This is a genomic window from Stenotrophomonas sp. 2619 (assembly GCF_040548725.1).
Classification (GTDB): Bacteria; Pseudomonadota; Gammaproteobacteria; order Xanthomonadales; family Xanthomonadaceae; genus Stenotrophomonas; species Stenotrophomonas maltophilia_AP.
The window spans coordinates 1-102,351 of record NZ_JBEPSF010000019.1 but is presented as its reverse complement, the minus strand read 5'-3'; the positions used below and the strand labels follow the sequence as shown (position 1 = coordinate 102,351).

The 102,351-nt window shown below is 68.6% G+C and carries 98 protein-coding genes and 1 tRNA gene; 53 read left to right on the top strand and 46 right to left on the bottom strand.

Annotated elements, in window-relative coordinates; genetic code table 11:
* Positions 1–319 precede the first annotated feature (319 nt).
* Positions 320–1,357 carry an NAD(P)/FAD-dependent oxidoreductase gene (locus ABIA71_RS17760; protein WP_354286948.1) on the top strand — a complete coding sequence of 346 codons (1,038 nt, stop codon included), beginning with the start codon at positions 320–322 and terminating at the stop codon, positions 1,355–1,357.
* A gap of 147 nt (positions 1,358–1,504) precedes the next feature.
* On the opposite strand, the gene ABIA71_RS17755 is transcribed toward ABIA71_RS17760, so the two are convergent.
* The 9 genes from ABIA71_RS17755 to ABIA71_RS17715 all read right to left on the bottom strand — a co-directional run bounded on the left by ABIA71_RS17755 (position 1,505) and on the right by ABIA71_RS17715 (position 9,788).
* Positions 1,505–2,470 (bottom strand): hypothetical protein, encoded by a 966-nt coding sequence (locus tag ABIA71_RS17755; protein WP_354286946.1) that lies wholly within the window; start codon positions 2,468–2,470, stop codon positions 1,505–1,507.
* A gap of 347 nt (positions 2,471–2,817) precedes the next feature.
* Positions 2,818–3,909 carry a redox-regulated ATPase YchF gene (ychF, locus tag ABIA71_RS17750; RefSeq protein ID WP_128095657.1) on the bottom strand — a complete coding sequence of 364 codons (1,092 nt, stop codon included), beginning with the start codon at positions 3,907–3,909 and terminating at the stop codon, positions 2,818–2,820.
* A gap of 94 nt (positions 3,910–4,003) precedes the next feature.
* Positions 4,004–4,582, bottom strand: coding sequence for an aminoacyl-tRNA hydrolase (gene pth / locus ABIA71_RS17745; protein WP_128095658.1), 579 nt, complete (start codon positions 4,580–4,582; stop codon positions 4,004–4,006).
* Positions 4,583–4,663: 81 nt separating this feature from the next.
* Positions 4,664–5,278 (bottom strand): 50S ribosomal protein L25/general stress protein Ctc, encoded by a 615-nt coding sequence (locus tag ABIA71_RS17740; RefSeq protein ID WP_354286944.1) that lies wholly within the window; start codon positions 5,276–5,278, stop codon positions 4,664–4,666.
* Between the two features lie 108 nt (positions 5,279–5,386).
* Positions 5,387–6,346 (bottom strand): ribose-phosphate diphosphokinase, encoded by a 960-nt coding sequence (locus tag ABIA71_RS17735; protein WP_038692467.1) that lies wholly within the window; start codon positions 6,344–6,346, stop codon positions 5,387–5,389.
* Between the two features lie 133 nt (positions 6,347–6,479).
* Positions 6,480–6,556: transfer RNA gene (locus tag ABIA71_RS17730), tRNA-Gln, on the bottom strand.
* A gap of 9 nt (positions 6,557–6,565) precedes the next feature.
* The gene (gene ispE, locus ABIA71_RS17725) at positions 6,566–7,435 is read right to left on the bottom strand and encodes a 4-(cytidine 5'-diphospho)-2-C-methyl-D-erythritol kinase (protein WP_354286943.1); all 870 of its coding nucleotides are present in this window, start codon (positions 7,433–7,435) and stop codon (positions 6,566–6,568) included.
* Positions 7,432–8,094 carry a lipoprotein insertase outer membrane protein LolB gene (gene lolB, locus ABIA71_RS17720; protein ID WP_354286941.1) on the bottom strand — a complete coding sequence of 221 codons (663 nt, stop codon included), beginning with the start codon at positions 8,092–8,094 and terminating at the stop codon, positions 7,432–7,434. The genes ispE and lolB overlap by 4 nt, the downstream gene beginning before the upstream one ends.
* The gene (locus ABIA71_RS17715; RefSeq protein ID WP_354286939.1) at positions 8,091–9,788 is read right to left on the bottom strand and encodes a tetratricopeptide repeat protein; all 1,698 of its coding nucleotides are present in this window, start codon (positions 9,786–9,788) and stop codon (positions 8,091–8,093) included. Before ABIA71_RS17715 ends, lolB begins: the two co-directional genes overlap by 4 nt.
* 64 nt (positions 9,789–9,852) lie before the next feature.
* Between ABIA71_RS17715 and hemA the strand changes: the two genes are divergently transcribed.
* The 5 genes from hemA to ppk2 are packed head-to-tail and all read left to right on the top strand — an operon-like array spanning position 9,853 to position 15,088.
* Positions 9,853–11,136, top strand: coding sequence for a glutamyl-tRNA reductase (gene hemA, locus ABIA71_RS17710; RefSeq protein ID WP_354286937.1), 1,284 nt, complete (start codon positions 9,853–9,855; stop codon positions 11,134–11,136).
* Positions 11,114–12,199: a peptide chain release factor 1 gene (gene prfA, locus ABIA71_RS17705; RefSeq protein WP_128095664.1), complete on the top strand. Its 1,086-nt coding sequence runs from the start codon at positions 11,114–11,116 to the stop codon at positions 12,197–12,199. The genes hemA and prfA overlap by 23 nt, the downstream gene beginning before the upstream one ends.
* A gap of 2 nt (positions 12,200–12,201) precedes the next feature.
* Positions 12,202–13,899 carry an O-linked N-acetylglucosamine transferase, SPINDLY family protein gene (locus ABIA71_RS17700; RefSeq protein WP_354286935.1) on the top strand — a complete coding sequence of 566 codons (1,698 nt, stop codon included), beginning with the start codon at positions 12,202–12,204 and terminating at the stop codon, positions 13,897–13,899.
* Positions 13,900–13,922: 23 nt separating this feature from the next.
* Positions 13,923–14,261, top strand: a complete 339-nt coding sequence (locus tag ABIA71_RS17695) for a hypothetical protein (RefSeq protein ID WP_354286933.1) — start codon at positions 13,923–13,925, stop codon at positions 14,259–14,261.
* Positions 14,262–14,308: 47 nt separating this feature from the next.
* On the top strand, positions 14,309–15,088 hold the full coding sequence (ppk2, locus tag ABIA71_RS17690) for a polyphosphate kinase 2 (RefSeq protein ID WP_354286931.1): 780 nt from the start codon (positions 14,309–14,311) through the stop codon (positions 15,086–15,088).
* A gap of 183 nt (positions 15,089–15,271) precedes the next feature.
* Here the strand turns inward: ppk2 and ABIA71_RS17685 are convergent, their stop codons facing one another.
* Together ABIA71_RS17685 and ABIA71_RS17680 are read right to left on the bottom strand one after the other, a co-directional pair.
* Positions 15,272–15,841: a TlpA family protein disulfide reductase gene (locus ABIA71_RS17685; protein WP_354286929.1), complete on the bottom strand. Its 570-nt coding sequence runs from the start codon at positions 15,839–15,841 to the stop codon at positions 15,272–15,274.
* On the bottom strand, positions 15,838–17,112 hold the full coding sequence (locus tag ABIA71_RS17680) for a YihY family inner membrane protein (RefSeq protein ID WP_128095668.1): 1,275 nt from the start codon (positions 17,110–17,112) through the stop codon (positions 15,838–15,840). Before ABIA71_RS17680 ends, ABIA71_RS17685 begins: the two co-directional genes overlap by 4 nt.
* An 83-nt stretch (positions 17,113–17,195) precedes the next feature.
* Between ABIA71_RS17680 and wrbA the strand changes: the two genes are divergently transcribed.
* The 3 genes from wrbA to ABIA71_RS17665 all read left to right on the top strand — a co-directional run bounded on the left by wrbA (position 17,196) and on the right by ABIA71_RS17665 (position 18,707).
* The gene (gene wrbA / locus ABIA71_RS17675) at positions 17,196–17,786 is read left to right on the top strand and encodes an NAD(P)H:quinone oxidoreductase (protein ID WP_137190973.1); all 591 of its coding nucleotides are present in this window, start codon (positions 17,196–17,198) and stop codon (positions 17,784–17,786) included.
* Entirely contained in the window at positions 17,783–18,118 is a 336-nt protein-coding gene (locus ABIA71_RS17670; protein WP_354286926.1) for a DUF2069 domain-containing protein, read from the top strand. Before wrbA ends, ABIA71_RS17670 begins: the two co-directional genes overlap by 4 nt.
* Before the next feature lie 103 nt (positions 18,119–18,221).
* The gene (locus ABIA71_RS17665) at positions 18,222–18,707 is read left to right on the top strand and encodes an asparaginase domain-containing protein (protein ID WP_038690351.1); all 486 of its coding nucleotides are present in this window, start codon (positions 18,222–18,224) and stop codon (positions 18,705–18,707) included.
* 603 nt (positions 18,708–19,310) lie between these two features.
* On the opposite strand, the gene ABIA71_RS17660 is transcribed toward ABIA71_RS17665, so the two are convergent.
* The 3 genes from ABIA71_RS17660 to sufT all read right to left on the bottom strand — a co-directional run bounded on the left by ABIA71_RS17660 (position 19,311) and on the right by sufT (position 23,217).
* A complete protein-coding gene (locus ABIA71_RS17660; protein ID WP_354286924.1) occupies positions 19,311–21,056 on the bottom strand; it encodes a S8 family peptidase in 1,746 nt (581 codons plus the stop codon).
* Positions 21,057–21,510: 454 nt separating this feature from the next.
* Positions 21,511–22,608: a branched-chain amino acid aminotransferase gene (locus ABIA71_RS17655; RefSeq protein WP_354286922.1), complete on the bottom strand. Its 1,098-nt coding sequence runs from the start codon at positions 22,606–22,608 to the stop codon at positions 21,511–21,513.
* 57 nt (positions 22,609–22,665) lie between these two features.
* The gene (gene sufT / locus ABIA71_RS17650; RefSeq protein ID WP_128095673.1) at positions 22,666–23,217 is read right to left on the bottom strand and encodes a putative Fe-S cluster assembly protein SufT; all 552 of its coding nucleotides are present in this window, start codon (positions 23,215–23,217) and stop codon (positions 22,666–22,668) included.
* A 118-nt stretch (positions 23,218–23,335) separates the two neighbouring features.
* Between sufT and ABIA71_RS17645 the strand changes: the two genes are divergently transcribed.
* Entirely contained in the window at positions 23,336–23,755 is a 420-nt protein-coding gene (locus ABIA71_RS17645) for a hypothetical protein (RefSeq protein WP_354286919.1), read from the top strand.
* A 347-nt stretch (positions 23,756–24,102) separates the two neighbouring features.
* Here ABIA71_RS17645 and ABIA71_RS17640 read toward each other — a convergent pair whose 3' ends face one another.
* Complete coding sequence (locus ABIA71_RS17640) at positions 24,103–25,557, bottom strand: NAD(P)(+) transhydrogenase (Re/Si-specific) subunit beta (RefSeq protein ID WP_354286917.1); 1,455 nt, start codon at positions 25,555–25,557, stop codon at positions 24,103–24,105.
* Positions 25,554–25,862: an NAD(P) transhydrogenase subunit alpha part 2 gene (locus ABIA71_RS17635; RefSeq protein WP_019182396.1), complete on the bottom strand. Its 309-nt coding sequence runs from the start codon at positions 25,860–25,862 to the stop codon at positions 25,554–25,556. Before ABIA71_RS17635 ends, ABIA71_RS17640 begins: the two co-directional genes overlap by 4 nt.
* 78 nt (positions 25,863–25,940) lie before the next feature.
* On the opposite strand from ABIA71_RS17635, the gene ABIA71_RS17630 reads away from it, so the two are divergent.
* The 3 genes from ABIA71_RS17630 to ABIA71_RS17620 are packed head-to-tail and all read left to right on the top strand — an operon-like array spanning position 25,941 to position 27,315.
* Positions 25,941–26,555 carry an RNA polymerase sigma factor gene (locus tag ABIA71_RS17630; protein ID WP_354286915.1) on the top strand — a complete coding sequence of 205 codons (615 nt, stop codon included), beginning with the start codon at positions 25,941–25,943 and terminating at the stop codon, positions 26,553–26,555.
* On the top strand, positions 26,552–26,887 hold the full coding sequence (locus ABIA71_RS17625) for a hypothetical protein (protein WP_354286913.1): 336 nt from the start codon (positions 26,552–26,554) through the stop codon (positions 26,885–26,887). The genes ABIA71_RS17630 and ABIA71_RS17625 overlap by 4 nt, the downstream gene beginning before the upstream one ends.
* Before the next feature lie 2 nt (positions 26,888–26,889).
* The gene (locus ABIA71_RS17620) at positions 26,890–27,315 is read left to right on the top strand and encodes a DUF3106 domain-containing protein (protein WP_354286912.1); all 426 of its coding nucleotides are present in this window, start codon (positions 26,890–26,892) and stop codon (positions 27,313–27,315) included.
* A gap of 307 nt (positions 27,316–27,622) precedes the next feature.
* Here ABIA71_RS17620 and ABIA71_RS17615 read toward each other — a convergent pair whose 3' ends face one another.
* The gene (locus ABIA71_RS17615; RefSeq protein WP_354286910.1) at positions 27,623–28,708 is read right to left on the bottom strand and encodes an NAD(P) transhydrogenase subunit alpha; all 1,086 of its coding nucleotides are present in this window, start codon (positions 28,706–28,708) and stop codon (positions 27,623–27,625) included.
* Positions 28,709–28,820: 112 nt separating this feature from the next.
* Positions 28,821–31,130: a PacR family protein gene (gene pacR / locus ABIA71_RS17610; protein WP_354286908.1), complete on the bottom strand. Its 2,310-nt coding sequence runs from the start codon at positions 31,128–31,130 to the stop codon at positions 28,821–28,823.
* Between the two features lie 331 nt (positions 31,131–31,461).
* Between pacR and ABIA71_RS17605 the strand changes: the two genes are divergently transcribed.
* The 4 genes from ABIA71_RS17605 to ABIA71_RS17590 are packed head-to-tail and all read left to right on the top strand — an operon-like array spanning position 31,462 to position 34,327.
* Positions 31,462–32,037, top strand: a complete 576-nt coding sequence (locus ABIA71_RS17605) for a nitroreductase family protein (RefSeq protein ID WP_354286906.1) — start codon at positions 31,462–31,464, stop codon at positions 32,035–32,037.
* 1 nt (position 32,038) lies between these two features.
* Positions 32,039–32,992 (top strand): 5'-3' exonuclease, encoded by a 954-nt coding sequence (locus ABIA71_RS17600; protein ID WP_354286904.1) that lies wholly within the window; start codon positions 32,039–32,041, stop codon positions 32,990–32,992.
* Positions 32,989–33,540: an NUDIX hydrolase gene (locus ABIA71_RS17595; RefSeq protein WP_354286902.1), complete on the top strand. Its 552-nt coding sequence runs from the start codon at positions 32,989–32,991 to the stop codon at positions 33,538–33,540. The genes ABIA71_RS17600 and ABIA71_RS17595 overlap by 4 nt, the downstream gene beginning before the upstream one ends.
* Entirely contained in the window at positions 33,533–34,327 is a 795-nt protein-coding gene (locus ABIA71_RS17590; protein WP_354286900.1) for an N-formylglutamate amidohydrolase, read from the top strand. The genes ABIA71_RS17595 and ABIA71_RS17590 overlap by 8 nt, the downstream gene beginning before the upstream one ends.
* 130 nt (positions 34,328–34,457) lie before the next feature.
* On the opposite strand, the gene ABIA71_RS17585 is transcribed toward ABIA71_RS17590, so the two are convergent.
* Positions 34,458–35,123, bottom strand: a complete 666-nt coding sequence (locus tag ABIA71_RS17585) for a hypothetical protein (protein WP_354286898.1) — start codon at positions 35,121–35,123, stop codon at positions 34,458–34,460.
* Entirely contained in the window at positions 35,120–36,568 is a 1,449-nt protein-coding gene (locus tag ABIA71_RS17580) for an MFS transporter (RefSeq protein ID WP_354286896.1), read from the bottom strand. The genes ABIA71_RS17585 and ABIA71_RS17580 overlap by 4 nt, the downstream gene beginning before the upstream one ends.
* Positions 36,569–36,676: 108 nt before the next feature.
* On the opposite strand from ABIA71_RS17580, the gene ABIA71_RS17575 reads away from it, so the two are divergent.
* Positions 36,677–37,561 carry a LysR family transcriptional regulator gene (locus ABIA71_RS17575; protein WP_354286894.1) on the top strand — a complete coding sequence of 295 codons (885 nt, stop codon included), beginning with the start codon at positions 36,677–36,679 and terminating at the stop codon, positions 37,559–37,561.
* A 32-nt stretch (positions 37,562–37,593) separates the two neighbouring features.
* On the opposite strand, the gene pip is transcribed toward ABIA71_RS17575, so the two are convergent.
* Genes pip through prmC form a run of 3 tightly spaced genes read right to left on the bottom strand, consistent with a single transcriptional unit; the run spans position 37,594 to position 39,842 of the window.
* Complete coding sequence (gene pip / locus ABIA71_RS17570; RefSeq protein ID WP_354286892.1) at positions 37,594–38,538, bottom strand: prolyl aminopeptidase; 945 nt, start codon at positions 38,536–38,538, stop codon at positions 37,594–37,596.
* Between the two features lie 41 nt (positions 38,539–38,579).
* Positions 38,580–38,933 carry a DUF5713 family protein gene (locus ABIA71_RS17565; RefSeq protein ID WP_128097442.1) on the bottom strand — a complete coding sequence of 118 codons (354 nt, stop codon included), beginning with the start codon at positions 38,931–38,933 and terminating at the stop codon, positions 38,580–38,582.
* Between the two features lie 54 nt (positions 38,934–38,987).
* Positions 38,988–39,842 carry a peptide chain release factor N(5)-glutamine methyltransferase gene (prmC, locus tag ABIA71_RS17560; RefSeq protein WP_354286890.1) on the bottom strand — a complete coding sequence of 285 codons (855 nt, stop codon included), beginning with the start codon at positions 39,840–39,842 and terminating at the stop codon, positions 38,988–38,990.
* Between the two features lie 418 nt (positions 39,843–40,260).
* On the opposite strand from prmC, the gene ahpC reads away from it, so the two are divergent.
* The 5 genes from ahpC (at position 40,261) to ABIA71_RS17535 (ending at position 45,163) form a co-directional block, all read left to right on the top strand.
* Positions 40,261–40,824: an alkyl hydroperoxide reductase subunit C gene (ahpC, locus tag ABIA71_RS17555; protein ID WP_038690387.1), complete on the top strand. Its 564-nt coding sequence runs from the start codon at positions 40,261–40,263 to the stop codon at positions 40,822–40,824.
* 152 nt (positions 40,825–40,976) lie between these two features.
* On the top strand, positions 40,977–42,569 hold the full coding sequence (gene ahpF, locus ABIA71_RS17550) for an alkyl hydroperoxide reductase subunit F (protein WP_354286888.1): 1,593 nt from the start codon (positions 40,977–40,979) through the stop codon (positions 42,567–42,569).
* A gap of 86 nt (positions 42,570–42,655) precedes the next feature.
* On the top strand, positions 42,656–43,606 hold the full coding sequence (oxyR, locus tag ABIA71_RS17545; RefSeq protein WP_354286886.1) for a DNA-binding transcriptional regulator OxyR: 951 nt from the start codon (positions 42,656–42,658) through the stop codon (positions 43,604–43,606).
* Positions 43,607–43,745: 139 nt separating this feature from the next.
* Positions 43,746–44,153 carry a nucleoside diphosphate kinase regulator gene (rnk, locus tag ABIA71_RS17540; RefSeq protein ID WP_038690393.1) on the top strand — a complete coding sequence of 136 codons (408 nt, stop codon included), beginning with the start codon at positions 43,746–43,748 and terminating at the stop codon, positions 44,151–44,153.
* Positions 44,154–44,200: 47 nt separating this feature from the next.
* Positions 44,201–45,163 carry a transaldolase gene (locus tag ABIA71_RS17535; protein WP_354286884.1) on the top strand — a complete coding sequence of 321 codons (963 nt, stop codon included), beginning with the start codon at positions 44,201–44,203 and terminating at the stop codon, positions 45,161–45,163.
* 149 nt (positions 45,164–45,312) lie between these two features.
* Here the strand turns inward: ABIA71_RS17535 and msrA are convergent, their stop codons facing one another.
* Both msrA and ABIA71_RS17525 read right to left on the bottom strand, forming a co-directional pair.
* Positions 45,313–45,963, bottom strand: a complete 651-nt coding sequence (msrA, locus tag ABIA71_RS17530; protein WP_354286957.1) for a peptide-methionine (S)-S-oxide reductase MsrA — start codon at positions 45,961–45,963, stop codon at positions 45,313–45,315.
* A gap of 30 nt (positions 45,964–45,993) precedes the next feature.
* On the bottom strand, positions 45,994–46,260 hold the full coding sequence (locus ABIA71_RS17525) for a putative signal transducing protein (protein ID WP_038690397.1): 267 nt from the start codon (positions 46,258–46,260) through the stop codon (positions 45,994–45,996).
* A 517-nt stretch (positions 46,261–46,777) separates the two neighbouring features.
* Between ABIA71_RS17525 and ABIA71_RS17520 the strand changes: the two genes are divergently transcribed.
* The 4 genes from ABIA71_RS17520 (at position 46,778) to ABIA71_RS17505 (ending at position 50,810) form a co-directional block, all read left to right on the top strand.
* On the top strand, positions 46,778–48,526 hold the full coding sequence (locus ABIA71_RS17520) for a glutamine--tRNA ligase/YqeY domain fusion protein (RefSeq protein WP_354286882.1): 1,749 nt from the start codon (positions 46,778–46,780) through the stop codon (positions 48,524–48,526).
* A gap of 195 nt (positions 48,527–48,721) precedes the next feature.
* Positions 48,722–49,282, top strand: coding sequence for a nucleoside deaminase (locus tag ABIA71_RS17515; protein ID WP_354286880.1), 561 nt, complete (start codon positions 48,722–48,724; stop codon positions 49,280–49,282).
* Between the two features lie 24 nt (positions 49,283–49,306).
* Positions 49,307–50,353: a 23S rRNA (cytidine(2498)-2'-O)-methyltransferase RlmM gene (rlmM, locus tag ABIA71_RS17510; RefSeq protein WP_354286878.1), complete on the top strand. Its 1,047-nt coding sequence runs from the start codon at positions 49,307–49,309 to the stop codon at positions 50,351–50,353.
* A 61-nt stretch (positions 50,354–50,414) separates the two neighbouring features.
* Complete coding sequence (locus ABIA71_RS17505; protein ID WP_354286876.1) at positions 50,415–50,810, top strand: EF-hand domain-containing protein; 396 nt, start codon at positions 50,415–50,417, stop codon at positions 50,808–50,810.
* Between the two features lie 932 nt (positions 50,811–51,742).
* Here the strand turns inward: ABIA71_RS17505 and ABIA71_RS17500 are convergent.
* Positions 51,743–52,918, bottom strand: a complete 1,176-nt coding sequence (locus tag ABIA71_RS17500) for a UbiH/UbiF family hydroxylase (RefSeq protein ID WP_354286874.1) — start codon at positions 52,916–52,918, stop codon at positions 51,743–51,745.
* Entirely contained in the window at positions 52,915–54,120 is a 1,206-nt protein-coding gene (gene ubiH, locus ABIA71_RS17495; protein WP_354286872.1) for a 2-octaprenyl-6-methoxyphenyl hydroxylase, read from the bottom strand. Before ubiH ends, ABIA71_RS17500 begins: the two co-directional genes overlap by 4 nt.
* A 94-nt stretch (positions 54,121–54,214) precedes the next feature.
* Here ubiH and ABIA71_RS17490 point away from each other — a divergent pair, with 94 nt between their 5' ends.
* From ABIA71_RS17490 to ABIA71_RS17445, 10 genes are all read left to right on the top strand, one after another.
* Positions 54,215–54,799, top strand: coding sequence for a hypothetical protein (locus tag ABIA71_RS17490; protein WP_354286870.1), 585 nt, complete (start codon positions 54,215–54,217; stop codon positions 54,797–54,799).
* Positions 54,800–54,812: 13 nt separating this feature from the next.
* On the top strand, positions 54,813–55,367 hold the full coding sequence (locus ABIA71_RS17485) for a cob(I)yrinic acid a,c-diamide adenosyltransferase (RefSeq protein WP_038690413.1): 555 nt from the start codon (positions 54,813–54,815) through the stop codon (positions 55,365–55,367).
* Between the two features lie 34 nt (positions 55,368–55,401).
* On the top strand, positions 55,402–56,313 hold the full coding sequence (locus ABIA71_RS17480; protein WP_354286868.1) for a histone deacetylase family protein: 912 nt from the start codon (positions 55,402–55,404) through the stop codon (positions 56,311–56,313).
* Positions 56,314–56,433: 120 nt separating this feature from the next.
* Positions 56,434–58,890: an LPS-assembly protein LptD gene (gene lptD / locus ABIA71_RS17475; RefSeq protein ID WP_354286866.1), complete on the top strand. Its 2,457-nt coding sequence runs from the start codon at positions 56,434–56,436 to the stop codon at positions 58,888–58,890.
* A complete protein-coding gene (locus ABIA71_RS17470) occupies positions 58,887–60,230 on the top strand; it encodes a peptidylprolyl isomerase (RefSeq protein WP_502961277.1) in 1,344 nt (447 codons plus the stop codon). The genes lptD and ABIA71_RS17470 overlap by 4 nt, the downstream gene beginning before the upstream one ends.
* Before the next feature lie 10 nt (positions 60,231–60,240).
* Positions 60,241–61,221, top strand: a complete 981-nt coding sequence (pdxA, locus tag ABIA71_RS17465) for a 4-hydroxythreonine-4-phosphate dehydrogenase PdxA (protein WP_354286864.1) — start codon at positions 60,241–60,243, stop codon at positions 61,219–61,221.
* Positions 61,218–62,051 carry a 16S rRNA (adenine(1518)-N(6)/adenine(1519)-N(6))-dimethyltransferase RsmA gene (gene rsmA, locus ABIA71_RS17460; RefSeq protein ID WP_354286862.1) on the top strand — a complete coding sequence of 278 codons (834 nt, stop codon included), beginning with the start codon at positions 61,218–61,220 and terminating at the stop codon, positions 62,049–62,051. Before pdxA ends, rsmA begins: the two co-directional genes overlap by 4 nt.
* Before the next feature lie 114 nt (positions 62,052–62,165).
* Positions 62,166–62,549, top strand: a complete 384-nt coding sequence (gene apaG, locus ABIA71_RS17455) for a Co2+/Mg2+ efflux facilitator ApaG/CorD (RefSeq protein WP_038690425.1) — start codon at positions 62,166–62,168, stop codon at positions 62,547–62,549.
* A gap of 13 nt (positions 62,550–62,562) precedes the next feature.
* Complete coding sequence (locus tag ABIA71_RS17450; RefSeq protein WP_258223634.1) at positions 62,563–63,573, top strand: symmetrical bis(5'-nucleosyl)-tetraphosphatase; 1,011 nt, start codon at positions 62,563–62,565, stop codon at positions 63,571–63,573.
* Positions 63,570–64,232: a DUF1287 domain-containing protein gene (locus tag ABIA71_RS17445; RefSeq protein ID WP_502961276.1), complete on the top strand. Its 663-nt coding sequence runs from the start codon at positions 63,570–63,572 to the stop codon at positions 64,230–64,232. The genes ABIA71_RS17450 and ABIA71_RS17445 overlap by 4 nt, the downstream gene beginning before the upstream one ends.
* Before the next feature lie 328 nt (positions 64,233–64,560).
* Here ABIA71_RS17445 and ABIA71_RS17440 read toward each other — a convergent pair whose 3' ends face one another.
* The 8 genes from ABIA71_RS17440 to ABIA71_RS17405 form a co-directional block, all read right to left on the bottom strand.
* The gene (locus tag ABIA71_RS17440; RefSeq protein ID WP_354286953.1) at positions 64,561–65,055 is read right to left on the bottom strand and encodes a dihydrofolate reductase; all 495 of its coding nucleotides are present in this window, start codon (positions 65,053–65,055) and stop codon (positions 64,561–64,563) included.
* 5 nt (positions 65,056–65,060) lie between these two features.
* The gene (locus ABIA71_RS17435; RefSeq protein ID WP_354286859.1) at positions 65,061–65,855 is read right to left on the bottom strand and encodes a thymidylate synthase; all 795 of its coding nucleotides are present in this window, start codon (positions 65,853–65,855) and stop codon (positions 65,061–65,063) included.
* Positions 65,852–66,742 (bottom strand): prolipoprotein diacylglyceryl transferase, encoded by an 891-nt coding sequence (gene lgt, locus ABIA71_RS17430; RefSeq protein ID WP_354286857.1) that lies wholly within the window; start codon positions 66,740–66,742, stop codon positions 65,852–65,854. Before lgt ends, ABIA71_RS17435 begins: the two co-directional genes overlap by 4 nt.
* Positions 66,743–66,826: 84 nt before the next feature.
* Positions 66,827–67,315 carry a TPM domain-containing protein gene (locus ABIA71_RS17425; protein WP_354286855.1) on the bottom strand — a complete coding sequence of 163 codons (489 nt, stop codon included), beginning with the start codon at positions 67,313–67,315 and terminating at the stop codon, positions 66,827–66,829.
* Positions 67,315–68,208: a TPM domain-containing protein gene (locus ABIA71_RS17420; protein WP_354286854.1), complete on the bottom strand. Its 894-nt coding sequence runs from the start codon at positions 68,206–68,208 to the stop codon at positions 67,315–67,317. The genes ABIA71_RS17425 and ABIA71_RS17420 overlap by 1 nt, the downstream gene beginning before the upstream one ends.
* Before the next feature lie 4 nt (positions 68,209–68,212).
* Positions 68,213–68,854 carry a LemA family protein gene (locus ABIA71_RS17415; protein WP_354286852.1) on the bottom strand — a complete coding sequence of 214 codons (642 nt, stop codon included), beginning with the start codon at positions 68,852–68,854 and terminating at the stop codon, positions 68,213–68,215.
* Positions 68,855–68,976: 122 nt separating this feature from the next.
* Positions 68,977–69,726 (bottom strand): TerC family protein, encoded by a 750-nt coding sequence (locus tag ABIA71_RS17410; RefSeq protein WP_038692483.1) that lies wholly within the window; start codon positions 69,724–69,726, stop codon positions 68,977–68,979.
* 42 nt (positions 69,727–69,768) lie between these two features.
* On the bottom strand, positions 69,769–70,149 hold the full coding sequence (locus ABIA71_RS17405; protein WP_354286850.1) for a diacylglycerol kinase: 381 nt from the start codon (positions 70,147–70,149) through the stop codon (positions 69,769–69,771).
* A gap of 288 nt (positions 70,150–70,437) precedes the next feature.
* Between ABIA71_RS17405 and ABIA71_RS17400 the strand changes: the two genes are divergently transcribed.
* Positions 70,438–71,142, top strand: a complete 705-nt coding sequence (locus tag ABIA71_RS17400; RefSeq protein ID WP_354286848.1) for an SGNH/GDSL hydrolase family protein — start codon at positions 70,438–70,440, stop codon at positions 71,140–71,142.
* A gap of 501 nt (positions 71,143–71,643) precedes the next feature.
* Here ABIA71_RS17400 and ABIA71_RS17395 read toward each other — a convergent pair.
* The 3 genes from ABIA71_RS17395 to ABIA71_RS17385 all read right to left on the bottom strand — a co-directional run bounded on the left by ABIA71_RS17395 (position 71,644) and on the right by ABIA71_RS17385 (position 74,522).
* Positions 71,644–72,915, bottom strand: coding sequence for a sensor histidine kinase (locus tag ABIA71_RS17395; RefSeq protein ID WP_354286846.1), 1,272 nt, complete (start codon positions 72,913–72,915; stop codon positions 71,644–71,646).
* Positions 72,916–73,068: 153 nt separating this feature from the next.
* Complete coding sequence (locus tag ABIA71_RS17390) at positions 73,069–73,782, bottom strand: response regulator transcription factor (protein ID WP_019182442.1); 714 nt, start codon at positions 73,780–73,782, stop codon at positions 73,069–73,071.
* Positions 73,783–73,871: 89 nt separating this feature from the next.
* Positions 73,872–74,522 (bottom strand): arylesterase, encoded by a 651-nt coding sequence (locus ABIA71_RS17385; protein ID WP_354286844.1) that lies wholly within the window; start codon positions 74,520–74,522, stop codon positions 73,872–73,874.
* A 120-nt stretch (positions 74,523–74,642) separates the two neighbouring features.
* On the opposite strand from ABIA71_RS17385, the gene ABIA71_RS17380 reads away from it, so the two are divergent.
* The 3 genes from ABIA71_RS17380 (at position 74,643) to ABIA71_RS17370 (ending at position 78,169) form a co-directional block, all read left to right on the top strand.
* Positions 74,643–75,245, top strand: a complete 603-nt coding sequence (locus ABIA71_RS17380; protein WP_038690444.1) for an ABC transporter ATP-binding protein — start codon at positions 74,643–74,645, stop codon at positions 75,243–75,245.
* Positions 75,242–77,728: an ABC transporter permease gene (locus tag ABIA71_RS17375; RefSeq protein WP_354286842.1), complete on the top strand. Its 2,487-nt coding sequence runs from the start codon at positions 75,242–75,244 to the stop codon at positions 77,726–77,728. Before ABIA71_RS17380 ends, ABIA71_RS17375 begins: the two co-directional genes overlap by 4 nt.
* A gap of 87 nt (positions 77,729–77,815) precedes the next feature.
* Positions 77,816–78,169 (top strand): DMT family protein, encoded by a 354-nt coding sequence (locus ABIA71_RS17370; RefSeq protein ID WP_128098234.1) that lies wholly within the window; start codon positions 77,816–77,818, stop codon positions 78,167–78,169.
* 75 nt (positions 78,170–78,244) lie between these two features.
* Here ABIA71_RS17370 and ABIA71_RS17365 read toward each other — a convergent pair whose 3' ends face one another.
* The 5 genes from ABIA71_RS17365 to ABIA71_RS17345 form a co-directional block, all read right to left on the bottom strand.
* Positions 78,245–79,186, bottom strand: coding sequence for a DUF6607 family protein (locus ABIA71_RS17365; RefSeq protein WP_354286840.1), 942 nt, complete (start codon positions 79,184–79,186; stop codon positions 78,245–78,247).
* A 43-nt stretch (positions 79,187–79,229) separates the two neighbouring features.
* Positions 79,230–79,826 carry a Hemin transport protein gene (locus tag ABIA71_RS17360; RefSeq protein WP_354286838.1) on the bottom strand — a complete coding sequence of 199 codons (597 nt, stop codon included), beginning with the start codon at positions 79,824–79,826 and terminating at the stop codon, positions 79,230–79,232.
* A 5-nt stretch (positions 79,827–79,831) separates the two neighbouring features.
* On the bottom strand, positions 79,832–82,066 hold the full coding sequence (locus ABIA71_RS17355; protein WP_502961275.1) for a TonB-dependent hemoglobin/transferrin/lactoferrin family receptor: 2,235 nt from the start codon (positions 82,064–82,066) through the stop codon (positions 79,832–79,834).
* A gap of 233 nt (positions 82,067–82,299) precedes the next feature.
* Entirely contained in the window at positions 82,300–82,497 is a 198-nt protein-coding gene (hemP, locus tag ABIA71_RS17350; RefSeq protein WP_019182448.1) for a hemin uptake protein HemP, read from the bottom strand.
* A 324-nt stretch (positions 82,498–82,821) separates the two neighbouring features.
* Positions 82,822–83,790, bottom strand: a complete 969-nt coding sequence (locus tag ABIA71_RS17345; RefSeq protein WP_354286837.1) for a potassium channel beta subunit family protein — start codon at positions 83,788–83,790, stop codon at positions 82,822–82,824.
* Between the two features lie 193 nt (positions 83,791–83,983).
* Between ABIA71_RS17345 and ABIA71_RS17340 the strand changes: the two genes are divergently transcribed.
* Entirely contained in the window at positions 83,984–85,282 is a 1,299-nt protein-coding gene (locus tag ABIA71_RS17340; RefSeq protein WP_354286836.1) for a NupC/NupG family nucleoside CNT transporter, read from the top strand.
* Between the two features lie 26 nt (positions 85,283–85,308).
* Positions 85,309–86,274: a ribokinase gene (locus ABIA71_RS17335; RefSeq protein ID WP_354286834.1), complete on the top strand. Its 966-nt coding sequence runs from the start codon at positions 85,309–85,311 to the stop codon at positions 86,272–86,274.
* 467 nt (positions 86,275–86,741) lie between these two features.
* Here ABIA71_RS17335 and ABIA71_RS17330 read toward each other — a convergent pair whose 3' ends face one another.
* The gene (locus ABIA71_RS17330) at positions 86,742–87,326 is read right to left on the bottom strand and encodes a phosphatase PAP2 family protein (protein WP_354286833.1); all 585 of its coding nucleotides are present in this window, start codon (positions 87,324–87,326) and stop codon (positions 86,742–86,744) included.
* Positions 87,327–87,459: 133 nt separating this feature from the next.
* Between ABIA71_RS17330 and ABIA71_RS17325 the strand changes: the two genes are divergently transcribed.
* The 8 genes from ABIA71_RS17325 to ABIA71_RS17290 all read left to right on the top strand — a co-directional run bounded on the left by ABIA71_RS17325 (position 87,460) and on the right by ABIA71_RS17290 (position 96,134).
* Positions 87,460–88,317: a hypothetical protein gene (locus ABIA71_RS17325; protein WP_354286831.1), complete on the top strand. Its 858-nt coding sequence runs from the start codon at positions 87,460–87,462 to the stop codon at positions 88,315–88,317.
* Positions 88,318–88,368: 51 nt separating this feature from the next.
* Positions 88,369–88,944: a hypothetical protein gene (locus ABIA71_RS17320; protein ID WP_354286829.1), complete on the top strand. Its 576-nt coding sequence runs from the start codon at positions 88,369–88,371 to the stop codon at positions 88,942–88,944.
* Positions 88,941–90,278, top strand: a complete 1,338-nt coding sequence (locus tag ABIA71_RS17315) for a YcaO-like family protein (protein WP_354286827.1) — start codon at positions 88,941–88,943, stop codon at positions 90,276–90,278. The genes ABIA71_RS17320 and ABIA71_RS17315 overlap by 4 nt, the downstream gene beginning before the upstream one ends.
* Before the next feature lie 14 nt (positions 90,279–90,292).
* Complete coding sequence (locus ABIA71_RS17310) at positions 90,293–91,039, top strand: SagB/ThcOx family dehydrogenase (protein ID WP_354286825.1); 747 nt, start codon at positions 90,293–90,295, stop codon at positions 91,037–91,039.
* Between the two features lie 172 nt (positions 91,040–91,211).
* Positions 91,212–92,231, top strand: a complete 1,020-nt coding sequence (gene dusB, locus ABIA71_RS17305) for a tRNA dihydrouridine synthase DusB (RefSeq protein WP_354286823.1) — start codon at positions 91,212–91,214, stop codon at positions 92,229–92,231.
* A 39-nt stretch (positions 92,232–92,270) separates the two neighbouring features.
* On the top strand, positions 92,271–93,098 hold the full coding sequence (locus ABIA71_RS17300; RefSeq protein ID WP_354286821.1) for a methyltransferase domain-containing protein: 828 nt from the start codon (positions 92,271–92,273) through the stop codon (positions 93,096–93,098).
* Between the two features lie 151 nt (positions 93,099–93,249).
* Positions 93,250–95,151: a DUF7657 domain-containing protein gene (locus ABIA71_RS17295; RefSeq protein WP_354286819.1), complete on the top strand. Its 1,902-nt coding sequence runs from the start codon at positions 93,250–93,252 to the stop codon at positions 95,149–95,151.
* Complete coding sequence (locus ABIA71_RS17290) at positions 95,148–96,134, top strand: glycosyltransferase (protein ID WP_354286818.1); 987 nt, start codon at positions 95,148–95,150, stop codon at positions 96,132–96,134. The genes ABIA71_RS17295 and ABIA71_RS17290 overlap by 4 nt, the downstream gene beginning before the upstream one ends.
* An 18-nt stretch (positions 96,135–96,152) precedes the next feature.
* On the opposite strand, the gene ABIA71_RS17285 is transcribed toward ABIA71_RS17290, so the two are convergent.
* Complete coding sequence (locus ABIA71_RS17285; RefSeq protein ID WP_354286816.1) at positions 96,153–97,232, bottom strand: metal-dependent hydrolase; 1,080 nt, start codon at positions 97,230–97,232, stop codon at positions 96,153–96,155.
* Positions 97,233–97,457: 225 nt separating this feature from the next.
* Here ABIA71_RS17285 and metK point away from each other — a divergent pair, with 225 nt between their 5' ends.
* Positions 97,458–98,669: a methionine adenosyltransferase gene (gene metK, locus ABIA71_RS17280; protein WP_128097791.1), complete on the top strand. Its 1,212-nt coding sequence runs from the start codon at positions 97,458–97,460 to the stop codon at positions 98,667–98,669.
* Positions 98,670–98,890: 221 nt separating this feature from the next.
* Positions 98,891–99,391 carry an acyl-CoA thioesterase gene (locus tag ABIA71_RS17275; RefSeq protein ID WP_128097792.1) on the top strand — a complete coding sequence of 167 codons (501 nt, stop codon included), beginning with the start codon at positions 98,891–98,893 and terminating at the stop codon, positions 99,389–99,391.
* A 44-nt stretch (positions 99,392–99,435) separates the two neighbouring features.
* Here the strand turns inward: ABIA71_RS17275 and ppc are convergent, their stop codons facing one another.
* Entirely contained in the window at positions 99,436–102,147 is a 2,712-nt protein-coding gene (ppc, locus tag ABIA71_RS17270) for a phosphoenolpyruvate carboxylase (protein WP_354286949.1), read from the bottom strand.
* Positions 102,148–102,351 lie beyond the last annotated feature (204 nt).

The window sequence follows — 102,351 nt, the reverse complement described above, 5'->3', positions numbered from 1 at the left end:
GGTGGTGGGGGTCCCCCCGGGGGGGGCGGGCTCGGGGGTTGGTTTTGGGGGGGGGGGGGGTGGCGGGGCTGGGGGGGGGGGGGGGGGGGGGGGGGGGGGGCCGGCCCGCGCCCCCCACTACCGGGGCGGAGGTTTTCCACACGGGGCGTGGAAAGCGGTGGGTGTTTGTTGTGGACAAGTGGGCTGGAAGCGCACGCGGCAAGGGTTTCCGGGCGTGATCAATTAATCACCAGCACGTGCTTGTCAGCGGACACCCTGTCGCAGCGTGGCTCCCCATCCCGACTATGCTGCGCTACCCCTTATCGATGGAGAGCACCGCGTGCGCAGAGGCATTCCCCGCATTGCCGTTGTCGGCGCCGGCATTACAGGCGCCTCCGTGGCGTGGCACCTGGCGCGCGCGGGCGCAGCCGTCACGGTGCTGGAGCGCAGCGCCGACGCGTCGAGCGGCGCGACCGGCAGCTCGTATGGCTGGGTCGGCACGGGCAGCATGCTGCCGGGCGACGCACCGTCGCGCTTTGCCATGATCCGCGACGCCGTGCCGGAATTCGCCCGGCTGGCAAGCGCGCTGGGCCCCTTGCCGATCGCGGCGCGCGGCGCACTGGTGTGGTCCGGCACGGACGCGGACACCGAGGCGTTCGTGGCCCAACAACGGGCGGCGGGCATCACGATCGCACTGCTCGATCGCGCAGGCATCAGGACCTTGGAGCCGCATCTGAAGGCGCCGGCACTGGCCGCGTGGGTGCCCGGCGATTTCGCCCTCGAACCTGCGCTGCTGACCGCGCAGCTGCTGTCCAGTGCACAGGCATCGGGCGCACGTCTTGCCTTCGATCAGGAGGTGTCGACCATTGAGACACGCAACGGCCGGGTTACCGCGGTGGTGACCGCGGACGCGTCGCATTCGGTGGACGCCGTGGTGCTTGCCAATGCGGCCAGCGCCGTGCGCCTGGCGGCACGCCTGGATATCCACCTGCCCGTGCATGAGGCGCCTGCGGTGCTGTTGGCGTTCGACGCATTGCCCGGGCGTCTCCATCACCTGCTGTGTGCTGCCGACCACGAAGTCCGGCCGCGTCTCGGCGGTGGAATGCTGGTTGCGGCCGACATGCCCGTCGAGGGCGATGCCGGGCTGGATCGCCTGGCCCGTCAGTGCATGGCCGATACGCAGGCCCTGCTCACTGCCCCTGCCGGGCTGGTGCTGCGCTCGGCGAGGGCCGTGCAACGGCCGTTGACCCGCACCGGCATGCCGGTGCAGGGGTTCCTGCCCGGCGTTGAAGGCCTTTACGCCGCCATCGCCCATCCGGGCGTGATGCTCGCGCCGTGGCTGGGCCGGCTGGCGGCGGAGGCATTGTTCGCCGCATGAGCGGTCATGCAGGTAGACGGCCTGCGGCCCCGTGCCATGCCATCGCCCAGTGCCTCGAAGGTCGCAGGTGACGCAGGTAGGTCGCGCGCCATGTAACACGCGCCTTTTCGCCACTGGTACCTGTTCATCCAGCCGTCGTCCTTGCGCTCAGCGCGAGCCAGACTTGAGCATCCCCTCCTCCCTGCTCCGTCCAAGTGCCGCAGCGATCACCGCGGGACGTAGTCGCCGCACGTCACCCGCGTCACGGGCACGGTCCTGATAGTCTGGTTCCGTAGGATGTTCGGCGAGGAACGACTCGACCTTCGCCAGCAGTGCAGGTGGGATGTCCCGATCTTCAAGCAGGATTGCCTTGTTCGCCGGCCTGGCAAGCAACGCGCGTGCAAAGAAGGCATCTACGTCTCCCGCCTTGAGGGCGGCCTCCGCGGTCAGACCAGCCGCCAGCATGACCTGGGCCTCGATCCGGCATCGCGCCACGACTGCATCGATGCGCTCACGCGACGGCAACGTGGGGAAGGGGCCGTATTGACCACCAAACACATCGCTGCCGATGCGGTAGTCGCGCTCAAACCCGAAGAAGGGCACGATCCGCACGGATAAACCTGGGCATAAGTGATGCTTCGGAACAGACTCCGCATCGCTGTACGAGGTGCTCCGGTTCAGCTCGTCATATGCGACGCGTGGTCGCTTCATGGTTTCCGCCAGGGAGCGCTTGGCCCATATCGTGCTGTACTCCTGGGGCTGGCTGAACTGCCAGTGCTGAATGCCGATGGTGGGCGTGACCAGAAAGGCAAGCACCATCAGCGCCACGGCGGCCGCCCATTGCCGCCCAGGCGCAGGGACGGGCAACCGACATTGGCGCCTGCTGGTCGACACCACCCAGATCGGCACGATGATGATGAACAACCCCAGGAACAGACCGAACAGACTGAGCTTCGGCATCCGGTAGGCCCCCAGGCTGTAGAACGTGCCGGCGCCCATCATCAGGTTGACCGTCATCGACGCCAGTCCGCCTATGGCAATGTAGGCCGGCCAATGCAGCCGCGACAGCCGGGAAGCCTCCCGCCAGGTGAGAGGGCGTGCGGGGGCCCGCGGCGAGTGTGCGTCCGTGCTCATGCGTATATATCCTGACTGGTGTCGAGAGGTGCCGACACTACACTGGCGCTCCACCCTGATGCGGCAGTGCATCTCATACGGTGATTGCCGCAGTGCTCAAAACGCGGGCGCATCACTGCAAAGGGGCGCTGGGCCTGGTACAGCTGCCAGTGGAACCCAGACAGGAATGAATGACGGGATAGACACGCGCTGCGTCCACGCTGGACCGCTACCCGGCACACCAACGCGGTTGTTCCGGAGGAAACGCAGAGCGCTGGTGAATTTTTGCCCAGCCCAGCATCACCTGCCTCAAACGCAAACGCCCCGCTCGGGGCGGGGCGTTTGCGCGGCATCAACGTGCGATGGAATCAGACGTTGAAGCGGAAGTGCAGGATGTCGCCTTCCTGGACGCGGTATTCCTTGCCTTCCAGACGCAGGCGACCGGCTTCCTTGGCGCCGGCTTCGCCCTTGTACTTGATGAAGTCGTCATAGGCGATGGTTTCAGCGCGGATGAAGCCCTTCTCGAAGTCGGTGTGGATCACCGCGGCGGCCTGCGGGGCGGTGGCGCCCTTGCGCACGGTCCAGGCGCGAACTTCCTTCACACCGGCGGTGAAGTAGGTCTGCAGGCCCAGCAGCTGGTAGGCGGCGTAGATCACGCGGTTCAAGCCCGGCTCGGACAGGCCCAGATCGGCCAGGAAGGTGTCACGGTCCTCGTCGTCCAGCTGCGACAGCTCTTCTTCGATCGCGGCCGACACCGGCACCACCTGCGCGCCTTCGGTGGCGGCGCGGGCGCGCACGGCGTCCAGGTGCGGGTTGTTCTCGAAGCCGTCTTCCAGCACGTTGGCGATGTACATCACCGGCTTGAGGGTGAGCAGGAACAGGTCGCGGACCAGCGCCTTCTCTTCCTCGTCCAGGCCCGCCGAACGGCCGGCCTTGCCGTCGGCCAGCGCGGCCTGCAGCTTGGCCAGCACCGGCTTGCGTGCCGCCGCGTCCTTGTCGCCGCCCTTGGCGGCGCGCTCGGCACGGTTCAGCGCCTTCTCGACGCTGTCCAGGTCGGCCAGGGCCAGCTCGGTGTCGATGGTGTCGATGTCCGACAGCGGGTCGACCTTGTTGTTGACGTGGATGACGTCGGCGTTTTCGAAGCAGCGCACCACGTGGGTGATCGCATCCACTTCGCGGATGTGGGCCAGGAACTTGTTGCCCAGGCCTTCACCGCTGGCGGCACCGGCTACCAGGCCGGCGATGTCGACAAACTCCACCGCGGTCGGGATGACCTTCTGCGGGTTGATGATCGCGGCCAGCTCGTTCAGGCGCGGATCCGGAACCGGCACGATGCCGACGTTCGGTTCGATCGTGCAGAACGGGAAGTTGGCCGCGGCGATGCCCGCCTTGGTCAGCGCATTGAACAGGGTCGACTTGCCCACGTTGGGCAGGCCGACGATGCCGCATTTGATACCCATCTTTGACAACCTCTGGGGTGAACGTGATTGGGAAAAAGGCGCGGTGTGTTCGCCGTTTTACCAATCATTCTCCGTACCGACCAACGGTCGGTACCTACTTGGGGGTGTGCAGCCGCTTCATCGCTTCGCTGAAATCGCCCTTCACTGCCAGCGGCAGGACGTCGATCGCATCGTTGACAGCGTGTCCGATCAGCACATCGTCGTCCTTGCTCGCGCGCCCCAGCACCCACGGCACCACGCGGTCCTTGTGACCGGGATGACCGATGCCGATGCGCAGGCGGTGGAATTTCCCATGGCCGAGCAGGCGGATGGTGTCGCGCAGGCCGTTCTGGCCGCCATGGCCACCGTCGAACTTGAGCCGGGCCACGCCGGGCGGCAGGTCCAGTTCGTCGTGCGCCAGCAGCGTCTGTTCCGGTTCGATCTTCCAGAATCGCTGCGCGGCGGTGACCGATTTGCCACTGAGATTCATGAAGGTGGCGGGCTTGAGCAGCCACACCGATTGCCCGGCGATGTCGACCTTGGCGGTCTCGCCGAACAGCTTGCTGTCCACGCTCCAGCGCGCGCCGGCCTGTTCAACCAGGGCGTCAATGAAACGAAACCCGGCATTGTGCCGGGTCTGGGCGTGCTCGGGTCCGGGATTGCCCAGACCAACGATCAATCGCAATCCTGTCATCACTCTTCTTTCGTCGGTACCGGCCCTGTGCCGGCACATACAGAAACGGCGCCTGCCCCGAAGGACAGGCGCCGCAATCACTTACTCTGCAGCCGGCGCTTCGTCGGCAGCGTCTTCCTTGCCGAGCTTGGCGGTGACGATCGCGTCGTCATGGTCCTTGCCCTGGGCCAGGGCCGGGATCTCGACGCCCTTCGGCAGCTTGATGTCCGACAGGTAGATCACGTCGCCAGCCTTCAGCTCGCCCAGGTCGACGTCGATCGACTCCGGCAGGTCCTTCGGCAGGCAGGACACGGTCACTTCCTTCAGTTCGTGGGTGACCACGACGTCGGCAGCCTTGCCAGCCGGCGAGGTGTCTTCGTTGATGAAGTGCAGCGGGACGTTGGCGGTCAGCGATTCGTTCTCGTTCACGCGCAGGAAATCCAGGTGGATGATCAGCTGCTTGAACGGGTGGCGCTGCATGTCACGCAGCAGGACCTTGGTGATCTTGCCATCCAGGTTCAGGTCCAGGATCGACGAGTAGAACCACTCGTTCTGCTGGGCAAGCCAGGTGGCGTTGTGGTCCAGGTTGATGTTGATCGGAGCGGCGTCGCCGCCGTACACGACGGCCGGGATCACGCCGGCGTGACGCAGGCGGCGGCTCGCACCCTTGCCCTGCACGTCACGAGCGGTGACCTTGATTTCATGGGTCTTGGACATTGTATTGACTACCAGTTGGTGCCTTGCCGGATGGCTTGGCGATGAAGGCACGTCCGCGACCAGACGTACCCGGGGCCCGCCCACCGTTGCCGGCGGGCGGAAAAAAAATCAGTCCACGTACAGCGAGCTGACCGACTCGCCGAAGGCGATGCGACGCATCGTTTCGGCCAGCATCTCCGCCACGCTGAGCTGGCGGATCTTGCTGCACACCCGCGCCTCTTCACGCAGCGGGATGGTGTCGGTCACCACCAGCTCATCGAGCTGGGAGTTGTTGATGTTGTCCACCGCCGGGCCCGAGAGCACGGCGTGGGTGCAGTACGCGGCCACCTTGAGGGCACCGCGCGCCTTCAGCGCCGCGGCAGCCGCACACAGGGTACCGGCGGTATCGACGATGTCATCGACCATCACGCAGGTCTTGCCTTCGACGTCACCGATGATGTTCATCACGGTGGAGACGTTGGCGCGCGGACGGCGCTTGTCGATGATCGCCAGGTCCGCATCGTCCAGCCGCTTGGCCACCGCACGTGCGCGCACCACGCCGCCCACGTCCGGGGACACCACGATCAGGTTTTCGGTGCCGTAGGCGCGCCAGATATCGGCGAGCAGCAGCGGCGAGGCATACACATTGTCGACCGGCATGTCGAAGAAGCCCTGGATCTGGTCGGCATGCAGGTCCACCGTCAGCACCCGGTCGGCGCCCACGGCGCTGAACATCTTGGCGGCCACCTTGGCGGTGATCGGCACGCGCGAGGAGCGCATGCGGCGATCCTGGCGCGAGTAGCCGAAATACGGCACCACCGCGGTCACGCTGTTGACCGAGGCGCGCTTGAGCGCATCGATCAGCACCAGCAGCTCCATCAGGTTCTCAGCACTCGGCGCGCAGGTCGGCTGGATCACGAACACGTCCTGCTTGCGGACGTTTTCCTCGATCTCGACCTGGACTTCACCGTCGGAGAAGCGCGACACCAACGCCTTGCCCGGTCGCACCCCCAGTTCCTTGCAGATGCTCTGCGCAAGGCGCTTGTTGGCGTTGCCGGAAAATACCAGCAGGTTGGGGTGATCTTGCATCATGACGGTCTCGGGCGGGAGCGATTGGAGAACTCGGCCGCCGGCACCCTGGAGTGTCTGCGGTGACAACACCGCGGATCATCGGCCGTGCCCGCGCAGATATGCGCATGGGAACGCGGCTGACATCCGCAAGTGGCAGGGGCGGGAGGATTCGAACCTCCGAATGCCAGGATCAAAACCTGGTGCCTTGGGCCTCTTGGCGACGCCCCTGCATCAAAATCAATAACGCTCGAGTACATCAAGCAGTGGCGAGCGCTCCACGCCCGCAGCCACCCATGCCCGCAGTCCTTCCGGCAACTGCGCCAGGCCCTGCTCTGCAGCAGCGCGCGTGGCGAACTCGACGAAACAACCGCTTCCCGACCCGGTGAGTCGTGCCCGGCCGATCCTGCTCAACGCTGCAAACGCTGCCTCTACGGCAGGTTCGCGACGGCGCAGTACCGGCTCGAACGCATTCCCGAGCAAAGACCCGGAAGCGAAGTCCGCTATTTTCGCCACTGGGGCGTCGCGCGTCAAATGCGGATCTGCAAAAAGTCCGGCGGTCGGCGCATGCACCCCCGGATCGGCGACCACATACCAGGCCGGCGCAAGGGCGATCGGGGTGAGCTGCTCGCCCACACCTTCGGCCCAGGCGTTGTGCCCCCGGACGAAAACCGGCACGTCCGCGCCCAGCTGCAGCCCCAGGGCGGCCAGCGCATCGACGTCCAGGCCGGCGTTCCAGAGACGGTTCAAGCCGACCAGCACCGTGGCGGCATCGGACGACCCGCCGCCGAACCCGCCGCCGGCCGGAATGTGCTTTTCAATACCGATGTCCGCACCTTGGACGACATTGGCGGCGCGTTTGAGCAGCATGGCGGCGCGAACCGCCAGGTCGTCGGCCTCGGCCACGCCCGCCAGCGAGGGGCCGTCGCGGCGCACCTGGCCGTCTTCACGCACGCGCAGCCGGATCTCGTCGCCCCATGCCAGCAGCGCGAACACGGTCTGCAGCTGGTGGTAGCCATCGGGCCGGCGGCCGGTGATGTTCAGGAACAGATTGAGCTTGGCCGGGGCCGGCCACTGCGACCAGCCCGCGTTCAGGTCCGGGGCACTCATGGGCGGCCGAGGGTCCAGCTATCGACCAGCACGCGCACTTTGGCGTCTCCGCTGGTCGCTTCGATCCGCCGGGGCAGCACCGGCCGGTCGCCTTCGGCCGGGTACCAGTCCAGGTACTGGATCTGCCAGCCCATCTGCTCGACGCGACGCGGCCGTCCGTCGCCGTCACGCTCGACGTGCTCGGCGGCGCCAGTGTCATCGGCCACCAGGCCACGCACCCAGTCGGGCAGCTGGTTGACCGGAATGTCCCAGCCGGTGGCCTCCAGCAGCACCTGCTGCGCGTCCTCGCCTTCACGCGGGCCGCCCTCCAGGCCTTCCAGGCGCCCGCCTTCGTGGTGGCTGTCGCCGGTCAGCTTCCAGCTCTGGCGGGTGACCGGCGCGCTCAGCTCCACCACGTAGCGGCGCGCATCCTGCTGCCAGTCGATGCGCCCGTTGCCGCCGTTGCGCCCCTTGTTGACCGCCACGCGGCCCTGGAAGCTCCACTGCGGCTGTGCACGCACGGCAGCCACGCGGGCCGCTTCCGCTTGCTCGGCCTGCGCCGACACGGTGGTCACCACGGTGGGCGCGGCTGGGGCCTTGCGCTCGTCCAGCGACACGCAGGCCGACAACGATGCGGCCATCGCCAGCGCGGCGCCGGCCTTGAACAGGTTCAACGTCATACGCCGTATTTCTCGATCACGCGCTGCAGGGCGCGGTTGTCAGGGTCCAGTTTGCGTGCCTCGTCGAGGAAACGCCGTGCTTCGTCCTTGCGGCCCAGCACCCACAGCACCTCGCCGACGTGCGCGGCGACCTCGGCGTCCTTGCTCAGGGTCCAGGCGCGGCGCAGCTGCACCAGGGCTTCTTCGTTGCGGCCCAGGCGATACAGCACCCAACCGTAGCTGTCGACGATGGCCGCGTTGTCCGGCTCGGCGACGCGCGCGCGGTCGATCAGCTCCAGCGCTTCCTGGTAGCGCTGGGTGCGGTCGGCCAGGGTGTAGCCCAGCGCATTGAGCGCGGCCACGTTCTCCGGGTCGGTGACCAGGATCTTGCGCAGGTCGGCTTCGGCACGCGGCACGTCGTCGCGGCGCTCCCAGGCCAGGGCGCGGGCATACAGCAGCGCGTTCTCGTCCGGGTAGGCCGCCAGGCCACGGGCCAGCGCGTCCAGCTCACCGGGCAGGTCGTTGCCGCGCTGGCGCAGCTCGGCCTCCAGCAGGTAGGCATCGCGCCGGGCCTCGTCGTCGACGGTGGCGTCGGACTGGATCGCATGCACTTCGGCGAACGCCTTGTCCGGGCGGCCCGCGTCGTACTGGGCATTGGCCGCACGCAGGCGCGCTTCCGGCAGTTCCTCGCCCCCGGGCACGCTGTGGTACCAGTCCACCGCCTCGGACGGGCGCTTGAGGTACTCGGCGATCTTGCCCAGCAGCAGGCGCTGGGCGGGGTCGGGCTTGGCGGCCTTGGCCGACAGGTCCTTATAGAGCAGCAGCAGGCCCGCGTCGTCCTTCTGCTTGGCCAGCAGCGAGGCACGCATGCCCCAGGTCTGCACGTCCTGCGGGCCGACGGCCAGCACGCGCGCGGCCGAACGCGGATCGCCCAGGCTGTCATAGGCGATGGCCAGCGCGTTGCGCAGCTCCGGGTCCTGGCGGCTCTTGGGCTCGACCCCGCGCAGCAGCGCCAGCGCGTCGTCCTGCTTGCCGGCCTGGGCCAGCTGGCTGGCATTCAACAGCGCCACGCGCGGTTCATTCGGGAAGCGCTTGACCACTTCGTCGACCATCCGCTTGGCCAGGTCCGGGCGCTCCATGCGCATGGCCAGGCGGCCCAGCTCCTGCCAGACCTCCAGTTGGTCGGGAATCGCGTTGTCGTCCACCAGCCCGCCCAGCACCTGGGCCGGCACGGCGGGGTCGCGCCCGCCGCCGATCAGCGCGGCAATGGCGAACTTCCAGCCACGCGGGTCCGGGTCCTTCAGCAACGCGCCCAGTTCGGTGCGCGCGCCGGCGATGTCGGCCTGGCGCATGTCCAGCGCCGCGGCAGCGCTGCGCATGGCCAGGCTGCGCGGGGCGCGGGCCTCCCACAGCGCCAGCGCCCGGGCGGCGCGCTTGTCGTCGTCGGCCAGCATGGAGATGCGGGTGGCGCGCTCGGCCAGCCCGGCGTCGTCGGTGCCGGCCTCGGCAGCCTCCAGGTACCAGCGCGCGGCGTCGCCGAGCTTGCCGGCCTGCAGGGCGAACTCACCGGCCATGACCGGGGTCAAGGGCGCGGTCTGGGCCGGTGTGGCCTTGGCCGCCGGGGCTGCAGCGGGGGTCGGCGCCGGCGCCGACAGGGCGTTGGCGACGGACAAGGACAGCAACAGAACGCTGGAGATGCGAATCAATGCGGGCATCGGGGGCTTCTGGCCTTAAAATGACGACTTGAATGGCCAGCAGCTTATCGCAAGCAACTGAACAATGACCCTGTGGGTGCTCGGACTGAATCACCAGACCGCGCCAGTGGAACTGCGCGAACGCGCGTCCTTTGGCGGCGACGCCCTGCCCCAGGCATTGGCGTCGCTGCGCGATACCCCGCAGGTGGCCGAGGCCGTGCTGCTGTCCACCTGCAACCGCACCGAGCTGTATGCGGTGGCCGAATCCGGTGACGCGCTGGCGCAGTGGCTGGAATCCCACGCCGGGAAGCTGCACGGCTACCTGTACCAGCACGCCGACGCCGACGCGGTGCGCCACCTGTTCCGGGTGGCCACCGGGCTGGACTCGATGGTGCTGGGCGAGCCGCAGATCCTGGGCCAGGTCAAGGACGCCTGGGCCATCGCGCGTGACCACGGCCTGCTGGGCCAGCGCCTGGACCGGCTGTTCCAGCAGACCTTCTCGGTGGCCAAGCGCGCGCGTACCGATACCCGCGTGGGCGCCAACCCGATCTCGGTGGCCTCCACCGCGGTGCGCCTGGCGCAGAACTCGTTCGCGCGGCTGGAAGACTCCACCGTGCTGCTGGTGGGCGCTGGCGAGACCATCGAACTGGCCGCCCGGCACCTGAGCGAAGGCAAGGTGCGCCGCCTGCTGGTGGCCAACCGCACGCTGGCCCATGCCCAGGAACTGGCCAGCCGCCACGGCGGCGTGGCCCTGCCGCTGACCGAACTGGAGCGCCACCTGGGCGAGGCCGACGTGGTGTTTTCGGCCACCGCCGCACGCGAGCCGGTGATTGCCCGCGCACATGTGGCCGCCGCGCTGAAGACCCGCAAGCACAAGCCGATGCTGCTGTTCGACCTGGCCGTGCCGCGCGATATCGAGGCGGGCGTGGGCGAGCTGCCCGATGCGTTCCTGTACACCGTGGACGATCTGGAGCGGGCGGTCGAAGACAACCGTCGCAGCCGTCGCGAGGCCGCTGCCGAAGCCGAAGCGATCATCGAACTGCAGGTGGCCCGCTTCGTGGAAACCCTGCAGGCCAGCGCCCACCAGGCACCGCTGCGGCAACTGCGCGCGTACGGCGAAGCGACCCGCGTGGAAATGCTGGACAAGGCCCGCCAGCAGCTGGCCCACGGCAAATCGCCGGAAGAAGTGCTGGAACTGCTGGCCCATGGCCTGACCAACCGCCTGCTGCACCCGCCCACCGCCGCCCTGCGCGCGGCGGCGCTGAGCGGCGATACTGAGCTGACCCGCGCCGCCGAGCGCCTGTTCCCGGCCAAGCCGGGCTACCAACATCCTGCTGTGAAGACTGATGACGCCGACCCTGCGCCGTAAGCTGGAAGCGCTGGCCGAACGCCGCGAAGAACTGGAACGCCTGCTTGCCGACCCGGCCGTGGTGAACGACAACGACCGTTTCCGCGCGTTCTCGCGCGAGTTCGCGCAGCTGCAGCCCATTGCCACGGCCCTGGCCGACGAGGCCCGTGCACTGGCCGACCTGGCTGCGGCCGAAGCCATGCGCGGCGATGCGGACCTGCGCGAGCTGGCCGAAGAGGAAATCACCGCCGCCCAGGAGCGGCTGCAGCAGCTGGACCAGGAACTGGCGCTGCTGCTGGTGCCGCGCGACCCGCGCGACGACGGCAACCTGTTCCTGGAAGTGCGGGCCGGCACCGGGGGCGATGAGGCCGCGATCTTCGCCGGCGACCTGTTCCGCATGTACGCCCGCTACGCCGAGCGCCAGGGCTGGAAGGTGGAGATCGAATCGGACAGCCCCGGTGAACACGGTGGCTACAAGGAAATCGTGGCCCGCGTGGTTGGCCGCGGTGCGTATTCCAAACTGAAATTCGAGTCGGGGACGCACCGCGTGCAGCGCGTGCCGGCCACCGAGTCGCAGGGCCGCATCCACACCTCGGCGGCGACGGTGGCGATCATTCCCGAAGCGGACGAAGTGGATGACGTGGTGATCAACCCGGCCGACCTGCGCGTGGATACCTTCCGCTCGTCCGGCGCCGGCGGCCAGCACGTCAACAAGACCGAATCGGCGATCCGCATCACCCACGTGCCGTCCGGGGTGGTGGTGGAATGCCAGACCGAGCGCAGCCAGCACGCCAACCGCGACAAGGCGATGAAGCGCCTGAAGGCACAGCTGCTGGATGCCGAACGCAGCAAGCAGGCCGCGGCCACGGCTGAGAGCCGCCGGCTGCAGGTGGGCAGCGGCGACCGCAGCCAGCGCATCCGCACCTACAGCTTCCCGCAGGGGCGCATCACCGACCACCGCGTGGAAGGGCTGACCTTGTACGACCTGCCCAACATCATCGCCGGCGAGCTGGACACGCTGGTGGAACGACTGATCCACGAGCACCAGGCCGACGAGCTGGCACAGCTGGCGGCGGGCACCTGAGGATGGACGCGGACCGGCAGCAGCTGCGCCTGGCGGTGCAACGCCAGCCGGCCGATTTCATCGCCTGGGTCATGCTGGCCGATGCCGAACTGGAGGCCGGCGATGTCCCCGCCGGCGAGCACGCCGCAACGCGTGCACTGCAGTTGCGCGACCACCACCCCGAAGCGCTGGCCCGGCTGGGCCGTGCGCGCTGGATGCAGGCGCGCCATGCCGAGGCGGCAGCCCTGCTGCGCCAGGCGTCCGACCGCGCGCCGCAACACCCCGGCATCGCGCTGTGGCTCGGCCACGCGCTGGAGGATGCCGGCCAGCCGGAGGCCGCCGCCGACGCCTACCGGCATGCGCACACGCTGCTGCCGGGCGAACCTTACATCACCGCGCAGCTGCTCAACTGGCAGCGCCGGCTGTGCGACTGGCGCAACATCGAGCGCCTGTCGGCGCAGGTGCGCCAGGCCATCGCGCAGGGCCAGGCCGCGGTGGAACCGTTCGCCTTCCTCAGTGAAGAAGGCAGCGCCGCCGAACAACTGGCCTGCGCGCGGCAGCGCGCGGCAGCCATCAGTGCCAGCGTGCGGCCGTTGCCCGCCTCCACCGTGCGCAGCCAGGGCCGCCTGCGCGTGGGCTTTCTTTCCAACGGCTTCGGCGCACATCCCACCGGGCTGCTGATCGTGGCGCTGCTGGAACAGCTGGCCGCCGCCGGCCGCCTGGACCTGCATCTGTTCGCACTGACCGGCAACGATGGCAGCGCCATCCGCGCACGCCTGCAGGCGGCCGCCACGCACCTGCACGAGGTGGGCGCGGCGTCGCACCAACAGATTGCCGCGCGCATCCGCGACACCGCCATCGACGTGCTGTTCGATCTGCGCGGCTGGGGCGGCGGCGGTACCCCGCAGGTGCTGGCGATGCGCCCTGCCCCGGTCCAGGTGAACTGGCTGGCCTATCCGGGCACCTCCGGCGCGGACTGGATCGACCATGTGCTGGCCGATGCATTCGTGCTGCCCGCGCCGCTGGCGGCCGGGTTCAGTGAGCAGGTGCGATACCTGCCGCGTGCGTTCCAACCCTCGGACAACACCCGCGTGCCCGCCGCGCCACCGTCGCGCGAAGACTGCGGACTGCCGGCGCAGGGCGTGGTGCTGTGCTGTTTCAACAACAGCTACAAGCTCAACCCGCGCAGCGTGGAGCGCCTGTTCGCGGTGCTGCACGGGGTACCCGGCAGCGTGCTGTGGCTGTTGTCCGGCCCGGGCAACGCCGATGCGCGGCTGCGCAGCGCGGCGCGTCAGGCGCAGCTGGATCCGGCGCGCCTGGTGTTCATGCACAAGCTGCCGCATCCGGAGTACCTCGCGCGCTACCAGCACGCCGACCTGTTCCTGGACACCCACCCCTACAACGCCCACACCACCGCGTCCGATGCCTTGTGGGCCGGGTGCCCGGTGCTGACCTGTCCCGGGGCGACGTTTGCCTCGCGCGTGGCCGGCAGCCTCAACCACCACCTGGGCCTGGCGCGCATGAACGTAGCCGACGACCGCGCCTTCGTGGCCACCGCCATCGCGCTGGGCAACGACGCACAGGCACTGCAGGCGTTACGCGCGGAACTGGCGCAGCGTCGCGGTGACAGCGGCCTGTTCGACATGGCCGGGTTTGCCCGTGACTTCAGCGCGGTGGTGGAAGACCTGGCGCGCGAACGCGGTTGGCAGGGCGCGGCGTGACACCGGGCGCGGGATCGCCACGGGTGCTGTTGCTGCTGGAACAGGCGCGCGCGCAGGCGATCGCAACCCTGCGCGAAACGACCGGCGACGCCGCTGCGCTCGCCTGGAAAAGTGAGCTCGACCTGGCCATCGCCCGCCTGCAGTGGTGCGCACAGCACGCGATCGACGGTCGTGCCGTGGCCACGATACTTCCCTGGCCGGCCGATGCGTTCGGGTCGTTTGCCGTGGTCGAATGCAACGATGAGGGCGAGCCGGTGGCAGACGTTGCCTTGGAGATTGCCGGGCAACCGGTTCTGCTGATGCCGGGCGACCTCCTGGTGCACCGACCGCGTGCCCTGCCCGGCAACGCCGACAACGGCTGAACCTTCGCTGCGCTAGGCTCGGGGTTCCCGATGACCGAGGCACGTGGATGGGCAAGCTCAAGCGCAAGCAGTACCAGGCCCTGCTGGAACCCATGCAACTGGAGCTGATCGCGATGGCGCGCTGGGTGCAGCACACCGGCCAACGCGTGCTGGTGCTGTTCGAAGGCCGGGATACCGCCGGCAAGGGCGGTGCGATCCAGGCCATCGCCGAGCACCTCAACCCGCGCCAATGCAGGGTGGTGGCGCTGCCCAAGCCAACCGACCGCGAAAGCACCCAATGGTATTTCCAGCGCTATCTTGCGCACCTGCCGGCCGGCGGCGAGATCGTGCTGATGGACCGCAGCTGGTACAACCGCGCCGGGGTTGAACACGTGATGGGCTACTGCAGCGAACCGGAGTACCACGCGTTCCTGGCCCAGGCGCCGGTGGTCGAGAAGCTGCTGGTGGACGATGGCATCCTGCTTTTCAAGTACTGGTTGGGCGTGGACCAGGCGCAGCAGGAAAAGCGGTTTGCCGAGCGCCACCTGGACCCGCTCAAGGGCTGGAAGCTGTCGCCGGTGGACCTGGAGTCACGCAGCAAGTACAGCGCCTACACCGACGCGCGCGAAGCGATGCTGCGCGCGACCCACCGTGACGAGGCGCCGTGGACGCTGGTGGACTTCAACGACCAGAAGCGCGGCCGGCTGGCGTTGATCCGCAACCTGCTCGACCGCATGCCCGACACCCGCGTGGACGAACCGGAACTGGCGCTGCCGCCGTTGAAGGGCAAGCTGCACAAGGAGCAGTTCGGGGTGCTGCCGCCGATTGACGGGTTCGAGATTCCGTAGTGCCGCAGGCACCTGCGGCGGGTGCATCGCTTTTTGGAGCGGCGGGTGCATCGCTTTTTGGAAAAGCAGCCGGGCAGAGCCCGGCGCTACGTACGTGGTGCGGCAAGTCACGGGCGCATGGCGATGCGTTCGTCGTCATGGCGCCCGCGCACCTCGCGGCGCGGCAGAGCCCGGCGCTACGGCTCAGCCTTCCTTGATGCGCGTCTCGATGTCGTGCGCGGTGACCGGGCCGAGGAACTCCTTGGCAACCTTGCCGTCGGGCGCGATCAGGTAGGTCAGCGGCAAGCCGCGCGGGATGGCGAAATCCTCGGGCGGGTTGTAGGTGTCCACGATGACGATGGGATAGGTCACCGGGCGCTTTTCAAGGAACGCCTTCATCTCGGCCGGCTCGATGTCCTCGTACGCCAGGCCGACCACCTCGATCTCGCTGCGCATCGCGTGCAGCGCCGACAGCTCGGGCATTTCCTTGCGGCACGGCGCGCACCAGGTGGCCCAGAAATTGACCACCACCCACTTGCCGCGGTGTGCGGCCAGGTCGTAGGTGCTGCCATCCAGTGCCGGCAACGTCAGGGTGGGACGTTCCACGGTCTTGCGATCGGTCGGCGCAACGTCAGCGGTGGCCGGCGTGGCCGGTTCCGCGACGGCGGCGGGGGGCGTGGCCGGCGCGGGCGCAGCGGCGTCGGGCTGCGCGGGTTTGTTGCAGGCGGCCAGGGCCAGCAGGCCCACGGCCAGCAGCAGGGGCTTGGCGGTCATGGTGTATCTCCGGGGGTCGAATAGATATCGCTGACGCGGCGCTTGAGCAGTTCGCGCAGCGGCAGCCGCAGGGCATCCAGCGCCAGTACCGAGGCCTGGCCCAGGCTGTCGTCGCGGTACGGCAGGTAGGCTTCGCGCACCGGGATCCGCATCTGCGTGGTCTCGTACAGGTCGGCCAGGGTGAGCTTGTCGAGGTCGCGCGCCAGCAGCCATTCGCCGCGCTCGTCGCGCCGCACCACCCGGATGGCCTCCAGGTCGCAGAGCATGGTCTGCAGCAGCGAATCGGTGAGCATGGGCTCCAGCCGCAGGATCTCGTCATCGTCCAGGCTGTGGCCTTCGGCACGGGCCTGCTGGAACCGGCCGATCAGGCGCAGCAGGCCATAGATTTCGTAGCCCGTGGGCAGGCGCAGCTCGGCCGGCTGGTAGCGGAAGGCAGCGACCGAGGACGCCAGCGAGGCTCCCAGCAGCACCGACACCCAGCACAGGTAGATCCACAGCAGCAGGATCGGCACGAAAGCGACCGTGCCATAGAGCTTCTGGTAGGACTGGAAGCTGCCCAGGTAGGCGCCCATGCCCCACTTCACCAGTTCCAGCATCACCGCGGCCAGGATCGCGCCCGGAATGGCATGCCGCCACTTCACCGTGTGGTGCGGCACCACCCGGTAGACCAGCGTGATGCAGACGAACTCGATCAGGATGGGCGCCACGGTCAGCGAGAAATTGGCCAGCCAGCGGCCTTCGCTGGTGCCGAACAGGGGCAGCGCGAACACCCGCGCCGATACCGCCAGCGAGGCGGCCGCCAGCATCGCGCCGAGGGTCAGCACGGTCCAGTAGACCAGGAAGCGGGTCAGCTTGGGCCGCGTGGAGCCCACGCGCCAGATCTGGTTGAAGGTTTCTTCCACGCTGTTGAGGGTGATCAGCAGCGATACCACCAGCGCGATGAAACCGGCGGCGGTGAGCTGGCCGGCACTGGCCGAGAACTGGCGCAGGTAGCCTTCGGCGGCGCGCGCGGCGTTGGGCACGAAGTTGGAGAACACGTAGTCGCTGAGCTGATCGCTCCAGCGGTCGAACACCGGGAACGCCGACAGCACGCCGAACACCACGATGGCCAGCGGCACCAGCGCGAACACGGTGGTGTAGGCCAGCGAGGCCGCGGCCTGGAACAGGCGGTCGTCCAGGAAGCGCCGCCAGAGGAAGCGGCCGAAGCTGGCGGCACGCTTGCGATCGCGCACGCGCTCCATCCAGAGGTTCACGGTGTCGAGGGGTTCCATCGGCGCAAGGGTACCCGAAGAGGGGTGTGCGGGACTGCATCGCATCGCCATACTGGCCGCTGGTCCGGATGAGATGACGCGCGATGGCGGAAATACTGGTGCTCTACTACAGCCGCGGCGGTTCGGTGGCCCGGCTGGCCCGCCAGATCGCACGGGGCATCGGCGAGGTGCCGGGCATGAGCGCGCGGCTGCGCACGGTGCCGCCGGTGGCAGCGGTGACGCAGACTGCCCGCCCGCCGGTGCCCGAGGATGGCGCGCCCTACGTGGACATCGGCGATCTGGCCGAGTGTGATGGGCTGATCCTGGGCAGCCCGACCCGGTTCGGCAACATGGCCGCGCCGGTGAAGCATTTTCTGGATGGGCTGGGTGCCGAGTGGGTCAATGGCACCCTGGCCGGCAAGCCGGCGGCGGTGTTCACCTCGACGGCGTCGTTGCATGGTGGCCAGGAATCGACCCTGCTGTCGATGCAGGTGCCGCTGCTGCACCACGGCTGCCTGATTGTCGGCATTCCCTTCACCGAGCCGGCGCTGAGCCATACCACCACCGGTGGCACGCCCTACGGCGCCAGCCACGTGGCCGGGGCCGACGACAATCCGGTGCCGAGCGAGGATGAGGCGATCCTGGCGCGTGCGCTGGGCCGGCGCGTGGCCGACATCGCGCGGCGGCTGGCATGAACGGTCGGGCGCAGGACGCGATCCTGGCGCTGCTGCTGGTGGCGCTGGCGGCGGTGTATGCGCTGTGGTTTGCGCAGGACCGGCATTGGCTGGCCACGCAGCTGGTGTTTACCCTGCCGCCGCTGCTGCTGGCGCTGGGGGTGTGGGTGCGGCGCGGCAAGGCGGCCTTCTGGGCCGGGGTGCTGGCGCTGTTCTGGTTCAGCCATGGGGTGATGAGCGCCTGGAGCCACCCGGAAACGGCCGGCTGGGCATGGGCGGAGCTGCTGCTGGCGCTGGCGGTGATCGGGGTGGGCAGTGGCCCGGGGCTGCGCCGCCGCTTCGGGAAACGCTGACCGGTTGGCGGCCTGCGGCTGCGGGGCGGCGCTGGCGGTCGTATCATCTGCATCCCGGCGCGGGCTGCCCGCACGGTTCTGACCGCTATCCAGGAAGCCTGCAATGGACGAACTACTGATCATCACCACCGGTGGCACGATCGACAAGATCTACTTCGACGACAAGTCGGACTACCAGATCGGCGATCCGCAGATCGGGATGATCCTGCGCGAGCTGGGCGTGACGTTCCGTTTCAATGTGATTCCGATCCTGCGCAAGGATTCGCTGCACATCACCGACGAGGACCGCGAGCTGATCCGCGCGACCATCGCCGCGCAGCCGACGCGCCACGTGCTGGTGACGCACGGCACCGATTCGATGGTGCAGACCGGCCAGGTGCTGCGGAGCATCGCCGACAAGACGATCGTGATGACCGGCGCACTGAGCCCGGCCCGCTTCCGCGGTTCGGACGCGGAGTTCAACATCGGCTGCGCGATCGGCGCGGTGCAGTCACTGGCCAGCGGCGTGTACATCGCCATGAACGGCCGCATCTGGAACCCGGAGCACGTGCGCAAGAACGTGGCAGCGAACCGGTTCGAAGAAGCCTGATTCGAGCGCGCGGTTTTTTTTCTGTTTGCTGGATGCTTGTAAAAGCACAGCTCGAAGCAGCACTTTGCCCGCCCCCTGGCTGGGCGGGGGGGTGTGAGTCCGCGGGACACGCCGTAAATCCATCCTTGGAGGCTCGTGGGCGCCTTGCGCGTTTGTGCAGTCCTGCACAAACGGCAAGACCGGGGTTGGGCGTCCTGCCCAACCCGTCCGGCGCATGCGCCGAACCCATGGCGCCCAACGGTCCCACGAACTCACACACCCCCGCCCTCGACAGTTGGCTGGTGGCCGCACAAGGCAAAGCACCGCCAAGCGGACAGCGATGCCGCTCTTTCGTTGCGCCCCAGCACACTGTCAAGGGACGGGTACGGGTGGGTTGGCGGGACCGTTGGGCGCCATGGATGGCGCTCACGAGCCTACAGGGACGTACTTGCGGCGTGTCCCGCCAACCCACCCGTACCCGGCCAAGCCAGAGCAGGCGCGAACCCGCGGCAGTTGATCTTGATCGTGATCCTGCTTCGGCTTTCAGCTTCTAAAAAAAAAGAAAAACCAAAAAAAAACGCCCCGACCGAAGTCGGGGCGTGCCCATTGGAGAGGGATGTGGGCTCAGTACTGCGCGGTCAGGGTGACCCCGGAGAAGGTCGAATAGCCCTTCACCCGCACGTGCCAGGTACCGGCCGCCGGTGAAGTGATCGTGCAGGTCTCGTTGTTGCCGCTCAGATACGGACGGCAGTTGTACACAGTGTCAGTCGGAGCGCTGCCCGAACGCACGTACAGGTCCGCATCACCGCTGCCACCGGCAATGCTCACCTTCAGCTGCGAACGGCCCGCAGGCACCACGACCGTGTAGGACAGCGAAGCACCGCTGGCCGCACCCAGACCGGTGACCGGCACATTGTTCTGCAGCACCGTGCCCGTACCCGGGTTCGGATTGGTCCCGCCCAGCGCCGCCGTGACCGCCGCATCGGCGTCCACGATGCCCGCGCCGCACCCGCCGCTGCACGCACCCGGCAATGCCCGCGCCGTGTTCTTCAGCAACGTCTCGATCGCCGCCGGCGTCAACGCCGTCGGTGCCACCGACTGCACCAGCGCCACCACGCCGGCCACGTGCGGCGCCGCCATCGACGTCCCGTTGTAGGACGCGTAGGACGCCGTGCCCGGCACCGTCGTACCGCTGTTGAGCGTGGACAGGATCGCCTGGCCCGGGGCCGAGATGTCGATGCCCGCGCCGTAGTTGGAGAAGCTGGCGCGCGCGCCGGCCGAGGTCGTGGCCGCCACCGCGATCACGTTGGCGCAGTTGGCCGGCACCGACGACGACACGTTGGTGTTGCTGTTGCCCGCCGCCACCACCACCGTGGTGCCGCGCGACACCGCACCGTTGATCGCGTTCTGGTAGGTCGTCGAACAGGTGCCACCGCCGCCCAGCGACATGTTGATCACTTCGGCCGGGTTGGCATTGGCCGGCACGCCGCTGACGGTGCCGCCGGAAGCCCACACGATCGCATCGGCGATGTCGGAGGTGTAACCACCGCACTTGCCGAGCACGCGCACCGGCACCACCTTCGCGTTGAATGCCGTACCGGCCACGCCGGTGCTGTTGTTGGTCACCGCCGCGATGGTCCCGGCCACGTGGGTACCGTGCCAGCTCGAGTTCGATGCCGGAATGCCCGAGCCGCACTCGTTGGCGGCGTACCAGTCGCCTTCATCGTTCGGGTTGTTGTCACGCCCGCCGCCGTCGCGCGCCATCGCCGCGTCGCTGATGAAGTCATAGCCGGGCAGGATGTTGGCGTTGAGGTCCGGATGGTTGGTGATGCCGGTGTCGATCACCGCCACCACCACGCCGGTGCCGGTGGCCTTGTCCCACGCCGGACGCACGTTGATCGAGGCGTTGCTGGTGCCGAAGCCCCACTGCTCGGACAGGCGCGCGTCGTTGGGCACCAGGGTGGCGTGCATCAGCTGATCGACTTCGACGTATTCCACGTTCGGGTCGGCCGCCAGGCGGCGCATCAGCAGTTCCGATTCGGCCGCATCCAGCGGGCGATCGGCCTTGACCACGGTCGGGCCGATGGCCAGCTGGCGCAGCTTCTGCAGGCCCAGCGCGCGACCCTGCGAAGCCGGTACGGCCGAGGCCGCCGCCTTCAACGAACTGGCCAGTGCGGTCGGGGTGGCGACCAGGTTGGCGCCATCCTTGTATTTGACGATGAAACGCTGGTGCGTCGGTGCCGACGACAAGCCGCTCAGCTGCACATCGCCGGCGAATGCCGGGGCGGCCAGCAGCAGGGTGGACAGGACGGACGCGCCGAGTACAACCAATGCACGCTGACGCAAACGGGGTTGCGAATCATGAGACATCGGATTTCCCTTTCAGACTGTGGATGCCGCGAACGCGGCTGAATTTCCAGTCCCGACCCGGGGGCTGTTGAACGCGATGGCACGGATCAAGACCGGTTGCTGGATCGGTTCCCCTGAAATCAAACCGCCCATCGCGAACCTAGTGGGTCGATGCAGGTTCAACAATGTTTCAGCCGCACTTCAGCGACATGAAATGTCGGATCTGAGACTTCCCGTGTCGAAGGTTTGTGAAAGTGAAGGAACTTGGCGCCTTCCGACCGGTCACATCGCGACATCGAATGTCTGTTTCGGCTGTCTGCGTCGGAAAAATGCGGACACGCCTTGCGCACCGGGGGCTGCGCGGTGCTGCCACCGCTGGACAATGCGTTCTTGGGTGCTGCGGCCGGCACGATCGCCATGAAAAAACCCGCCTGTTGCCAGGCGGGTTTTTCAGGGTGTCTCAGGGCTCGGGCGCTTACGCGTCCAGACGCACCAGCCAACCGTGGCGGTCCGGCAGGCGACCGTACTGGATGTCGGTCAGCTCCTTGCGCAGCGACATGGTCACTTCACCGGCCGGCGCGCTGAGGTCGCCCACCGAGAAGCCCTCGCCCTTGAGCTGGCCGATCGGAGTGACCACCGCCGCGGTACCGCAGGCGAACACTTCGGCGATCTCGCCGGAAGCCACGCCCTGCTTCCACTCGTCGATGGTGACCTTGCGCTCTTCGACCTTCATGCCACGGTCGCGGGCCAGCTGCAGGATGCTCTCGCGGGTGATGCCTTCCAGGATGCTGCCCGACAGCGCCGGGGTCACCAGGGTGCCGTCCTTGTAGACCAGGAACACGTTCATGCCGCCCAGTTCTTCCAGGTACTTGCCTTCGACCGGGTCCAGGAACAGCACCTGCGAGCAGCCCTGGGCCTGCGCCTTCTGCTGCGGCAGCAGCGAGGCGGCGTAGTTGCCACCGCACTTGGCCGCACCGGTGCCGCCCTTGGCCGCACGTGCGTACTCGGTGGACAGCCAGATCGACACCGGGGCCACGCCCTTGGCGAAGTACGGGCCGGCCGGGCTGGCGATCACGTAGTAGCCGGCCTTGTGCGCACCGCGCACGCCGAGGAAGGCTTCATCGCCGATCATGAACGGACGGAAGTACAGGCTGGATTCGTCGGCCGACGGCACCCAGCTGGCGTCCACGGCGATCAGCTGCTTGAGCGATTCGACGAAGATGTCCACCGGCAGTTCCGGCAGCGCCAGGCGCTGCGCCGAGCGCTGCAGGCGGCGGCCGTTGGCGTCCGGGCGGAAGGTCCAGATCGAGCCGTCGGCGTGGCGGTAAGCCTTGATGCCCTCGAAGATCTCCTGGCCGTAATGCAGCACCGCCGCAGCCGGGTCCAGCTGCAGCGGGCCGTACGGACGCACGTTCGCGTTGTGCCAGCCGGTGTCCTTGTCCCACCGCACTTCCACCATGTGGTCGGTGAAATGCAGACCAAAACCGGGGGCGGCCAGGATGCGCTCGCGCTCCTCGCTGCTGCGCGGGGTGGCGGAACGGGTGGTGTTGAAGCTCACGGAAGACTGGGACACCGGATATTTCCTGTTCTGGTTACGGGGAACGCCGCGACGCCTGCTGGCGGTGGGCGGTTACAGCATGCCGGTTTCGAGCCGGGCGGCCTCGGACATCATGTGGCGGCCCCACGGCGGGTCGAAGACCAGCTCGACGTCGGCCTGGGCCACCGTCGGAATCATCTCCAGCTTGCTGCGCACGTCATCGACCAGGATATCGCCCATGCCGCAGCCGGGCGCGGTCAGGGTCATGGTGACGTCGATCTCGCGCCGGCCATCGTCCAGGTGCTTGAGGTCGACCTCATAGACCAGGCCCAGGTCAACGATGTTGAACGGGATTTCAGGATCGAAGCAGGTGCGCAGCTGCTGCCACACCAGTTTTTCGACTTCGTCATCGGAGGCGTTTTCAGGCAGCTCCAGCGCCGGCGCCGGTTCCTTGCCGATGGCGTCGCCATCCTTGCCGGCGATGCGGAACAGATTGCCTTCGACGAAGACGGTATAGCTGCCACCCAGGGCCTGGGTGATGTAGCCATAGCTGCCAGCGGGCAGCGTGACCGTTTCGCCCTGCGGGACCATGACGGCCTCGCAGTCGCGTTCGAAGTGGACAGGTTCACTGCTACGGGAATACATGTGGATCGATATGGGGGTCGCGGCCAATTCCCGCAAGGCGACCATTTTAGCCCAGCGGCCGCCCACGCGCCGGTCACCCCGCAAGCCGGTATCCTGTGGGCACTCACAGGAAGATTGCATGTCGCCCACGTCCGTGCCTGTCCGGAGCCGCCATTGGCTCTGGCCCCCGATGTTGCTGCTTGGTGTCGTCACGGCCACGTTGGCCTGGTTGTTCATTGCCCTGCTCAGCGGCCGCCAGGCCGGCTGGATGGCGGTGCTGGCGGCGCTGGACATCGCCTTCATGCTGCGCCTCGGCACCTTCCGCGCCGGCCCGGCCCGGGTGGTGGTGACCCTGGTGGCGACCCTGCTGGTTGCGCTGGCCGCCAACTGGGGCATCGCCTCGGCCTACCTGGGCGGCTCGATGGGCCTCAATCCGTGGGATTCATCGTTGCGGATGGGCCCATTCATGGCCTGGACCCTGATCGGCCTGGCCAACGGCGCGGTGGAGTGGCTGTGGCTGGGCGTGGCGCTGGTGATCGGGTGGTGGGTGGCGAAGTAGCCGCCCTGCACGCCGGTAGTGCCGGCCGCTGGCCGGCTCTTCATGACGCCGGGGAGGAAACGCATGGGTATTCACGCATCGCGGGGAGCCGGCCAGCGGCCGGCGCCTACCGGGTGACTGATGTATCGCGAGGAGCCGGCCAGCGGCCGGCACTACCGGGTGACTGATGCAGCGCGGGGAGCCGGCCAGCGGCCGGCGCTACCGGGTGACTGATGTATCGCGAGGAGCCGGCCAGCGGCCGGCACTACCGGGGCACTGATGCAGCGCGGGAGCCGGCCAGCGGCCGGCGCTACCGGGTGACTGATGCATCGCGAGGAGCCGGCCAGCGGCCGGCGCTACCGTTCTGTTTAGTGCCCGCCGTCGAGCGCCTTCAATTCGCTGACCAGCGCGCTGGCCGCGCCGGCGCCATCGCCGTACAGCATGCGGGCGTTGTCGGCGTAGAACAGCGCATTTTCGATGCCGGCAAAGCCGGTGCCCTTGCCGCGCTTGATCACCACCACGTTGCGCGCGTTCACCACGTCCAGGATCGGCATGCCGTAGATCGGGCTGGCCGGGTCGGTGCGCGCCACCGGGTTGACCACGTCGTTGGCGCCGATCACCAGCACCACGTCGGTGTTGGGGAACTCGGGGTTGATGTCGTCCATGTCGGCGATCAGGTCGTAAGGCACGCCCGCTTCGGCCAACAGCACGTTCATGTGGCCCGGCATGCGCCCGGCGACCGGGTGGATGGCGAACTTCACCTTGATGCCGCGGTCGATCAGGCGCTGGGCCAGCTCCCACACCTTGTGCTGCGCCTGGGCCACGGCCATGCCGTAGCCGGGCACGATCACCACGCGCTCGGCGAAGGCGAGCATGGCCGCCACGTCGCTGGCCTCGATCGGCTTCTGCGCGCCGCTGATTTCCTGCGCCACGCCACCGCCGCCGAAGTTGGAGAACAGCACCCCGCTGATCGGCCGGTTCATCGCCTTGGCCATCAGGCGGGTCAGCAGGATGCCGGCCGCGCCGACCATCATGCCGGCGATGATCAGGGCCTCGTTGCCCAGTACGTAACCTTCGAATGCCACGGCCAGGCCGGTGAACGCGTTGTACAGCGAGATCACCACCGGCATGTCGGCACCGCCGATCGGCAGCGTCATCAATACGCCCAGGGCGAGTGCGACCACGAAGAAGCTGATGATGGCCACCGGGCTCAGGCTGATGGCCGCCCATACGCCCAGCACCACCATCGCCAGCGCAACCAGCAGGTTGAACGCCTGCTGCCCGGGGAAGGTGACGCGCCGGTCCAGCCGCCCGTCCAGCTTGGCCCAGGCAATGATCGAGCCGGACAGCGACACCGCGCCGATCGCCGAGCCGATGATGGCCAGTGCCAGCACCGTGGCCGACGGCTGGCGTGCGGCCAGGTCGGCCAGGGCCTGTTCACTCCAATGGGTGGTATCGCGGTTGGCCAGGAACGAGAAGCGCAGCAGTTCGACCGCGCCGATCGCCGCGGCCGAGCCGCCGCCCATGCCGTTGTACAGGGCCACCATCTGCGGCATGTCGGTGATCGCCACGCGCTTGGCCGACCACCAGGCCACGCCGGTGCCGATCGCCACCGCCGCCAGGATCAGCGGAATGTTGTGCAGCTCCGGCAGGAAGAACGTGGCTACGGTGGCGATCAGCATGCCCAGCCCGGCCCAGCGGATGCCGCTGCGCGCGGTCATCGGCGAGGCCATGCGTTGCAGGCCCAGCAGGAACAGGGTGGCGGCCACCAGGTAGCTCACCTGCACCAGCCACTGCAGCAGTTGCGCGGTGCTCACGTTCAAGGTGCCTTCTCCCCGGCGTCGCGCTTGGCGCTGGGCTTGAACATGTCCAGCATGCGCTCGGTGACCACGTAGCCACCGGCGGCATTGCCGGCGCCCAGCACCACCGCGATGAAGCCGATGATCTTCTCCAGCGGCGTCTGCGCGTGACCCAGCACCACCATCGCGCCGATCAGCACGATGCCGTGGATGAAGTTGGACCCGGACATCAAAGGGGTATGCAGGATCACCGGCACCCGTGAAATGATCACGTGGCCGGCGATCGCGGCCAGCATGAAGATGTACAACGCCACGAACCCGTCGCTCATTGTAGTGTGTCTCCCAGGCGGTGATCCCGTCCCCCCATCATAACCATGCGCTGAACCGTTCTGCAGGCCGGTCAACCGATGCCGCCCCGGTGCGTTGTCACAGGTACCCCCCTGCGCGAGCGCTACCCTGTGCTGGTGAGCCCCACCCTGCAACCGCTGCCCACCGAGGCCGACGCCGCCCTGCCGGTGTCGCTGGACGCGTTCCTGGCGGGCATCGGGCCACGCGCGTTCCGCTTCGCCGAGGCCGGCCTGCGCCAGCGCGACGATGCGCTGGATGCGGTGCAGGACAGCATGCTGCGGATGCTGTCCTACCGCGACAAACCGGCCGCCGAGTGGGCACCCTTGTTCTGGAGCATCCTGCGCCGCCGGGTGGTCGACCTGCAGCGCCGGCGCGGCTTCCGGCTGCGCTTCTGGCGCAGCAGCGACGAGGTCGGCAGCGAGCACGACATCGACTGGGCCGACCACGCCCCCGGCCCGGCACAGGCCCACGAGCAGCGCGAACAGTACGCCCAGCTGGTGCGGGCACTGCGCGAACTGCCCGCGCGCCAGCGCGAGGCCTTCACCCTGCGCGTGCTGCAGCAACTGGACCGCGCCACCACCGCGGCCGCCATGGGCTGCAGCGAAGGCGCGGTCAAAACCCATCTTTCGCGCGCCCGGCAGGCGCTGCAGCAGCACCTGGAGATCGCCCTGTGAGCCGCCCCGTTACCCCGCCCCTGCACGACGACGCCGCCCTGCACGCCTTGCACGCGCAGGCCCTGCAGCAGGTGTCGCCGGCCACCCTGGCACGGCTGCGCAGTGCCCGCCATGCGGCCGCGCCACGCCGTAGCCGGGCGCATGGCTGGTGGATGGCCACCGCCTGCTCGGCGGTGGCCGCGCTGGCGCTGGGCTACAGTTTCACCGCCAACCCGCCCGGCACCCCGGCCACGCCCGCGGTGGCCTCGGCGGTGGATGACAGCAGCGACATGCTCGACGAGAATCCCGACCTGTACGTGTGGCTGGGCACGACCGACCTGGCAATGGAGTGAACATGACACCGCGACTGATCCTGGCCCTTGCGCTGCTGTCGACGAGCGCGGCCAGCGGGGCGCAGGCCCCGACCCTGCCGGAGTGGGATCGGCTGACCCCGCAGCAGCGCGAGGCGCTGATCGCGCCCGTGCGCGACCGCTGGAACGATGCCCCGCCGCCGCAGCGCGAGCGCATGCTGCAGCACGGGCAGCGCTGGCAGGGCATGACCCCGGAACAGCGCGAGCTGGCCCGGCGCGGGCGCCATCGGTTCGAGAACATGAGCCCGGAGCAGCGCGAGCAGGCGCGCGCGCTGTTCGCGCAGATGCGCGAATTGAGCCCGGCGCAGCGCGACGCGCTGCGTGAGCGCTGGTCGAAGATGACTCCCGAGCAGCGTCAGGACTGGTTGAAGGCCAACCCGGTGAAGGATCTGCCGCCGCCGAAGCGGTGATGCCGGGGGGTTGTGCAGCCACCCATGGGGTGGCTCTACCCCGGGTGGAAACCCGCGTGGGTGCGGGAATGCCGCGGGCGCCTGTGGTGTACAGCCACCCATGGGGTGGCTCTACCCCGGGTGGAAACCCGCGTGGGTGCGGGAATGTCGCGGGTGCCTGTGGTGTGCAGCCACCCATGGGGTGGCTCTACCCCGGGTGGAAACCCGCGTGGGTGCGGGAATGTCGCGGGTGCCTGTGGTGTGCAGCCACCCGTGGGGTGGCTCTACCGGGGCGCGGGTAGAGCCACCCCGTGGGTGGCTGGCTGGATCAACCGGCGGCTACCCAGCGGGTTTTCGCCAGTAGTTCGTCGTCCCAGTCGAACTGGATCGCCCCGTCCTTGAGGAACAGCGCGACGAAGTTGTACAGGTTGCGCGCGTACATCTCGCTGGCGTGCACCGCGCCACGGCTGGCCAGGTCGAGCGGGCCGTCCACGGTGACCCCGCCCAGCGCGATGGTTTCACCCGGGCGGGTGGCCTCGCAGTTGCCGCCGGTCTCGGCGGCCAGGTCGACGATCACGCTGCCCGGCTTCATGCCCTGCACCATCGCGGTGCTGACGATCTTCGGCGCCGGCCGCCCGGGCACGGCCGCGGTGCAGATCACCACGTCGACCAGGCGCAGGTGCTCGCCCAGCCGGCGCTGCTGCTCGGCGCGTTCTTCGTCGGTCAGCGGCCGCGCATAGCCGCCCTCACCCACGGCGCTGACGCCCAGGTCGAGGAATTTGCCGCCCAGCGATTCGATCTGCTCGCGGGTTTCCGGGCGCACATCGAAGCCTTCCACCTGCGCCCCCAGCCGGCGTGCGGTGGCGATGGCCTGCAGGCCGGCCACGCCGGCGCCCACCACCAGCACCCGCGACGGGCGGATGGTGCCGGCAGCGGTGGTCAACATCGGGAAGAAGCGCGGTGCCAGCTGCGCGGCGATCAGCGTGGCCTTGTAGCCGGCCATGCCGGCCTGCGAACTCAGCACGTCCATCGACTGCGCGCGGGTGGTGCGCGGCAGGCGCTCCAACGGGAAGGCCTGCAGCCCGCGTGACTGGATCAGGCCGGCGCGCGCGGCGTCGGCCTGCGGATGCAGCATGCCCACCAGGGTCGCGCCGGATTTGAGCTGGCCCAACCGTGCCGTGTCCGGCGGCTGCACGCACAGCACGATGTCGGCCGCGCCCAGCCGCGTGTCGTCGGCCGGCTGCGCGCCGACGTCGACATACGCCTGATCGGGAAAACCGGCCGCCTGACCGGCCCCGGGTTCGAACCACACGGTCGCGCCCAGCGCGGCCAGCTTGCGTGCCGTTTCCGGCGTCATCGCCACACGCCGTTCCCCTGGCGCGCGTTCGGTTACCACCAACACCTCGACAGCCATGCCTGTCCCCGACGATCAGCAGAGTGTGGGGGGATCGTAACCCACCGGTTCGGTTTGAGTAGAAACCATGCGCCGGAGGGGCGCAGGGGGCCGGGCAGAACCCGGCGTTGCCTCAGTGGACGGTGGCGTTCTTGTTGTCCAGCCGGTCGATCACGCCCTGCATGGCGCTGTCGAAGGCGCCATCGTCGATGTGCGCGCGCAGGCGGCCCAGCCGCACCATCACCGCCAGTTCTTCCGGCGAGGCCACGCAGAAGCGCACGCCACGGCGGTTGACGAACAGCAGCCGCGAGGAAATCGGGCTCACCCAGGACAGCTTGCCGGCCTGCACCTTGCCGTCCTTGTCGACGAAATCCAGCCAGCTGCCAATTTCCAGGCCGCGGAAGCGGTCGGCGTCGGCGTTGTCGAAATCGGTCACGTCGACCTTGCCGCCCAGCTCCACCGCCGCGCTTTCCTGCACGGGCGGGGTGGGCAGCGCCACCTGGGGCAGTTCGGGCAGCGCGCGTTCCAGTTCCGGGCGCGATTCGGCAATGGCCTGCAGCGTGTCGTGCAGGGCGTCGATTGCCCCGGTGGCGGCATCGGCGTGCACGCCCACGCTGGCAAACACCTTGCGCAGTGCCGGGTGCCAGGCCTGCAGCCACGGCTTGCCCACGATCTGCCGGCGCGCCTCGGACACTTCTTCCAGCATGCCGTCGGCCAGCGCCAGCGCCTCGCCCACCGACGCCCCGTCCTCGCCTTCGCGCAGCACGGTAAGAGTGAGGTGGTGCTGCCAGGGCTGGCGCAGGAACTCGCCGATGGCCTGCGGCAGGGTCGCATCGGCAATGCGCCGGTCCAGCTCGGCGGCCGAGCGGCTGCGCGCCATCTCCAGCTTTTCCTGGCCGCGCTGGGTTTCAGCGGCGCGGCGCTCGGCGATCTCGATACGGCGCCGGTGTTGGGCCAGGAAATCGCGGAATTCTTCTTCCAGGGTGAGGAAGATCGCCAGGTTCTCGTTGAACTCGGCCACCAGGCGTTCGATGATTTCCTCGACCTTGCCCATCAGCACGCGCTCGGCCTGGCTCTCGCCGGTGTTGCCTTCGCAGGCCTCGGCCAGCGAGTTGAGCAGCTTGCGCGCGGGGTGGGTCTTCTGCACGAACATGCGGCGGTCGAGCATGGCGACCTTGACGAAGGGCACCACCAGCCTGCCGATCAGCTCGCGCGAGCGGCCTTCCAGGTCGCGCTCATCCAGCATCACGTCAAACAGCATGCCCACCAGGTCGATCGCATCTTCGTCCTGCGGGTCCAGCCGCGCCTGCGACGGGTCCACACCGAGCCGGGTGGCGCCCGACAGCACTTCACTCTTGAGGCGCTGCGCCAGCGATTCGCCGTCTTCGCCGATCGCCGCGCGCAGGGTGGCGCTGGGCGTGGCCTGCAGCAGCGACAGCACCGACATCATTTCGCGCTGGCTCAGCGGACGCTGCTGACCCACGGCCACGCTGGCCGCCGAGGTCGCGTCTTCGCGCACGTGCCGGGTCTGCTGCAGCAGTTCGTGCAGCGCTTCCAGCAGCATGCCCTGGTTGCCACTGAGGGCCTCGCCCGATTCGCCGGCAGCCTGGCTGGCGCCGGCCGACTGCATCCGTCCGCGGCTTTCGGCCCAGCGGTCGGCGAACCGCCGGGCCCACGCGGGCGCGGCGGCATCGTCGTTGCCGATCTGGCCGTCCTGGTCCAGCGCATCAACCAGCGCGTCCAGCTCATGCCGTGGGCTCGGCGGCCGCGGCGCCGGGCGGCGGGGCGCAGCCATCTGCGGCATCACGCCGGCGGCAGCAAGCTGCTCGTCCAGCGCCTCGTAACGCTTGCCGATCGGCGCATGCAGGTCGCGCTCGCACAGCTTGATCAGCACCAGCCGCACTTCCGGGGCCAGTTCGCAGTCGGCAAAGGCTTCATGGATGGCCACGCCGATGTGCTCGGGGCTGATCGGGTTGCTGTCGGCGTTCAGTTCCAGCCCGCCGGCGATCCAGCCCAGGCGGCGGTCCAGCCGCGCCAGCACCGGCTTCCAGTCGCGCAGCAGCACCGTGGCGAAGTTGCGCACCGCCAGCCGCGACTCCAGCACATGCTCGGGGACCAGGCTCAGGCCGTCTTCGATCTGCCCGGCCAGGGTGGCCTCGGCCGATGCCGGCTCACCGCGCTCCAGCGCGTCCCAGGCCTGGGCCAGGTGGTTACGGAAGCCGGCCACGATGTCCTCGCGGCGGCGGCGCAGTTCACGCATGCCATCCAGGAACAGCAGTTGCGACGCGCCGGCGGTGCCGGCACGGTCGAACAGAACGTCGTCAAAGCGGGCCAGCACGGTCGCGAACGACTCGGTCAGCGCGGGCAGCGCTGCCTCGCGGGCAAGCTTCAACAGTGCCGGGTGACGACCCGGCTGCCCCAATGGATTGGGCGTGGCGATCATGCGAAAAGGCTCCCCACCTTCGCAGGCACAGAATGCAGCATGGAAACAACAGATACCGGTGCCCCCCAGGCACCCGCGTCCGGATGGTAGGTCGCCCCACCGGTCAGGGACAGTGAAACAGTCCGCACTTTGAACCTCACGACCGGGGTACCGGCAGGCCTTGTATCGTAAGGCCAGCGTCGGCGGGAAGCGAGTACAGCCACGTGAAGCAATGCCATTGATTAGGTGATGTTCATCACACTTTGTCGCAAATCGATCGGAGATCGCCGCTGGGCGCGTCACAAACTGCCGCGACTATACTGGGCGCACCGTGAAAACTGATCGAGTGAACATGTCCGAATCCCCTGCGCTGCAAGCCCTGGACGCCCGCCGCTCGGTGCCCGCCAAGCAGCTTGGCGAGCCCGGCCCGGACCCGGACACCCTGTTGCGGATGCTGGCATCGGCGGTGCGCGTGCCCGACCACGGCAAGCTGGTGCCGTATCGCTTCCTGCGCATCGCCGGCGATGCACGTCACAGTCTGGGCGCGTTCCTGGCCGAGCGCAGCCAGCAGCGTGACCCCCAGGTGGCGCAGGCCCAGCTGGACAAGGACCGCCAGCGGTTCTCGCATGCGCCGGTGATCATCACCGTGGTGGCCAGCCCGCGCCCCAGCCCCAAGGTGCCCGAGCAGGAACAGCTGATGACCGCCGGCTGCGTCTGCTTCGCCCTGCTGCAGGCCGCGCAGGCGCTGGGCTTCGGCGCGCAGTGGCTGACCGCCTGGATGGCCTTCGACCCCGCCGTGCATGCCCACCTGGGCCTGGCCGAGGGCGAGCGCATCGCCGGGTTCATCCACATCGGCACCCCGAAGACGCCAGCCCCCGAGCGCGACCGCCCCGATCCCGCCGCGCTGCTGCAGGACTGGGTGGGCTGAGATGGACCCGTTGTCTGCCGTGCCCCCTGCCCCGCGCCCGCCGCTGTACCTGGTCGATGCCAGCCTGTACGTATTCCGCGCGTGGCATTCGATGCCCGATGAATTCCAGGACCAGCAGGGCTGGCCGACCAACGCGGTGCACGGGTTTGCCCGCTTCCTGCTGGACCTGATCGAGCGCGAGCGCCCGCGGCATATCGCCATTGCCTTCGACGAGGCCCTGGACAGCTGCTTCCGCCACCGGCTGTACGCCGCTTACAAGGCCAACCGTGATCCGGCCCCGGATGCGCTGCGTCGCCAGTTCGCCCACTGCAAGGCCCTGTGCATGGCGCTGGGGCTGGCGGTGCTGGCCCACCACGAGTACGAGGCTGACGACCTGATCGGCAGCGCCCTGCATGCACGCCGCGACGCCGGCATGCGCGGGGTGATCATCTCCGCCGACAAGGACCTGTCGCAGCTGCTGTACGAACACGACGAACAGTGGGACTACGCCCGCAACCAGCGCTGGGGCATGGCGGGGGTGAAGGCGCGCCACGGCGTCCACGCGCACCAGATCGCCGACTACCTGGCGCTGTGTGGCGATGCGGTGGACAACATTCCCGGTGTCACCGGGGTAGGCGCCAAGTCGGCCGCGGTACTGCTGGCCCACTTCGGCAGCCTGGACGTGCTGTACGAGCGCCTGGACGAAGTGCCGTTCCTGCGCCTGCGCGGCGCGGCGCAGATGGCGGTGCGGCTGCGCGAACAGCGCGAGCATGCGCTGCTGTGGCGTCAGCTGACCACCATCGCGCTGGACGCGCCGCTGGACTGCGCCGATGCCGATTTCCGCCGCGGCAGCGCCGACCCGCAGATGCTGCAGGGCCTGTGCGATGCGCTGCGGTTCGGCCCGTTGACCCGGCGCCGGCTGTTCAGCGCCGCCGGCCTGCCCGATTCCCCCTCCCTTGCCAGTGAGTTCGCATGAGCCCCAACACGCAGCCCCCGAAGGTCGTCTACGAAGGCAAGTACCAGCGCATGGTCGTGCGCGGCACGTGGGAGTACAGCGAGCGCACCCATGCCGGCGGCCTGGCCGCGATCATCATCGCGGTCACCCCGGAGGACAACGTGCTGTTCGTCGAGCAGTTCCGGGTGCCGCTGCAGGCCAACACCATCGAGATGCCGGCCGGGCTGGTGGGCGACATCGATGCCGGTGAGTCCATCGAAGTGTCGGCGGTGCGCGAGCTGGAAGAAGAAACCGGCTGGACGGCCGAGCATGCCGAGGTACTGATGATCGGCCCCACCTCGTCAGGCGCGAGCAGCGAGAAGATCGCGTTCGTGCGCGCCACCGGGCTGCGCAAGGTGGGCGATGGCGGCGGCGATGCCAGCGAGAACATCACCGTGCACGAAGTGCCGCGCGTGCGCGCTGCCGCCTGGCTGGTGGAGAAGATCGGCCAGGGCTACGAGCTGGACGCCAAGCTGTGGGCCGGGCTGTGGATGATCGAGCATCATCTGGACGGCACCCCGCGTGGCTGATTCCTTTGCCCTGCCGATCGCATCGGGCGCGCTGCTCGGACCGTCCGACCCGGCACCGTTCACCGTGCATCAGGCGCAGGGACGCTCGCCGTTCCTGCTGATCGCCGACCATGCCGGGCAGCAGGTGCCCGCGGCACTGGGCGACCTGGGCCTGCCTTCATCCGAACTGGATCGCCACATCGGCTGGGACATCGGCATTGCCGGGGTCACGGTGGAACTGGCGCGCCTGCTGGACGCCTGGGCGATCACCCAGACCTATTCGCGGCTGGTGATCGACTGCAATCGCCCGCCGGGGGCGCCGGGTCGGTTCGCGCCGCTCAGCGACGGCACCGTGGTGCCGGGCAACCAGGCGCTGGATGACGTGGCACGGGACGCCCGCGTGCAGGCCATCTTCGCGCCATACCACGGCCGCATTGCCGCTGAACTGGACGCCCGCGCCGCGGCCGGCATGCCCACCGTGCTGATTGCCATGCACAGTTTCACCCCGGCGATGCAGGGCGTGGCGCGCCCGTGGCACGCCGGCGTGCTGTACCAGCGCGATGCGCGTTTTGCGCATGCGTTGATGCACGCCTTGCAGGCCGAGGGTGACCTGGTGGTGGGCGACAACCAGCCCTACGCGGTCAGCGATGCCACCGACTACGCGATCCCGGTGCACGCCGAAGCGCGTGGGCTGGCGCACGTGGAACTGGAAATCCGCCAGGACCTGATTGCCGACGCAGACGGGCAGCAGGCCTGGGCACGGCGGCTGGCGCGGCTGTTGCAGGCGTTGGCGCCAGGGTTCGGTTGAACGCGGTGGCCGTGCGTGCAGCCGACCAACGGTCGGCTCTACCGCCGGGGCGGGTCGCGGTTGCGGGGTGCGGCAGCCGACCAACGGTCGGCTCTACCCCGTGGGGTGCCACGCCATCGCGTGATCACAGTCACCCCGCCTGCGTCTGCACCCGGTCCTGCCACGGGAACGAACGGTAGCCGGTGACCTGCAGCGCCAGCCCGATCGCTGCGAAGCGCGCCTGCAGTGCGCCGCTTGTCGCGCGATCGACGTTGCAGGCCACTGCCAGCGGCAGCGCACGTACCTGCGCCAGCGCCTCGCCCACCGATAGCGCCTTGACCTCGGCCACCAGGCTGGCCGCCGCTTTGCGCTGCGCCGACTCAACCGTCTCCAGGGTCAGGTCGAAGGCGGCGTACAGCCCGGACGACAGCCCCTGCCGATCCGCTTCCTCGCGGTCATGCGGTGCTGGCTCACCGTGGTCGAGGAACGTGTCGTGCTGGCTGTAGTAATCCAGCGCCTGCGCATAGTCGTCCAGCCCGGACAAGGGGCGGGACTGCTTCTGCACGTCCAGGATGCCCGCAAGGGTGATCGCCTCCAGATAGAGCCACAGCCGTGGTGAGGTGGTGATCGGGGGCTCGGGTTCGCCATCGCCGTCGTCGGCGACGTCGTCACCACGCCTGGTCTGCGGATGGAACCCGACCGATGCGGCATCCCCCTCCTGGGCCCAGACCCAGCCATAGGCCTTCCACACGGCATCGTCGTCGTTGCAGGCCACGATCAGGTCAAGCAGGCTGCGCAGATCCAACAGGTCGGTCATGGCGCCATGTTGCCATCGATGACGCGCGACAGCGGCAGCGCCGCGTCGTCCGGCTGCGGCTGCGGCCGCAACCACACCGCCACGCCCACCCCGAGCAGCGCGAACACCGCCGCGCCATATTGCGCATGGACCAGGCCATGCAGCGCTTCGGGGCTGGTGCCTGCAGCATCCACGCCGCGCCCGGCGTTGGCCAGCATGACCAGTACCGCCAGGCCCAACGCGCCGCCGATCTGTTGCGCGGTAGCGGCCATGCCCGACGCCACGCCCTGCTGCGCGGCCGGCACGCCCTGTCCGGCCACGATCCACATCGCCGTCCAGGTCATGCCCTGGCCGATGCTCAGCACCACGATGCCCGGCAGCAGCGCCCAGTACGTGGCCCCGAACGGCAGCGCCACCGCCACCGCGGTGATGCCGACCGCACCGGCGGCCATGCCCAGCGCCAGCACCTGCCGCGGCGAGCGCCGGGTGAGCATGCGTTCGGTGATCCGGATGCCCAAGGTGCACACCAGCGTGGGCGGCAGGAACGCCAGGCCGGCCTGCAGCGCGCTCCAGCCGTAACCGTCCTGGAAATACAGCGCCAGGAAGTAGTACTGCACGCCGAAGCTGCTCATGAACAGCAAGGTGAGCAGCATCGCCGCGCGCAGGCTGCGCAGGCGCAGCAGCGAGAACTGCATCAGCGGGTCGCGGCTGCGCTGCTCGATCTGCACGAAGGCGGCCAACAGCAGCGCTGACAGCACCAGGCAGCCCAGCGTGCGCGGTGCCAGCCAGCCCCACTCCGGGCCCTGCACCAGGGTAGTGACCAGCAGGCTGCCACCGAGGGTGACGGTGAAGCAGCCAGCCAGGTCGAACGAGCGCCCGGCCTGCGGCGCGGGGTCGCGCGGCAGCCACCAGCCGCCCAACAGTGCGCAGGCGCTGGCGAAGGGCACGATCACCAGCAGCACCGACGACCAGCCGAAGCTCTGGGTCAGCACCCCGCCCAACAGCGTGCCCAGCGCCAGCCCGCCGGCGCTGGCCATCGACCAGATCGCCAGCGCGCGGTTGCGCGGGGCACCTTCGGTGTACAGCGTGTTGATCAACGCCAGCGTGGCCGGGAACAGCAACGCCGCGCCGATGCCCTGCACCGCGCGCGCGGCGATCAGCAGCCATGCGCTGGTACTGAAGCCGCCCACCAGCGAGGCCAGCGCGAACAGGCCCATGCCCAGCCGGTAGATGCGGCGCCGACCGAGCAGGTCGGCCGCGCGCCCACCCAGCAGCAGGCAGCCGCCGAACGCCACGGTGTAGCCGCTGACGATCCATTGCAGCTGCTGCGCGTTGATCTGGAGTTGCACGCCCATCTCATGCAGGGCGACGAAGATGATGGTGGCGTCCAGCGCGATGATCAGCTGGGCCATGGCCAACAGGGTCAACGCCAGCCGGGGCGGAAAAGAATGCGCGGAGTGGGTCATGCCGGTCGGTGCGTGGGGAAGGCGGGCAGTCTCATTGATGACGCCAAACAAAGAAACCCGGATACTTCGATTTCTGTCATGCATTTTCGCATCAATCGGACCCCCGCCATGGATCTCAATGCCGTGCGCATGCTGGTGCAGGTCGCCGAAGCACGCAGTTTCACCGTGGCCGCCGGCCAGCTGGGCATCAGCCAGTCGGGGCTGTCGCGGGCGATCAGCCGGCTGGAAGGCACCCTGGGCGTGCGCCTGCTCCACCGCAATACCCGCAACGTCAGCCTCACCCCGGATGGCCGCCAGTTCGTCGAGCACTGCGCCCCGCTGCTGAGCGGGCTGGAGGATGCCGAGCGCCGGCTGGGCGACCGCCCCTCCACGCCCTCGGGCGTGTTGAAACTGACCGCGCCGTCGATGTTCGGGCGCAAGGTGCTGGTGCCGCTGGCCGGTGAGTTGATGGCGGCGCACCCGCAGCTGCAGTTCGAGCTGGTGCTCAACGACCGGCTGGTGGATCTGGTCGAGGAAGGCTTCGACGCCGCCCTGCGCACCGGGCCGATCAGCGATGTGCGGATGGTGGCGCGGCCGCTGCGCCCGTTGCACTGGGTGACGGTCGCCTCCCCGGCCTACATCGCGCAGCACGGGCAACCGGCCACGGTGGATGCGCTGCAGGATCACACCTGCCTGGCGGTGCGCAACCTGCGCAGCGGGCGGCTGGTGGACTGGCAGTTCCGCGAGGGCGATGGCCTGCGTGAGTTCACCCCACCGGCGCGGATGGTGTTCGACAGCGGCGACCCGCTGGTGGAAGGCGCACTGGCCGGGGTCGGCATCGTGCAGGTGATGGATTTCGCGGTGGCCGACGCGCTCGCCGCCGGGCGGCTGCAGCGCGTGCTGCAGCCGTTCGAAGGCCGCAGCCGGGCGCTTTCGCTGGTGTACCCGCCCTCGCGGCAGGCCTCACCGAAGATGAAGGTACTGGCCGACGCGTTGTTGGCGGACAACTGGTAGGTGCCGACCGTCGGTCGGCACCTCGCATCGATTCAGCCGGCGAAACGATCCGTGGCGCGCACCAGGGCGTCCACGTTTTCCGCTTCGAACGCCGAATGGCCCGACGCCGGGCTGATTTCCAGCGTGGATTTCGGCCATGCCTTGTGCAGTTCCCACGCGTTCTGCAACGGGCACACCACGTCGTAGCGGCCATGCACGATCACGCCGGGAATGTCGGCGATGCGATGCACGTCGCGCAGCAGCTGCTCTTCCACCTCGAAGAAGCCACCGTTGACGAAGTAGTGGTTCTCGATGCGGGCGAAGGCCAACGCGAACTGCGGGTCCTGGTGGCTGTTCACGAAGTCGTCGTCCACGTGCAGGAAGCTGGTCGCGCCTTCCCACACGCTCCACGCCTTGGCCGCCGCCAGGCGGGTGGCCTCGTCATCGCTGGTGAGGCGGCGGTGGAAGGCCGAGATCAGGTCGTGGCGCTCCACTTCCGGGATCGGCGCGAGGTAGTGCTCCCACGCATCCGGGAACAGGCGGTTGGCGCCTTCCTGGTAGAACCATTCCAGCTCCCAACGGCGCAGCATGAAGATGCCGCGCAGCACCAGTTCGGTCACCCGCTGCGGATGGGTTTCCGCGTACGCCAGCGCCAGGGTCGAGCCCCAGCTGCCGCCGAACACCTGCCAGCGCTCCACCTTCAGGTGCTCGCGCAGCTTTTCGATGTCGGCCACCAGGTCCCAGGTGGTGTTGTCCACCAGGTCGGCATGTGGGGTGGAACGCCCGGCACCGCGCTGGTCGAACAGGATGATGCGGTACTTGGCCGGGTCGTGGAACTGGCGCATTTTCTCGCTGCACCCGCCACCGGGGCCGCCGTGCAGCATCACCACCGGCTTGCCGTCGGGGTTGCCGCACTGTTCGAAATACAGCGTGTGGCGATCGTCGACCTTCAGCGTGCCGACGTCGTAAGGGGTGATGGCGGGATACAGCGTACGCATGACAGAACTCCGTTGTTGGGCACAAGCGCGGACGAGCGGGTTCACCACTCGCGCGGGCTGGTCAGATCATCAACATCCACATCGAACCCGTAGCTGCGCGCGATCAGCTCGAAATCGGCGCCGATGTTCTCGCGGGCAGCGGTTTCCAGCTCGCTGTCCTGCGCTTCGAACGCTTCGCCCAGCACGTTGAATTCCAGCGTGGCGGCATGGGTGAGCGCCATCAGCGCGGCGGCGTCGGCCGGGCGTTCGCGTTCGATGCGTTCGCACAGGCGCAGCAGGATCTGCTGGCCCTGGGCCACCAGCGCCGGCGGGAAGTACGCGTCCTCGACCATGTCGGCGAGGAATTCGTGGGACTGCAGCTGCGCGTGGGAAACAGAGGGGCTGGCAGTGGTCATGGCGCTTCCTTTCAAGTGGAACGCCATTCTACCCGCGCGATGTTTCAGACAGCGTCAGCGCATCCCCGGCAGACAGCCGCGCGTCACCCGGTCGCGCTGTTCCAGATCGCGCTCGGTGTGCACCTGCGCGAACCCGGCCTGCTCGAACAGCGCGCGGATCGCCGCGCCCTGGTCCCAGCCGTGTTCGATCAGCAGCCAGCCACCGGGCAGCAGGTGCGCGCCGGCAGCGGCGACGATGTGGCGGATGTCGTCCAGGCCGTCGATGCCCGAGGCCAGCGCCGTGGCCGGCTCGTGGCGCAGGTCGCCCTGCTGCAGGTGCGGGTCGTTGCTGGCGATATAGGGTGGGTTGCTCGCAATCAGATCGAAGCGTTCGCCCTGCAGCGGTTCGAACCACGCGCCCTGCACGAACCGCACGCGCGCCAGCCCGTTGCGCGCCGCATTGCCACGCGCCACGTCCAGCGCGGCGGCGCTGAGATCGGTGGCGGTCACGGCGGCCAGCGGGCGTTCGCTGGCCAGCGCCAGCGCGATCGCCCCGCTGCCGGTGCCCAGGTCGGCCACGGCCAGCGCGGTGTCGGCCGGCAGGCGGGCCAGCGCCAGTTCCACCAGCAGCTCGGTTTCCGGCCGCGGGATCAGGGTGGCCGGGCTGACCGCCAGGTCCAGCGTCCAGAACCCGCGATGGCCCAGCAGGTAGGCCACCGGCTCGCCGGCCACGCGCCGGGCCAGCAACGCGTGGAACGCGGCCATGTCGGCGTCGGCCACCGGGTCGGTGGCGTGCGCGAACAGCCAGCTGCGCGGCTTGTCCAGCACATGCAGCAGCAACAGTTCGGCCTCATGCCGGCCTTCCACCTCGGGCAGGGCCGTGGCGGCATCGGCAAGCAGCTGGCGCAGGTCACGGGGGGCGGCGGTCATCGGACAGGTCGGGCGGGTGGCGGGGGCGCAGTGTAGTGCACCGGACCCGGGGCCCAGACGGGCGAAGGACCGGGCGTGACCGGGGCCGAACATTGATTGCCGCAATGAGCGAACCAATATTGGTTGAGCCGCTCTATCGCCAATCCGATGCGGCCGCCGCATGCGCGCGTCGGGTTCGTTCAGCCAACCCCGTGCAGGAATAAGGAGCGGCTATTGCTCCGATTACCCCATTCAGACCGAATGTCATTGTGCTGCAACGCTTTCGGGCGAAACAGGGCCTGACATTCATCGCAAGATCAGCCTCTATTGATAGACTATGACTATCGTATAGATGCAATCAATGGATTGTCCTTATGGGAACGGAGCCGCTAACCTGTGTTGGTCGCTTCACCCACCCCCTTCACCAAGAGGAACATCAATGTCGCTCATCAATACGCAGATCAAGCCGTTCGAAGCCAATGCCTACCAGAACGGCGAGTTCATCAAGGTTTCCGACAGCACCCTGAAGGGCCAGTGGTCCGTGCTGATCTTCATGCCGGCCGCGTTCACCTTCAACTGCCCGACCGAGATTGAAGACGCCGCCGACCATTACGCCGAGTTCCAGAAGGCCGGGGCCGAGGTGTACATCGTCACCACCGACACCCACTTCTCGCACAAGGTGTGGCACGAAACCTCGCCGGCCGTCGGCAAGGCCCAGTTCCCGCTGGTCGGCGACCCGACCCACCAGCTGACCCGCGCCTTCGGCGTGCACATCGAAGAAGAAGGCCTGGCCCTGCGCGGCACCTTCATCATCAACCCGGAAGGCGTGATCAAGACCCTGGAGATCCACTCCAACGAGATCGCCCGTGACGTCTCCGAGACCCTGCGCAAGCTGAAGGCTGCCCAGTTCACCGCCGCCAACCCGAACCAGGTGTGCCCGGCCAAGTGGAAGGAAGGCGAGAAGACCCTGACCCCGTCGCTGGACCTGGTCGGCAAGATCTAAGCCGTTTCCCATCCCCATTCCCGTTTCGACGGGAATGGGGGTGAACCCAAGCCGGTGCCCCACGCGCCGGTTTGGGTTCACCCCCATGTCGCGCAGATGCACCCACGGGGTTCGTCGACGCCGTCTGCTTGCCTGAATCAAGGAGTTTTTCGATGTTGGATGCCAACCTCCAGTCCCAGCTGAAGACCTACCTGGAACGTGTCACCCGTCCGATCCAGATCACGGCGCACGTGGATGACGGCGCCAAGTCGCAGGAAATGCTGGAGCTGCTGAACACGCTGGTCGCGCTGTCGGCGCAGATCACCCTGGACGTGCGCCGCGACAGCAGCGAGCGCACCCCGTCGTTCGCGCTGACCACCCCGGGCCAGGACATCCACCTGGCGTTCGCCGGGCTGCCGATGGGCCACGAGTTCACCTCGCTGGTGCTGGCGCTGCTGCAGGTGGGCGGTCACCCGTCCAAGGCCACCGCCGAGCTGATCGAGCAGGTGCAGGGTCTGGAAGGCGAGCTGAAGTTCGAAACCTATTTCTCGCTGTCCTGCCAGAACTGCCCGGACGTAGTGCAGGCGCTGAACCTGGCCGCGGTGCTCAACCCGCGCATCCAGCACGTGGCGATCGACGGCGGCCTGTTCCCGGCCGAGGTCGAGGCGCGCCAGATCATGTCGGTGCCCACCGTGTACCTCAACGGGGAGATGTTCGACCAGGGCCGCATGACCCTGGAGCAGATCGTGGCCAAGCTGGACACCGGTTCGGCCAAACGCGACGCCGAGAAGATCGCCGCCAAAGCACCCTTTGACGTGCTGGTGATCGGCGGTGGTCCGGCCGGTGCCGCCGCGGCGATCTATGCCGCGCGCAAGGGCATCCGCACCGGCGTGGCGGCGGAGCGTTTCGGTGGCCAGGTGCTGGACACCATGGCGATCGAGAACTTCATCTCTGTCAAGGAAACCGAGGGCCCGAAGCTGGCCACGGCGCTGGAACAGCACGTGCGCGAGTACGAGGTGGACATCATGAACCTGCAGCGCGGCACGGCGCTGACCCCGGCCGGCGATGACGGCCTGGTGGGGATCACGCTGGAGAACGGCGCGGTGTTGAAGTCGCGCACGGTGATCCTGTCCACCGGTGCGCGCTGGCGCCAGATGAACGTGCCCGGCGAAGACCAGTACCGCAACAAGGGCGTGGCGTACTGCCCGCACTGCGATGGCCCGCTGTTCAAGGGCAAGCGCGTGGCGGTGGTGGGCGGCGGCAACTCCGGCGTGGAAGCGGCGATCGACCTGGCTGGCCTGGTGTCGCATGTGACCCTTCTGGAATTTGATGACAAACTCCGGGCCGATGAAGTGTTGCAGAAGAAGCTGCGTAGCCTGGGCAACGTCACCATCATCACCAGCGCCCTCACCCAGGAAGTGCTGGGCGATGGTCAGAAGGTGACCGGGCTGGTCTACAAGGACCGCGTTGGTGGCGATGCGCACCGGATCGAACTCGAAGGCATCTTCGTGCAGATCGGGTTGCTGCCCAACACCGAGTGGTTGAAGGGCTCGGTGGCGTTGTCGCCGCGTGGCGAGATCGTGATCGACGACCGGGGCCAGACCAGCGTGCCGGGCGTGTTCGCGGCAGGCGATTGCACTACCGTTCCGTACAAGCAGATCATCATCGCGATGGGCGCCGGTTCGACCGCCGCACTGAGTGCTTTTGATCACCTGATCCGCACATCCGTTCCCAAGAGCAGCGGCGCTGTCGCCGAAGCTGCCTGAAACGTCGGGGTCCCGGTTCGCCGGGACCCACCTGCTGGGTAAGCCACGCCGTCACCCGGTCCATTACCGCTTAGAGGTCCAAGGAAATGAACCTACGTGATCTGAAATACCTGGTGGCGCTTGCCGACCACCGGCACTTCGGCCGCGCCGCGGCGGCGTGCTTCGTCAGCCAGCCCACCCTGTCCACCCAGATCCGCAAGCTGGAGGACGAGCTGGGCCTGCCCCTGGTCGAGCGTGCGCCACGCAAAGTCATGCTCACGCCCGCCGGGGTTGAAGCGGCGGCGCGTGCGCGCACCATCGTGGCCGAAGTCGAGCAGCTGAAAGAAGCCGCACGGCGCAGCCGCGATCCCGAAGCCGGGACGGTGCGGCTGGGCATTTTCCCCACGCTGGGCCCCTACCTGCTGCCGCACGTAATTCCCAACATCCGCGAGCGCTTCCCGCAGCTGGAACTGCTGCTGGTGGAAGAAAAGAGCGACGAACTGCTGGCGCGGCTGCGCGAAGGCAAGCTGGATGCCGCGTTGCTGGCGCTGCCGCTGGACGACGACCAGCTGCACGCCGAATTCCTGTTCGAAGAACCGTTCCTGCTGGCCGTCTCCGGGCAGCACCCGCTGGCCCGCCGGCACCACCTGGACGTGCAGGAGCTGTCCACCCAGAAGCTGCTGCTGCTGGAAGACGGGCACTGCCTGCGCGACCAGGCGCTGGCGGTCTGCCGCCTGTTCGGTGCCAATGAGAAGTCCGAGTTCCGCGCCACCAGCCTGGAGACGCTGCGCCAGATGGTCGCGGCCGACGTGGGCATCACGCTGTTGCCCACCCTGTCGGTGAAGCCGCCGGTACCGCGTTCGGAGAACATCCGCCTGCTCGATTTCCAGGGCGATGACCGGCCCAGCCGGCGCATTGCCATGGCGTGGCGCCGCAGTTCGGCCATGACCGGTTTCCTGCAGCAGCTGGCACAGCAGTTCAAACGCCTGCCGCAGGAGCTGTTCACGCTGGACAACACCGATTCCGGCGTGTCCATGACAGCGCGCGGCAACGCCTGACAGGCCGGCTGAACCGGCTGCAGCGGTCCCTGTGCCGCACGGGTCGCATCCAACTTCGATAGGCAGCACAATAGAACCCAGGCGGCGCCAGCAGGCGCCGCCTTTTGCATGGGCCATCATTACTCGCAAGGAGCTTTACATGTCCACTTCCAGCGGACTTCCCCCGTCGATCATCGTTTCCAGCCACGACATGGATCGTCTGGACGCCATGCTTGAATCCCCCGCCGTCAGCCAGACCCCGGCCGCCGTGGCGCTGGCCAAGGAGCTCAACCGTGCCACGGTGGTGGCGCCGGACCAGATTCCCGACGGCACCGTCATGATGCATTCGCGCGTGGAATGCGAAGATGAGCTGCAGAACGAAAAGCACGTGCTGACGCTGGTCTATCCGCGCGAAGCCGATGTTGAACAGGGCAAGGTGTCCATCCTTGCGCCGGTGGGTACCGCACTGCTGGGCCTGTCGGTCGGCCAGACCATGGATTGGGACGCACCGGGTGGCCGCAAGCTGCGCCTGCGCGTGACTGCCGTCCACAACCAGCCCCACGCCTGACCTTCCTGCCCCGACGCAGGGTTCCCGTTTTCGTACCAGGAGTCGCAATGAACACCGTTTCTCCGTCCAAGCTCAGCCAGCTGCGTGATCTGTCCGTCGTGGTAGCCGATACCGGCGACTATGAGGCGATCAAGCGCCTGAAGCCGGTCGACTGCACGACCAACCCGACCCTGGTGAAGAAAGCGCTGGACCTGCCGGTGTACGCGGACCTGATCGAGCGCGAACTGGCCTGGGGCCGTGAGCAGACCGGCGACCGCGAGACCATCGTGCACGCCGTGGCCGACCGCCTGACGGTGGGCGTGGGCACGCTGCTGAGCTCGCTGGTGCCGGGCCGGGTGTCCACCGAGGTGGACGCCGACCAGGCCCACGACACCGCCGCAACGGTGGCCAAGGCGCGCCAGTTCATTGCGATGTACGAGGCGGCCGGCGTGCCGCGCAGCAAGGTGCTGATCAAGATCGCCGCGACGTGGGCGGGCGTGGAGGCAGCGCGCGTGCTGCAGGCCGAGGGCATCGACTGCAACCTGACGCTGATCTTCAATCCGACCCAGGCGCTGGCCTGCAGCGAAGCCGGCGCGTTCCTGATTTCGCCGTTCGTCGGTCGCATCCTGGACTGGTACGTGGCCAATGGGCAGGCCCCGGCTGACATCGACGCCGACCCGGGCGTGGTGTTCGTGCGCGGGGTGTACGCCGAGTTCAAGCGCCGCGGTTCGCCGACGGTGGTGATGGGCGCGTCGTTCCGTTCGACCGCGCAGATCGAGGCACTGGCCGGCTGCGATCGGCTGACCATTTCGCCGGACCTGCTGGAGAAGCTGGACGCCGACCACGGTGCGCTGCCGCGCAAGCTGGTGGCCGGTGCGGCCGAGCCGGTGCAGGCGGCGGCGATCGACGAAGCACGCTTTGCGGCCGACCTGGCCGCCGACCCGATGGCCACCGAGAAGCTGGCCACCGGTATCGACGCGTTCGCCAAGGACCTGGAAGCGCTGCGCCAGACGATCCGCGAACGGCTGTAAGCGCGCCGGTTTCTGGACGACAAAAGGCCCCGCACTGCGGGGCCTTTTGCTTTCTCAACCATCAACAACCGGGGCAGAGCCGACCGTTGGTCGGCTGCTCCCACGTCACTGCAACGGCAGCCGACCAACGGTCGGCTCTACCGCATCGCTCAGGCATCCACACCAATCGGGCAACTCACCCCTGTGCCGCCGATCCCGCAGTACCCGTTCGGGTTCTTGGCCAAGTACTGCTGGTGATAGTCCTCGGCGTAGTAGTACGCCGGGGCCGGAAATTCGATCTCGGTGGTGATCGCGCCCAGGCCGGCCTCGTCCAGACGCTGCTGGTAGGCGTCGCGGCTGGCGATGGCCGAGTCGAACTGGGCCTGGCTGGTGGCATGGATGGCCGAGCGGTACTGGGTGCCGGTGTCGTTGCCCTGGCGCATGCCCTGGGTGGGGTCATGGTTCTCCCAGAACACCTGCAGCACCTGGCCCAGCGAAATGATGGCCGGGTCGAATACCACCTCCACGATCTCGGTGTGCCCGGTCATGCCGGAACAGACCTCTTCGTAGGTCGGGTTCGGGGTGGAACCGCCGGCGTAGCCCACCGAGGTGGAATACACGCCCGGCAGCGTCCAGAACTTGCGCTCGGCGCCCCAGAAACAGCCCATCGCCACGCGGATACGCTGCAGGCCGGCGAAACCGTCCTTGAGCGGGTGGCTGTTGACGTAATGCTGGTTGTGCAGCGGCAGCGGGTGGTCCCGGCCCGGCAGCGCCTCGTCCGGGCGCGGCAGGCGTTGCTTGAACGCACCGATGCCCAACAGGCCCTTGGCAATTCCCAACATGGCGGTCTCCTAGGCCGGCAACAGGCCGGCGCTTTCGTCACCGTCGAATATGGGGTCGTCCGGGGCGCCACCCAAGTCGAGCCCGGCCACGATGCCCTCGGCCTCCGGCCGGGCCAGGTCGGGCACGCACACCCGCAGCACCCCGAACAGCGGCAGCTCGCCCATCCCGCCCAGCAGTGACTCGCCGAACACGAACGCGGGGATACCCGCATCCTCCAGCGCGTGCTTGACCAGATGGGCGTCAAACAGGTTATCGGCCTGGTAGATCACGTGCATGGGCGGGCTCCGGCGGGTGTGACCCCAGCATACCCCCGGGGGCTGAAGGCGTGCCGACCCGCGAACGGCCGGGACGCGTCCCGGGAACCGGCCGCATCGCCCGGATGGGTAGTGCCGGCCGCTGGCCGGCTCCTCAGCACCAATGCGATGGCACGCCCCGGTACTGCCGGCCGCTGGCCGGCTCCTCAGCACCAACGCGATGGCACGCCCCGGTACTGCCGGCCGCTGGCCGGCTCCTCAGCACCAATGCGATGGCGCGCCCCGGTAGTGCCGGCCGCTGGCCGGCTCCTCGTACTGCCGGCCCTGTGCAGAGCCGGCCAGCGGCCGGCACTACCGGAGAGCGTCCGGCGGAGCCCCATGAGTCAGGGGGCGGCGCCGAAGGCGCGGGGCCTGGGGGACCGCGAAAAGGCGCCCGCGATTTGCGCAGCAACGCGTGGGGCGACAGCGCGAATGCGATGGCGCGTCCCGACAGGCTAAACTGTTGGTCTTTCTGCCTTTCAGACTGCGACCGCGCACCATGTCCGAGCCTATTGCCGCCCCCACCGACGCCCTTCCGGAAACCCACGAAAAGCGGGATTTCATCCGTCAGATCGTCCGTGAGGACCTGGCCGCGGGCAAGCATGCCGCGATCAAGACCCGCTTCCCGCCCGAGCCCAACGGCTACCTGCACATCGGCCATGCCAAGTCGATCTGCCTGAACTTCGGCATTTCCGGCGAGTTCGGCGGCGTGTGCAACCTGCGCTTCGACGACACCAACCCGGCCAAGGAAGACCCCGAGTACGTGGCCGCCATCCAGGACGACGTGCGCTGGCTGGGCTTTGAGTGGAACGAGCTGCGCCACGCGTCGGATTACTTCGATGCCTATTACCTGGCCGCCCAGAAGCTGATCCGCGACGGCAAGGCCTACGTGTGCGACCTGTCGGCCGAGGAAGTGCGCGCCTACCGCGGCACCCTGACCGAGCCGGGCCGCCCGTCGCCGTACCGCGAGCGCGGCGTCGAGGAAAACCTGGACCTGTTCGCGCGCATGCGCGCCGGTGAGTTCCCCGACGGTGCCCGCACCGTGCGCGCCAAGATCGACATGGCCAGCGGCAACATCAACCTGCGCGACCCGGCGCTGTACCGCATCAAGCACGTCGAACACCAGAACACCGGCAACGCCTGGCCGATCTACCCGATGTACGACTTCGCGCACGCGCTGGGCGATTCGCTGGAAGGCATCACCCACTCGCTGTGCACGCTGGAATTCGAAGACCACCGCCCGCTGTATGACTGGTGCGTGGACAACGTCGACTTCGCCCACGACGACGCGCTGACCGCCCCGCTGGTCGAGCGCGGCCTGCCGCGTGAGGCGGCCAAGCCGCGCCAGATCGAGTTCTCGCGGTTGAACATCAACTACACGGTGATGAGCAAGCGCAAGCTGATGGCGTTGGTCACCGAACAGCTGGTGGACGGCTGGGAAGACCCGCGCATGCCGACCCTGCAGGGCCTGCGCCGCCGCGGCTACACCCCGGCGGCGATGCGCCTGTTCGTCGAGCGCGTGGGCATCAGCAAGCAGAATTCGCTGATCGACTTCAGCGTGCTCGAAGGCGCGCTGCGCGAAGACCTGGACAGTGCCGCGCCGCGCCGCATGGCCGTGGTCGACCCGGTCAAGCTGGTGCTGACCAACCTGCCGGAGGGCCACGCCGAAACGCTGACCTTCTCCAACCACCCCAAGGACGAGGCCTTCGGTACCCGCGAGGTGCCGTTCGCCCGCGAACTGTGGATCGAGCGCGAGGACTTCGCCGAGATTCCGCCCAAGGGTTGGAAGCGCCTGGTGCCGGGCGGCGAAGTGCGCCTGCGCGGCGCGGGCATCATCCGCTGCGATGAAGTGATCAAGGACGCCGATGGCACCATCACCGAACTGCGCGGCTGGCTGGACCCGGAATCGCGCCCGGGCATGGAAGGCGCCAACCGCAAGGTCAAGGGCACCATCCACTGGGTCAGCGCGGTGCACGCGGTGCCGGCCGAAATCCGCCTGTACGACCGCCTGTTCTCGGTGCCCAATCCGGACGACGAAACCGACGGCAAGACCTACCGCGATTACCTCAATCCCGACTCGCGCCGCACCGTCACCGGCTATGTCGAGCCGGCCGCCGCCACCGCCACGCCGGAGCAATCGTTCCAGTTCGAGCGCACCGGCTACTTCGTCGCCGACCGCCGCGACCACACCGCCACCACGCCGGTGTTCAACCGCAGCGTGACCCTGCGCGATACCTGGTCGGCATAACGCGGCAGGCCGGTGCCAGGCACCGGCCACCTTGCTGCGCGGCCCCCCACCCGCGGTGCCGCGTCGCCACTCCCCACGCCAGCGGCGCATCCCCTGCGCCCCCCGCACCGTGGCCGCGTTCAGCGCGGACACGGCATCCCTACGCGCGGCCCGATACACTGCCGCTGCTCCATATTTGAAGAGGCCCACGCCCCGATGCTGTACGCGCAAGTCCACCTCACCCTGCCCGCCTGGATCCACGACCAGATCGACCTGGCCCGTGTGTATCCCGACGATGCTGCCAAGGTCGCCCTGGCGATCGAGCTGTCGCGCCTGAATGTCGAGGCGGAAACCGGCGGCCCGTTCGGCGCGGTGGTGTTCGGCCCGGACCACCGCGTCATCGCCGCCGGCGTCAACCGCGTAGTGCCGCACAGCACCTCGCTGGCCCATGCCGAAAACATGGCCTACATGCTGGCCCAGCAGCGCCTGCAGACCCCGCGCCTGAACGCGGTGCTCAGCCCGATCACCCTGGCCACGTCTTCGCAGCCGTGCTGCCAGTGCTACGGCGCCACCATCTGGGCCGGCATCGACCGGCTGCTGATCGGTGCCAGCGCGCAGGACGTGGAAGAACTCACGCCGTTCGATGAAGGCCCGCTGCCGGCCGACTGGGTCGGTGAACTCAACAAGCGCGGCATCGAAGTGGTGCGCGACATCGAACGCGATGCCGCGCGCGCCGTGCTGCGCCAGTACGGGGAGATCAACGGTGCGCATTACTGACCGCCGCGCCTCGGGCGCGCTGCGATGAGCGGCCTGCTGTGTCTGTGCCGCCAGGGGTTCGAGCCGGAACTGGCCGGTGAACTGTCCGAGCGTGCCGCCTATGCCGGCATCGCCGGCTATGCACGCACCCAGCGCAACGACGGCTACGTGCTGTTCGCCACCGACGAAGGCGCCGCGCTGTCCAAGGCGCTGCCGTGGCGGTCGCTGATCTTCGCGCGCCAGAAGCTGGTGGTGCTGGCCGAACTGCGTGAGCTGGACCCCAGCGACCGCATCACCCCGATCCTCGCCGCCCTGCAGGGTCAGCAGCGCTTTGGCGACATGTGGGTGGAGCACCCCGACTCGGACGAAGGCAAGCCGCTGGCCGGCCTGGCGCGCGCGTTCGGCAATGCGCTGCGCCCGGCGCTGCGCAAGGCTGGCCTGCTCACCGACAAGGCCAACACCGCGCTGCCGCGCGTGCACGTCGTGTTCGTCGATGGCCGGCATGCGTTCGTCTGCGTGAGCGACACCCGCGACAGCGCGCCGTGGGCGCTGGGCATTCCGCGCCTGAAACTGCTGCCCGATGCACCGTCGCGGTCGGCGTTGAAACTGGACGAGGCCCTGCTCACCCTGCTCACCCCGGAGGAACGCGAACAGCTGGTCAAACCGGGCATGCGCGCGGCCGACCTGGGCGCCGCGCCCGGCGGCTGGACCTGGGTGTTGACCCGCCAGCACGTCAAGGTGATCAGCGTGGACAACGGCCCGCTGCGTGAGCACGTGCTGGAGACCGGGCTGGTGGAACACCTGCGCGCCGACGGCTTCCACTGGCAGCCGGACACGCCGCTGGACTGGATGGTCTGCGACATGGTGGAACAGCCGCGCCGGGTCGCCGAGCGCATGGCCACCTGGTTCCGCGAAGGCTGGTGCAAGCATGCGATCTTCAACCTCAAGCTGCCGATGAAGAAGCGCTGGGATGAAACCCGCCTGTGCCTGGACCTGTTCCAGGAACAGGCCGGCAAGCCGCTGGTGGTACGGGCCAAGCAGCTGTACCACGACCGTGAGGAAATCACGGTGCTGGCCTCGCCGCTGCGGTGATCAACGCGGTACAGCCGGGCATGGCCCGGCGCTATCCGCCCACGTCAAACACGGAGTCTGCATGCAACGTCGCCCTGCCCTGTCCCTGCTGTTGTGCCTGCTGCCCTCGCTCGCCCTGGCCCAGGCCTACACGCCGTCGCCGGCGGTAAGCGAACCGCTGCGCGACGTACCCGCCAGCGTGCGCACGCAGTCGCTTTCCGAGGGCCGGGTGACCCACCAGGTGACCTTGGCGGCGCCGGCGGGCGAGGCGGCGGTGACGGTGCGGTCGGTGCAGCCGGTGAGCGTGGTGGGCCAGTACCGGTTCGCGTTCGCGACGCTGGACACCGATGGCGATGGCTTCATCAGCCGCGCCGAAGCCCAGGCCAACCCGGCCTTGGCCGATGAGTTCGGCGCCTTGGATGTAAAGCGGCGCGGCAAGCTGGACCGCGCCGACCTGGCCGGCTGGCTGACCGACTGAAGCACACACCGTAGCGCCGGGCTCTGCCCGGCTGCGCGTTGCCAGCATCCCCAATTGCCTGACACCGGCCGGGCAGAGCCCGGCGCGACGGCCGCACGCTGCGCGAGCACCGCCACAACCACGTAGCGCCGGGCTCTGCCCGGCTGCGCGTTGCCAGCATCTCCAATTGCCTGACACAGGCCGGGCAGAGCCCGGCGCGACGGCCGCACGCTGCGCAAGCACCGCCACAACCACGTAGCGCCGGGCTCTGCCCGGCTGCGCGTTGCCAGCATCCCAATTGCCTGACCCAGGCCGGGCAGCGCCCGGCGCGACGGCCGCTCCCAGCGCCAGCACCGCCACAACCACGTAGCGCCGGGCTCTGCCCGGCTGCGCGTTGCCAGCATCCCAATTGCCTGACACAGGCCGGGCAGAGCCCGGCGCTACGGCCACACGCTGCGCAAGCACCGCCACAACCACGTAGAGCCGGGCTCTGCCCGGCTGCGCGTTGCCAGCATCCCCATTGCCTGACACAGGCCGGGCAGAGCCCGGCGCCACGGCCGCTCCCAGCGCGAGCACCGCCACAACCACGTAGCGCCGGGCTCTGCCCGGCTACGCGTTGCCAGCATCCCAATTGCCTGACACGGGCCGGGCAGAGCCCGGCGCGACGGCCGCACGCTGCGCGAGCACCGCCACAACCACGTAGAGCCGGGCTCTGCCCGGCTGCGGGTTGCCAGCATCCCAATTGCCTGACACAGGCCGGGCAGAGCCCGGCGCTACGGCCGCTCCCAGCGCAAGCACCGCCACAACCACGTAGCGCCGGGCTCTGCCCGGCTGCGCGTTGCCAGCATCCCCAATTGCCTGACACAGGCCGGGCAGAGCCCGGCGCTACGGACGCTCGCTGCGCGAGCACCGCCACAACCACGTAGCGCCGGGCTCTGCCCGGCTGCGTGGCCTTACACGCCGGCGGCGCGTTTCCAGAACATCGACACCAGTGGCGGCAGCTTGCCGGCACAGCCCAACATCCGGCCGCGGGCCAGGGTGAGGTGCAGCTCGTCGTTGGAGAACACGGTGTTGATCGCATCGAAACTGTAGGCGGCCACGGTGTTCTCGCTACGCCGTTCACGCGCCCAGCGCTGCAGCCGGTGCGGTGACATCCAGTCCTGGCGGCGCTGCTGCGCCTGCAGGACCAGCATCCGCAGCGCGGCCACGTCGCGCAGGCCCAGGTTGACGCCCTGCCCTGCCAGCGGGTGCACCACGTGCGCGGCATCGCCCAACGCCAGCACGCGCCCGGCCACATAGCCGGTGGCCAGCTGGCGGCGCAACGGGAAGGCCGCGCGCCGCGATGCCAGGGTCATCGCCCCCAGCCGCCCGGCGAAGGCCTGGGTGAGTTCACGCCCGAAGGCCGCCTCGTCCAGCGCCAGCACACGCTCGGCCTCGGCGTCGGGCAGGGTCCAGACAATCGAGCTGCGCTGTCCGGCAATGGGCAGCACCGCCAGCGGACCGGTCACCAGGAAGCGCTGCCAGGCGGTGGCTTCGTTGTCGTTCTCGCTGTCCACGTAGGCGACCACGCCGCGCTGGCCATAGTCCTGGCGGCTGACCTCCAGCCCGGCCAGACGGCGCAGCGTGGATTCGGCCCCGTCGGCGGCGATGGCCAGCGATGCTTCCAGCCGGCGGCCATCCTCCAACCGCAGGCGCACGCCGTCGGCATCCTGCTCCAGCGCTTCCACCCGCGCCGGGCAGCACACCTGCACTCCGGCCGCCGGCAGCGCCGCCCACAGGCGGTCCACCAGCAGGTCGTTCTCCACGATCCAGCCCAACTGTTCGCGACCAAGATGGTCGGCATCGAAGCGCAGTTCATCGCCGCCGCCAGCGTCCCACACGCGCATGCGTCGGTAAGCACAGGCGCGCGCCGCAGTGACGGCCGGCCATACCCCGAGCGCAGCCAGCAAGGCCGCGTTGTCCGGCGCAAACGCATACACGCGCAGGTCGGGCTGTTGTGGCTGCCACGGGGCCGGTTCGCGGCCTTCCACCAGGGTGACCTGCAGGCCGGTGTCGGCCAGGGCCAGCGCACAGGCCGCGCCTACCACGCCGCCGCCCACCACGATCACATCGCGCGCGCGCCGGCTCATGCGCCTGCTCCACGGCACAGCGCCGGTACTTCGCCACGGAAGCCCATCGCGCCACCGACCAGCATCGACTGCATCGGGGTGGCCTGTGCGGCCAGCAACCCCAGGCTGCGCAACGGCCGCATCAGCGGTGCCCGATTGCTGGTCAGGCGGGCCAACCCGCCGGAGAAGGCGATGGTCTGCGCGCGGTCTTCGGCGCGGCGTGCCACGTGCGCCTGCAGCAGCGTGTCGCTGCCCGGATCCTGCGCATCGGCCACCAGTTCGGCCAGGGTCAGGGCGTCGCGCAGGCCCAGGTTGAAGCCCTGCGCACCCAACGGGTGGATGGTCTGCGCGGCGTTGCCCAGCAGCACGGCACGCTCGCCCACCAACGCCTGGGTCAGCACCTGGATCAGCGGGTAGGCGCTGCGCGGGCCGCTTTCCAGCAGCCGCCCGGCGCGCCAGCCGATCGCGTCCTGCAGGCGCTGCAGCCACGCCGCATCGTCCAGCGCGTGTACTGCGTCGGCCTGGTCGCGGGCCACGCCGTGCACGGCGCCAAAGTGGCGATCCCCGCGCGGCAACAGCGCAGTGGGGCCGGTGTCGGTGAACCGCTCGTAGGCCGTGCCATCGGGCGCACGCGCACCCCGCACCCGCGACACGAACAGGGTCTGCTCGAAATCGTGTTCGTCCACGCCGATGCCCAGCGCTTCGCGCACGCCGCTGCGGGTGCCGTCGGCGCCCACCACCAGCCGCGCCAGCAGGCAGCGCTCGCCGCTGTCGTCGGCAATGAACACCTGGCGGTACCCGTCGACGGTGGCGCCCAGCCGCACGAAGCGCGCCGGGCGGTAGCGGGTCAGGTGCGACAGCGCCTGCAGGCAGGTTTCCAGCGCGGTGCCGAAATCACGCGCCACCACCACCTGGCCGAACCACGGCCGCTGGTACTGCGCGGCGTCCATCTGCACCCGGCCGAAATCGCCGGCACGGCTGACATGGATGCGGGTGATCGCGCCGGGCGCGGTGCCCAGCCGCTGCATCACGCCCAACGCGGTGAGGGCATTGACCGTGGCGGCAGCGAAGCTGAGGTTGCGCTGGTCGAACACCGTCGGCAGGGTTCCGGCCGGGGTCGCTTCCACCAGCCCGACGTCGCGCCCGGCGCGGTCCAGCGCAATGGCCAGACTGGCACCGACCAGCCCGCCGCCCACGATCACTACGTCATGTCGTTCACTCATGCCGCCATGATAAGCGCTGGGCCGTTCCCGGCGCGTGCGGCGGCCTGCCGCAGCAGGCGCTAGAATGAATGCCTGACCCTTTCCCGTGGCTGCCATGTCCACCACCGCCCAACGCGCCTTCGTCCTGTCCGTGCTCGTACTGCTGATGGCCGCCACCCGGGTCAATCACTTCATGGCGATCCCGGATGCCTCCTGGGCCGTGTTCTTCATCGGCGGGTTCTACCTGCGCAGCTGGACCCGCTGGGCGTTCCCGCTGTTGATGGCGCTGGCCATCGTGATCGACATCCTGGTGATCCGCAGCAGCGGCCAGCAGTACCTGCAGCATTACTGCGTCTCGCCCGGCACCTGGATGCTGCTGCCGGCGTACTTCTCCATGTGGGCCGGCGGCATGCTGCTGCGCCAGGGGTACCGCGGCGCCCAGTGGATCACGCTGGGCAAGGCGGCCCTGCTGCTGGTGGCGGCAGTGGCGGTCTGCCACCTGTTCGCGCAGGGCGGTTTCTACTGGAGCAGCGACATGGTGCCCAACCCGACCGTCGCCGGTTGGCTGAAGAACTACGCCGACTGGTTCGTGCCCTACCTGCGTACCGCCGCGATCTATGTCGGCCTGGCCGCCGCGCTGCAGCTGACCACCGAACAGGTCGTCAAGCTGCTGCAGGCGCGCCACGACGTCCTGCGCTGAGCTGTCGGCACGCATGGGCAACCGGCTTTCACGCATCTACACCCGCACCGGCGATGACGGCAGCACCGGGCTCGGCGACGGCAGCCGGGTGCCCAAGGATGCCCAGCGGGTCAACGCCTACGGCACCGTGGACGAAGCCAACTCGGCGCTGGGCGTGCTGCTGGCGGTCGCCCTGCCCGACGACGTGCGGGCGCTGCTGACCACCGTGCAGCACCAGCTGTTCGACCTGGGCGGGGAGCTGTGCATTCCCGGCCACGCCGCCATCCAGGCCGCCGACATCGACGCACTGGAGCAGCAGCTCGATCACTACAACGCCGACCTGCCGGCCTTGAAGGACTTCATCCTGCCGGCGGGCGGCGAGGCCGCCGCGCGCTGCCACCTGGCCCGCACCATCGTGCGCCGGGCCGAGCGCGAAACGGTGACCCTGGCGCGCCTGGAGCCGGTGCGCGCCGAAGCCATCGGCTACCTCAACCGCCTTTCCGACCTGCTGTTCGTGCTGGCCCGGGTGCTGGCCCGCGCCGACGGGCACGGCGAGGTGGTGTGGCGGCACGAACGCCGCCACGCCTGAGCCCTCCCGCCGCCCCACCGGAACCCCTGCCCGCATGCTGGTCTTTACCCACCCTGCCTGTCTGCAACACGATCCCGGCCGCGGCCACCCCGAATCCCCGCAGCGCCTGCAGGTGGTGCTCGATGCCCTGCACGCCGCCTTCCCCGACCAGCTGGACTGGCGCCAGGCGCCGCCGGCCAAGCTTGGCGAGCTGGCCCGCGTCCACGACAGCGAGCTGATCGACCTGGTGCTCAAGGCCCAGACCGAGCCGCTGCGCCAGATCGACATGGACACCCTGACCTCGCCCGGCTCGGCCAGCGCGGCCCTGCATGCCGCCGGTGCCGGCGTGGCCGCCGTGGATGCGGTGATGCTGGGCGATGACCCGGTCGCCTTCTGCGCGGTGCGCCCGCCCGGCCACCACGCCACCGCCAGCACCGCAATGGGCTTCTGCCTGCTCAACAACATCGCCGTGGCCGCCGCCTACGCGCGCGACCGCTACGGTCTGGAACGCATCGCCATCGTCGATTTCGACGTGCACCACGGCAACGGCACCCAGGACATCTTCATCGCCGACCCCGGCGTGGCCTACTACAGCACCCACCAGGCCGGGCTGTTTCCCAACTCCGGGCTGCGCCGCGACCGCGGTGCCGGCAACCTGATGAACATTCTGCTGCCCCCGGGCAGCGGCGGGTTCCGCTTCCGCAACACCTGGGCCGATGAAATGCTGCCGGCCATCGACGATTTCCGCCCGCAGCTGCTGCTGATCTCGGCCGGTTTCGATGCGCATCTGCGCGATCCGCAGGCGGACCTGATGCTGGAAACCGACGATTTCGCCTGGATCACCGCCGAGTTGCGCGGGTTGGCCCGGCGTCATGGCGGTGGCCGGGTGGTGTCCATGCTGGAGGGCGGATACGACCTGCAGGCCTTGGCCGAATGCAGCGTGGCCCACGTCGGCCAGCTGCGCTGAGGCCCTGCGCCGGTCCGGACCGCGCATGAACCTGAACCCTTGGCCGGGCAAGGCCTTCATTGCCCCTATGCAAGGGATGGGGCAAGCTACGATCCGTTTTCCCCCGAATCCGACTCCCGCGTGCGCCGAGCCCTCCGTCTGCTGCCTCTCCCCCTGAGCATCGCCATCTGCCTGCCGGCCATGGCCGACGACAAACCGGTGAACTGGGGCCTGTGCCCGGCCACCGACGTGCTGCCCGTGTTCGACGATGCGCCCAAGGCCGACAAGGCCGCGGCCGCCACGCGCGACCAGCAGGACACCGACATCGAGGGCGACCAGCTGTTTGGCACGTCCACGGTGCCGCAATACCAGGGCAACGTCGCGCTCAAGCGCGGCGACCAGTTCCTGGGCACCGACCACCTGAGCTTCGACACCGAAAGCGGCAACTACATCGCCGAGGGCAACGTCCGCTACCAGGACTCCTCGATCCGGATGGTGGCCAAGCGGGCCGAAGGCAACCAGGAAGCGGACACCCACAAGATCAGCGACATCCAGTACCAGCTGGTGGATCGCCGTGGCAACGGTGGCGCCGAATCGGTGGACCTGCAGGGTGCGGTCGGGCAGATGCACCGCTCCACCTACACCACCTGCGACCCGTCCCAGCCGGTCTGGAAGTTGTCGGCGCCGCAGATCGAAGTGGACAACGACGAGGGCTTCGGCACCGCGCGCAACGCCGTGCTGCGGATCGGCAAGGTGCCGGTGCTGTGGGCGCCGTACTTCAAGTTCCCGATCGACGACCGTCGCCAGACCGGCCTGCTGTACCCGCAGCTGGGCCTGTCCGGGCGCAACGGCTTCGATTACGCCCAGCCGATCTACTTCAACCTGGCGCCGAACTACGACGACACCCTGACCCCGCGCTACATGAGCAAGCGCGGCCTGATGCTCGACAACGAGTTCCGCTATCTCTACGACGGTGGCCGCGGCACGTTGCTGACCGCCTACCTGCCCAACGACAAGCTGCGTGACAAGGATCGTGGCCGGGTCGAGTTCGAGGGCTACCACAACATCAACGGCAACTGGCAGGCGCGCGCGAATATCGCCTGGGTCAGCGACGAGCGGTATACCGAGGACTTCTCCAGCAAGCTGCTGGGGGTGACCGCGTCGAACCTGCAGAGCCAGGTGGGTATCTACGGCACCGGTGAGAACTGGACCGGCGGCCTGATGGCCGATTACTGGCAGCTCACCGACTACACCCTGACTGAAGACTCGCTGCCGTATGCGCGCCAGCCGCGCGCGTTCTTCAACTGGGACAAGCCGCTGCTGCCGTGGCTGGAAGCGGGCGTGTATACCGAAGCCGTGCGCTTCACCCACGACGACAACCGCCGCAAGATCATCGATGGAGACGGCGAGTACCTCCGCTCCGGCGTGGTGGATCCGCGCTTCAACGGGTCGCGCCTGGACGTCAAACCCTACGTGTCGCTGCCCTTCAGCGGGCCGTCGTGGTACGTGACCCCGACGCTGGCCTACCGCTACACCGCCTACGACCTCGAGCAGGGCCTGGCCGACCAGGTCCGCCGCCAGGCGCTGGTCGACGCGGGTATCGACCCGACCACCGCTACCCCGGAGCAGCTGCGCGGCAACACCTCGCCCAGTCGCAGCCTGCCGGTGGCCAGCCTCGATGCGGGCATGTTCTTCGACCGCGAGACCACCATCGGCGGCAAGTCGTTCCTGCACACCCTGGAACCGCGCCTGTTCTACCTGCGCACGCCCTATCGCGACCAGAGCGAGCTGCCGGTCTTCGACACCCGCGACTTCACCTTCAGCTGGGGCCAGCTGTTCCGCGATTCGCGCTACACCGGCGCCGACCGCCAGAACGATGCCAACCAGCTGACCATGGCCTTGAGCACCCGCTTCATCGACCAGACCACCGGTCGCGAGCGCTTCTCCGGCAGCATCGGCCAGATCCTGTACTTCGATGATTCGCGGGTCACCCTGCCGGGCCAGCAGGCCCAGGTCGAGCAGGGCAAGTCGGCGTGGATCGCCGATGCCAATTACGCCGTCAACGACCGCTGGACGCTGGGGGCCACCTACCAGTGGGATCCCAAGTACAAGCGCGAGGACCTGGCCAGCCTGCGGGCGCGGTACCTGATGTCCAACGACGGCGTCGTCAACCTGACCTACCGCTACCGCATCAACGCGGCAGCGCCGATCACCGCGACCAAGGAAGAACGCACGCTGCTTGAACAGGTCGACCTGTCCTTCCTGTACCCGATCAGCCCGCGCTGGAGCCTGGTGGGCCGCTATTACTACTCCATCGAAGACAAGAAGCCGCTGGAAATCATCGGCGGCGTGCAGTGGGACAGCTGCTGCCTGGCTGTTCGCGCCATCGCCCGCCGCTACGTGCGCAACCGCGAGGGCGAGCTGAACAATTCCTTCCAGATCGAGTTCGTGCTCAAGGGCTTGAGCTCCATCGGCCAGAACACGGACCGCACCTTGCGCCGTGCTATTCTCGGGTACTACCGAGACGACCTCTATCTCGTGCCGCCCAGCAACACCGGGGCCGACCGCGACGACTACGATCCGAATCAGATCCCATGACCAAGACCCTTCCCGTTCTACTCGCTTCCCTGCTGGCGGTATCCACCGTCTCGGCACCGCTGCAGGTGCTGGCCCAGCAGAGCCAGCCGCTGGACCGCATTGCCGCCATCGTCGATGAAGACGTGGTGCTGCAGAGCGAACTGGACCGTGCGATCCAGAACATCAAGGCGCAGTACGCCGGTCGTGAGAACCAGCTGCCGCCGGAAGACGTGCTGAGCCGCCAGGTGCTTGAACGCCTGGTGCTGGTCAAGCTGCAGGTGGCGCGCGCCCAGAGCAGCGGGATCAAGATCGGCGACCAGGAGCTCAACCAGGCCCTGAACGCGATCGCCCAGCAGAACGGCTCCAACCTGGACGCCCTGCGCCAGCGCCTGGCCCATGACGGCATCGATTTCAACGATTTCCGCAACTCGGTCCGCGATGAAATCACCGTGCAGCGCCTGCGCCAGAGCTTCGCGCAGAGCCGCATCAGTGTCAGCGAGGGTGAAGTGGACGCCGCGCTGAAGCAGCAGGCCTCGGTGGGCACCCAGTACCATCTGGCCCACATCCTGATCGGCCTGCCGGAAGGCGCGACCGCCGATCAGATCAGCACCGGCCAGAAGAAGGCCGATGGCGTCAAGGCACTGCTGGACAAGGGTGAACTGGACTTCAACGCCGCCGCCGTCCGCTATTCGGACAGCCCCAACGCGCTGGAAGGCGGCGACCTGGGCTGGCGTTCGCTGGATGAAATTCCCAACGCATTCGCGCAGATGATGGCGCAGATGAAGGCCGGCGACGTGGTCGGCCCGATCCGCGGCCCGAGCGGCTTCCAGCTGCTGAAGCTGGTGGAAGTACGCGACGCCAGCGCCGCCGCCAGCGGCCAGACCATCACCGAATACCATGCCCGCCATATCCTGGTGCGTGTGACCGACCAGCAGGACAACGCGGCGGCCAAGGCCAAGATCGAAACGCTGCGCGCGCGCATTGCCGGCGGCGCCGATTTCCAGGCCGTGGCCAAGGAAGCGTCGGACGACAACAACAGCAAGGGCCAGGGCGGCGATCTGGGCTGGTTCCCGGCCGATGCCTTCGGCCCGGACTTCGGCAAGCAGGTGGCTGGCGTGGAAGACGGTGGCGTGAGCCCGGCCTTCCGTACCGATGCCGGCTGGCACATCGTGCAGCGCGTTGCCACGCGCCAGACCGATGCCACCACCGACAACCAGCGTGCCCAGATCCGCGAGACCATCGGCCGCCGCAAGCTGGAAGAAGAGTACAACCGCTACCTGCAGGAACTGCGTGGCGAAGCCTACGTCAACCTGCGTACCGGCGCGGACGCCACCGGCACCACCCCGCCGCCGCAGTCCTGAGGATGCCCGGATGATCCCGCAGCTCGCTCTGGTACCGGGCGAGCCCGCCGGGATCGGTCCGGAACTCTGCATCCGCCTGGCCCAACAGCCGCGCACCGAGTGCCGGCTGCTGACCTTCGCCGACCCGGACACCCTGCACGCCGCTGCCGCGGCGCTGTCGCTGCCGCTGCAGCTCCTGCCTGAAGATGCCATCGCCCGCCAGCCGGGCGATCTGCGCGTGCGCGCGGTGCGCAATGCCGTCCCCTCGCGCTTCGGCCACGCCGATCCGGCCAATGCCGTCGCGGTGATCGGCGCGTTGCTGCAGGCCGGCCAGGCCTGCCTGGCCGGTGAACTGGATGGTGTGGTGACCGGCCCGGTGCACAAGGCGGTGATCAACCAGGGCGGCATTGCCTACAGCGGCACCACCGAACTGCTGGCCGACCAGGCCGGCGTGGAGGTGGTGATGATGCTGGCCAACGACATCGTGCGCGTGGCCCTGGCCACCACCCACCTGCCGCTGCGCGCGGTGGCCGACGCCGTCACCGCGCAGGGCCTGGCGCGCACCCTGCACACCGTGCACGCCGCCATGCAGCGCGACTTCGGCATCGCCGCGCCGCGCATCGCGGTGCTTGGCCTGAACCCGCATGCAGGGGAAGACGGCCACCTGGGTCGTGAAGAGCTGGACCTGATCATTCCCCTGATGGAGCGCCTGCGCGGCCAGGGCATGGACCTGATCGGCCCGCTGCCGGCCGACACCGCGTTCCTGCCGGCCAAGCTGGCCGGCTTCGACGCCGTGCTGGCGATGTACCACGACCAGGGCCTGCCGGTGCTCAAGTACAGCGGCTTCGAACAGGCCGTCAACATCACCCTGGGCCTGCCCTATCCGCGGGTGGCCGTCGACCACGGCACCGCGCTGGACATGGCCGGCCGGGGCATCGCCGACCCTTCCAGCCTCCTCGCTGCCACCGCGCTGTGTGCCCGGCTGGCGCGGCAACGTAAGATGGTGCCATGACTTCCTCGTATTCCTCCTCGGCCGGCGGGTTCACCGCGCCGCCCAAAAAGCAGCTGGGCCAGCACTTCCTGGCCGATCGCAGCTACATCGACAAGATCGTGCTGGCGGTCAACCCGAAGGACGACGACCGCCTGGTCGAGATCGGCCCGGGCCAGGGTGCCATTACCCTGCCGCTGCTGCGCCGCCATCCGCGCCTGACCGTGATCGAGTTCGATCGCGACCTGATCGCGCCCCTGACCGCCGCCGCTGAACCGCTGGGCGAACTGACCATCGTGCACCGCGACGTGCTGCAGGTGAACTTCACCGAGCTCGCCGGCGACGGCCAGATCCGGCTGGTGGGCAACCTGCCCTACAACATCTCCTCGCCGATCCTGTTCCACGCCATGGAGCATGCCGGCGTGATCCGCGACATGCACTTCATGCTGCAGAAGGAAGTGGTGGACCGCATGGCCGCCGGCCCGGGCAGCAAGGTCTACGGCCGCCTGAGCGTGATGCTGCAGGCCTGGTGCAAGGTGACCGCGCTGTTCGTGGTGCCGCCGGGTGCCTTCCGGCCGCCGCCGAAGGTGGACTCGGCCGTGGTGCGGCTGGTGCCGCGTGATCCGGACACGGTCGGGATCATCGACCGCAAGCGCTTCGCCGATGTGGTCCGGGCCGCCTTCGGGCAGCGCCGCAAGACCCTGCGCAACGCCCTGAACGGGGTGGTCACGCCCGAGCAGTTCGAGGCTGCGGGCGTGCGCAGCGATGCCCGTGCCGAGCAGCTGGAGGTGGCGCAGTTCATCGCCCTGGCCAACGTTCCGCAGGTGGCAGGCGACGACGCCCCGCAAGGCTGATCGCCCCGGCCTGCGCTGGACGCAGGCACGCAGAACCGCTTGAAATCCCTGAAGGAGCGCGCCATTCAATGGCGCGCTCACCTCAAACTGCACGACATTCTCTAAACTGCCTGCATGAACGACGCTGCACACTATGCGATCTCGGTCGAGGTCGCTCCGCGCTTCCTCGACGACCAGTCCACGCCGGAGGACGGGCGCTACGCGTTCGCCTACACGATCCGCATCCACAACCACGGCCGCGTCGCCGCCCGCCTGGTGGCACGCCACTGGCGCATCACCGATGCCAACGGCCGCATCGAGCACGTGGATGGCGACGGGGTGATCGGCGAGCAGCCGCGGCTGCGCCCGGGTGAAGACTTCCGTTACACCTCCGGTGTCATGCTGGAAACGGAACACGGCACGATGCAGGGGCATTACGACATGGTGGCCGACGATGGCACCGAGTTCGCCGCCGCCATCGCGCCGTTCGTGTTGACCGTTCCGCGCACACTGCACTGATGGAGGCGCGCGCATGAGTGTATGGGCCATCGGCGACCTGCAGGGCTGCTACGACGTCACCCAGCGGTTGCTGGAGAAGATCCGCTTCGACCCGGCGGTGGACACCCTGTGGTTCTGCGGGGACCTGGTCAACCGCGGCGGACAGTCGCTGGAAACCCTGCGCCTGGTCCATTCGCTGCGCGACAGCAGCGTGGTGGTGCTGGGCAACCATGACCTGAGCCTGCTGGCCGTGGGTGCCCGCACCGAGGAAGAGCAGCGCAAGGTCAACCCGGACCTGCTGCGCATCGTGCAGGCCGACGACCGCGACGTACTGCTGGACTGGCTGCGCCTGCAGAAGCTGGCGCACGTGGACCGCGAACTGGGCTGGATGATGATCCACGCCGGGCTGGCCCCGAAATGGACCACCCAGCTGGCCGAGAAGCACGCCCGCGAAGTGGAGGTGCAACTGCACGGCAGCGGCTACCGCAAGCTGTTCCGCAACATGTACGGCGACAAGCCCAGCTGGTCGCCCGGCCTGGCCGGATACGACCGCTCGCGCGCGATCATCAACCTGTTCACGCGCATGCGCTACTGCACGCCGCGTGGCCGCATCGGCATCGAGGACAAGGGCACGCCTGGCACGCAGGAACAGGGCCTGTACCCGTGGTTCGAAGTGCCGGGCCGCGCCGAGCGTGACCTGAAGATCGTGTGCGGTCACTGGTCCGCGCTGGGCCTGACCATCACCCAGGGCGTGCACGCCATCGATACCGGTGCGGTATGGGGCGGCAAGCTCACCGCGTTGCAGTTGGATACCGACGAGCTGCGCGTGGTGCAGGTGCCGGGCCGCGATGTGCCCCGGCCCGTGTCGCCGCCGCGTCCGCCGGCACGGCGTCCGGCCGGCGACAGCGAGTCGCAGGGCAACGGCCGACCGCCGCGGCAGCCGCAGGGCCAGCGTCGCGAACGCGGCCCGCGTGGCCAGCCGTCGCAACGCCGCAACCCGGAACCGGCCGGCGACACCGGCGGAAGCACGCCCACCCCGGCATGATGCGTTCCGGGCGGTGGCTGCGGGTGGGCCTGGCCGCCCTACTGGCCTTGGCCGGCATGGCCTGCCAGCGCAGCCCGACCCCGGCGAGCGACGCCAGCGCGCCGGTCGCCGACTCCACCCCCACCGCACGGCCCTCGTCGCGGCCATCACCGCCGCTGGTGGCCGCCGCCCGCAGCCAGATCGGGCAGACCGTGCGCTACGACCCGGCTTATGCCGTCCTGGGCTATCCCGGTGGCGACGTCCCCATCGACGGCGGCGTGTGCACCGATGTGATCGTGCGCGCCCTGCGCACCCGGGGCCTGGACCTGCAGCAACGTATCCACGAGGACATGCGCGGTGCGTTCAGCGCCTACCCGGCGCTGTGGGGGCTGTCGCGGCCGGACCGCAACATCGACCATCGCCGCGTGCCCAACCTGATGCGCTGGTTCGAACGCCAGGGCTGGCAGCAACCCGCGTCGCGCCAGGCGGCCGACTTCGCCGCCGGGGACATCGTGGCCTGGAAGCTCAGCGGCAGCGGGCTGCTGCACGTAGGCATCGTCTCCGACCGGCGACGCAGCGACGGCACCCCGCTGATCCTGCACAACATCGCGCGCGGCACGCAGGAAGAAGACCTGCTGTTCGCCCACACCATCATCGGCCATTACCGGCCGCCCGCCTGAGCGCTGGCCACTGCAAGGACGCGCCGCGCACACCGAAACGGGAGGCGCCGGTTGAATCAGCGCATCGCCATGCGCCCATTGTTTACCGCGCAAGCCGCGTAGCGCCGGGCTCTACCCGGCTGCCTTTCGATGGGTGCGCGGATGGCGTCACACCGCGTAGCGCCGGGCTCTGCCCGGCTGCCTTTCGATGGATGCGCGGGTGGCGTCACACCGCGTAGCGCCGGGCTCTGCCCGGCTGCCTTTCGGTAGGCACGCGCGCCGCTGACACAAGCCGGGCAGAGCCCGGCGCTACGGCGCGCTGCTGATACAAGCCGGGCAGAGCCCGGCGCTACGGGCGTCGCGTGTAATCGGCGAAGTCGAATGCCGCCGCATGCCGTGCATCGGCTGCATGGTGCTGGCGTGCCACTTCGACCCACAGTGCCGGGTCGACCGGCGGGAAGTGGGTGTCGGCGGGCACTGCGGTGTCCACCCAGGTCAGGTGCAGGTCGGTGGCCTGGGCCATCGTCAGGCGATACACCTCGCCCCCGCCGATCACGCACAGTTCGTCAGCACCCCTGGCCGCGGCGAAGGCCAGCGCGTCGTCCACCGAGGCCACCGCCTGCATGCCCTCGAACGGCACCTGGCCGCTGCGGGTGAGCACCAGGTTGGGACGCCCCGGCAGCGCGCGTCCAAGCGACTGCGCGGTCTTGCGCCCCATCAGGATCGGCTTGCCCAGGGTCAGCGCCTTGAAGCGCTTGAGATCATCGGGCAACTGCCACGGCAGCTGGTTGTCGTGGCCGATGCCGTGGTTGCGGTCCAGTGCAGCGATCAGCGACAGCCGGATCGCCGTCATACCGCCACCGGCGCCTTGATCGCCGGATGCGGGTCGTAGCCGTCGATGCGGATGTCATCGAACTGGAAACCGAACAGGTCGGTGACCGCCGGGTTCAACCACAACTGCGGCAGCGCGCGGGGCGTGCGCGACAGCTGCTCGCGCGCCTGTTCAAGGTGGTTGGAATACAGGTGCGCGTCGCCCAGGGTGTGCACGAAGTCGCCCACGCCCAGCCCGGTGGCCTGCGCCACCATGTGGGTGAGCAGCGCGTAGCTGGCGATGTTGAACGGCACGCCCAGGAAGATGTCGCCGCTGCGCTGGTACAGCTGGCAGCTGAGCTTGCCGTCCACCACGTAGAACTGGAACAGGTTGTGGCAGGGCATCAACGCCATCTGCGACAGCTCGCCCACGTTCCAGGCGCTGACCACCAGCCGCCGCGAATCGGGGTTGCGCTTGATCTCCTCCACCAGCCACTGCATCTGGTCGATGCTGCCGCCATCGGCGGTGGCCCAGCTGCGCCACTGCTTGCCGTAGATCGGGCCCAGGTCGCCGTTGGCGTCGGCCCACTCGTCCCAGATGCGCACCTGGTTGTCGGTGAGGTAGCCGATGTTGGTGTCGCCCTTCAGGAACCACAGCAGCTCATGGATGATCGAACGCAGGTGCAGCTTCTTGGTGGTCACCAGCGGGAAGCCGTCGGCCAGGTTGAAGCGCATCTGCCAGCCGAACACGCTGCGCGTGCCGGTGCCGGTGCGGTCGGACTTCTCGGTGCCGTGCTCCAGCACGTGCTGCAGCAGGTCCAGGTAGGGCTTCATGCCTTCGCTCCGGCCGCCTGCACCGGCAGCTGCGGCTGCAGCACCGGGGCACGCCGCGACAGGGCCAGCAGCACCAGGCCGAAGGCGATCAGCGGCAGGCACAGGATCTGCCCCTTGGTCAGCCAGCCGAAGGCGATGTACACGCCGTTGTCGGGCATGCGCACGAACTCCACCGCGAAGCGGAAGATGCCGTACATCAACGCGAACAGGCCGGCGATCACGTAGCGATGGCGCGGCTTGGCCGACACCGCCCACAGCACCACGAACATCACCAGGCCTTCCAGCAGCGCTTCATACAGCTGCGAGGGATGGCGGGCGTACTGGTTCAGCGCACCGGTGGCGAACTGTTCCTTCAAGGTGGCCAGGTCCAGCCCGTTCAACGGCGCCGGCAGGCCACTGGGAAACACCACGCCCCAGCTGCCGTCGGTGTACTTGCCCCACAGCTCGGCACCGATGAAGTTGCCGATGCGGCCGAAGCCCAGCCCGAGCGGTACCAGCGGGGACATGAAGTCCAGCGTGTCGAACAGGTGCAGGCGGTGCTTGCGCGACCACCACCACGAGGCGAACAGCACGCCCAGCAGGCCGCCATGGAAGCTCATGCCGCCGTCCCATACCTTGAACAGCAGCAGCGGGTTATGCAGGAAATCGCCCAGCGCATAGAACAGCATGTAGCCCACGCGCCCGCCCACCACCACGCCGAGCATGGCGTAGAACAGCAGGTCGGAGAAACCGTCGGCATTCACCCCCGGCAGGCGCCCCGCCGCGATCCGCTTGCGCCCCAGCCACCAGGCGGCGGTGAAGCCGAGCAGGTACATGATGCCGTACCAGTGCACTTTGACCGGCCCAAGCGAGATAGCGATGGGGTCGATGTCGTGGAAATAGATCATGAAGGGCGCCTTGCAGGGATGCAGATATTCTAGCGCCGCCCGGGAGCGGCCTCGCGGCGGCCCCGATCACGCGATTGCCGAGCTTCAGCCCAGGATCTGTGGCGTGTCCGGCAGGCCGTCATCCTGTGACCCCGGAACCGGCGGATAGTGCCCGGCCAACAGGTCCGACACCTCCTCGATGGCCAGCAGCACCGCGTCCTGCAACGCACCGTCGCGCAGGCGCTGCTGCATGTGGGCGCAGATCGCCGCCCATTGCGCCTCGCCCACCTTGCCACGCAGGCCGCGGTCGGCGACCAGCTCGATGGCGTGATCGGCCAGCAGCAGGTACACCAGCACGCCGTTGTTGTGTTCGGTATCCCAGGTGCGCAGCTGCGCGAAGGCGTGCTCGGCGCGCTGGCGGGGGCTGACCCGCTGCCACAGCGCCAGCAGCGGCAGGTCCGCTTCCACCGCGAACATCACCTGGCCACCGTGCCGGCGCTCGCCGGCGGTGATCGCGTCGGTGATCGCCTGCAGCTGTGCCGGCGGGAACGCGCGCCGCACCGAGGGAGAAAACAGGTGTCCAAGCCAGCGCATCACCAGCCTCCCGAGGCGCCACCGCCCCCTGAACGCCCACCGCCGCCGCCCCAGCCGCCACCACCGCCGCCGAAGCCACCGCCCCCACCGAATCCACCCCCGCCCCAGCCGCCACCGCCCCAGCCACCGCCGCGCGCGAACGCACCGGCCCGGCCGGACGACAGGCCGACGATCAGACCGATCAGCCCGGCCAGGCCGCTGGCCAGCCACAACGAGGTGAACAGGAAGGCGGCCACCGCCGCGCCGCCGCCGCCCAGCAGCGCGCGCACCGGGCGCGGCAGCCAGCCGAGGATGGCGCGCAGGAAGCTGCCGACGAAGAAGCCGATCACCAGCGCGAAGGTCCAGCCGCCGCCATCGGGATTGGGACTGGCGCGGTGGGTACTGACCGGCGCCGGCAGGTCCTCGCCGTCGATCAGTTTGACCAGCGCGGCGCTGGCATCGGCCAGGCCGCCGGCGTAGTCGTTGGCGCGGAAGCGCGGGGCCAGGTATTCCTGGATGACGCGGTTGGCGATGGCGTCGGGGATCGCCCCTTCCAGCCCGTAGCCGGGTTCGATGCGGACCCGGCGGTCGTCCTTGGCCACCACCAGCAGCACGCCGTCGTCCACGCCCTTGCGGCCGATCTGCCACTGCTCGAACACCCGCTGGGTGTACTGCTCGATCGATTCGGGCGCGGTGCTGGGCACCATCAGGATCTGCAGCTGGCTGCCCTTGCGCTGCTGCAGGGCCAGAGCCTGCGCCTGCAGCGCCTGGATCTGCGCCGCGTCCAGGGTGCCGGTGGTGTCGACCACCGGCGAGGACAGCGGCGGAATCACCGCGTCGGCCTGGGCAAGCGCCGGCCCGGCCAGGCAGAGCCCGGCCAGTACCAGGCCGCGCAGCAGGCGAAGAAGGTTCATCGGGTTACTGCGCCGGGGCCTGCTGCGGCTGCGGCTGCGGCGCGGGGGCCGGGGCCGGGGCCTGCGAACCGAACTTGACTGCCGGCGGCTGCGAGATCTGCGCTTCGTTGTCCACGGTGAAGTTCGGCTTGACCTGGTAACCGAACAACTTGGCGGTGATCAGCTGCGGGAACTGGCGCAGGAAGGTGTTGTAGTCCTGCACCATCTGGATATAGCGGCCACGCGCCACGGTGATCCGGTTCTCGGTGCCTTCCAGCTGCGCCTGCAGGTCGCGGAAGCCCTGGTCGGACTTGAGATTCGGGTAGTTTTCGGTGACCACCAGCAGCCGCGACAGCGCGCCGCTCAGTTCGCCCTGGGCCTGCTGGAACTGCTTGAGCGATTCGGCATCGTCGGCGTTGACGTTGATCTGGCCCACCCGCGAACGCGCATTGGTCACGTCGGTGAGCACCTGGCGTTCCTGGTTGGCATAGCCTTCCACGGTCTGCACCAGGTTGGGGATGAGGTCGGCACGGCGCTTGTACTGGTTGAGCACCTCGGCCCAACCGGCCTTGACCTGCTCATCCTTCTGCTGGATGGCGTTGTAGCCGCAACCGGACAACAGGGCGGCCAGCATGGCCAGCAACAACAGGCGGGAGAACGATCGCATGGCCGGCTCCGGATCTCGATGGACGGGACCCGGAGCATGCCACGTTTGCGGTCAACCGGATGTGGGGGCCGGCGGGTTTGCCGGGCGCCCCACCTGCCGACCCGCGGTCGGCACCACCCCAGTTACCAGTTACCGGCGCCCGGCACGTTGTGTGCCACGGCGCGGCGGCGCATCAGCAGGTTCAGCCATTCCACCAGCACCGAGAAACCCATCGCGGCGTAGATGTAGGGCTTGGGCACGTGCACGCCCAGACCGTCCAGGATCAGCACCGCACCGATCAGCAGAATGAAGGCCAGGGCCAGCATCTTCACGGTCGGGTTGGCGTCGATGAAGCGGCCCAGCGGGTTGGCCGCCAGCAGCATGACCGCCACCGACAGCAGGATCGCGGCCACCATCACCGGCACGTGGTCGGCGATGCCGACGGCGGTGATCACCGAGTCCAGCGAGAACACGATGTCGATCACCGCGATCTGCGCGATGACCATGCCGAACACGGCCGAGGCCTTGGTGGTGGTGGGGTCTTCGTCTTCGCCGCCGGTGATCAGCTCGCGGATTTCCATGCCGCCCTTGATGATCAGGAACAGGCCGCCGAGGATCAGCACCAGGTCGCGGATGGAGATGCCGATGCCGGCCACCGTGAACAGGTTGGCTTCCATGTGCGCCAGGTAGGCCAGCGATACCAGCAGCAGGATGCGGGTGATACAGGCCACCGCGATGCCGAGCTTGCGCGCGAACGGACGGCGCGACTCGGGCAGCTTGCTCACGGCGATGGAGATGAACACCAGGTTGTCGATGCCGAGCACGATTTCCAGGGCGCTCAGCGTGAACAGGGTCAACCAGACGTTGGGGTCGGACAGCAACTCAAGAAACATGGACATGGATCCTTACAAGGGGGAATGCGCCGAGGGGGCAGCTCAGAAGAAGCGGGGCAGCAGGACCAGGCCCCAGCACAGCAGTACGTTCATCATCAGCACGAACACGGCCGCCGAGCCCATGTCCTTGGCGCGTCCGGCCAGTTCGTGGAATTCGGCGCCATAGCGTTCGATCACCGCTTCGATGGCCGAGTTGGCCAGTTCCATGGACAGCACCAGCAGCATCGAGCCGATCATCAGCGCGCGCTCGACCGGAGTCTGGCCCAGCCACAGCGCCACCGGCGCCAGCACCACCAGCAGGTAGACCTCCAGGCGGAACGAGGACTCGTGCAGCCAGGCCGCCCGCAGGCCCTGCCAGGACCACACCGCCGCCTTGAAGATGCGCTTGGGGCCGCGCGGCATGTGCCCGATTTCGTCAGCCACGGGGGCACGCTCCATCACGCAGGGCGGGCCGGGACGCGGGGAACAGCACGCAGCGAGGGGTCATGGGCAGGGCTGAATGGGCAGGCAATCCGTCATTTTGCCACAAGCCCGTCGCACCTTCGTCGGAGGCGGCCGGGGCCGGGGCGTGCCAATGGCGGGTCCGGGTGCCGTGGCGCACCGCGGGGCAGCCCCGCCACGGCGGGTAAAGCGGGGCCGGCCCCCAGCTTCTATGATGGGGTTTCAACCGAACCGGGCGCCCGATGGGGCGCCATGCCGAGGAGTCTGCCGATGCGTCACCGCTGCACCCGCCCCCTGTTGCTCGCCCTGGCGCTTGGCGCCGCCCTGCCCGCGTTCGCCCTGTCCCCGGCCAGGTCGCCGCAGGTGCCGGCGCAGGTGTCCAACGTGGCCTGGGCCCAGGACATGGCCGATTTCGCCAAGGCAGACGCCACCACCCCGCCGCCGCGCGGGGGCATCGAGTTCATCGGCAGCAGTTCGATCCGGATGTGGGACACCCTGGCCGCCGATTTCCCGGGCCAGCCGGTGTTCAACCGCGGTTTCGGTGGCTCGGAAGTGCGCGACAGTACCTGGTACGCCGGCCAGGTGGTGGTGCCGTACGCGCCGTGCAAGGTGTTCTTCTACGCCGGCGACAACGACCTCAACAGCGGCCGCAGTGCGGTGCAGGTGCGCGACGACGTGCTGGCCTTCGTGCAGCGGGTGCACCGTGATCTGCCGAAGACGACGGTGGAGTACATCTCGATCAAGCCGAGCCCGTCGCGGGCGAACCTGCTGCCGGCGATCGTCGAGGCCAACGCGATGATCAAGGCGGCGCTGGCCAAGCTGCCGAACACGGGCTACACAGACATCTACACGCCGATGCTGGGCAGCGATGGGCAGCCGCGCGCGGCGTTGTTCCGCGAGGACATGCTGCACATGACGTCGGACGGGTATGCGATCTGGCGGGCGGCGTTGGCGCCGAAGGTGACGTGCGATTGAGGCAACGGCGGAAGCTGGTTTGCTGTGGGGTGGCCGGGGTGGGTGAGGCTGCGGGGCACGCTGCAAGTACATCCTTGTAAGCTCCGTCGCCGCATCCATGCGGCTCAGGGCCCCGCAACCTCACCCACCCCGGCCCTCGACAGTAGGTCGGCGCGTTGGGGGAAAGAGAAAGAGCGTGCCGACCGACGGTCGGCACCTACCAGGCGGGTGTGCTGCGTCGGAAACAATCCGGGAACGGTAGAGCGGACCGTTGGTCCGCTGCATCGGGAATGGTAGAGCGGACCGTTGGTCCGCTGGCCGCGCGCAGCGCGGCAATGATCAACGCGCGGAAACGTCCGCCGGACCAACACCGGTAAAGCCGAGCCGTGCTCGGCTGCTCCTGCCCTCCCATGCGCACCGACCCTGTCGCGGGTCGGCCCAACAACCAGCGTCAAAACCGCACCGCTGTTGCTAGTGCCGTTGATAGCGCCCCAAGCGAAAAAAGGTCGCGCCCAAAACCACTTACCGGTACACCACAGCCGCCTGCGTCCCCTGCCCTGGCTCGCTGTCCAGACGCACCTCCCACCCGAACCGGTCGCACAACCGCCGCACGATCGACAGCCCCAGCCCCGTGCCCTGCGGCCGGGTCGGCTCGGCCCGGTAGAACGGCTCGAACGCCCGCCCCAACGCCTCGGCCGACATCCCGATCCCGGTGTCGCGCACTACCACCCGATCGTCCAGCACATCCACATCGATGCGCCCCTCGTCGGTGTAACTGCAGGCGTTGCGCAACAGATTGCTCACCACCACCTGCAGCACCCGCGGCGGCGCGTGCAACTGCACCGGGCCGGCACTGTGCAGGAAAATCTCCACCGGCCGCCCCACCATCAGCTCGCGCGCGTTGTCCACCTCGTACCGCACGATCTCGTTGACGTCGAACAGCTCCACCTGCGGCTCCACGTCCGCCTCGCGGGCCAGGATCAGGAAGGCATCGATCACCGCCTCCATGTCGCGACCCGCACGCTGGATGCGGTTGAGCCCGCGGCGCAGGCGCGGCGTCAGCTCCTGGTCGCCCAGCGCGATATCGCTGGCGACCCGGATCACCGTCAGCGGCGTGCGCAGCTCATGGCTTGCATCCCGGGTGAAGTTGCGCTCGCGTGCCACATGCGCCGTGACCCGGGTTGCCAGCGAATGCAGGGCCGCCGCCAGTTGGCGCGTTTCGCCCTGCATGTCCGCCGGCAACTTGTCCGGCGCCAGGTCGGCCGCTTCCGGGTGGCCAGGATCCCAGCGCGACACCCGCCGCGCCAGCCAGTTCACCGGCGACACCAGCCGCTTGGAGGCCCGGTAGGTCACCCACGACGCGCCATACACCGCCAGCAACGTCAGCAGCACCGGCACGATCCCGAACCAGAACGCCAGCATCTCCGCGCGCGAGCGCAGGAACACCAGGTACAGCCGCCCTTCCGGGCGCGCGTCCACCAGCACCAGCTGATCGTCGGCCTTCAGTTCGTGGAACCCCGGCGGCAGCGCGCGCAGGTTGGCCGGCAGGCTCAACGGCGAACGCCCGGTCTCCAGCAGGTAGCCGCGGATGTTCTGCGTGTTCGGCGGCGGCTGCATCGGCGAGGCGTCGTAGAGCTGCCAGTAGTAGGTCGCCTCTTCCTTCAGCGCGCTGCTGACCAGGCTGTGCTTGATCACCAGCGACACCAGCCACGCGCCCAGCAGGATGCCCAGGCTGGCCAGCACGGCTTGGAGAATGAAGACGATGCGTATCTTGCGCGGCAGACCGTGCGGCATTACGGGGTCCAGGGCGGTTCGACGCGATTATAGGGAAGCGCGTCGTGATTCCGTCGTGCAAGAAACGACAACGACCCGCAAACGCGCGGGTCGTTGTCTCGATCGGGGCCGGTCAAGGCCCCTCCGGTCATGCGCCAGCCACTGCGATGGGCATCAGCTCATCGGCTGGGCGATGTCGGCGATGCGGTAGCCCGCGCTCTGCACGGTGTGCAGCAACGGACGGTCGAACGGCTTGTCGATGATCTTGCGCAGGTTGTACAGATGGCTGCGCAGGGTGTCCGAGTCCGGCAGGCCATTGCCCCAGATCTCGCGCTCGATTTCCTGGCGGGTCACCACACGCGGCGATTCGCGCATGAGGATCGTCAACAGGCGCAGGCCGATCGGCGACAGCTGCAGCTCGGTACCGGCGCGGGTAGCCCGCATGCTCACCGGGTCCAGCACCAGGTCGGCCACCTTGAGCACTTCCGAGCCCACCTGGCGACGTTCGCGACGGATCAGGGCACGCAGGCGTGCTTCCAGTTCCTGGATCGCAAACGGCTTGGTCAGGTAATCGTCGGCGCCGAAGCCCAACCCGGTCAGCTTGTCGTCCAGCGTGTCGCGCGCGGTCAGCATCAGCACCGGGGTCGACTTGCGGGCGTCGTTGCGCAGCCGGCGGCAGACTTCAATGCCGTCCAGGCGCGGCAGCATCAGGTCCAGCACCACCACGTCATAACTGTTCTCCGCCGCAAGGCGATAGCCGTCCAGCCCGTCCTGGGCATAGTCGACTTCGAACCCGCGGCCTTCCAGATACTCACCGATCATCTCGGAAATATTGCGGTTGTCCTCGACCACCAGCACCAGGCCGGAGGTCTCCTTTGTCTGACGCATGGGATTCCCTCTTTCTTCAGCTTTGTGAAACATGCCGCATCGGCAGTGGAGGTGGCGTGAAGCCGCTCACGCGCTGCAATGACGCCTTGTCACAGCAGGGGTTTGAGGTGGGGCCAGACGTTGTCCAGCACCCGCGGCTGGGCCTTCGCGGTGGGGTGCAGGCCGTCGGCCTGCATCAGCCCGGGCTGCAGCGCCACCCCGTCCAGCAGGAACGGCAGCAGCGGCACCTTGTACTGGCTGGCCAGCCCGGCGTACACGTCCTTGAGCCGCTGGCGGTAGGCCGGGCCGTAGTTGGGCGGCACATCGATGCCCAGCAGCAGCACTTTCGCGCCGGCGGCCTGGCTGGCCACGATCATCTTTTCCAGGTTGCCGCGCAGCTGCACCGGGGTCAGCCCGCGCAGTGCGTCGTTGCCACCCAGTTCGATCACCACCACCGACGGCCGGTGCTTGGCCAGCAGGCCCGGCAGGCGGGTGAGCGCGCCGGCGGTGGTCTCGCCGCTGATGCTGGCGTTGATGATCGCCGGGGCGGGCTTCACCTGTTGTTTGACCCGCTGCTGAAGCAGGTTCACCCAGCCCGATTCGGCCGGGATATTGTGGGCGGCACTGAGGCTGTCGCCGACCACCAGCACCGCGTTGGCCGGGGCGGCACCTTTGGCACACGCCAGCAACGGCGCCAGCAGCAATGCTGCCAGCATCCAGACCACCGGGGCCGCGCGGCCCTTCCACATCGCTCGGTACATTGGAGAATCCTCATCGACAGCCTGTCCCCCCGCAGCGCGTCCGTCGCCATCGCCGCCCATGACGTGGGCAAATCCGCGCGTGGCCCGGAGGGTGAAGTCCACATACTGGACAACATTGGCATGACCGTCCATGAAGGCGAGAGCATCGCCATCGTCGGCGCTTCAGGTTCGGGCAAGACCACCCTGCTCGGCCTGCTCGCCGGGCTGGACCTGCCCAGCCGCGGGCGGGTGACGCTGGCGGGTTCGGACCTCAATGCGCTGGACGAGGAAGACCGCGCGCAGCTGCGCGCCCGCGAAGTGGGCTTTGTATTCCAGAGCTTCCACCTGCTGCCGGCGCTGACCGCCGAAGAAAACATCGCACTGCCGCTGGAACTGGCCGGGCGCGAAGATCCCACGCGCGTGCGCGAGGTGCTGGCGCAGGTGGGCCTGACCCATCGCGCCCGCCACTACCCGCGCCAGCTGTCCGGTGGCGAGCAGCAGCGCGTGGCGCTGGCACGGGCGTTCGTGGCCAAACCGCGCATCCTGTTCGCCGATGAGCCCACCGGCAGCCTGGACCAGGCCACCGGCCAGCAGATCAGCGACCTGCTGTTCGCACTCAACGCCACCAGCGATACCACCCTGGTGCTGGTCACCCACGACCTGCGCCTGGCCCAGCGCTGCCAGCGCATCTACCGGCTCGATGGCGGGCGGTTGGTGGACAACGCGGCCGGCGTATCGGCATGAACGTGGTCAAACATGCCGCGCGCGCCCTGCGCCGCGAATTCCTGGCCGGTGACCTGCTGACCGTCTTCGCCGCACTGGTGCTGGGCGTGGCGGTGATGACCGCGGTAGGCACGCTGGTCAACCGGGTCACCCTTGCGCTGACCGGCAGCGCGGCGGAAATGCTGGGCGGCGACCTGGGCCTGAACGCCCGCGACGACATCCCCCAGGCCTTCGCCGATGCCGCGCGCGAACGCGGGCTGGCCAACACCCGCATGGTCAGCTTCCCCACCGTGCTGTTCCATGGCGAGGCCAGCCAGATGGCCAACATCAAGGCGGTCAGCGCGGGCTATCCGCTGCGCGGGCAGCTGCTGGTCAGCCGCGGCCTGCAAGGCAGCACGCCCGAGCCAGCCGGCGCGCCGCCTGCCGGGCAGGCCTACGCCGATCCGCGGCTGATGCAGGCGCTGGGCCTGAAGGTGGGCGACGCGCTGGAGTTCGGCGCGGGCAGCCTGACTGTCACCCGCGTGCTGCAGGCCGAACCGGATACCTCCGGCGAGCTGATGCAGCTCTCCCCGCCGCTGCTGGTCAACCGCGCCGACGTCGACGCGGCCGGCCTGCTCGGCCCCGGCAGCCGCGCCTCGTACCGGATGATGTTCGCCGGCGCGCCGGACGCGATTGCCGACTTCCGCGCGTGGCTGGCACCGCAGGCCAAGGGCTACCGCATCGTCGGCATCGCCGACACCCAGCGCGGCGTGCGCGGTGCGTTCGACCTGGCCGGTCGCTTCCTGTCACTGGCCGCCCTGCTGGCGGTGCTGCTGGCCGGCGTGGCCACCGCGCTGGCGGCCAACCGCTTCGCACTGCGCCGGATCGACCAGGTGGCCATCCTGCGCTGCCTGGGCGCCCGCCAGCGCGACATCCTCAGCGCCATGGCGCTGCAGCTGGTGATGCTGGCGGTGCCGGCGTGCCTGGTCGGGATCGGCCTGGGCATGGCCGCGCAGGCCGGGCTGGTGCAGGCGCTGGGCGGGCTGATCCCCAACCGCTTGCCGCTGCCGCAGGCCACCCCGGCGCTGAGTGGCGCGGGCATCGGCTTGGTGCTGTTGCTCGGCTTCGGCCTGCCGCCGCTGCTGCGGCTGCGCCGGGTGCCGCCGATGCGCGTGCTCAACCGCAGCTTTGCCGCCCTGCCGCCCAGTTCGCTGTTGGTCTACCTGGCCGCGCTGGCCGCCACGGTAGCGCTGACCGTACAGGCCACCGGCGATGTAAAACTGGCCGCCTGGGTACTCGGCGGCCTGGCGGCACTGGCAGCCTTGGCCGGCGCGCTGGGCGCGTTCCTGCTGTGGCTGCTGCGCGGCCTGCAACCACGCCTGCGCGGACGCTGGAAGCTGGGCCTGGCCGCCCTCACCCGCCGCCGGGGTCTGGCGGTGCTGCAGCTGGTGGGGCTGTCGCTGTCATTGTGCGCGTTGTTGTTGCTGTCGGTGATCGGGCCGGGGCTGCTGGCGCAGTGGCGCGACCGCCTGCCGGTGGACACGCCCAACTACTTCCTGATGAACATCCAGCCCGAGCAACGCGGCGCCGTGCTGAGCACCCTGCAGGGGCTGGGCGTGGCCGCGCCGGGGATCGAACCGTTCAGTACCGGGCGCCTGCTGGCGGTGAACGACCGGCCGCCGCAGCGGCAGGAACGCCAGGACAACAGCAACGACGACGACGATGCCAACCGCCCGGTCAACTTCTCCTGGCGGCATGACTTCCCGCCGGCCAACACGCTGTTGAGTGGCCGCTACTGGGCCGCCGACAGCACGGCGGCGGAGGCCTCGATCGAACAGGGCTGGGCCGAGCGCTACGGCATGAAGCTGGGCGACACGGTGACCCTGCAGATGGGCGAGCAGCAGCGCAGCTTCACCGTGACCAGCATCCGCAAGGCGGACTGGGATTCGTTCCGGGTCAACTTCTTCCTGCTGCTCAACGAAGGTGCGGTGGGCGATGCGCCCTACAACCTGATCACCGCCTTCCACCTGCCGCGTGCGCAGGCCACGCAGCTGGCCGCGCTGACCCGCGACTACCCGAACATCTCGCTGCTGGACATCGACGGCATCCTGCAACGGGTGCGCGAGGTGGTGGACCGGGTGACCCAGGCGGTGCAGCTGGTGATGGGCTTCAGCCTGCTGGCCGGGCTGCTGGTGCTGCTGGCGGCGCTGCAGGCCACGGCCGGCGAGCGCCGCTACGACAGCGCGGTGTTGCGCACGCTGGGGGCCACGCGCACCCAGTTGCGCGGGGCGGTGCTGGTGGAGTTCGGCGCGCTGGGGCTGTTGTCGGCGCTGCTGGCCGTGGGCGCGGCGGCGCTGCTGGGCAGCGTGGTGGCGCGCCAGGTGTTCGAGCTGACCCTGAGCCCGCCGTGGGGACCGCTGCTGGCCGGCGGCGCGATCGGGGTGGGCCTGAGCATGCTGGCCGGCTGGTGGGGCACGCGGCGGATCCTGCACACCCCGCCCGCGCTGGCGCTGCGCGAGGTATGAGGCCGGCGCGGCGTTCAGGCCGCGCTGACACGGTGGAGGGGCGTGCGGCGCTATGCTGCGCGCCCCTACCCCGACGAGACCGCCCGGATGCCCGGCACGCCGTTCACTGCTTACCTCTATCCGGTGCTGCTGCTGTTGGGCAGCAACATCTTCATGACCGTGGCCTGGTACGGGCACCTGAAGTACAAGAGCGCCCCGTTGATCACGGTGGTGCTGGTGAGCTGGGGCATCGCGTTCTTCGAGTACTGCCTGCAGGTACCGGGCAACCGGCTGGGCAGCGCGGTGTATTCGGCGCCGCAGCTGAAGGGCATGCAGGAAGTGATCACGCTGGTGGTGTTCGCGGTGTTCTCGGCGGTGTACCTGGACCAGCCGTTGAAGTGGAACCATTACGCCGCCTTCGGGTTGATCCTGGTGGCCGCGTTGTTGATGTTCAAGGAATGAGGGCAGCGCAGCCGAGCGCATGGAAAAGAAGCGCCCAATGGGCGCTTCTTTTTTTCGATCATCGGGTGGGCGACCTCAGCGGGCGGTGTCGGCCGGTGCCTTTTCCACCCATTGCTTGAACACCGCGTCGATCTGCGCGTCCTTCACTTTCTTGCCGTCCTGCAGGTCCTGGGCCTGGGTGAACAGCGGAATGATCATCGCCATGCCGTCCAGCTTCGTTTTCAGGTGCACGCCCGGGGCCTGCCCCAGGAACCCGTCCCAACGCTGGCGCACCTTGGCCCAGTAGCCGGCGGTGGCGGTCCAGTAGTCGTAGGCCGGTTTGAAATCGACCTCGGTGGTTCTGTTGTAGTCGTTGAAGCCGAACTCGCGCGCGATCTCCTGCTGGCTGCCGTCGGCGCCGCGCAGGATCTTGGTGTTGAACTGCTCGTGCGTCCACCCGTTCGGGGTCAGCGTGTGGCGGTTGACCACCGCCAGCGCGTTGTAGTCGCTGCGCCGGGTGTACTCACGGCGCGGCAGCGGGCGCCAGCTCAGGTCGCTGGTCCAGGTCGCCACCCCGTTGTCGTAGGCCCACGTTCCCGTGCCGCAGTAGCGCGGCGCGTCGCTCACTTCGTACACGCACTGGGTCCATGCACCGGCATTGACCGTGGCCGGAACAGTGCGCACCTGCCAGGTCTGGTCGGCGCTGAACTCGAACCGGTGCGGTGCTTCGTACACCCAGTCCTGCCGCCAATGCTTGGTCACGTGCCCGCTCTTGGGATCCACCAGCAGGTGCTGCAGAACCACCCGCGTCGGGCTGTCCTCCACCACGATCACCACCTCGTTGCCGCCGCTGCGCACGGCCGGTGCGCGCTCGTAACCGGGCTTGAGCAGCACGGTTTCGTCGAAGGCGAAATCCACCACGTATTCGCCCTTCATCGCCACGATGCTGTCGTGGTCGCGCTGCGGGTTCGAGGGCTGGGCGTGGAGCATACCGCTGCTGGCAAGCAGCAGACACGCACTGGCTATCTGGCGTTTCATCCAAGGAGTTCCTTCAAGGTTGGCTTGCATCGCATCGTGTTGGTTACAGCCGCACCAGCGGCGGCGCACTGCGGTCCAGGGATGCCAGCGCCTGGCGCGCCGCCGTGGCGCAGCAGCAGTCGTCGACCCACAGTTCACCGTCGGCGCCTTCCACCCGTGCAATCCGCCGCGCTGCGCCAGCACCCAGGGCCGACAGCGAGGCCAGGCTGGCCGACAGCCCCTGGCCGTCGTTGGCGTGCAGGCGCAGCGCGCACATCCGCCACGGTTCACCGCCCAGGCGCGTGGCCAGCCGGCGCCACAGGCGCTCGGCCACGCCGCCATCGTTGACCGGTTCCGGGCGCGCCGGGAATGCCGTCACCAGCCGGTCCCAGGCCAGGAAGTCGCTGTCGGGCAGCAGGTACAGGCGCCAGCAGCAGCGTCCGCGTGCGTCGGCGAAACACAGGCTTTCGCGGATGCCCTCGCTGTCCATGCCCTGGCAGGCGTGGGCCGACACCGCATGTTTCCAGCCGCCCAGCTCACTGCTGTCGGGCCGGTACAGGCACAGCACGGTGCCCAGCGCCGCCAGCTGCGCGGGCGATGGCAACGGTGCCGTACTGCGTGCACCGGCGAAGGAACGTACGGCAGACAGGGCTCGGCTCATGGCGGCTACCAGCTCACGGCTAGGCTGGCCGACACGGTGCGGCCAGGGTTGGTGAAACGATCGGCCACGCTGCTGGTGGAGACCAGCGACGAGGTGATCCCGGAATAGTCGATGTAGCGGCGGTCGCCGAGGTTGAACACCCCGACGTTGATCTTCGCGCCCGGCGCGAAATCCCAGTGCGCCATCAGGTCCAGCACGCCGTAGCCGGCCGGGGCGAAGGGCGTGGTGTTGGCCACGGTCGCCGGCGGCAGGCGGTCCTTGCGCCGCGCGAAGGTGCCCACCAGTTCCACGCCCCAGCTGTCGCGGTCGAAGGCCAGGCCGACGGTGCCGCGCAGCGGGTCGATGCTCGACAACGGCACGTCTTCGGTCTTGTTCTGCCCGTGTGCCCACGCCACCGAACCGTTCAACGACCAGCCTTCCAGCGCGCTGCTGAGCTGGCCGAACTCGACCCCGCCCTTCAGCTCGGCACCGTAGATATCGGCATCGGCCACGTTGCGCGACTGGAATACCTGCAGGCCCTGGTTGTTGAACCCGACAAAGCCCTGCGATTCGATGAAGTCCTTGTAGCGGTTGTAGTAACCGCTGACGCTGGCATACGCGGCCGCACCGATGAAGCGCACGCCCAGTTCCAGGCCATCGCTGGTTTCCGGCTTGAGGTCGGGGTTGGGAATGGCCGTGTAGCCGAACTGCACGTTGGTGAAGCCCAGGTTGACGTCATTGAACGGCGGCGAGCGGAAGCCATGCGCGTACCCGGCAAATAGCGACCATTGGTCGGCGAAGCGCCAGACCAGGCCCAGCTTCGGCGACACGCTGGTCTTGGTGAGGTCGGACACGGCCACGCCCGGGTTGTCGGTGGCGAAGATGCCATCAACTTCCGGACGCAGTTCGTAATGGTCCACGCGCACGCCGGGCACCAGCGACAGGCGGCCGTCGGCGAAGCGCATTTCGTCCTGCACGTACAGGCCCAGCTCGGTGGTCTTGCTGATCGGGAAGTCGCGCACCGGGAAGGTGTCGGGCACGATCGTGGTGTTGACCTGGCCCTTGGCGTTGACCTGGAACCCGTCGCGCTTCTGGTGGGTGTCGGTCCAGGTACCTTCCAGGCCGTAGGTGAGCGCGTGGTCGACCGACCCGGTCTGCAGGCCTTTGTGGAACACCGCCTGCAGGCCATACACACGCTGGTCGAAGTTGAACTCGCGCTCGCGGCGGCTGGCGTTGTCGCCGCTGCCGCGGTTTTCGTAGGTGCGCTGCGTGGTTTCGCTGTCCTGCCGGTACACCTGCCAGGACAGGTCATCGGCAAAGCCCTGGCCCACGTTGTCCATCTCGTGGCCGAACGACACGCGGGCGCGGGTCTGGTGGTCGCGCGCCTTCATCGCGGTGGTGGTCGTGGCGGCGACCACAGGCGCGGGCGGCGCCACCGACGACAACACGTTGGTGTCCACGCTGTCTTCGTTGCCTTCCACAGTCAGCTTGAAGCGCTGATCTTCGCTGGGCGCGAACACCAGCTTGCCCAACACGCTGCGGCCATCGCGGTCCTGCGGGTTGGCTGTGGTGCGGGTGCTGTCATTGCTGCGCCGGTCACCCATGCTTTGGGTTTCCTGGCCCTGGCGATGGTTGACGTTGACCATGCCGCTCCAGCGGTCGCCGCCGAAGGCGGTGGTGACGCTGCCCAGCAGGCCGTCCCACTGCCCGTCGTACCCGAACTTCAGGCCGACGTAGCTGTTCCTGCCATCCTTCAGATAGTCGGTCGGGTCCTTGGTGACGAAGGCGACCACGCCGCCAAGCGCGTCCGAGCCGTACAGCGCACTGGCCGGCCCGCGCACGATTTCCACGCGCTTGAGCGTTTCCAGGTCGGTGAAGTTGCGGTTGGCGTCGGAGAAGCTGCCTATCGCGAAGGCCTTGGGCATGGCGATGCCGTCGGTCTGGATCAGCACGCGGTTGCCGTCCAGGCCGCGGATGCGGATGCCGCCCAGGCCGAACCGCGCCGGGCTGCTGGTCACCGACAGGCCTGGCTCGTAGCGCACCAGGTCCTTGAGGTCACGCACCAGATGGTTGTCCAACTGCTCGCGGTCGATCACATCGACGGTGGCGGGCACGTCGCTCAGCGCGCGTGCGGTGCGCGTGGCGGTGACCTGCACGGGATCGAACTGGTGCGCATCGGGGGCGGCATCAGCAGCCGCGTGCGCGGCCATCGGCAAGGCCAGCCACAAGGCGGCGCTCAGGGCAGTCGGACGGTTCTTCATGGGAGGCTGACGATTGGCGGGACGCGGAAGGAGACCCCCGACCGACGCCAGCGACCCAAGCCGCTGACGAAGAATCGAGGGGGAGAGAGCGGTGGTGCACGACCGGCCCGCCGGGTCCGGGGGGAGGGGCGGACCCGATGGGTCGTGCGGTCAGGCAACGGTGCAGCCGGGTAGCGCCGGGCTGGACAGCCGACCAACGGTCGGCTCTACGTAGAGCCGGGCGCTGCCCGGCTCTACTTGGTCAGGATCAGCTTGTCGTTGCTGGTATGGCGCAGGCGGTAGAAGCGGTCGCCGTGTTGGATCAGGATTTCGCGGCGACCCTTGAGCAGGGCTTCGCTGTCGATCACTTCTTCGGGCGGGACCACGCGCACCGGACGGTCGCGGAGGGTCAGCGTTTCGGGGCGCAGCAGTACAGCAGCTTGAGTGTTCATTCGTCTGGACTCGTGCGAGGGGCGAGTCAAATGATAATGATTCTCAGTTGACAATCAACAACCATTCTCACTTTGATTGATGGCATTGATGATTGATTTTGATGTTTTGATAGATCGCATCAATCGTAAGGGCGGATTGGGGCGCTCCAACGCCAGGTAGAGCCGAGCGTTGCTCGGCTGGGCACCCGGCTGCGTGGATTGATCGCCGATATTCAGCCGGGCAGAGCCCGGGTTTACGGGGGAATCCAGCCGGGCAGAGCCCGGCGTGGGGACAGCCGGGCAGAGCCCGGCGCTACGGGGTGATCAGCCGGGCAGAGCCCGGCGCTACGCGAAGATCGCCTCTACCTGCTGCCAGGTGGCCTCGTCCACCTGCGTCAGCAGGTCCAGCGCGCCCAGGTTCTCTTCCAGCTGGCTGACCCGGCTGGCGCCGAGGATCACGCTGGAGACGTTCGGGTTGCGCAGGCACCAGGCGATGGCCAGCTGCGCCGGCGACAGACCGAGGCCGGCGGCCAGCGCGGTGTAGCGGCGGACCTTGTCCAGCCGGTTGCCGGCCGGGTCCAGCACCATGTCCTTGAGCCAGCCCAGTTGCTGCTGGCCCAGCCGCGACTGCGCGTCCACGCCGTCGTTGTACTTGCCGGTCAGCAGGCCCGAGGCCAGCGGCGACCAGATCGTGGTGCCCAGGCCCGGGTCGGCGTACAGCGGGGCGTACTCCTGCTCCACCCGCTCGCGGTGCAGCAGGTTGTACTGCGGCTGCTCCATCGAGGGCAGGTGCAGGTGCTGCGCGCGCGCCACGGCCACGGCCTCCTGCAGCTGGGCCGCCGACCATTCCGAGGTGCCCCAGTACAGCACCTTGCCCTGGCGGATCAGGGTATCCATGGCCAGCACGGTCTCGGCGATGGGGGTGTCCGGGTCCGGGCGGTGGCAGTAGTACAGGTCCAGGTAGTCCACCCGCAGCCGCTTGAGCGCGGCATGGCAGGCGTCGGTCACGTGCTTGCGCGACAGCCCGTGCTGGGTCGGGCGCGGGTCGTCCACGGCGCCGAAGAACACCTTGCTGGACACGCAGAAGCCATCGCGCGGCAGGCGCAGGTCGGCGATCACATCGCCCATCACCTGCTCGGCGCGCCCGCGCGCATAGCCCTCGGCATTGTCGAAGAAGGTGACCCCGTGGTCCCAGGCGCTGGCCACCAGGTTTCGGGCCTCGTCGCGGCCGATCTGGTCGCCAAAGGTGACCCAGGCCCCGAAGGACAGGGCCGACAGCTTCAGGCCGGTGGATCCAAGACGTCGGTACTGCATGGGCTTGTCCTCTGCTGCAGGCCCGCAACCGGGCCGGAACGATGCCCGCCAGTGTAGCCGCCCGCCGCCCGCACCCCCTTGCCGATGCTTGCCCGATCACGGCCGATCGACCCGCGGACGCCGCTTTTCCTTGCCCCGCCCCTGCCGCCGCTATAGGCTTCCCGTTTTTCGCGGCACCCCCAAGGGAAGTCTCATGGTCGAAGGTTTGGGCAGGATTGGCTTCGGCCTGTTCGGGTTGGCGGTGCTGATCGGCATCGCGTGGCTGTTCTCGAACAACAAGCGCGCCGTGGACTGGCGCCTGGTGGTGACCGGCATCGCGCTGCAGATCGCCTTTGCGGCGGTGGTGCTGCTGGTACCCGGTGGCCGCGATGTGTTCGATGCGCTGGGCAAGGGCTTCGTCAAGATCCTGAGCTTCGTCAACGAGGGCTCCGGCTTCATCTTCGGCAGCCTGATGAACACCGAGCAGTTCGGCTTCATCTTCGCCTTCCAGGTGCTGCCGACGATCATCTTCTTCTCGGCGCTGATGGGGGTCATGTACCACCTCAACGTGATGCAGGCGATCGTGCGCGGCATGGCCTGGGCGATCACCAAGATCATGCGCGTGTCCGGTGCCGAAACCACCAGCGTCTGCGCCAGCGTCTTCATCGGCCAGACCGAGGCGCCGCTGACGGTCCGCCCGTACATCGCCAAGATGACCCAATCCGAGCTGATCACCATGATGATCGGCGGCATGGCGCACATCGCCGGCGGCGTGCTGGCCGCCTACGTGGGCATGCTGGGCGGCAACGACCCGGTGCAGCAGGCCTTCTACGCCAAGCACCTGCTGGCGGCCAGCATCATGGCGGCCCCGGCCACGCTGGTGGTGGCCAAGCTGCTGGTGCCCGAAACCGGCACCCCGCTGACCCGCGGCACGGTCAAGATGGAAGTGGAGAAGACCTCCAGCAACATCATCGACGCGGCTGCGGCCGGCGCCGGCGACGGCCTCAAGCTGGCGTTGAACATCGGCGCGATGCTGCTGGCCTTCATCGCCCTGATCGCCCTGCTCAACGCCCCGCTGACCTGGCTGGGTGAAGTGAGCGGCCTGCAGGCGATGATCGGCCGTCCGACCGACCTGTCCACGATCTTCGGCTACGTGCTGGCCCCGATCGCCTGGGTCATCGGCACCCCCTGGGCCGATGCCACCACGGTAGGCTCGCTGATCGGCCAGAAGGTGGTCATCAACGAGTTCGTGGCGTATTCGGAGCTGTCCAAGATCGTCAACGGCCAGGTGCCGGGCATGAGCCTGTCGTCCGAAGGCCGCCTGATCGCCACCTATGCGCTGTGCGGTTTTGCCAACTTCAGCTCCATCGCCATCCAGATCGGTGGTATTGGTGGGCTGGCTCCGGAACGCCGCCACGACCTGGCCAAGTTCGGCCTGCGTGCGGTGCTGGGCGGCACCATCGCCACCTTCATGACGGCCACCATTGCCGGCGTGCTGACGCATTTCAGCTGATATCCGTTCTTTGAGAAACAGTCTTTATGAGTAGCAATGTCGTCGTCGTCGGTTCCTTCAACGTGGATCATGTCTGGCGTTGCGAGTCGCTCCCGGCCCCGGGCGCGACCATCGCCGGGCGCTACAGCACCGGCCCCGGCGGCAAGGGCTTCAACCAGGCCGTGGCTGCCTGCCGTGCCGGCGCGGACACCACCTTCCTGTGCGCGCTGGGCGACGATGCCGGCGGCGCGATGGCGCGTGGCCTGGCCGCGCAGGATGGCTTCGCGCTGACCGCCGAGGCCAGCACCGAGCCCACCGGCACCGGTGGCATCTACGTGGACGCCCGCGGCCGCAACACCATCGTGATCGGCCCGGGCGCCAATGCCGCGCTGAGCGTGGATTTCGTGCAGGCCCAGCGCGACCTGCTCGGCGGTGCCAAGGTGGTGCTGGCCCAGCTGGAATCGCCGGTGGAAACCATCGAGGCAGCGCTGGCACTGGCCCGTGAGGCCGGTGTCACGACGGTGCTCAACGCCGCCCCGGCCGACGCCCCGTCCAGCATCGGCCTGCTCAAGCTGGCCGACGTGCTCACCCCCAACGAGACCGAGTTCGCCGCCCTGCTCGGCCGCCATGTCGGTGAGCGCGTGGATGCCAACGACGTGGCCGCGCTCGACGGTGCCAGCCTGCATGCGCTGTGCCGCAAGCTGACCGGCACCGGCACCGTGGTGGTGACGCTGGGTTCGGTGGGCGTGTTCGTGTCCCACGCCGAAGACACCCCGCGCGGCGATACCCAGCCGTACTACCGGGTGGGCGCCGAGCAGGTGCAGGTACTGGACACCACCGGTGCCGGCGATGCCTTCAACGGCGCCCTGTGCGCGTCGCTGGCACAGGACCCGGACGCGGCCTTCATCCGCCACGTGCGCTTTGCCAACCAGTTCGCCGGCCGCTCCACCGAGAAGGAAGGCGCCGCCGTGGCGATGCCGCACTTCACCCCGGGTGATGCCGAAACCAAGTAAGCGTCACTGTTGCGTATCCCAAGGCCAGCCTTCGCGCTGGCCTTTTTTTTAAGCCTGCGTTGACCCTTTGCAGGCGCGGTTGTTGGCGGGTCGGTCGCTGGGCCCCCATGCCCTTTCCGGCGAATGTCCTCCGGCGTCGGCCTGCGGCCGCCCCCTCCCCCTTTACTTCGCCTCCAAGGGCATGGGGGCCCAGCGACCGACCCGCCAACGGCCACCCAAAGAGCACGGCTTCTCGCTTGCACCGCAAGCCGAGCCCCGCAGCCGCCGGTAGGCTCCTGGGCAAAATTAAGGAGGAGGCCGCCCCGCGGCCGGGGGACATTTGCACCAGGGGCCTACCGGCGGCTACGGGGCCCTCACGCTCGCGACCGGCCTGATCGGAGACGCCCGCCGAACCAAACGGCGCCTGCACACACGGCCATACGCGAGAGGCGGCAGGTACTCATCGTGGAGCGGTGAATGCACGGTGCCTACCGCAAAACCGGGGCCCGCGTGATCCACAGCGCCAGCGCCCCAAGCAACAGTCCGGCAAGCACGTCCAGCAGGTCGTGCTGCCAGGTGGTCACGGTCGAGACCAGCATCAGGCCACAGGCGCCGTGCCACAGCCAACGCACCGCCGCCGCGGCGGCCTGCAACCAGTGCCGCCACGCCTGCCACACCAGCACCCCCACCGCCGCATGCAGCGACGGTGCCATGTTGAACGGCGCCTCGAAGGCCCGCAGTTGTGCGAACAGCAGCCCGCTGGCGCCATCGGGCACCGGCAGTGCACGGACGTTGCCGGTGGGCCAGCACACGAACGCGAGCAGGCAGGCGGTCTGCACCAGGCCGATGGCCAGCGCATGGCGGCGCAGGGCCGACCGGGTCGGAAGGATGAAGAACGTCAGCGGGTACAGCAGGTTCAGCGCCAGGTAGGGCCAGATCGTCCACGCCCAGAACGGCATCGCATCGTCCCAGCGCCCGTGCAGGCTGTACGTATGCGCCTGGCTGGCGGCCCAGTGGTTGGTCCAGCTGTAGCCATGGATGAACATCGCGCCGAGCAGCAGCATCCACAGCATCGCCTCGCGCCAGGGCGGATGGGGGACCGGAGTGTTGGCAACGGGCGGTAGGGGCACGCGCGCACCGTAGCAGAACGTGGCCCGCCTGTTTGCCGCTATTCTTGCGCTTTAGCCGATACAGGGACTGTACGCAGTGGCAGCAGCAGGCAGTCAGGAACAGGCAGGCCCGCACGCGGACGAACCGCGCTGGACGCGCAATCCGGCTTGGGCCCTGTTTACGCAGACGCATGCGCAGCGCCAGCTGCTGCTGGTGTCCGGGGGCGCCGATGAGGTGTACGTGGTGGATGAGGCCGATACGCCGGCCGTCGTCGATCGGATCCTTGGCCACTGGGAGAACGACACCCTGGCGGCATTGCAGGACGATGCCGACTGCGGCGCGGCGATCCGCCAATTGATGCGCCTGGGGGTGCTGGCGCCGCTGCGGGCCGCGCGCAGGGTGCAGCGCTATGCACTCGATTGGCTGGGCGAACCGCTGCCCGGATTGGCCGACGCCTTCGACCAGCATGCCAGTGCCGATCTGCAGCGCGTCGATGCCCACGCCGAGGCCGACCTGCGGGTGCTGGTCCGCCACGGACTCGGCTGGGAACAGGCCTTGGCCCGCTACCGCGCACAGATGCCGACGCAACCGCATCTGCTGGTGGACATCAGCTATCACCACACGCTGGCGCTCGGGCCCTATGTGGTGCCCGGCCAGACCGCCTGCGTGTATTGCCTGGGCAACCGGGTGCTGCGCCGCTGGGGCGACGCCGTCGTGCCGGCGATGCCGGCGGTGGCAGTGCAGCCGGCGCGCATCGCGGCGCTGGTCGCGCCGCTGCTGGATCAGCCCGCCCTGTTGCTGGGCTATCTCGAACGCAGCGTCTGGCTCGACCTGCATCACCTGCACGGCGAGCGCGACCGGGTGCTGCGGCTGCCGTGGTGCCCCGCCTGCCAGGGCGGCGACGCGTCGATGCCGCCGCCGCTGTCCTTGCCCTGGGACCTCCGGCGCCCGTGATAATGTGGCGCACGCGCCGGGCGTTTCCGCCTCGGTCAACGGAGTGACCGTATGTATCGCCTGCCGACCCAGTTCGATGCCAGTGCTTCGCGCCAGGACCTTGCCGCGGCAGGCGGGGGTTCGACCTCGACCACCTGCAGCTCCTGCATCGTGACCCTGCTGGGCACCTCGGTGCTGTCGGCGGTGGTGCTCGGCGGGTTGGAACCGATCGCGCCCGCAACCGGCGCCGAAGCACGCGCCACGGTCGATCCCGTCACGACGGAGACCGACTTCCGCACCCCGCAGCCGCCCGCGCTGCACGAACCGGCCATCACGCCGGATCCGGACCCGACCGCGCCAGCCACATCCGCCGAGCCGGTGGTCGGGCTGAGCCGCACGGGGCGGATACTGCTGGGGCTGTTTGCCTTGCCGCTGGCAGCGGTCGGCGGCGGCATGTTCATGGGCGCCGCCAACCCGATCTTCGGCCTGTTCGTTGCCGTCGGGCTGTATGTCGGCGTGTATGCCTTCGTCTACGAGCGCTCGGGGCGTTCGCTCGGGCGCGGCATCGGCATCGGCATCGCGCTGCTGCTGGGCCTGTTCGCCGTCGGCGCGCTCGAGATGATGCTCTGGCTGGGCGTGATGAAATGAGCCGCTCCGCCGTCGATGCGGCGGAGCCGGGAACGCCCACGCTGTCTTCGCACCTGCTGCATGGCGCGGCGCGTCCGCGCTGCGGCCTGGTGCGACCGGCGCAGGCCATCGACGCCAGCGCCTGCGATTGGACCGGCCCGCTGTTCGCGGGACAACGCGTGCACAATGCCGCCACCCCGGCCGACCCGGCCAATGCCTGGCAGGGTGTGTCAGGCGCGGTCGCACTGGATGCCGATGCGGCCGCCGACGGCGCGGTCGCCGAGGCACTGGAGCGGCTGGCCGCGGCGCAGGCGGCATTCGAGGTGCGCCGCCGTGATGCGCTGGCGCCGGCGCAACGACTGGACGAATCGGTCTTCGCCTTGTTCTCGGCACGCCAACGTGCGACACCGGACTTCCCGTGGCCGATGCCTGAACACGACGACGACCTGTTTGCCGCCGTGCACGCGCTGGATGACAACCGTGTGGCCTGGGTACCGCAGGAACTGGTGGGCCTGGGACCGCGCAGTGGCCTGGCGCGCTTGCCGTCGACGTCCAGTGGGCTGGCGGCCTGGCGCGATGGTCGCGATGGCGCGTGGCTGGCGGTGCTGCGCGCGGCCCAGGAGCTGCTGGAGCGCGATGCGCTGGCAGTGACATGGCTCAATGGCGTGGCCGGCCGACGCATCGCGCTGCCGGCGCAATGGCACGCCCATGTGGACGCGCGCGGTGGTGAACTGCTGGCGTTCGATCTGACCCAGCACTGGAACCCGCACCCGGTGATCGCGGTCGCCGGTGGCATGCCGTTCGAAGGCCGTCCCCGCTACGTCCTCGGCATCGCCTGCCGCGCCGATCCGGGCGAGGCACTGCACAAGGCGCTGTTGGAATGGCAGCAGGCACTGACCTTTGCCGCGCACCTGTGTGGCCGCGAAAGCGCCCGGCTGCCGCGCGATCCCGCAGCGCTGCGCAGCTTCGATGAACATGCCGCGTTCTACACCCTGCGCCCGGAGCTGTGGTCGCAGCTGCCGCTGCTGCGCAAGGCGGACGCCAGCAGCGTGCAGCTGCCCCCGCCGGACGCGGCGCTCCGGCCCGCCGCGTCGCGCGCGATTGCCGAGCTGGACATGCTGCGGCGTCGGCTCGGCAGTGCCGGCATCGCCCTGTACTACCGCGAGTTGACCACTACCGATGTGGCGGCGGCCGGACTGCGGGTGATGCGGGTGCTGTCGCCGCAGCTCAGTGGCCTGCATGCCGACGAGCGTGCACCGTTCCTCGGCGGTCGGTGCCGGGACGTGGCATGGCGGTATCCCGGCGTGCCGCACAGCGGCGGCTTTCCCAATCCCTTCCCGCACCCATTGGGCTGATGCACGAGGACCGCATGCCGTCACCGCCCTCCCCTTGGCACGATGCCCCGCTGTTCCATCTGTTCTGGCACAACGGCGAACTCAATCCTGCGCGCGCCGAGGCAATGCGCACGCGCATCGCCGAAGATGCCGCACGCCCCTGGTCGCCGCCGCGCCCGTTGCATGCGGCCGCCGGCATCGCCCTGCCGGACCCGGTAGCTCCCGGTGATGCCCTGGCGCAGCGCCACAGTGGCCGCCGTTTCGGTGACGCACGCTGGGGCGCGCAGGAGCTGGGGCGCGTGCTCGCCCCGCTGCGGGCCCGATCCAGCGACAGTGACACCCGGCGCCTGCCGTCCGGTGGGGCGAAGTATCCGATCCAGGCCTATGCCGCGCTGTACGGCGCCGACGATGCGATCGCCGCAGGCCAGGGCATCTGCTGGTACGACCCGCTGCACCACGCGCTGGTGCCGGTGTCGCCCTGCCCACCGTGGCCGGCTCTCGCCCCACTGCTTGGCGTGGAGTGGCCGGAGCGGCCGGCCGCCGTACTGTTCCTGGTCGCCGAGCCCGCGGGTACGCTGGCCAAGTACGGCGAGCGCGGTGGTCGCTTCGTGTTGATCGAGGCCGGGGTCTGGCTGGGCGCGCTGGGGCAGCAGGTCGCGGCGATGAACGCGGTCGGCTGCGCGATCGGCGCCTTCGACGATGCCGCCGTACTGGCCCTGCTCGGGCTCGACCCACGGCGGCACCTGGCCGTGTTGGCCTATGCGTGTGGTCCGGCGCCCTGACCACCGCCAACGTCGCACCAGCCAACTCACCAGCATCCGCCGCCGTTGGGGGCGACGGAAGCAATCGTCAAGCATATGCTCATGACCGGAGCGCATCAGGCCCTTCCGGATCGGCCTGAACAGGCCGCCCCCGCGCGCGGCCGGCACGGCCGGGGCGTTCTACAATGCGCGCATGCAGATTGGCCCCTACAACATCCAGCCCAACGTGGTGCTGGCACCGATGGCCGGTGTCACCGACAAGCCTTTCCGCCTGCTGTGCAAACGGCTGGGCGCAGGTCTGGCTGCCTCGGAGATGACCATCTCCGATCCGCGCTTCTGGACCACCCGCAAGTCGCTTCACCGCATGGACCATGCCGGCGAGCCGGACCCGATCAGCGTGCAGATCGCCGGCACCGAGCCGCAGCAGCTGGCCGAGGCGGCGCGCTACAACGTGGACCACGGCGCGCAGATCATCGACATCAACATGGGCTGCCCGGCCAAGAAGGTCTGCAACGCGTGGGCCGGTTCGGCGCTGATGCGCGACGAGGATCTGGTGGCCCGCATCCTCACTGCCGTGGTGCAGGCGGTGGACGTGCCGGTGACGCTGAAGATCCGCACCGGCTGGGACTGCGACCACCGCAACGGCCCGCGCATCGCCCATATCGCCGAGGACAGCGGCATTGCCGCGCTGGCGGTGCACGGCCGCACCCGTGACCAGCACTACACCGGTCAGGCCGAATACGAGACCATCGCCGCCATCAAGGCCGCGCTGCGCATTCCGGTGCTGGCCAACGGCGATATCGATTCGCCGCAGAAGGCCGCCCACGTGCTGGCCGTGACCGGCGTGGACGCGGTGATGATCGGCCGGGCCGCGCAGGGCCGCCCCTGGATCTTCCGTGAAGTGGCGCATTACCTGGCCACCGGTGAACTGCTCGCCCCGCCCTCGCTGGATGAAGTGCGCGACATCCTGCTGGGCCACCTGCACGCGCTGCACGACTTCTACGGCGAGCCGCAGGGCGTGCGCATCGCGCGCAAGCACCTGGGCTGGTACGCCAAGGACCGGCCGGAGAATGCCGCCTTCCGCGCAGTGGTCAACCGCGCCGACGACGCCGCCAGCCAGATCGCGCTGACCACCGACTATTTCAACGCGCTCGCCGCCGGCCTGCCGCTTGCCGAGGCCGCGGCCGAGGCGCGCTGCGCCGTTGCCCCCTGATCCGCCGAGCCACGCTCGACGCTATGTGACCCTGCTCCCATGACCCCGCCGATCACCGCCCCCACCTATCTGCACGGTTTCTCCGATACCGAGCAGCACCGCCTGGTCACCCAGGCCCGTCTGTTCGAATCGAGCATCTTCAGCGGCATCGACTACAGCAACGCCCAGCGTCTGCTGGAAGTAGGCAGCGGCGTCGGCGCGCAGACCGAGATCCTGTTGCGCCGCTTCCCCGAGCTGCACGTCACCGGGGTGGACCTGAGCCAGGCGCAGCTGGACACCGCGCGCGCCAACCTGGAAAAGACGCCCTGGTGCAGCGAGCGCTACACCCTGCAGCAGGCCGATGCGGGCGACCTGCCGTTCGGTCCGCGCCAGTTCGATTCGGCCTTCCTGTGCTGGGTGCTGGAACACGTGCCGTCACCGGCGCGCGTGCTCAGCGAAGTGCGTCGCGTGCTCGCCCCGGGCTCGCCGGTGTACATCACCGAAGTGATGAACGCCTCGTTCCTGCTCGACCCGTACTCGCCGCACATCTGGCGGTACTGGATGGCCTTCAATGATTTCCAGTACGACCACGGCGGCGACCCGTTCGTAGGGGCCAAGCTGGGCAACCTGCTGCTGGCCGGCGGCTTCCGCGACGTGCACACCGAGATCAAGACCATCCACCTGGACAACCGCGAACCGGCGCGGCGCAAGACCATGATCGCGTTCTGGGAACAGCTGCTGCTGTCGGCGGCCGACCCGCTGCTGGACGCCGGATTGGTCGATCGCGACACCGTGGACGGCATGCGTCGGGAGTTCAGTCTGGTCCAGAACGACCCCAACGCCGTGTTCTTCTTCTCGTTCGTGCAGGCACGCGCCACCGTTTACTGACCCACCGCTGCGTGGTTCCCCTCTGCTATCCATTGCCGCCAACCGGGTAGAATCGGCTCCAGGTTGGCGCCCAGGAAGGCGCGCGCCAGATCCTCGCCGTGCTGCCACTGCAGTCGTGGTGCACCGCGTTCTGCGCCCGAAGGGATGCCACATGAAAGACCGCACGTTGGCCGGGGATGTCCGGCTGCCATTGCCTACATTGCCTACCCGTGACACCGGCCTGTTGAGCGGGCTCGATCCGCGCCACGCGCGTATCTGCATGGCGGTCATCGCGGTGTTGTGCGTTCTCTATGTGGTCTTCGCCCTGACCCCCTCGTCCTATGCGATGGCCAGCGAGTACCTGGGGCTGGCCCCGATCGAACCCCTGCTCGGCAGGGCGCGCGGCATCCGCATGGACGAATGGATGGTTTACACGCCCTACGTGCAGATCGCCGTGGCCAACGACTTCGGCCCGACCAACGCGTTTTCGCCGTACCACGAGACTCTGCGCTCGTTCCAGGCGCTGCCGCTGCTGGACTGGGGGCTGCCGTTCAAGCCCTACCACTGGGCGTTCTTCGTGCTGCCGCCGGCCAACGCCTATTCCTTCTTCTTCATGTTCATGTCGATGGCCTTCCTGTGCGGCTGGGCCCTGTTCCTGCGCCAGTTGCGGCTGCCGCCGCTGGCCGCGGTGCTGATCGCGCTCATGCTGTACTTCTCGCCTTATGTGCAGGTCTGGTGGACCAGCAATGCCGGCGCCTTCGCGCTGGCACCGTGGGCGGCCGTGGCATGGCTGCGCATCGACAACCGCTGGCTGCGCCTCCTGGCCAGTGCCTACGCGCTGGTGGTGTGGCTGCTGGCCATCGCCTATCCACCCTTCATCATCTCTGCCCTGCTGACCATGGCCGTACTGGTGCTGGCGTTCCGCCGCGATGCACTGACCCTGCCACGCCTGTTCGATGCCGCGCTGGCCGGTGCACTGGCCCTTGCGGTGTTCGTCGGCTACTTCCACGATGCGATCGAGGTGATACGCAACACCGTCTACCCCGGGCACCGCGAAAGTGCGGGCGGTGGCGTCAGCTGGATCACGCTGATGGCCCACTTCTTCCCCAACCTGATGACCCGCGGCTTCTATCCGCTGCCGGCCTTCAGCTACTCCAACGCGTGCGAAATCGCCGTGCTCGGCAGCCTGTTGCCGCTGTTCACCGCGGTGCTGGCCGACTGGGCCAAGGTGATGCACTGGGTCCGCGCCAACCGCCTGTCGCTGGCGGTGCTGGTCGGTGGCGCGCTGCTGATCGCCTGCTGGATCTTCCTGCCGGTGCCGCTCGTCGTGGGCAAGCTGACCGGTCTTTCCATGGTGCCGCCCAGCCGCGCCGTGCTGGCGTTCGGCCTGCTGTTGAACATCGGCTGCGCGATCGTGCTGGTGCAGGGCGGCGCGCGCGTGACCAGCGGTCGCCTGCTGGTGCTGGCCGCACTGCTGGTGGTGGGCAGCCTGGCCAAGCTCGCGTTCGGGGATGGCAGCTTCAGCCGGCTGCACGCCACCGCCGACGCGTGGCCGCTACTGTGCGTGGGCCTGCTGGCCCTGGCCGCGCGGCGGCCGCGGCTGGCCGCGCACCCGGCAACGCTGGTCCTGGCGGTTGCCGTGCTGTGCAACGTGCTGATCAACGGCCTGTTCAACCCGGTGCAGTCGGCGCAGCCGATCTTCGCCATGGACCGCGAAGCCGTGCTCGAATCCATGCGGGCCCGCGGCGGGCAGCAGGCACCGGACGGTTCGCTGGTCGTGGAAGGGCGTTACGGGGCGCTGTTCTCCGGCATCGGCATCCCGGCGGTCAACCACACGCTGTACTTCCCTCAGCTGGCCTATTTCCGCCAGCGCTTCCCGTTGATGTCCGAAGAGGCGTTCAACACCACGTTCAACCGCTACCACCATGTGATGGTCAGTGACGTGGTCGAGCCACGGTCGATGTACGCTGACCTGGTGGAAGTGCCTGCCGCGGCGATGCTGGCCGAACCCTGCACCCAAAAAGTGCCGGCCGACTGCTCGGCGGCGCCGTTGCCCGTCGGGGAGGGTCCGTGAAAATCGCCGTCGTCATCCCCTGCTACAAGGTCACTCGCCATGTCATGGACGTGCTGGCGGCAATCGACGACGCCGTGGCCGCCATCTACTGCGTGGACGACGCCTGCCCCGATGGCAGTGGCGCGTTGATCCAGGCAAGTACCACCGACCCTCGCGTCACGGTGCTGTTCCATCCGCAGAACCGCGGCGTCGGCGGGGCAATCAAGACCGGCTACCGGGCCGCCATCGCCGAGGGTATGGATATTCTGGTCAAGGTTGATGGCGACGGTCAGATGGATCCGGCATTGCTGATGGACTTCGTGGCACCCATCGCCGACGGCACCGCCGACTACACCAAGGGCAACCGTTTCTGGAACCTCAGCCATATCCGGCGCATGCCCCTGCTGCGGCGGGTGGGCAACCTGATGCTGTCGTTCATGACCAAGGCCTCGTCCGGCTACTGGCAGGTGTTCGACCCCACCAACGGCTATACCGCCATCCATGCCCGCGTCGCCAGCCATCTGCGCCTGGATGCGGTCAGCGACCGCTACTTCTTCGAAACCGACATGCTGTTCCGGCTCAACACCATCCGCGCCGTCGTCCAGGACGTCGCGATGGATGCACGCTACGCCGATGAAACCAGCAACCTGCGTGTCAGCCGCATCCTCGGGGAGTTTGCCTTCAAGCATGTGCGCAACACGCTCAAGCGCATCGGCTACAACTACTTCCTGCGCGACCTGTCCATCGCATCATTGGAGCTGATCGCCGGCCTTGGCCTGCTCGCGTTCGGCAGCATCTTCGGCCTGTACCACTGGATCGCGTCGGCATCTGCCGATGTCACCACCCCGGTAGGCACCATCATGATCGTCATGGTGGCCCTGATTTCCGGGCTGCAGTTCCTGTTGGCCTTCACCGGTTTCGACATTGCCAATGTACCGCGCCAGGTTCTGCACCGCTCCATCCAGGTCAACCGGGCAGCGCCGCCGTTGGCCCGACCGCGCTAACGCCGGGCCGCAGCCGGATCAGCGCACGGTCCTGGCCGCTGCGCTGTCTGCGGCCGCCTGGTCATGCGGCGTCTGCCAGATCCGCGCCCACATCTGCGCGAACCGTTGCTTCATCCTCGCCCTGCCCTGTTCGCCTTCGTAGGCCGGGCGCAACTGCTCGGGCGTGATGGCGCTCCACTGCCCGTCCTGGACACGTGCCACCGCGAAGGTAAAGGTGTAGTCCGGCTCCAGGCCCATGCGCAGGTCGCTGAGCAGCAGCCGGCCGTCCACTACCTGGGCGCGCATGAAGCCGCGGTTGAACCACTGCAGCCGCTGCACCGCCGGAATGCCCGCCGCCTCGGCCTCGCGCAGGGCCTGCACGTTGGAGGGATAGCCCTGGAAGTGCATCGGGCCGTTATCGGCCACCAGCGAGCGCTCGCCGATGACGTAGCCGCTGGGGGTCATCGCCACCACCTGCCAGAGCAGCGTGTTGAACGGGGTGGCCGCCGAGAACCGCGGCGCATCGCCGAGCCCCATCGCCGCCAGCGCGCGGTCGGCCTGCCGCTCGACGTTGTACTTGGCCAGCAGCGACCAGCCCAGGTAGCCGCAGCTGAGCACCAGCCCGGCCACGAGCGCCTTCTGCGCCACCGGGCGGGCGCGGGCGAACCAGGCCACCGCGCAGCCGATCAGCAGCCACACGGTGTACAGCGGGTCGATGATGAAGACGCTGGACCACATCGTCGGCGCCGGCGTGAACGGCCACCACAGCTGGGTGCCGTACACGGTGAAGGCGTCCAGCAGCGGGTGGGTCACCAGCGCCAGCAGGATCGCCCAGAACCAGCGCCCCGGTGCCTGCGCGACCCGGCCGTGGCCGAAGCGCTTGAACAGCCACCAGATCAGCGCGGCCACCCAGGGCAGCACCAGCAGCGAATGGCTGACGCTGCGGTGCTCGGTCATCAATGCCACCGGATCGGCGGTGGTGAAGGCCAGCACCAGGGCGTCCAGGTCCGGCAACGTGCCCAACGCGGCACCGGCCAACAGGGCGGCGCGGCGGTGGCCGGCGGGGGCGATGGCGGCGGCAACGGCGCCGCCCAGTACGATCTGGCTTAGGGAGTCCATCGGCCGATGGTATAGGGTGTGAAGGTCGGTGGGGCAGCCCCGTGGCTGTCACGCTGGTGGAACACTGGGCCGCGACGCTGGGGCCCAATCGCGTCCTGGCGGCCGCTTGGCCGGGCACGCGGGCTTAACCACCGGCAACTCCCCGTGGCGCACAATGCAACCGGGCGACATGCCGTGTATCATTCGCGCCCATCTTTCCATCCGAATCAAAGGATATTAAGCCTGATGTCCAGCTACCTCTTCACCTCCGAATCGGTCTCCGAAGGCCATCCGGACAAGGTTGCCGACCAGATCTCCGATGCGGTGCTGGACGCGATCCTCACCCAGGACCAGCGCGCCCGTGTCGCCTGCGAGACCATGGTCAAGACCGGCGTCGCCATCGTGGCCGGTGAAATCACCACCAGCGCCTGGATCGACCTGGAAGCGTTGACCCGCAAGGTCATCGTGGACATCGGCTACGACAGCTCCGACGTCGGCTTCGACGGCGCCACCTGCGGCGTGCTGAACCTGATCGGCAAGCAGTCCCCGCACATCGCCCAGGGCGTTGACCGCAAGAAGCCCGAAGAAATGGGCGCTGGCGACCAGGGCCTGATGTTCGGCTATGCCACCAACGAGACCGACAGCTACATGCCGGCCGCGATCCACCTGTCGCACCGTCTGGTCGAGCAGCAGGCCAAGATTCGCAAGAAGAAGAACTCGCCGCTGTCCTGGCTGCGCCCGGATGCCAAGAGCCAGGTCACCCTGCGCTATGAAAACGGCGTGGTTTCGGCCATCGACGCAGTCGTGCTGTCCACCCAGCATGCCCCGGGCGTGAAGCAGAAGGACCTCATCGAGGCCGTCCGCGAAGAGATCATCAAGCCGGTGCTGCCGGCCAAGTGGCTGCACAAGGGCACCAAGTTCCACATCAACCCGACCGGCAAGTTCGAGATCGGTGGCCCGGTGGGCGACTGCGGCCTGACCGGCCGCAAGATCATCGTCGACACCTACGGCGGCTGGGCCCGTCACGGTGGTGGTGCGTTCTCGGGCAAGGATCCGTCCAAGGTCGACCGTTCGGCCGCTTACGCTGCCCGCTACGTCGCCAAGAACGTCGTGGCTGCCGGCCTGGCCGACCGTTGCGAAGTGCAGGTCTCCTACGCCATCGGCGTGGCCGAGCCGACCTCGATCTCGGTCACCACCTTCGGCACCGGCAAGATCAGCGATGACAAGATCGAAAAGCTGATCCGCAAGCACTTCGACCTGCGCCCGTACGGCATCATCAAGATGCTGGACCTGATCCACCCGATGTACCAGCAGACCGCTGCCTACGGTCACTTCGGCCGCAAGCCGAAGGACTTCAGCTACCTCAACGGCGAGGGCGAAACCGTCAACGCCACGGCCTTCTCGTGGGAGAAGACCGACCGCGCCGCCGCCCTGCGTGCGGATGCGAAGCTGAAGTAAGACAAATGGGCCGCGAAAGCGGCCCATTTTCTTGCGGTAGAGCCGACCGTTGGTCGGCTGCTGTTGATGGAAGCAAACGACGGGCCGCGAAAGCAGCCCGTCGTCGTTTTGGCGCCTTCGCCCATCTTCGCGCTGCGCGCGACCCGCCGACCAACCGACCAACCGACAAGCCGACCAACGGTCGGCGCTACCGATTGGCCAACCGGCGCTACACTGCCGCCATGCCCGAATTCAAATCCAACCAGCTGTCCATGACGGTGTTGATGTCGCCGGAGATGGCCAATTTCTCCGGCAAGGTCCACGGCGGCGCGATCCTGCGGCTGCTGGACCAGGTCGCCTACGCCTGCGCCAGCCGCTATGCCGGTCGTTACGTGGTCACCCTGTCGGTGGACCAGGTGATGTTCCGCCAGCCGATCGCGGTCGGCGAGCTGGTCACCTTCCTGGCCTCGGTCAACTACACCGGCACCTCGTCGATGGAGATCGGGGTCAAGGTGGTGGCCGAGGACATCCTCAAGCGCAGCGTGCGCCACGCCAACAGCTGCTTCTTCACCATGGTCGCGGTGGACGAGGATGGCAAACCCACCGCGGTGCCGCCGCTGCAGCTGGAGACCAGCGACGAACGCCGCCGCCATGCCGCCGCGCTGATCCGCCGGCAGCTGCGCGAAGAGATGGAACAGCGCCATCTGGAGTTGTTGGCGTCCAACCCGCCGTCGCCGGAATAACCTACGGCGGGTACCGACCGTTGGTCGGTACGTAGTGCCCGTCCTCACCCGGTGTTCTGCACGCCCTGCGATACCCCGTTCACGCAGGCCACCAGCGCGCGCAGCACATCGTCGTCCTCGCCGCCGCTGGCACGCCAGCGGCGCAGCAGGTCCACCTGCAGCACGCTGATCGGGTCGATGTAGGGGTTGCGCAGGCGGATCGACAACGCCAGGCGCTGGTCGTGCTGCAGCAGTTCGTCCTGCCCGGTCAGCGCCAGGATCTGCTGGGCGGTGAGCTCCAGTTCGCGCTGGATCTGCGGGAAGAACGTGGCGTGCAACGGCCCGGACAACCGCGAGAACTGCTCGGCAATGGTGATGTCGCCCTTGCTCAGCACCATCGCGATGTCGTCCAGGAAGGTGCTGAAGAACGGCCAGTCGCGCGCCATCTCCTTCAACGTGTCCTCGTGGCCGGCCTCGATCGCCGCCTGCAGGCCGCTGCCCACGCCGTACCAGCCGGGAATCACCGCGCGCGCCTGGCTCCAGGCGAACACCCAGGGAATGGCGCGCAGGTTGGACAACGCGGCATCCTCGCCCAGCCGCCGCGACGGGCGCGAGCCCAGTGTCATCCGCTCGATCACGTCGATCGGGGTGGCCTGGCGGAAGTACTGCATGAACGCTTTCTGGCCCACGAAGGCGCGGTACGCCTCCGCGCTTTTCTGCGCCACCAGATCCATCACCGGGCGCCACTGCACCTCGCGCGGTTCGGCGGCGCGCGGGCGCAGGCTGGACCGCAGCACCGCCCCGGTGGATTGTTCCAGCGAGCGCAGCGCCAGTGCGCGGATGCCGTACTTGCGGTGGATCACTTCGCCCTGCTCGGTCACGCGCAGGCGGCCGTCGATGCTGCCCCGTGGCGAGGCATCCACTGCATGGGTGGTCTTGCCGCCACCGCGGCTGATCGACCCGCCGCGGCCGTGGAAGAAGGTCAGGCGGATGGCGTTCTCGGCGGCCACCTCCAGCAGCTCCACCTGTGCGCGTTGCAGGCCCCAGCGCGAGGCGGCGATGCCGCCGTCCTTGCCACTGTCCGAATAGCCCAGCATCACCATCTGCACATCACCGCGCGCGGCCAGGTGGGTGCGGTACACCGGGTCGGCCAGCAGATCACGCAGGGTGTCGGTGCCGCGCTTGAGGTCGTCCACCGTTTCGAACAGCGGGGCGATGTCCAGCGGCACCGCGCCGGCGTCGTCCACCAGCCCACCCCGGCGGGCCAGGGCCAACACGGCGAGCACGTCACTGCGGTCGTGCGCCATCGAAATGATGTAGCTGCCCAGTGCGTCGGCCCCGTGGCGGCGGCGTGCATCGGCCAGCGCGGCAAACACCGCGTCCAGGCGTTGGCCGCCCTCCTCGGTGCTCGGCGGCAACGCCTGCTCGCCACTGGCGAACGGCGCCAGCCGGGCCGCGCGGGTGACCGCATCGGCTGCGTCCCAGGCCTCCTGGCCATCGAGCACGCTGGCCAGCGCGCGGCCATGCACGCTCGACTCCTGCCGTACGTCCAGCCGCGCCAGGTGGAAGCCGAAGGTACGCACGCGCCACAACAGGCGGCGCACCGCGAAGCCGCCGGCATGGTCGCCCTTGTTGGCGTGCAGGCTGTCCAGGATCAACTGGATGTCGTGCTCGAGTTCGTCCGGCGACGCATAGGCGCCGTCGGCATCGTCCAGGGTGGCCTGCACGCGTGCGCGCATGCGGTCGTTGAGCAGGCGGTACGGCATGTCGGCATGGCGTGGCCGTGACTTCACTTGGGGCAGCAACTGCGCGTAGTGCGCCACGCGCGCCTGCAGCGCGTCACTCACCGCGATCCGCTCGGTGGACTGGCTGAGCAGGCTGGCCAGCTGGAGCAGGTCTTTCTGGTAACGGCCCAGGACCGCCTGGCGCTGCGCATCCAGGGTGTGCCGGATGGTGCCGGCATCGACGTTGGGGTTCCCATCCATGTCCCCGCCCACCCACGTGCCGAAGCGCAGCAGGCGCGGCAGCGGCAGGTCTTCGCCATAGGTATCCAGCAGCGCCTGCTGCAGCGATACGTACAGCACCGGGATCACCCGGTACAGCACCTGCACCAGGTAGAAGCCGACGTGCTCGCGCTCGTCGTCCACGGTGGGCCGCACCGGCGAGGAATCGGTGGTCTGCCAGGAGGCGGTGAGTGCCATGCGGAAACGCGCGGCGTCGGCGGCGGCTTCACCGGGGGTGCGTTGGCCGTCGAGGTTGTCGACCAGGCTGGCGACCATCAGCTGCTCTTTTTCCAGCAGCGCGCGGCGTACCGCTTCGGTCGGGTGCGCGGTGAACACCGGCTCGATGTCGATGCGTGGCAGCCACTCGGCCAGCTCGGCCAGGGTCACGCCCTGCGCCTTGAGGTTGAGCAGCGCATCCTGCAGGCCATCGGGCTGCGGCGCGGCAGTGCCGGCGCGCTGGTAGTCGCGGCGACGGCGGATGCGATGCACGCGCTCGGCGATGTTGACCACCTGGAAGTAGGTGCTGAACGCTCGCACCATCGCTTCGGCGCGCTCGGGCGGCAGGCCGGTCAGCGCGTCGTTGAGGTCGGACAGCGGGGCGTCGCTTTCGCGGCGGGCGATGGCGCGCGTGCGCACCTGTTCCACGTCATCGAAGAACTGCGTGGACACCTGCTCGGCAAGCAGGTCGCCGACCAGTGCGCCAAGTCGGCGTACGTCGTCGCGCAGGGGAATATCGGGAGTGGCAAAGACGATGCTGCTGCGGTACTCGTTCATCTGCGACGCACTGGCCTCGGGAACGGAATCCACCCAAGCCTAACCCACAACGAGGTCAATGCTGCGTCGCGCAAATAGTTACATCTGGTAGTGGCGGGGGGGGGGGGGGGGGGGGGGGCGGCCCCCCGCGCGGGGGGGGGGGGGCCCCCCCCCCCCCCCCCGCGGGGGGGGGGGCCCGGGGGCCCCCCCCCACCCCCCCCCCCC

Excerpts from the sequence above, each read along its gene's own strand:
- ABIA71_RS17585 (WP_354286898.1), bottom strand. The coding sequence starts at position 35,123 with ATGACCGACCTGTTGGATCTGCGCAGCCTGCTTGACCTGATCGTGGCC.
- ABIA71_RS17520 (WP_354286882.1), top strand. The coding sequence starts at position 46,778 with ATGTCCGAGCCTATTGCCGCCCCCACCGACGCCCTTCCGGAAACCCAC.
- ABIA71_RS17535 (WP_354286884.1), top strand. The coding sequence starts at position 44,201 with ATGAACACCGTTTCTCCGTCCAAGCTCAGCCAGCTGCGTGATCTGTCC.
- ABIA71_RS17670 (WP_354286926.1), top strand. The coding sequence starts at position 17,783 with ATGAACGGTCGGGCGCAGGACGCGATCCTGGCGCTGCTGCTGGTGGCG.
- rsmA (WP_354286862.1), top strand. The coding sequence starts at position 61,218 with ATGACTTCCTCGTATTCCTCCTCGGCCGGCGGGTTCACCGCGCCGCCC.
- ABIA71_RS17470 (WP_502961277.1), top strand. The coding sequence starts at position 58,887 with ATGACCAAGACCCTTCCCGTTCTACTCGCTTCCCTGCTGGCGGTATCC.
- ABIA71_RS17645 (WP_354286919.1), top strand. The coding sequence starts at position 23,336 with ATGTCGCCCACGTCCGTGCCTGTCCGGAGCCGCCATTGGCTCTGGCCC.
- wrbA (WP_137190973.1), top strand. The coding sequence starts at position 17,196 with ATGGCGGAAATACTGGTGCTCTACTACAGCCGCGGCGGTTCGGTGGCC.
- ABIA71_RS17500 (WP_354286874.1), bottom strand. The coding sequence starts at position 52,918 with ATGAGCCGGCGCGCGCGCGATGTGATCGTGGTGGGCGGCGGCGTGGTA.
- ABIA71_RS17410 (WP_038692483.1), bottom strand. The coding sequence starts at position 69,726 with ATGTTTCTTGAGTTGCTGTCCGACCCCAACGTCTGGTTGACCCTGTTC.
- ABIA71_RS17365 (WP_354286840.1), bottom strand. The coding sequence starts at position 79,186 with ATGAAACGCCAGATAGCCAGTGCGTGTCTGCTGCTTGCCAGCAGCGGT.
- ABIA71_RS17600 (WP_354286904.1), top strand. The coding sequence starts at position 32,039 with ATGGACCCGTTGTCTGCCGTGCCCCCTGCCCCGCGCCCGCCGCTGTAC.
- pth (WP_128095658.1), bottom strand. The coding sequence starts at position 4,582 with ATGACAGGATTGCGATTGATCGTTGGTCTGGGCAATCCCGGACCCGAG.
- hemP (WP_019182448.1), bottom strand. The coding sequence starts at position 82,497 with ATGAACACTCAAGCTGCTGTACTGCTGCGCCCCGAAACGCTGACCCTC.
- pip (WP_354286892.1), bottom strand. The coding sequence starts at position 38,538 with ATGCGTACGCTGTATCCCGCCATCACCCCTTACGACGTCGGCACGCTG.
- ABIA71_RS17635 (WP_019182396.1), bottom strand. The coding sequence starts at position 25,862 with ATGAGCGACGGGTTCGTGGCGTTGTACATCTTCATGCTGGCCGCGATC.
- ABIA71_RS17400 (WP_354286848.1), top strand. The coding sequence starts at position 70,438 with ATGCGTCACCGCTGCACCCGCCCCCTGTTGCTCGCCCTGGCGCTTGGC.
- ppk2 (WP_354286931.1), top strand. The coding sequence starts at position 14,309 with ATGGGCAAGCTCAAGCGCAAGCAGTACCAGGCCCTGCTGGAACCCATG.
- ABIA71_RS17295 (WP_354286819.1), top strand. The coding sequence starts at position 93,250 with ATGAAAGACCGCACGTTGGCCGGGGATGTCCGGCTGCCATTGCCTACA.
- ahpF (WP_354286888.1), top strand. The coding sequence starts at position 40,977 with ATGTTGGATGCCAACCTCCAGTCCCAGCTGAAGACCTACCTGGAACGT.
- ABIA71_RS17285 (WP_354286816.1), bottom strand. The coding sequence starts at position 97,232 with ATGGACTCCCTAAGCCAGATCGTACTGGGCGGCGCCGTTGCCGCCGCC.
- ABIA71_RS17680 (WP_128095668.1), bottom strand. The coding sequence starts at position 17,112 with ATGGAACCCCTCGACACCGTGAACCTCTGGATGGAGCGCGTGCGCGAT.
- lolB (WP_354286941.1), bottom strand. The coding sequence starts at position 8,094 with ATGACGTTGAACCTGTTCAAGGCCGGCGCCGCGCTGGCGATGGCCGCA.
- ABIA71_RS17615 (WP_354286910.1), bottom strand. The coding sequence starts at position 28,708 with ATGGCTGTCGAGGTGTTGGTGGTAACCGAACGCGCGCCAGGGGAACGG.
- ABIA71_RS17380 (WP_038690444.1), top strand. The coding sequence starts at position 74,643 with ATGACCGTCCATGAAGGCGAGAGCATCGCCATCGTCGGCGCTTCAGGT.
- ABIA71_RS17340 (WP_354286836.1), top strand. The coding sequence starts at position 83,984 with ATGGTCGAAGGTTTGGGCAGGATTGGCTTCGGCCTGTTCGGGTTGGCG.
- rlmM (WP_354286878.1), top strand. The coding sequence starts at position 49,307 with ATGAGCGGCCTGCTGTGTCTGTGCCGCCAGGGGTTCGAGCCGGAACTG.
- ABIA71_RS17515 (WP_354286880.1), top strand. The coding sequence starts at position 48,722 with ATGCTGTACGCGCAAGTCCACCTCACCCTGCCCGCCTGGATCCACGAC.
- ABIA71_RS17665 (WP_038690351.1), top strand. The coding sequence starts at position 18,222 with ATGGACGAACTACTGATCATCACCACCGGTGGCACGATCGACAAGATC.
- prmC (WP_354286890.1), bottom strand. The coding sequence starts at position 39,842 with ATGACCGCCGCCCCCCGTGACCTGCGCCAGCTGCTTGCCGATGCCGCC.
- hemA (WP_354286937.1), top strand. The coding sequence starts at position 9,853 with ATGACCCTGTGGGTGCTCGGACTGAATCACCAGACCGCGCCAGTGGAA.
- ychF (WP_128095657.1), bottom strand. The coding sequence starts at position 3,909 with ATGGGTATCAAATGCGGCATCGTCGGCCTGCCCAACGTGGGCAAGTCG.
- ABIA71_RS17700 (WP_354286935.1), top strand. The coding sequence starts at position 12,202 with ATGGACGCGGACCGGCAGCAGCTGCGCCTGGCGGTGCAACGCCAGCCG.
- metK (WP_128097791.1), top strand. The coding sequence starts at position 97,458 with ATGTCCAGCTACCTCTTCACCTCCGAATCGGTCTCCGAAGGCCATCCG.
- apaG (WP_038690425.1), top strand. The coding sequence starts at position 62,166 with ATGAACGACGCTGCACACTATGCGATCTCGGTCGAGGTCGCTCCGCGC.
- ABIA71_RS17345 (WP_354286837.1), bottom strand. The coding sequence starts at position 83,790 with ATGCAGTACCGACGTCTTGGATCCACCGGCCTGAAGCTGTCGGCCCTG.
- ABIA71_RS17735 (WP_038692467.1), bottom strand. The coding sequence starts at position 6,346 with ATGCAAGATCACCCCAACCTGCTGGTATTTTCCGGCAACGCCAACAAG.
- ABIA71_RS17310 (WP_354286825.1), top strand. The coding sequence starts at position 90,293 with ATGCCGTCACCGCCCTCCCCTTGGCACGATGCCCCGCTGTTCCATCTG.
- ABIA71_RS17360 (WP_354286838.1), bottom strand. The coding sequence starts at position 79,826 with ATGAGCCGAGCCCTGTCTGCCGTACGTTCCTTCGCCGGTGCACGCAGT.
- ABIA71_RS17315 (WP_354286827.1), top strand. The coding sequence starts at position 88,941 with ATGAGCCGCTCCGCCGTCGATGCGGCGGAGCCGGGAACGCCCACGCTG.
- ABIA71_RS17320 (WP_354286829.1), top strand. The coding sequence starts at position 88,369 with ATGTATCGCCTGCCGACCCAGTTCGATGCCAGTGCTTCGCGCCAGGAC.
- ABIA71_RS17435 (WP_354286859.1), bottom strand. The coding sequence starts at position 65,855 with ATGAAGCCCTACCTGGACCTGCTGCAGCACGTGCTGGAGCACGGCACC.
- ABIA71_RS17575 (WP_354286894.1), top strand. The coding sequence starts at position 36,677 with ATGGATCTCAATGCCGTGCGCATGCTGGTGCAGGTCGCCGAAGCACGC.
- ABIA71_RS17335 (WP_354286834.1), top strand. The coding sequence starts at position 85,309 with ATGAGTAGCAATGTCGTCGTCGTCGGTTCCTTCAACGTGGATCATGTC.
- ubiH (WP_354286872.1), bottom strand. The coding sequence starts at position 54,120 with ATGAGTGAACGACATGACGTAGTGATCGTGGGCGGCGGGCTGGTCGGT.
- lgt (WP_354286857.1), bottom strand. The coding sequence starts at position 66,742 with ATGATCTATTTCCACGACATCGACCCCATCGCTATCTCGCTTGGGCCG.
- ABIA71_RS17450 (WP_258223634.1), top strand. The coding sequence starts at position 62,563 with ATGAGTGTATGGGCCATCGGCGACCTGCAGGGCTGCTACGACGTCACC.
- ABIA71_RS17565 (WP_128097442.1), bottom strand. The coding sequence starts at position 38,933 with ATGACCACTGCCAGCCCCTCTGTTTCCCACGCGCAGCTGCAGTCCCAC.
- ABIA71_RS17425 (WP_354286855.1), bottom strand. The coding sequence starts at position 67,315 with ATGCGCTGGCTTGGACACCTGTTTTCTCCCTCGGTGCGGCGCGCGTTC.
- ABIA71_RS17715 (WP_354286939.1), bottom strand. The coding sequence starts at position 9,788 with ATGCCCGCATTGATTCGCATCTCCAGCGTTCTGTTGCTGTCCTTGTCC.
- ahpC (WP_038690387.1), top strand. The coding sequence starts at position 40,261 with ATGTCGCTCATCAATACGCAGATCAAGCCGTTCGAAGCCAATGCCTAC.
- ispE (WP_354286943.1), bottom strand. The coding sequence starts at position 7,435 with ATGAGTGCCCCGGACCTGAACGCGGGCTGGTCGCAGTGGCCGGCCCCG.
- ABIA71_RS17355 (WP_502961275.1), bottom strand. The coding sequence starts at position 82,066 with ATGAAGAACCGTCCGACTGCCCTGAGCGCCGCCTTGTGGCTGGCCTTG.
- ABIA71_RS17595 (WP_354286902.1), top strand. The coding sequence starts at position 32,989 with ATGAGCCCCAACACGCAGCCCCCGAAGGTCGTCTACGAAGGCAAGTAC.
- rnk (WP_038690393.1), top strand. The coding sequence starts at position 43,746 with ATGTCCACTTCCAGCGGACTTCCCCCGTCGATCATCGTTTCCAGCCAC.
- ABIA71_RS17370 (WP_128098234.1), top strand. The coding sequence starts at position 77,816 with ATGCCCGGCACGCCGTTCACTGCTTACCTCTATCCGGTGCTGCTGCTG.
- ABIA71_RS17375 (WP_354286842.1), top strand. The coding sequence starts at position 75,242 with ATGAACGTGGTCAAACATGCCGCGCGCGCCCTGCGCCGCGAATTCCTG.
- dusB (WP_354286823.1), top strand. The coding sequence starts at position 91,212 with ATGCAGATTGGCCCCTACAACATCCAGCCCAACGTGGTGCTGGCACCG.
- ABIA71_RS17740 (WP_354286944.1), bottom strand. The coding sequence starts at position 5,278 with ATGTCCAAGACCCATGAAATCAAGGTCACCGCTCGTGACGTGCAGGGC.
- ABIA71_RS17480 (WP_354286868.1), top strand. The coding sequence starts at position 55,402 with ATGCTGGTCTTTACCCACCCTGCCTGTCTGCAACACGATCCCGGCCGC.
- ABIA71_RS17620 (WP_354286912.1), top strand. The coding sequence starts at position 26,890 with ATGACACCGCGACTGATCCTGGCCCTTGCGCTGCTGTCGACGAGCGCG.
- ABIA71_RS17605 (WP_354286906.1), top strand. The coding sequence starts at position 31,462 with ATGTCCGAATCCCCTGCGCTGCAAGCCCTGGACGCCCGCCGCTCGGTG.
- ABIA71_RS17395 (WP_354286846.1), bottom strand. The coding sequence starts at position 72,915 with ATGCCGCACGGTCTGCCGCGCAAGATACGCATCGTCTTCATTCTCCAA.
- oxyR (WP_354286886.1), top strand. The coding sequence starts at position 42,656 with ATGAACCTACGTGATCTGAAATACCTGGTGGCGCTTGCCGACCACCGG.
- pacR (WP_354286908.1), bottom strand. The coding sequence starts at position 31,130 with ATGATCGCCACGCCCAATCCATTGGGGCAGCCGGGTCGTCACCCGGCA.
- ABIA71_RS17390 (WP_019182442.1), bottom strand. The coding sequence starts at position 73,782 with ATGCGTCAGACAAAGGAGACCTCCGGCCTGGTGCTGGTGGTCGAGGAC.
- ABIA71_RS17630 (WP_354286915.1), top strand. The coding sequence starts at position 25,941 with ATGCCGCCCCGGTGCGTTGTCACAGGTACCCCCCTGCGCGAGCGCTAC.
- ABIA71_RS17685 (WP_354286929.1), bottom strand. The coding sequence starts at position 15,841 with ATGACCGCCAAGCCCCTGCTGCTGGCCGTGGGCCTGCTGGCCCTGGCC.
- ppc (WP_354286949.1), bottom strand. The coding sequence starts at position 102,147 with ATGAACGAGTACCGCAGCAGCATCGTCTTTGCCACTCCCGATATTCCC.
- ABIA71_RS17755 (WP_354286946.1), bottom strand. The coding sequence starts at position 2,470 with ATGAGCACGGACGCACACTCGCCGCGGGCCCCCGCACGCCCTCTCACC.
- ABIA71_RS17330 (WP_354286833.1), bottom strand. The coding sequence starts at position 87,326 with ATGCTGTGGATGCTGCTGCTCGGCGCGATGTTCATCCATGGCTACAGC.
- ABIA71_RS17415 (WP_354286852.1), bottom strand. The coding sequence starts at position 68,854 with ATGCGATCGTTCTCCCGCCTGTTGTTGCTGGCCATGCTGGCCGCCCTG.
- ABIA71_RS17490 (WP_354286870.1), top strand. The coding sequence starts at position 54,215 with ATGTCCACCACCGCCCAACGCGCCTTCGTCCTGTCCGTGCTCGTACTG.
- ABIA71_RS17300 (WP_354286821.1), top strand. The coding sequence starts at position 92,271 with ATGACCCCGCCGATCACCGCCCCCACCTATCTGCACGGTTTCTCCGAT.
- prfA (WP_128095664.1), top strand. The coding sequence starts at position 11,114 with ATGACGCCGACCCTGCGCCGTAAGCTGGAAGCGCTGGCCGAACGCCGC.
- ABIA71_RS17505 (WP_354286876.1), top strand. The coding sequence starts at position 50,415 with ATGCAACGTCGCCCTGCCCTGTCCCTGCTGTTGTGCCTGCTGCCCTCG.
- ABIA71_RS17660 (WP_354286924.1), bottom strand. The coding sequence starts at position 21,056 with ATGTCTCATGATTCGCAACCCCGTTTGCGTCAGCGTGCATTGGTTGTA.
- ABIA71_RS17580 (WP_354286896.1), bottom strand. The coding sequence starts at position 36,568 with ATGACCCACTCCGCGCATTCTTTTCCGCCCCGGCTGGCGTTGACCCTG.
- sufT (WP_128095673.1), bottom strand. The coding sequence starts at position 23,217 with ATGTATTCCCGTAGCAGTGAACCTGTCCACTTCGAACGCGACTGCGAG.
- pdxA (WP_354286864.1), top strand. The coding sequence starts at position 60,241 with ATGATCCCGCAGCTCGCTCTGGTACCGGGCGAGCCCGCCGGGATCGGT.
- ABIA71_RS17420 (WP_354286854.1), bottom strand. The coding sequence starts at position 68,208 with ATGAACCTTCTTCGCCTGCTGCGCGGCCTGGTACTGGCCGGGCTCTGC.
- ABIA71_RS17485 (WP_038690413.1), top strand. The coding sequence starts at position 54,813 with ATGGGCAACCGGCTTTCACGCATCTACACCCGCACCGGCGATGACGGC.
- ABIA71_RS17445 (WP_502961276.1), top strand. The coding sequence starts at position 63,570 with ATGATGCGTTCCGGGCGGTGGCTGCGGGTGGGCCTGGCCGCCCTACTG.
- ABIA71_RS17525 (WP_038690397.1), bottom strand. The coding sequence starts at position 46,260 with ATGCACGTGATCTACCAGGCCGATAACCTGTTTGACGCCCATCTGGTC.
- ABIA71_RS17385 (WP_354286844.1), bottom strand. The coding sequence starts at position 74,522 with ATGTACCGAGCGATGTGGAAGGGCCGCGCGGCCCCGGTGGTCTGGATG.
- ABIA71_RS17275 (WP_128097792.1), top strand. The coding sequence starts at position 98,891 with ATGCCCGAATTCAAATCCAACCAGCTGTCCATGACGGTGTTGATGTCG.